This window comes from Pseudomonas fragariae (ex Marin et al. 2024) (assembly GCF_059621105.1).
On sequence record NZ_CM184369.1, the window covers coordinates 5,072,315 to 5,187,657 of the forward strand.

Sequence of the window (115,343 nt, forward strand, 5' to 3'; positions counted from 1 at the left end):
CGTTGGCCTTGAAGTGGCCTTGCAGTTTGTTGATGTTGGCGGTCAGCAGTGCAACTTGCACTTCTGGCGAACCAGTATCACCAACAGCTTGCTGGTAGTCGGTTACGATCTGAGCTTTTTCTTCAACGCTGAGTGCCATGTGGGCAATCCTTTTGTGCAAGGAAGCGCTTCCGGAGAAACGTTTCCAACAGGCCGAGGACAGATCCTCGTATTAAAAAATGAGGTATGACCGTGCCTGTTGACAGCCATCCTCGTTCCACCCCACTCGCCGGCAAGCCGACGGCTGGACTGGTTTCGGTCACTCTGACCGAATCAGGCGACGCGGCGCAATGCGCCCGTCTTCGGCGACTTCACCGATACCGATGAAGCGACCTTCGTGATCCTGCACGCGAACCATACCGAATTTCGGTGCGTCCGGCGCGCGTACTGGCTGACCATGCAACCAGTAAAACGAACTGTGTTCCGAAAACTTCAACAGCGGCCAGTCCAGCAGACCGCTGTCCGATGGCATCAGGAAACGGTCAACCGCTTCATTGCCGCCGTCGGCATGCACCTGCTCGAGCTCTTCCAGCGTCACTGTCTGAGCCAGCGTGAAAGGCCCGGCCTGGGTACGACGCAGCTCTGCGACGTAAGCACCACAACCAAGCTTCTCACCGATATCCTCGACCAGCGTGCGGATATAGGTGCCTTTGCTGCAATCGACGGACAGACGTGCCGTGTCGCCTTCGCAAGCGAGTAATTCCAGGCGCGCAATAGTAACAGAACGGGGCTCGCGCTCCACTACTTCCCCTGCACGTGCCAGCTTGTAAAGTGGCTGGCCATCACGCTTGAGGGCCGAGTACATGGGAGGTATCTGGCTGATTTGTCCGCGAAAATGCGGCAGAGCCGCTTCGATATCGTCGCGACCAACGGTCACCGGACGCGTGAGCAAAACCTCGCCTTCAGAGTCGGCAGTGGTAGTGGTCTTGCCCAGTTGCGCCAGGGTCTCGTAGGACTTGTCCGAATCGAGCAGGTACTGAGAGAACTTGGTCGCCTCACCAAAGCACAACGGCAGAACGCCCGTTGCCAGAGGATCGAGGCTGCCGGTGTGCCCGGCTTTCTCGGCGTTGAGCAGCCAGCGAACCTTTTGCAGAGCGGCGTTGGAGGTGAAACCCAGTGGCTTGTCGAGCAGGATGATCCCGCTGACATTGCGGCGTATACGCTTGACCTGAGCCACTCTTTATTCCTCGGTACTTTCAGGCTTTGCATCCGCCGATGCGGGGCCTTCCTGATGCTGACCGTCTTCTGCCACGGCACGCTCGATCAGTGCCGAGAGATGCGCGCCACGCACGACGCTTTCGTCATAGTGGAAATGTAGTTGAGGCACACTGCGCAACTTCATCTCGCGGGCCAGCTGCATGCGCAGGAAACCTGCGGCAGCGTTGAGCACCTTGATGGTCTGCGCGATCTCTTCGGCGCTGTCCTGACCCATGACGGTCATGAAAATCTTCGCATGACCCACGTCACGGCTGACGTCTACGGCGGTGATGGTGACCAGACCCACGCGTGGGTCCTTGATTTCGCGGCGGATCAGCTGCGCCAGTTCGCGCTGCATCTGATCGCCGATACGTTGGGTACGGCTGTATTCTTTTGCCATGCTTGTTACCTGTTACTGATCCGGGACCAAACCCTGACAGTCTGAAAGCGGCAAACGCCCGGCCTGACAATTGCCAGACCGGGCGTTGCGTTTAGAGCCCATGGGGAAAGCAGGGCATTTGCATGCGAGGCTCCCACCATGACTCCTGAAGCTCGCGATTTAGAGGCTGCGAGCCACTTGAACCTTCTCGAAGACTTCGATCTTGTCACCGACCTTGACGTCGTTGTAGCTCTTGACGCCGATACCGCATTCCATGCCTGCACGTACTTCGGCAGCGTCGTCCTTGAAGCGGCGCAGGGATTCCAGCTCGCCCTCAAAGATAACGATGTCTTCGCGCAGAACACGAATCGGACGGTTACGGTAGACGGTGCCTTCCAGAACCATGCACCCTGCGATCGCGCCGAATTTCGGCGAACGGAACACATCGCGGACTTCGGCGATACCCAGGATATTCTCCCGGACGTCGCTGCCAAGCATGCCGGTGAGGGCTTTCTTGACGTCTTCGATGATGTCGTAGATCACGTTGTAGTAACGCATGTCCAGACCTTCCTGCTCGACGATCTTGCGAGCGCCGGCATCGGCACGCACGTTGAAGCCGAACAGTACAGCGTTGGAGGCCAGTGCCAGGTTGGCGTCGCTCTCGGTGATACCACCGACACCGCCACCGACCACGCGCACTTGCACTTCGTCGTTACCCAGGCCGTTCAAGGCGCCGTTCAACGCTTCAAGGGAACCGCGTACGTCAGATTTGAGGACGATGTTGAGCGTCTTCTTCTCTGCCTGACCCATGTTCTCGAAGATGTTTTCCAGCTTGCCAGCGTGAGCACGGGCCAGTTTGACTTCGCGGAACTTGCCTTGACGGAACAGAGCCACTTCACGGGCTTTCTTCTCGTCCGACAGCACGCTCATCTCGTCGCCAGCGTCCGGTGTACCGTCAAGACCCAGGATTTCGACCGGAATCGAAGGACCTGCTTCTTTGACCGGCTTGCCGTTCTCGTCGAGCATGGCGCGGATGCGGCCGAAGTTCGAACCGACCAGCACCATGTCGCCCTGACGCAGCGTACCGTCCTGAACCAGAACAGTAGCGACCGGGCCACGACCCTTGTCCAGACGGGACTCGACAACAACACCACGACCAGGGGCCGACGGGGTTGCCTTGAGTTCCAGGACTTCGGCCTGCAGCAGAACAGCTTCCAGCAATTCGTCGACGCCAGTACCCATCTTCGCGGAGACCGAAACGAAAGGCGTATCACCGCCCCACTCTTCGGACGTCACGCCATGGACCGACAGCTCGCTGCGGATACGATCGAGGTCAGCACCAGGCTTGTCGATCTTGTTCACCGCAACAACCAGCGGAACGCCAGCCGCAACAGCATGCTGAACAGCTTCGATGGTCTGAGGCATCACGCCGTCGTCAGCTGCAACAACCAGAATCACGATATCCGTTGCCTTGGCACCACGAGCACGCATGGCGGTAAACGCAGCGTGACCAGGGGTGTCGAGGAACGTGACCATGCCGCGCTCGGTTTCAACGTGGTAGGCACCGATGTGCTGGGTGATGCCGCCGGCTTCGCCAGCTGCAACCTTAGAACGACGGATGTAGTCGAGCAGCGAGGTCTTACCATGGTCGACGTGGCCCATTACGGTCACAACCGGTGCACGGGAGAACGACTCACCTTCGAACTTCAGCGATTCAGCCAGGGAATCTTCCAGAGCGTTGTCGCTGACCAGCGTGACCTTGTGGCCCAACTCTTCAGCGATCAACTGGGCAGTTTCCTGATCCAGTACCTGGTTGATGGTCACCGGGGTGCCCATCTTGAACATGAACTTGATGACTTCAGCGGCCTTGACCGACATCTGTGCCGACAATTCGCCGACAGTGATGGTCTCGCCAATGGCAACGTCACGGATGACCGGGCCGGTAGGGCTCTGGAAACCATGCGCGTTACGCTTCTTCAGCTTGCCCTTGCCACGACCACCACGACGGAAGCTGTCGCTTTCTTCGTCGGTAGTGCGAGGAGCAACGCGAGGGGCCGGAGCCTTCTCCTTGACCGAAGCGCGATGCGGAGCGTTTTTACGCTCGCCGTCGCCGCCACGGGCGTTGCGGTCGTCAGCACGAGGCTTGTCAGGGCGACGCTGTTCGTCACGCTTGCGAGCATCGGCAGAAGGCGCGGCGCTGGCCGGTGCCGGAGCAGCGGCTGGCGCTGCTTCGCGCACAGGCTCGGCGGCGGCAACAGGCTCGGCAGCAGCCGGAGCCGACTGGCTGGCAGCAGGCTGGCTGCGCGCATCTTCTTCAGCGCGACGCTTGGCTTCTTCTTCAGCCTTTTGACGGGCGGCGTTTTCTACCGCACGGCGTTCATCCATCTCGCGCTTGCGCTCGGCTTCGATCTCTTCCGGGCTACGCTGCACAAAGACTTTCTTCTTGCGCACTTCAACGCTGATGCTCTTGCTGCCAGCAACGCGCAGGGTGCTGGTGGTCTTGCGCTGCAAGGTAATCTTGCGAGGCTCTTCCACCTTGGCCTTGTGACCGCTTTTCAGGTGCGTCAACAAGGCTTGTTTTTCGTTATCGGTCACAACTTGCTCGGCGGCGGTGTGCGGCAGACCTGCCTCACGCATCTGCTGTAACAGGCGCTCTACCGGTGTGTCGACCACTTTGGCCAGTTCTTTCACCGTGACTTGCGTCATGCACTTCTCTCCTCAGGCCGCGCCCAATTACTCGAACCAGTGGGCTCGGGCGGCCATGATCAACTTGCCGGCACGATCATCGTCAATGCCGTCGATGTCGAGCAGGTCATCTATAGACTGCTCGGCCAGGTCTTCGCGGGTAATTACGCCGCGCACCGCCAGTTCCATCGCCAAATCCTTGTCCATACCCTCAAGCGAGAGCAGGTCTTCGGCCGGATGGGCGTCTGCCAGCTTTTCCTCTGTAGCGATGGCTTTAGTCAACAAACGATCCTTGGCACGAGCGCGAAGCTCGTTGACGATGTCTTCGTCAAAGCCGTCGATGTTGAGCATTTCTTCCAACGGTACGTAGGCAATCTCTTCCAGGCTGGTGAAGCCTTCATCAACCAGCACCTGTGCAAATTCTTCATCGACTTCGAGCTCTTCGATGAAGTTGCGCAGGATGTCACCGGTTTCAGCTTGCTGCTTGGCCTGGATGTCCGATTCGGTCATTACGTTCAGGGTCCAGCCAGTTAGCTGACTTGCCAGACGCACGTTCTGACCGCCACGACCAATAGCCTGGGCCAGGTTGTCCGCTCCCACTGCGATATCCATTGCATGCGCGTCTTCATCTACGATGATTGCCGCTACTTCTGCAGGGGACATTGCATTGATCACGAACTGCGCCGGGTTATCGTCCCAGAGAACGATATCCACACGCTCGCCACCCAGCTCGCCGGAAACAGCCTGAACTCGCGAACCGCGCATGCCGATACAGGCACCTTGCGGGTCGATTCGTTTATCCTTGGAGCGAACAGCGATTTTCGCACGAGAACCCGGGTCACGGGAGGCAGCCATCACCTCGATGAGACCTTCGGCAATTTCCGGCACTTCAATGCGGAAAAGCTCGATCAGCATCTCTGGCGCAGTACGCGACAGGATCAGCTGAGGGCCACGGTTTTCGGTGCGAATTTCTTTCAGCAGAGCACGGACGCGAACACCGACCCGGAAAGTTTCCCGGGAAATGATGTCTTCACGAGCCAGCAAGGCTTCGGCATTGTTACCCAGGTCAACGATGACATTGTCACGTGTAACCTTTTTAACAGTACCAGAAATGATTTCACCCAGACGCTCGCGGTAGGCATCGACTACCTGAGCACGCTCGGCTTCGCGAACTTTCTGCACAATGACTTGCTTGGCGGTCTGCGCCGCGATACGACCGAATTCGATGGAATCGATTTTTTCTTCGATCAGGTCGCCTGCAACAGCACCCGGCTTTTTCGCCTGGGCCTGATCAACAGCCAATTCGTAAGCAGGATCGTCCAGATCTTCGTCTTCGACAACTGTCCAGCGACGGAAAGTCTCGTAGTTGCCTGTCTGGCGATTGATCTCTACACGCAGTTCTACTTCATCTTCAAAACGCTTCTTGGTAGCGGTGGCCAGAGCCAGCTCCAGCGCTTCAAAAATGACACTAGCCGGAACGCCCTTTTCATTGGACACCGACTCAACAACCAGCAGTACTTCTTTGCTCATCGTACGCCTCGCCTTTCGCAAGCCATTGGATCCGCGGGATCCGCAGTAACCGGCACGTCTCAGTCAAACGTGGGAATAATGTTGGCCTTGTCGATCATGTCGATCGGCAACAGGAACTCATGGTCTTCAACCTGCACCACGACATCCTGCTCCTCCACCCCGCGGAGAAGGCCTTGAAAGTTGCGTCGACCTTCGAAAGGTGAACGCAGCTTTATTTTCACTTGTTCCCCGGCGTACGAAGCAAACTGCTCAATAGTGAACAGCGGGCGCTCCATGCCAGGAGAAGATACTTCGAGGGTGTACTCGGTGCTGATCGGGTCTTCTACGTCCAACACGCCGCTGATCTGGCGACTGACGATTGCACAGTCGTCGACCAGAACGCCCCCTTCCTTGTCGATATAAATGCGCAGCACCGAATGCTTGCCCTGGGAACTGAAATCGATTCCCCAGCACTGGTAGCCAAGGGCCACGACCACTGGGGCCAACAAGTCCTGCAACTGTTCTAGCTTGCTCGACACCTGAACCCCCTCGTGCATGCTTTAGAAATAAAAAAATGGGCAAAAGCCCATCCCTGAAAACGCCGCTGAACATCGACGTCATGTACTGTCCAGCTAACAAAAAGCCCCTTAAAAGGGGCTCCGCTAAAACTGGTTGCGGGGGCTGGATTTGAACCAACGACCTTCGGGTTATGAGCCCGACGAGCTACCAAACTGCTCCACCCCGCGACAAAGCTGGGGCGGAAGTATACGACCGATCCATTGCTGGGTCAATCCAACATCCACCTACAAGAAAGCCCGCTAGTGCGGGCTCTCCTGTTAATTGGTACCGAGAAGGGGACTCGAACCCCTACACCCTATGGGCACAACCACCTCAAGGTTGCGTGTCTACCAATTCCACCACCTCGGCATTACAACTCTTTTTGGCGACCTCACGAACATCGCCGAATTCTGTATTACTTCTTCTCTGGGGCTTGAGGTACGTCAGCTGGAACAGCGGCTGGCTTTTGCCCTTCGAGAACCGGTACATCATCTGCTGCCGGCTTTTGCTTCACTTCCAGTACTGCCGGGTCTGGCAAACCTACCTGAGTCAGCTGTTGAGCTTTCTCTTTAGCAAAGTAACCTAACCCCAAGCTGGTTATGAAAAAACATGCCGCAAGTATAGCAGTAAACTTACTGAGAAAGGTAGAGGTTCCTTGACCTCCGAAGACAGTATTTGATGCACCTGCTCCGAACGACGCGCCTGCGTCGGCACCTTTACCCTGCTGCAGCAATACCAGAGCGACAACGCCCAGAGCGCCCAACAGGTGAAAAACGATTACGACTGTTTCCAGCATTTTTTCAGTTTCCCGCGGCGCGACAGATCGCACCGAACTCATCTGCATTCAGGGAAGCTCCACCAATGAGCCCCCCATCGATATCCGGCATGCTGAAGAGCTCGACCGCATTGGCCGCCTTCACGCTGCCGCCATAGAGAAGTCGCACGCCTTGTGCGACTTCGGCATTCTCTTTCGCCAGTTGCGCACGGATGGCTGCGTGCACTTCCTGCGCTTCCTGAGGCGAAGCAGTCAATCCGGTGCCAATGGCCCAGACCGGCTCGTAGGCAATGACGGCGTTGACCAGTGCATTGACGCCAAACTCGGCGATAACACTGTCCAGCTGACGCCCTACCACTTCAAGCGTTTGCCCCGCCTTGCGCTCTTCCAGGGTTTCACCTACGCAAAGCACAGGTGTCAGACCTTTCGCCTGGATTGCCGCAAACTTCTTGTTCAGAACATCATCCTGTTCGCCAATCAACTGACGACGCTCGGAGTGACCGACAAGTACCAGCTTGCAACCTGCATCAGCCAGCTGGCTCGATGCAACTTCACCCGTCAGCGCGCCCTGCTCAGCCTGAATGGCTGCGTCCTGCGCACCGACGATGATCGACGTGGCCTTGAGCCCATCGACCACCTGACAGGTAAACAGACTGGCAGGCATCACGGCGATATCGACGCTGCCTGGCAACGACTGCTTGCACAAACCCTCGATCAGCTCAGCGACGCTGGCGCGGGTACCGTGCATTTTCCAGTTACCAGCTACCATTGGGCGACGCATGCTACACCTCGTGGGTCAAAGTGGGCGCAGATGTTACCCAACAGTTCCGACACTGGCAAGCCGAAATCAGGCGCAAACTTCAGTAACCAGTTTTGCGAGTTCTTCGGCGTACGCCCTGACCTGCGTTTCGTCCTCGCCTTCGACCATGACGCGCACCAACGGCTCGGTACCCGATTTGCGCAGCAGCACCCTGCCACGCCCGGCCATCTGCTCGGTGACACGGGCGCAAGCCTCCTGGACCGACGGATGCGAAACCGGGTCAACAGCCGACCCGGCGAAGCGCACATTGATCAGGATTTGCGGGCACTTACGCAATTTCAGACGCGCCTCAGCCAGGCTTACACCACTGCGACGCAGGGCCAGTATCACCTGCAATGAGGCGATAATCGCGTCACCGGTGGTAGCGTGCTGGAAACAGACGATATGACCGGAGTTTTCACCGCCAATCTGCCAGTTGCGCTCGAGCAGTTCGGCGATCACATAACGGTCACCGACATTGGCCCGAACAAAGGGAATGCCCTGCTCGGCCAGGGCCAGTTCAAGCCCCAGGTTACTCATCAATGTGCCGACGACGCCGCCCTGCAAGCGACCCCGCTCATGCAGGTCGCGGGCGATGATGTAGAGCAATTCGTCGCCATCGACGATGGTCCCGGTGTGATCGACCATCAACACGCGGTCGCCGTCACCGTCGAAACCGATGCCCATATCCGCATGCTCGGCAAGCACGGCCGCCTGCAGGGCTTCCATATGCGTAGAGCCGCAGTCCTTGTTGATGTTGAGCCCGTCAGGTTGCGCGGAAAGCACCACGACCTGCGCGCCCAGCTCACGAAATACGTTGGGCGCCACCTTGTAGGTCGCACCGTGAGCGCAGTCGATGACGACCTTGAGGCCGGCGAAGTCGGTGCTGGTAGGCACGCTGCTTTTGCAGAATTCGATGTAACGCCCGGCCGCATCGTTGATCCGCGAGACCTTGCCGAGGTTCTCGGACTCAGCCACGGTCATCGGTGCGTCGAGCAGCTCTTCGATCATCATTTCGATCTCGTCAGGGAGCTTGGTGCCCTGACCGGAGAAGAACTTGATGCCGTTGTCGTAGTGCGGGTTATGCGAGGCGCTGATGACGATGCCTGCCTCGGCATGGAAGGTACGTGTCAGGTAGGCGATGGCCGGTGTCGGCATCGGGCCCAGCAAGAGAACGTCAGCGCCCGCAGCGGAGAGGCCGGCCTCGAGGGCCGACTCGAACATGTAGCCGGAGATGCGCGTGTCCTTGCCGACGAGAATCCGGCAGGCGCCCATCTTGCGGAAAGCCATGCCGGCGGCCCAACCCAGTTTCAGCATGAACTCGGGAGTGATCGGGAATTGCCCTACACGACCGCGAATGCCGTCGGTTCCGAAATATTTTCTGGTAGTCATGGATGCCCCACTGTTGTTATTCAGCTGCTTCGACAGCTGCGATCATGCGCACCACGTCAGCCGTTTCGGCGACATCATGCACACGTAGAATTCTTGCCCCTTTGGCCATCGCCAGAACCGCCAGGGCGAGCCCGCCGGACAGACGCTGGTCGACGGGACGCCCCAGCACAGCACCGATCATGCTCTTGCGCGAAACACCCACCAGCAAAGGCCGGCCGAGCGCATGCAGCGCTTCCATATGCTTGAACAGGCTCAGATTGTGCTCCAGTGTCTTGGCAAAGCCAAAGCCCGGATCAAGAATGATCTGCTGCTGACCGATGCCTGCAGCGACGCACTGCTTCATGCGCTCAGCCAGGAAGGCACAGACCTCGCCCACCAGGTCATCGTAGTGCGGGTCATTCTGCATGGTTCCGGGCTCGCCCAGCATATGCATGAGACAGACCGGCAAACCGGTGCTTGCGGCCGCCTCAAGCGCGCCTGGGCGCTGCAGCGAGCGAACGTCGTTGATGAGCCCGGCACCCAGCCCAGCCGTCGCCAGCATGACCTCAGGCGTGGAGGTATCCACCGAGATGATCACATCCAGCTCGCGCGCGATGACCTCGACCAGCGGGGCCACACGTTCGACCTCTTCAGATGCAGAGACTGGACGCGCGCCTGGACGCGTTGACTCGCCACCGATATCGATAAGCGTCGCGCCAGCCTGCACCATTGCCTCGGCGTGACGCAGCGCCGCATCGAGCTGGCTGTAGCGGCCGCCATCGGAAAATGAGTCTGGGGTTGCGTTGAGGATGCCCATCACGTGCGTATGGGCCAAATCAAGAACCCGGTTGCCGCAAGGCAACCGGGTTGGATACAGCGCAGATGTCATGTCAGACCTTAGTGCTCGGCAGCAGGACCGCCAATCGGAGTTTCCGGACGAGGGTCAGGCGTGATCGGAGTACCGTTGGTACCCGAACCACCACCCCAGTCACGCGGCTCGCGCGGAGTACGACCGGTCATGATGTCGTCGATCTGGTCGGCATCAATGGTTTCATACTTCATCAGCGCGTCAGCCATCGCTTCCAGCTTGTCGCGATTGTCCGTCAACAACTGCTTGGCGGTGCCGTAGCAGTGATCGATGATGCTGCGCACTTCGGAGTCGATAAGCTTGGCAGTATCGCCGGAAACACTGGAGTTCTGGCTACCGCCGCGCCCCAGGTAACCTGCATCTTCATCTTCCGAGTACATCAGCGGGCCGAGCTTTTCAGACAGACCCCACTTGGTGACCATGTTCCGGGCGATCTGGCTGGCACGCATGATGTCATTGGAGGCACCGGTTGTGACGCCATCGAAGCCCAGGGTCATTTCTTCCGCAATACGACCACCGTACAGCGAGCAGATCTGGCTGATCAACGCACGCTTGGACAGGCTGTAACGGTCTTCTTCCGGCAGGAACATCGTCACACCCAGCGCACGACCGCGCGGGATGATGGAGACCTTGTAGACCGGATCATGCTCTGGCACCAGACGACCGACAATAGCGTGACCCGCCTCGTGGTAAGCCGTGTTGCGCTTTTCCTTGTCGGACATGACCATCGATTTGCGCTCGGCGCCCATCATGATCTTGTCCTTGGCCAGTTCGAACTCTTTCATCTCTACAACGCGCTTGCCGGAGCGAGCAGCGAACAGCGACGCTTCGTTGACCAGGTTAGCCAGGTCCGCACCGGAGAAGCCCGGCGTACCGCGAGCGATAACGCCCGGGTTGACGTCTTCGCCCATTGGCACCTTGCGCATGTGAACCTTGAGGATCTGCTCGCGGCCACGAATGTCTGGCAGACCTACAACCACCTGGCGGTCGAAACGACCTGGACGCAGCAGCGCCGGGTCCAGTACGTCAGGGCGGTTGGTTGCGGCAATGACAATGATGCCGTCATTCATTTCAAAACCGTCCATCTCGACCAGCAACTGGTTGAGAGTCTGCTCACGCTCGTCATGACCACCGCCCATGCCGGCGCCACGATGGCGACCGACCGCGTCGATTTCGTCAATGAAGATGATGCATGGCGCGTGTTTCTTGGCTTGCTCGAACATGTCGCGAACGCGGCTCGCACCAACACCCACGAACATCTCGACGAAGTCGGAACCGGAGATCGTGAAGAACGGAACCTTGGCTTCGCCGGCAATGGCCTTGGCGATCAGCGTTTTACCGGTACCCGGAGGGCCGACCATCAGCACGCCGCGCGGAATCCGACCGCCCAGGCGCTGGAACTTGCCCGGATCGCGGAGGAATTCGACCAGCTCGCCCACTTCTTCCTTGGCTTCGTCGCAACCGGCAACGTCAGCCAGGGTCGTCTTGACCTGATCTTCTGACAACAGACGCGCCTTGCTCTTGCCGAAGCTCATCGGGCCGCCCTTGCCGCCCGCCCCGCCCTGCATCTGGCGCATGAAGAACATGAACACCGCGATGATCACCAGTATCGGGAAGCTGGCCACCAGCAACTGGGTCCAGATGCTCTGCTGCTCAGGCTGCTTGCCTTCGATCACGACGTTATTGCTGACCAGATCACCGATCAGGCCATTGTCCGGGATGTTCGGGCGGATGGTCTTGAAGGTGTCGCCATCGCTGCGCTTGCCCGTAATGACGTAGCCGTCTACAGAAACCTTCTCGACCTTGCCATCCTTGACCTGCTGGATGAACTCGGAATAGTTGAGGTTCTGCGGCTCGTTCGGGCTGGAGAAGTTGTTCATCACCGTCACAAGGACAGCCGCGATGATCAACCACAGGATCAAATTCTTTGCCATATCGTTCAATTAGCTACCCTCTGAAGCAAGCTCCACGCAGCAAGCGTGCCTCGCATGATATTCACCGGCCTAACTTACTACAGAACCTACAGATGCGGCAGACACCGTCTGTAACCCTTTGTGAAACTTTGACAACATAATGTTCAGTCATGCTGCATCGGTAACGCCATTTGAAAAAAGCTATCGCGCCTTGTCAAAAACGTTCGATGCTGGCCGCGCCATCAATTCCGCGAAAGCCGCGAGCCAGCAGGTATTGCTCGCGTGACCTGTCGCGGGACGACGACGGTTTGCGCATCTGCACCTTGTCGAACAGCTTGCGAATGTCCTTGTGGTAGACATCGAAGCCTTCACCCTGGAAGACCTTGATCAGAAAATCGCCACCGGGACGCAGTACCCGACCGGCAAGATCGAGCGCCAATTCGCAGAGAAACATTGCACGCGGCATATCTACAGCGCTCAATCCACTCATATTGGGGGCCATATCGGAAATCACAAGGTCTACCTGCGTATTACCGACTGCCTCGAGGATCTGCTCAAGAATCGCATCCTCGGTAAAATCCCCCTGAATGAAGGTCACGTCGGGGATGCTGTCCATTTCAAGGATGTCGGAAGCGATCAGACGACCTTGACCGCCGATCAGACGACTGGTCACTTGTGACCAGCCTCCCGGCGCTGCGCCGAGGTCGATCACGGTCATGCCCGGACGGATGAGTTTGTCCTTTTCCTGGATCTCGAGCAGCTTGTAACTGGCGCGCGAACGGTAGCCGTCCTTCTGCGCCATTTTGACGTACTTGTCGTCGAAGTGTTCTTTGAGCCAGTTATGGCTTGTCTTGGAACGGGCCACGGGGCACCTCAAAAATAAACGAGTCGTGATTAACTGGGCGGTCCCGGACTCGCTCGGGTAAACTGGCCGCCGCTTTTAAAAGATCAGACGCAGAGGTCAGATTATGCCGCTCACTCCAGAGCAGAAGAAACAATACAAATCCATTGGCCACCATCTGAAACCGGTATTGATCGTGGCTGACAATGGTTTGACTGAAGGTGTACTTGCAGAGCTTGAACGCGCACTGAGCGATCATGAGCTGATCAAGATCAAGCTCAACATCCTCGACCGCGAAAGCCGTCTCGGCGCCATCGCAGAATTGTGCAAGGCCGGTTCTGCCGACCTGGTTCAGGTCATCGGCAAAATGGCGTTGATCTATCGCAAGAACCCAAAGGTAAACAAGCAACTGTCCAACGTCCACCGCGCGCACGGATAAAAACAGAAGTCAGGGCCGCCAAAAGCGCGCCCTGACTCTTTTTTGCCGCCGAAAGCGCCCGTAAAAACGGGCGCCAGCATCAGATATGACGCACTTCGATGATTTCGTACTCGATAACGCCGCTGGGCGTTTTCACCACGACGACGTCACCCTCTTCCTTGGCAATCAAGGCACGGGCAATGGGCGAACCCACTGAAATCTTGCCTTTCTTGATATCCGCTTCGTCCTCACCCACGATCTGATAGACCACACTTTCGTCAGTCTCGACGTTGGCGATTTCGACTGTCGTGCCGAAAATCACCTTGCCGGTGTGCGGAATCGTCGTGACGTCGATGATCACAGCGTTCTGCATGCGGCCTTCGATATCACGAATACGCGCCTCGACCATCCCCTGCTGCTCGCGGGCAGCATGGTATTCGGCGTTTTCCTTGAGGTCGCCCAGTTCGCGCGCAGTACCGATGTCCTGGCTCAACTTGGGACGGACCACCTTGGTCAGGTGGGTCAGTTCTTCTTCCAGGGCGCGAGCGCCCTGGACGGTCATTGGGTATTTGATCATGCCTTCAATCCTGCATGGAGATCCTGCAAGCGACGTACAGTCTTCTCCGGACCGAACTTGAGCGCTTCACAGATCGCTTCGCCTGCTGCAATGGTAGTGGTGCAGTAAATCTTGTGCTGCAGGGCGTTGCGACGGATGGAGTAGGAATCCGCAATCGACTGGCGACCTTCGGTGGTGTTGATGATCAGAGTGACTTCGTCATTCTTGATCATGTCGACCACATGCGGACGGCCTTCAGTCACCTTGTTGACGCGACGCACTTTCAGGCCCGCCGCTTCGATCAGCTTGGCAGTGCCTGCGGTGGCGACGATCTCGAAGCCGAGATTGATGAGGTCACGAGCGACCGCTTCAACCAGGGGCTTGTCATCGTCACGTACGCTGATGAACGCGGTACCGCCAGTCGGCAGCACTTCGCTTGCACCCATCTGGGCCTTGGCAAACGCTTCGCCGAAGGTATCACCCACACCCATCACTTCACCGGTCGATTTCATTTCCGGGCCGAGGATCGGGTCAACACCAGGGAATTTGGCAAACGGGAACACTGCCTCTTTCACGCTGTAGAAGTTCGGAATGATTTCCTTGGTGAAATTCAGCTCTTTCAGGGTTTTGCCTGCCATCACGCGGGCAGCGATCATTGCCAGGGAAACACCGATGCACTTGGAAACGAACGGCACGGTACGCGATGCACGCGGGTTGACTTCAATGACGTAGATGTCTTCGCCCTGAAGCGCCAGCTGCACGTTCATCAGGCCGACAACGCCCAGCTCCAGTGCCATCTTCTTGACCTGCTCGCGCATTTCGTCCTGGATGTGAGCCGGCAGCGAGTACGGCGGCAGCGAGCACGCGGAGTCACCGGAGTGAACGCCCGCCTGCTCGATGTGCTGCATGATCGCACCGATCACTACGTCAGTACCGTCGCAGACCGCGTCGACGTCCATCTCGATTGCGCAGTTCAGGAAGTGGTCGAGCAGCACCGGGCTGTCGTTGGACACCTGAACCGCTTCGCGCAGGTAACGCTTGAGTTCGTCTTCCTGGTAAACGATTTCCATCGCACGGCCACCCAGTACATAGGACGGACGCACCACCAGTGGATAACCGATCTTCGCTGCGGCACGAATCGCTTCGTCTTCGCTGCGCACAGTGGCGTTTGGCGGCTGACGCAGGTTCAGACGCTCGACCATGTGCTGGAAGCGCTCGCGGTCTTCGGCACGGTCGATGGCATCAGGGCTGGTGCCGATGATCGGTACGCCGGCGGCTTCAAGAGCACGCGCCAGTTTCAGAGGCGTCTGGCCACCGTACTGGACGATCACACCTTTCGGCTTCTCGACACGGACGATTTCCAGCACGTCCTCCAGGGTGACAGGCTCGAAGTACAGACGGTCCGAGGTGTCGTAGTCAGTGGACACGGTTTCCGGGTTGCAGTTGACCATGATGGTCTCGTAACCGTCTTCACGCAGTGCCAGCGCGGCGTGTACGCAGCAGTAATCGAACTCGATACCCTGGCCGATGCGGTTCGGGCCGCCACCGAGGATCATGATCTTGTCACGCGTCGACGGGTTGGCTTCGCACTCTTCCTCGTAGGTCGAGTACAGGTACGCGGTGTCGGTTGCGAACTCGGCGGCGCAGGTGTCGACGCGCTTGTAGACCGGGAACACTTCGAGCTTGTGACGGTGCGTGCGCAGGTTCTTCTCGGTAACGCCCAGCAGCTTGGCCAGACGCGCGTCGGAGAAGCCCTTGCGCTTGAGACGGAACATGACGTCGCGGTCGATCGCCGACAGCCCCAGAGTCTTGATCTTCTCTTCGTCCTTGATCAGGTCTTCGATCTGCACCAGGAACCATGGGTCGATCATGTTCATGGCGAAGATTTCTTCGACCGTCATGCCGGCGCGGAAGGCATCGGCGACGTACCAGATACGCTCGGCGCCCGGCACGGTCAGCTCGCGCTTGAGCGTGCTCATGCTTTCCGGATGACTCAGGTCCAGCTTCGGATCAAGACCGCACACACCGACTTCCAGGCCGCGCAGGGCTTTCTGCAGGGATTCCTGGAAGGTACGACCGATGGCCATGACTTCACCGACCGACTTCATCTGAGTGGTCAGACGCGCATCGGCCTTGGCGAATTTCTCGAAGGCAAAGCGCGGCAGCTTGGTGACGACGTAGTCGATCGACGGTTCGAACGATGCCGGGGTCTTGCCGCCAGTGATTTCGTTCGACAGCTCGTCGAGGGTGTAGCCGACTGCCAGCTTGGCGGCAACGCGGGCGATCGGGAAGCCGGTCGCCTTGGAAGCCAGCGCCGAGGAGCGCGATACACGCGGGTTCATCTCGATCACAACCATGCGGCCGGTGTTCGGGCAGATGCCGAACTGAACGTTGGAGCCACCGGTTTCAACGCCGATCTCGCGCAGCACTGCCAGCGAGGCATTACGCAGGATCTGGTATTCCTTGTCGGTCAGGGTCTGTGCCGGCGCAACGGTGATCGAGTCGCCGGTGTGCACGCCCATCGGGTCGAAGTTTTCGATCGAGCAGACGATGATGCAGTTGTCCTTTTTGTCGCGGACAACTTCCATTTCGTACTCTTTCCAGCCGATCAGCGATTCGTCGATCAGCAGTTCCTTGGTCGGCGACAGGTCCAGACCACGGGCGCAGATTTCTTCGAACTCTTCACGGTTGTAAGCGATACCGCCGCCGGTGCCACCCATGGTGAACGACGGACGGATGATGCAAGGGAAGCCGAGCTTTTCAAGAACCGCGTTGGCTTCTTCCATGCTGTGCGCGATGCCGGAGCGCGGGCACGCCAGGCCGATGGACTTCATCGCCTTGTCGAAGCGCGAACGGTCTTCTGCCTTGTCAATGGTGTCAGCGTTGGCGCCGATCATTTCGACACCGAACTTCTCCAGAACGCCTTCGCGCTCCAGATCCAGTGCGCAGTTCAGAGCGGTCTGGCCGCCCATGGTTGGCAGCAGTGCGTCCGGACGCTCTTTTTCGATGATCTTGGCAACGGTCTGCCACTTGATCGGCTCGATGTAGGTGGCGTCGGCCATGGCCGGGTCAGTCATGATGGTGGCCGGGTTGGAGTTCACCAGGATGACGCGGTAACCCTCCTCACGCAGAGCCTTGCAGGCCTGGGCGCCGGAGTAGTCGAATTCACAGGCCTGGCCGATCACGATGGGGCCGGCGCCGAGAATCAGGATGCTTTTAATATCTGTACGTTTTGGCATGGGTTGTCACTCAAATCCGCAGGTCAGTCGGCAAGCCGTCTTGAACATTTGTCTGAGGTGGCCTGGGCGGCAGCGACCGGACACTGAGTCCGGGGCCGCCCTGGGCACCTGCGTATTACAGTCTCAAGGCAACCGGTCAGCGGCGCTTGGCCATGGCTTCGATAAAGCGATCGAACAAAGGCGCGACGTCGTTCGGGCCCGGACTCGCTTCAGGGTGACCCTGGAAGCTGAAGGCGCTCTTGTCGGTCAGTTCGATACCCTGCAGGGTGCCGTCGAACAGCGACTTGTGAATGGCGCGAACGTTGCTCGGCAGGGTTGCCTCATCCACCGCAAAACCGTGGTTCTGGCTGGTGATCATGACCACGCCGGTGTCCAGATCCTGGACCGGGTGGTTGGCACCGTGGTGGCCGTGGCCCATCTTCACCGTCTTGGCACCCGCGGCCAGAGCCAGCAACTGGTGACCGAGGCAGATGCCGAACACCGGAATGTCGGTTTCCAGCACTTCCCTGATCGCCTTGATGGCGTAATCGCACGGCTCCGGGTCACCTGGGCCGTTGGACAGGAAAACGCCGTCCGGCTTGTAGGCGAGCACTTCACTGGCAGGCGTTTGCGCCGGCACCACGGTTACGCGACAACCGCGCTCGACCAGCATGCGCAGAATGTTGACCTTGACGCCATAATCGTAGGCGACCACATGATAAGGCAGCTCGGACGCGGCGATTTCAGGATGGCTGTCGGTTTTCAGATCCCAGACGCTGGAACGCCACTCGTAGGTGTCCTTGGTGCAGACTTCCTTGGCCAGGTCCATGCCCTTGAGGCCCGGGAAGCCGCGGGCAGCGGCGATGGCTGCCTCTTCGGTGATGTTATCGCCGGCCAGGATGCAGCCGTTCTGGGCGCCTTTCTCACGCAGGATGCGGGTCAGGCGACGCGTATCGATGCCAGCGATGGCAACGACGTTGTTGGCTTTCAGGTAATCACCGAGGGACAGCTTGTTACGCCAGTTGCTGGCTACCAGAGGCAGGTCGCGAATGACCAGGCCGGCGGACCAGACGCGATCCGACTCTGCGTCTTCAGGGGTGGTGCCGGTGTTGCCGATATGCGGGTAAGTCAGGGTAACGATCTGCTGGGCGTAGGAAGGATCGGTAAGAATTTCCTGATAGCCTGTCATTGCGGTGTTGAACACCACCTCACCAACGGTCTGACCGTCGGTTCCAATGGCTTCGCCGCGAAAAATGCTGCCATCAGCAAGGGCGAGTATGGCTGGCTTAGTCAAGAAGACCTCCCGTAAATAAAACCTGAAAGGGCGATCGCAGGCTGCAAAAAAGCGGAATGACGTAGTTACGTCACCCCGCTTTCTTATGGAATCATCTGCGCGCTTTTAGTGGACACACTAAAGCTGTAGCTTACAGAAAAGGCCCATTTTGGTCTACCACCAATGAGCCTGAAATGCGGGGAAATGCGACAGGGCCACGAATGGCCCTGTATGAAATCAATGCAGACCCAACACATCCTGCATGTCGTAAAGCCCTGGTGCCTTGCCGTCGAGCCACATTGCAGCCCGCACAGCACCCTTGGCGAAGGTCATGCGACTGGACGCCTTGTGCGTGATCTCGACCCGCTCACCGTCCGCAGCGAACAGCACGGTGTGATCACCCACTATGTCACCGGCACGAAGGGTCGCAAACCCGATGGTCTGACGATCACGCGCACCGGTCTGGCCTTCACGGCCGTAGACCGCGACTTTTTCCAGATCGCGACCCAGCGCATTGGCAACCACTTCACCCATGCGCAAGGCGGTGCCGGACGGCGCATCAACCTTGTGCCGGTGGTGCGCTTCGGTGATTTCGATATCGACCTCATCACCCAGAACGCGCGCAGCGGTGTCGAGCAGCTTCAGACACAGATTCACGCCGACACTGAAATTGGCAGCAAAGACGATGGGAATGTCTTTGCCCGCCTCTTCCAGACGCTGCTTCTCTTCGGCGCTGAAACCGGTGGTGCCGATAATCATCGCCTTGCCTGCCTTGCGACAGAACGCCAGATTTTTCAGCGTCACCGAAGGGTGGGTAAAGTCGATCAGAACGTCGAACTCGTCCGCCACCTTTGCCAGATCACCTGACAGCGGCACACCGATACGACCCAGCGCAGCCAGTTCGCCCGCATCAGCGCCCACCAGCGTGCTGTCAGGACGATCGATAGCGGCGGTCAACCCGGCGCCCGGCGCCTGCTGAACCGCCTCGATCAAGGTCTTGCCCATACGCCCGGCGGCGCCTACTACAGCAATACGTCGCATGCCCTGCTCCCGTTGATAGCCTTACAGATCGCCGAAGAAACGCTTCACACCCTCAAACCAGCCACTGGCTTTCGGAGAGTGGGACTCGTCGTTTTCAAGCGAGGTGCGGAACTCTTCAAGCAGCTCGCGCTGACGCTTGCTCAGGTTAACCGGGGTTTCGACGGCAACACGGCACATCAAGTCACCGGCACCACCACCACGCACCGGAGCGACGCCCTTGCCACGCAAGCGGAACTGCTTGCCGGTCTGGGTACCTTCGGGGATCTTCAGTTTGACGCGACCGTCGAGCGTCGGCACCTCAAGCTCGCCGCCCAGCGCTGCATCGGTAAAGCTGATAGGCACTTCGCAGAACAGGTGCTTGCCGTCACGCTGGAAGATCGCGTGCTCGCGCACATTGATCACGACATACAGGTCGCCGGTCGGGCCACCCTGGGTACCCGCCTCGCCTTCGCCAGACAGACGAATGCGGTCACCAGTATCAACACCTGGCGGCACTTTGACGGAAAGCGTCTTGGACTCTTCGACGCGGCCTTCGCCATGGCAGGAATCGCACGGGTCAGAGATGATCTTGCCGTGGCCGTGGCAGCGCGGACAGGTTTGCTGCACAGAGAAGAACCCCTGCTGCATGCGCACCTGACCAATGCCGCCGCACGTAGGGCATGTGACCGGCGAAGAACCTTTCTTGGCGCCGCTGCCGTCGCACGGCTTGCAGTTGACCAGCGTCGGAACGCGGATATTCACGTTAGCACCGCGAACCGCCTCTTCCAGATTCAGCTCCAGCGTATAGCGCAGGTCGCTGCCACGCTGAGCGCCGCCACGACCACCGCCGCCACCGGCACGGCCGCCGCCAAAGAAGTCGCTGAACACATCGCCGAAGATATCGGAGAAGTTGGCGCCACCGGCACCGCCACCAAAACCACCGCCGCCACCCATGCTCGGGTCGACACCGGCATGGCCATACTGATCGTAGGCCGCGCGTTTGCTGGCGTCGGAAAGCACTTCGTAGGCTTCGTTGGCCTCTTTGAACAGCTCTTCCGATGCTTTGTCATCAGGGTTGCGGTCAGGGTGATGCTTCATCGCCAGACGGCGATAAGCCTTCTTCAGGTCCGCCTCGCTGGAGCCTCGCTCCACTCCCAACACTTCGTAATAATCACGCTTTGCCATAATTCTTCCGCACTCTTGAGGACGTTCGGCGAAGGCTCTCCTGAGCCGCACCAAACTCGTTGAGCCCCATACAGGCCCGGACCCAACTCACGTCGATTCAACGATCCTGGTCTTCGTTCAGCAGCCAGATGCATCCGGCCGAGAAAGCGGCAGAATGATTCGCCACGCAGGAGCGTCGCGATCTTGCCACGTGGCGTGCGGAGCAACTCCACACGCCGAAATTTTTGCCTGTTCCAGACACGCCAACGCGGGAGCAAGCTCCCGCGCGGCGACATCCTACCAGTCAGCGCTCGAAAGAGGTCAACCGGCGTTCAAGTGAGCCTGCGCTTACTTGTGGTCTTTTACTTCTTCAAACTCGGCGTCGACAACATCGTCAGCCTTGGCAGTTTCTTCAGCTGGCTTGGCCGCAGCGTCCGGGTTTTCAGCCTGCTCGGCATACATCTTCTGAGCGATTGGCGCGGAAACCTTCGACAGCTCTTCGACCTTGGCTTCAATGGCAGCCTTGTCGTCGCCCTTGATAGCGGCTTCCAGAGCAACCAGCGCAGCTTCTACCGCAGTCTTCTCTTCAGCAGTGACCTTGTCACCCGCGTCAGCGATCATCTTGCGAGTCGAGTGGACCAGCGCATCACCCTGGTTACGGGCAGAGGCCAGCTCTTCGAACTTGCGATCTTCTTCGGAGTTGACTTCAGCATCGCGAACCATCTGCTGAATTTCTTCCTCGGACAGACCGGAGTTGGCCTTGATCACGATGGACTGCTGCTTGCCGGTGGCCTTGTCTTTCGCGCCAACGTGCAGAATACCGTTTGCGTCGATGTCGAAGGTCACTTCGATCTGTGGCACGCCACGTGGAGCAGGTGGAATCTCGGCCAGGTCGAACTTGCCCAGAGACTTGTTCTGAGCGGCTTGCTTACGCTCACCCTGCAGGACGTGAATGGTTACCGCGTTCTGGTTGTCATCGGCAGTCGAGAACACCTGGGATTTCTTGGTAGGAATCGTGGTGTTTTTCTCGATCAGCGCAGTCATCACGCCGCCCATGGTTTCGATACCCAGGGTCAGCGGGCTGACGTCCAGCAGAAGAACGTCTTTGACATCACCGGCCAGGACTGCGCCCTGAATGGCAGCACCCATGGCAACGGCTTCGTCAGGGTTGACGTCTTTACGTGCTTCTTTGCCGAAGAACTCGGTCACCAGCTTCTGAACCAGCGGCATACGCGTCTGACCACCGACCAGAATCACATCGTTGATCTTGCTCCTGTCGATGCCAGCATCTTTCAGCGCCATTTCGCAAGGAGCGATGGTGCGCTGAACCAGGTCTTCAACCAGCGATTCCAGCTTGGAACGGGAAATCTTCACTACCAGGTGCTTCGGACCGGTTGCGTCTGCAGTGATGTACGGCAGGTTGACTTCGGTCTGGGTGCTGGAAGACAGCTCGATCTTGGCTTTTTCGGCAGCTTCTTTCAGACGCTGCATGGCCAGCGGATCACCCTTGAGGTTCATGCCGCTTTCTTTCTTGAATTCGTCGACGAAGTAGTCGATCAGACGAATGTCGAAGTCTTCACCACCCAGGAACGTGTCGCCGTTGGTGGCCAACACTTCGAACTGGTGCTCGCCATCGACTTCAGCGATCTCGATGACCGAGACGTCGAAGGTACCGCCACCCAGGTCATACACGATGACAGTGTGGTCGCCCTTGGCCTTGTCCATCCCGTAAGCCAGCGCGGCTGCGGTAGGTTCGTTGATGATGCGCTTGACGTCCAGACCGGCAATACGGCCAGCGTCCTTGGTAGCCTGACGCTGACTGTCGTTGAAGTAGGCCGGAACGGTGATGACCGCTTCGGTAACCGCTTCACCGAGATAGTCTTCGGCAGTCTTTTTCATTTTCTTCAGGATTTCAGCGGAAATCTGAGGAGGCGCCATTTTCTGGCCATTCACTTCAACCCAGGCATCACCGTTGTCAGCCTTGACGATCTTGTAAGGGACCATCTGGATGTCTTTCTGAACGACATCCTCTTCGAACTTGCGACCGATCAGACGCTTAACCGCGTACAGCGTGTTGTGCGGGTTGGTGACCGCCTGACGCTTCGCGGACTGGCCGACCAGAATCTCGCCATCATTTGCGTAAGCAATGATCGAAGGTGTAGTACGTGTACCTTCGGCGTTCTCGATAACCTTGACGTTACCGTTTTCCAGAATGGAGACGCAGGAGTTGGTAGTCCCCAGGTCGATACCGATAATTCTGCCCATCTTTGACTCTCCCGAAACTTGCAAAACTTGGATTTGGTTGCCGCCAGTGCGTTTACACCGTGCGGTAGCTCTTAAACGCTTGACCTTTAAATGGGGGCCTTACAGCTGATTTCAAGCCTGCTCGTTGATTGACGGCGTTGCAGGCGATGGTGCCTTGCTGACCACGACCATGGCCGGGCGCAACAGGCGACCATTAAGCTGATAACCCTTCTGAAATACCTTGAGCACCGTGTTGGGCTCAACGTCGGCACTTTCCTGCATGGCCATCGCCTGGTGCTGGTCGGCACTGAACGGTTGACCGTGCGGATCGATGGCTTCCAGCTGATAACGCTTGAGGGTGTCCTGGAACATCTTCAAGGTCAGCTCGATGCCTTCACGCATCGGGCGAATGCTTTCATCGTCCGGACTGGACAGATCAAGGCCTCGCTCCAGACTGTCGATGATCGGCAACAGATCACCGGCAAATTTCTCCAGCGCAAACTTGTGCGCCTTTTCAACATCCTGTTCGGCACGGCGGCGGACATTCTGCAGATCCGCAGCCACGCGAAGGGATTGGTCCTGCGCAGCAGCCAGTTGCTCTTCGAGCACCTGCACGCGGGTTGTCAGTTCGTCACCCGCGCCCGCCTCGGCAGCCTGATCCTGAGCCTGCGCATCCAGATTCTGTTCGTCAGCCATACATGTTCTCCTCTAAAAACGTCCGCGATCCCGATTCGCGCTTCTGCCCACCTATATGGGATCGGATTTTCCGGCTTCAAGGGTTTCGTGCGATCGAGATACGCATTCCCTGACAAATAATCCGGATTCCAGCCCGACAAAAAATGGCGAAACGACTCAAGAGAGACTAAAAACCACTGCAGACCGATGAAATCGAGCTAAGCAAGGGCATTGTCAGCCACAAATAAAACACTGTATAAATAACCAGACAAACAGCCCGGGAGCCGCTCAATGCTGGTGCACCTTTCCGTACACAACTACGCCATTGTCGAACACCTTGATCTTGAACTGGATCGAGGCATGAGCGTCATCACCGGCGAAACCGGCGCTGGCAAGTCGATCATGCTCGACGCCCTGGGCCTGACCCTGGGCGACCGTGCCGACAGCGGCGTGGTCAGGCCCGGCGCCGACAAGGCCGACATCCTGGCCACGTTCGACCTGGGCGACATTCCCGAGGCACAGACCTGGCTCAAAGAGCGCGACCTGGACAACGACGGCCCCTGCATCCTGCGCCGGGTCATCACTGCCGAAGGTCGGTCACGCTCCTATATCAATGGCTCACCCTGCCCTCAGGGCGACCTGAAGGCGCTGGGCGAACTGCTCATCGATATTCACAGCCAGCATGAGCACCAGTCGCTGCTCAAGACCGATACCCATCGGCGCCTGCTCGACGAATACGCGGGTGCAACCGATCTGGCCCGTCAGGTCCATCTCGCCGCGCAGCGCTGGCGGCAGACGCGGCAGGAGCTCGAGCGTCTTTCCAATTCGGGTGACGAGCAACGCGCACGGCATCAGTTACTGAGCTATCAGCTCGAAGAGCTGGAAAGCCTGAGCCTGGGCGAAAACGAGCTTGAACAGCTCGAACAGGAACACAAGGACCTGACCAACGCCGAAAGCCTGCTGAGCATTTGCCGACAAGTGGTCGAGCAGTGCAGCGAAAGCGATTCCGGCAACGTGCTCAATGCCCTGACCGCCAGCCTGCATCGTCTTGGCAGCGTCGACCATTCCCCGTCCGCCCTGAGCGAGGCCACAGGGCTGCTGTCCAGCGCGCAGATACAGGTAGAAGAAGCGGTAGGCGAGCTGAATCGCTTTTTGGATCACTTCGATGCCGACCCTGCCCGCCTGCAACAGCTTGAAGAACGTCTCGATGCCATTTACACACTGGCGCGCAAGCACCGCATCCAGCCAGGCGAAGTGGCGACACTGCAACAAAAGCTGCTGGATGAAATAGAAACGCTGAATGCCAACGACGAATCCATCGAACGCCTGGAGCATGAAGTGCAGGCATTCGCCCGGCACTATCAGGATAAAGCCCGTGAGCTGAGCGACCTGCGCCACAATTCGGCGACGAAACTGGCCAGCGCTGTGGAACAGGAAATTCATCGTCTGGGCATGCCCGGCGGCCGTTTCCAGATCGACCTCAAAGCCAACGCCAGCGTAGAACCCTCGCCTCACGGCCTGGAGCAGGTGGAGCTACTGGTCAGCGCCAACCCCGGCCAACCACTGAAAGCGCTGGCAAAAGTCGCGTCGGGGGGTGAACTGTCGCGCATCAGCCTGGCGATTCAGGTCATCACTGCGCAAACCTCGCGGGTACCGACGCTGGTATTCGATGAAGTGGATGTGGGGATTGGCGGACCGACCGCCGAGATCGTAGGGCAGCTGCTGCGTCGCCTGGGCGAGCGCGGTCAGGTCATGACCGTCACTCACCTGCCGCAGGTCGCGGCGCAGGGCCATCAGCACCTGTTCGTGCACAAGGTGCGCGACAACGACGCAACGCGCACAGCGGTGTCCAGGCTCAGCAAGACTGAACGTATAGAGGAAGTCGCCCGAATGCTGGGCGGCATCGATCTGACCAAGGAATCTCTGGCGCACGCCAAAAAGATGGTCGTTACGGCGAAAAGCTGAGCGATAGAACGCACAAAGGCGACCGCGGTCGCCCCTGTTGCTGATTACGCCTTCTTGTTGCGGACGTAAAGCACCAGATTGTGGTCCACCAGGTCAAAGCCGTGTCTCTCGACAATGGCTTTTTGAAGCTTCTCGATTTCTTCGTCGAAGAATTCGATCACCTCACCCGATTCCACATTGACCATGTGGTCGTGGTGGCCGCCATCAGCCAGCTCGAACACAGCATGACCGCCGTCGAAATTGTGGCGCACCACCAGCCCAGCGGACTCGAACTGAGTCAGAACACGGTAAACCGTGGCCAGACCGACGTCCTCGCTAGCCTCCATGAGAGCCTTGTAGACATCCTCGGCACTCATGTGGCGTTGCTCTGCAGAATCGAGCATTTGCAGTATTTTGACCCGCGGTAGGGTTACCTTGAGTCCTACTTTACGTAGTTCGCTATTTTCAACCATGGTCAGCTTTCTCGCAGACGCTGCTTCGCAGCTTCTCTTAATGCAGGTATGATCGGAGTTTACGTTGTCCCAGCCAAGATAGTGGAAGTCGCCCACCGATGCAAAACACCAAGCTCTTGCTAACCAGTTTCACCTTCGTGGGACTGCTCGCACTCGCCGGTTGTTCATTCCCCGGGGTTTACAAAATCGACATCCAGCAGGGTAATGTCGTCACGCAGGACATGATAGACCAGTTACGCCCCGGAATGACCCGGCGGCAAGTACGGTTTATCATGGGCAACCCCCTGCTGACCGACACTTTCCACTCCGATCGGTGGGATTACCTGTACAGCCTGCAGCCAGGTGGCGGTGAACGCCAGCAGGAGCGTGTCAGCCTTATATTCAACGGCAATGACCAGCTCGTGAGCCTGTCTGGTGACTTCATGCCCGGCGTCAGCCGCGATGAAGCCATTCTCGGCAAGGACAGCAACACCACTGTCCCGGCAGAGAACCAGCCAGTGCAGCAGCCTGAAGAGCCGGCCAAGCCAGGTTCGTTGCTGGATAAAATCCAGAAAGACGTGGACAGCGTCGAGACCGTACCGGTCCCGACTCAGGAACCGCTGGACACCAACTCCCGGTAGTCCAAAGCGTCCAACAAAAAGCCCGGCATGCCGGGCTTTTTTGTGCTTTCCATTCAGCCTGCGTTCAGCCGGGAAGCCCTCTTTTCTCACGCGCCCTGGCGGCACGCAGACGCCTGATCTCCATGGGGTCGGCCACCAGCGGACGATAAATCTCTATCCGCTCCCCCGCCTCCAGCACCCGCGCAGCAGGATCAGTCACCACCTTGCCGAAAATACCCACGGCGCACTGGCTCAGATCCAGTTCGGGAAACTCCTTGTCCATGCCGCTGAGTGCCAGCGCCTGACGCACTGAAGAGCCGGCCGGGATATCGACCGTCTTCAATACCTGGCGCTGTACAGAGGCGTAGACCACCTCTATCTGAATCGATGCGTCAGCCATGCAGCTCTTTCGCTCGCTGGCAGAACGCATCCACCAGCGTGTTGGCTGCCTGATTGAACAGCGGCCCCAGCGTGGCGCGAACGATGGTGCCGGCATAATCGAAGGACAGATCCAGACTGATCTTGCAGGCTTTCTCGCCCAGCGGCTTGAATGTCCAGACACCGTGGAACTGTTCGAACGGACCTTCGACCAGGTCCATCACGATCGACTCGCCGGGAACCAGCGTGTTGCGCGTCATGAACTTCTGGCTCAGCCCCCCCTTGGCGATCTCCAGGCTGGCGCGCATCTGCGCCTCACTGGCTTCAACCACGGTAGCGGACGAACACCACGGCAGAAACTCGGGATAACGAGCCACATCATTGACCAGGTCATAAAGGAACCCGGCCGGGTACGGCAGTAAAGCAGAGCGTTGTATATGCGTAGTCATGTGAGCGTCATTTCCAGAGCTGAGCGGCAAACACCACAAGAATGCCGAGCGGCGCCACGTAGCGCATCAAAAAGTACGTCAGGTTGAAGAGCAGCGGACTGCGAATCGACAATTCGTCGCGCACCGTCTCACGGCTCATCACCCAACCAGCGAATACTACAAAACACAACCCACCCAGCGGCAACATGATCCGCGAAGTGAAGAAATCAATGACTCCGAAGAAGTCCAGGCCAGTCGATGCGCCCCATTGATAGAGGTGGAATGCGCCTCCATCGTTCACGAAAAACTTGGCTTTTTGCCAGATATTGAACGAGAACACCGTGCCCAGCCCGACAAACCAGCAGGTAAAGGCCAGCCAGAACGTCACCCAGGCGCGACGAATACGGGTGCGCTCGACCAGATAGGCGACCATCGGCTCAAGTAACGAAATTGCCGAACTCCAGGCTGCAACGGCCACCAATACGAAGAACACGATGCCCATCAACTGGCCGAACGCGACGTTGCCGAATGCATACGGCAACGTGACGAACATCAGGCCCGGCCCCTCGCTGGGGTTCAGGCCTGCTGCGAACACGATGGGGAACAGCGCAAGGCCGGCCAACAGCGAAACGAAGGTATCGAGCAACGCGATGCCGACGACCGTGCTGCTGATCGACGCGCCTTTGGTCATGTACGCGCCGTAGACCATGATCGAGCCCACACCGACGCTCAGGGAAAAGAACGCATGCCCCATCGCGGGCAGCAAGCCATCCAGCACCTTCTCGGGATTGAAGTCGAACATGAAATGCACGCCTTCCATGAAATGCCCGGTGGTCAGGCTGTAGCCCAACAGCGCCAGCATCAGCAGGAACAGCATCGGCATCATGATACGCAGGCTTTTCTCCAGCCCGGCCTCGACACCCTTGCCGATCACCACCGCCGACAGCAGCATGAAAATGGTGTGCCACAGAATCAGACGCCATGGGTCGGCAATCACCGCACCGAAATACGCACCGACCTGATCCGGCGACACACCCTGAAAGTCGCCGCGCCCCATGTCGATGATGTAATCCAGCGACCAACCGCCCACCACACTATAAAAGGAGAGAATCAGCAGCGCCGTGATCATCCCGGCAAACGCACCCCAGGACCAGCGCGGCGAATGCCCCGCTTCCTGCGCCAGCGTCTTGAGCGCATTCGCAGGACTGAGCCGGGAACGACGACCAATCAGCGTCTCGGCGATCATGACCGGAATACCGATCAGCGCGATGCACGCCAGAAAAACCAGTACAAATGCACCGCCGCCGTAGGCACCGACCATGTACGGAAATTTCCAGATACTGCCCAGCCCCACAGCAGAGCCGGTGGCAGCCAGGATGAACACCCAGCGGCTTGCCCAGCTACCGTGGACCGAAACCTTGTCCGTCGACATTATCGAAACGCCCAGCCAAAAAAGATCGCGCATTGTCCGGGATTCAACCTTTGTGCTCAAGCACGCGCTTTCCCGTAGCCGACATTGATGCAACTGCCTATAATGCGCCCCCTATGGCTAAGCTCAAGAAACACCCTACAGGGACCATCGCGCAGAATAAGAAAGCGCGTCACGATTACTTCATCGAACACAAGTTCGAGGCCGGTCTGGTCCTGTCTGGCTGGGAAGTAAAAAGCCTGCGTGCCACCAAGGTACAGCTGGTCGACAGTTATGTGCTGCTCAAGGATGGCGAGGCCTGGCTGATGGGTTGCCACATCACGCCTCTCAAGACTGCCAGCACACACGTCATCGCTGACCCGACACGCACCCGCAAACTGCTGCTGAACAAGCGCGAGCTCGAAAAGCTCACCAGCTCGGTTCAGCAGAAAGGCTATGCCTGCGTCGCCCTTTCCGTCTACTGGAAGGAGCACCTGGTCAAGTGCGAAATTGCGCTGGGTAAAGGCAAGAAGGAATACGACAAGCGTCACACCGAACGCGAACGCGATTCGGACCGTGAGCTGCAGCGTGCCGTGCGCTCCAAAGGCAAGGAAGACTAGTTCCTGGCGCTGGCGTGTGCCAAATGTCCAGCCCCGGACATTTGGCACTTCATATCTACCCCTCTACCCGCATACCCCGCGCCACTCCCCGCGTCAAGCCGTTCGATACCTCCAAGCGAAGATCGCCTCATTTTGGTGCTTGAATGCGCAATGTGGCTATTTCGCAGTATTGCGAAAATAAAATAGAACGCCTGCGTTACGCCACAGTCAATCCTTTAGGCCCAGCTGTTAAACGGGCTTTCAAACCCCTCGGGCGACGGCCTCAAACACCGGACATACCGAGTCCACAGGTTATTAAGGAGAAACACATGAAGCGTACCGCCCTCACTGGATTGTTCCTCAGCGCCGCCCTGTTGGCTTCGCCGGTTTTTGCCGCCGATGATTTGTGCTCTGCCAATATCAAGACTCTTGAAAACTCTGTGGACTCTACCAACACAAACCTGAGCACCGGAAACACGGACATGCTCGAAACCACGGTGAAGAACGCTAAGGCGGCCCAAGCTCAAAAAGACGAGAAAAAATGCATTGAGATCACTCAGAAAGCTATCACGTCATTGAACAACACCGGTTCGGGCAGCGAAGGCGCCAAGTAAAGCTTCGAGCAGGCCAGCCAGGCTGGCCTGAACGATTGCAGTAGACGGGTCGACGTGCCACGCCAATTGGCGTACACTGCGCCCCAGCGATTGCGAAAGCAGTCTCGGGGCCGATTTGGATTCGACGCCGGTGATGAAACTTTAGGTGCATGCCGAGTTGGTAACAGAACTCGTAAATCCACTGTTGCAACTTTCTATAGTTGCCAATGACGAAACCTACGGGGAATACGCTCTCGCCGCGTAAGCGGTGCTAGCCTTCCTTCTGGTAGCTTCGGCTCCAGCAATCATCAGGGGATGCCTGTAAACCCGAAATGATTGTCATATAGAACAGGATCGTCGCCTAGTACGTTGTGGACGAAGCGACTAAAACTTACACAACTCGCCCAAAGCACCCTGCCCGTCGGGTCGCTGAGGGTTAACTTAATAGACACGGCTAAGCATGTAGTACCGACAGCGGAGTACTGGCGGACGGGGGTTCAAATCCCCCCGGCTCCACCAAACAAGCGTTACAAATCAAGCACTTAGCGTTTATCGCAAGTGCTTTTTTTGTGCCTTGTTGGGCCGTATTGGCTCAGTAATTCCAGCTTTATGACCGTCTCCAATGCCCCCAAAGGCTGGCGGCGGGCGCGGCTTTCTACTGACAATTTTTGTCCAGCCTCTCTGCACAATGCGCGCCCTGCCCCAACCGACCGAGCGATTCACATCAAAAATGCTTCCGTGTATTATCAAAAGCTCAGGATCGCATTAAAAGGAATTGAATATGTCATTGGAAGCATATCTGCAGATCGAAGGAGTTCCCGGCGAGACACTCTCAGAAGGCTACGAAAACTGGATCGAGCTGCAAGACTTCGACCTTTCGGCTAGTCAGACGGCCTCAGCTACCTCCACGTCAGCCGGCGGCGCAACCTCGGGCAGGGCTTACATGAGCGACATGCTCGTTCGTAAGGCTGTTGATAATGCCACCCCAAAGCTTCATGAGGCTTGCTGCAGTGGTAAGCACTTCAAGCAGGTATCTGTGCATCTTTTCCGTGCAGGCGACCCAAAAGTCAAATACCTGGAGATAAAACTTGAAGAGGTTATTATCAGTTCTTTTTCATTAACGGGCAATGGCGACCAGGACAACAGCTTTCCAAGCGAACTTATCGCTCTGAACTATGGAAGAATTCAACTTATTTACTCCAAGCAAAGTCGGAAAACAGGGCAAAGCGCTGGACAAATTGCTGGCGGCTGGGATGCTATCAGCAACAAGATATTTTCATAACCACCCATTAGATTTCGCAGGGACAGGCGATGAATTACGAAATACCAGCATTCATTCCTCCCGGAGTCAATGTAGATGTCCACATGAAGCTCGCGAACGATCAGTGGAAAAAAGATCCTAGCACGGGTGCTTTAATGAGTTGGTTTTACTACAAAGTCCGTAACAAGGGCCCGTGGGACTACAAGCAGAAACATCCTGAGTGGGAGGACTTCGGCAATTTTCATTACGGCGCTGTGGGGACAGCCGGCCAATTAACTGAGCAGCTTCTACTGAGAGCCGCTGGGTTCGCCCAAGGAGAAGCCAAAACACGAAAACATAAGTGGGGCCATTGGTTCTGGCTGCCTCCATACGGGGATGACCCCAAAGACCAGAAATGGATAAAAATGGGGATCTTGTATGCAAAATCCAAAGGATACTAACTTTAGATTTACTTACAAGAATTCGTTTTGGATACTTGTAGTCTTTTTAATAGCGAAGGCATTTCTTGGCGACCTTTTTGATTTCGGTAGTGACGCGGATGAAGTAGTGTTGAAGCGGGCGCTTCCTCAGGGTGATTGGCTGTATATTACACGCTATGGCGCCATGGCCACTGACATGGACACACTACGTTTTTTCATCAGTAAACCGCTTGAAGGCGACGATTCAGAAGTACTGCATAAACTTAATAAGGAAAGCGAATTTCTGATCACGGATAGCTCTTTAGAAAACGTCGCCATCCATGATACACCCAATGGCGTAGGAATTACGGTAAAGGGTGCTGTCTACCGTTACTTTAGCAAGGAGTATGTCACTGAAGGCGACAACCTTAGAAGTTACAGGATTACGCTAACTCAAGAAGATCCTACGCCAAAGGACTGAGAAATAAGACTTTACCTTTAGAGCTGGCTGTACTGATAATTTGTGCCCGGCCTAAGCAGTTAAACCTTCTAGACTGGGCGGAGCGACTTTGATTGTTAAGTTTTGAGATACACCAGCGCCTAGGGACCACCCTGTACAGGCAGCACTAGTCATCGCATGATCCTACAACAAATAAAATTCGGTAAGATAAAATAAATAACCGTGAACACCTACAATTCTATTCTATCGTAGATGAACAAGATCAGGTTTTTTAAGATGGATAAAAACGATCTGAACCATGACATACTTAATTATCTCATCGAGAGAATCTACTTTTATGTTGGATTTGGCAAAAAAGCGTTTGAAACGCTCAGCCTCGCCACTAGAGTCAGTTGGGATCTAGGGCTTGACGGTGACGACGCCAGTGACTTTATGGAAGATTTTTTCGAACACTTTGGTGTTACCCCCGGTGACTACGACCACTATCGTTATTTCAAGCCCGAAGGAACCGATATTTTTGTGTTCTTCAGATCCAAAGATCGGCGCGCAAAGACAGTAATGACGTTAGGCATGTTGTATAACGCAGCCCAAACTAAGGCATGGAACTGCGAAGCTCTTGAGCAAAAAAGCTTTAGCACTTTGCCAATTTATAACAAAACCGAGGAAATTCCTATCAATGGGTTTAGCATAAGGACAAGGTAGTGCTTATCTTAAAGCATGCCTGAGCAGGTATTCGCGTGAATGAGCGCAACATGACTATCAGGAAATTCGTCAGCGAGTCTGGCTAACGCAAGGACGCCACCAACCCCGAAAAACCGTGATGGAGTTCAGCGAGGTGGAGAAATCTGGTACAGGGCTGCGGATGGTTGAGCGCTTATCGACGTGGAAGCAATCATGACCCCGGGAGTGCCAACGTGCAGCCATGCCACTAACACCGGGTCACTCATACGACTCCCCAAAGGACCCGCCCCTTTGCAGGCGGGTCCAGCCGGGGAGACTATAAAGAGCGGATCGTGTAGTTGATATGCAAAATGATATCGTTCAGGCTTTCCAGCAGCGCCTTCTGTTTCGTTTCGGCCTGCGGGAAGCTGATTATCATGCTGCCCTCCCTGATATCTGCCCCTTCAAACGGTAACCAACGTGGGTCATTAAAGTCGGGTTGAAACTGACCGCTGTCATTCACTCCTCGCGAAATTGCCATGTTGTCGCAACCCGGCGGTAAAACGTTCCCCCCGCCGGTGTAATTGAGTACCGCCTGAATATCCTGATAAGGCCCCAACAAGGCGGGCAGTGATACGCTGACCTGTTTGATTCGGCGCTGATCTCCCAGCCCGCCGGGGTAGTCATCAACTATATTCAGATCCGCCAGTGTAATTGAAGCCGTTAACGCGCCGCTTTCGTCCAGCCTGACACGCTCGGCGCTGCCCTCTGGGGGCGTATCCCCGTTCAGCAACGCCGACACCGCTGCTGACAGCTCAAATTGATCGGTTTCTGCCAATGTGCTGCGGTAAAAATCAGCCAGCGAAACTGTCCGTGTGATTTCAAGCGCGCGTTTAGACCACTTCATCCGGGCAGTTTCCAATTGCGCCAGATTGAGCATGAGCCCTTCCCCGCAAGTAAGTCCGGCCCAGGTACCCTGCCATCCACCATCGCGAATGTAGGTATCGCTCTTGCCACTCTCCCAGTGCCACGCCTTTTCGGCCATCAGGCAACGAGACACCGCCAGGTCGTAAAACTGGAAGTAAATGGTTGCCAACCGACCACGCAGCCAGCTGTAAAGAGCGCTATTACTAAACTTGGTTTGCAGAAAGTCTAACTGCGCCTGTGCTTGTCCTTGTTGCATCTCTAGGTGCGCTTTCTGCAGTTCAGTAGACTCGCGGCGCACCTCGAGCGATGCTAGCTGGGCCTCTATCTGCTGGATCTCGCCCTCTGCATTGTTACGTTGGATTTCCCACTCCTCGCGCCGGCGACGGTAGATTTCTTCCTGGGAAATGCGCGAGCTATCCATCATTAGATTTTCAGCACTTATAGAGATACCAAGCCCCGCCATGGTGCCGACAGCACCAAACTTCATACCACCATTGGCCAGCCCAAAGATGTTGGGGGCAAGATCCAAAGCCGCAGCGGCTATATACGCCGCCTTAGCTCCAGCACCAAGCGATTTGGCGTTTTCTAGTGAACTTATAGACAGGCGTTCGCGGGAATTGATGTTTTCATCATATAAGCGGGAGTAACTGTCAAATCGTCGCTGTGCACTGTCTTTGGAACGAGAAAGGACCTTTTTTTCAGCCTCCAGCTCTCTGAGCGTGCCTTCTTGTACCTGGATAGTGCTAGCCATCAGCTCAGTGCCTTGATTTTGCAACAAGGCGTTCAGCGACTCTGCATCCTGACGTTCAAGCACACCCAGAACAGCATTACCGAACTGTATGAGCTGGAACACCAAACCGCGAGCACTGTCGAGCATCGGCTCGAAGCGCCACAGAGGGAGAGATGTCACGGGGAGATCTGACCCGCCACTACTCTCCGCCGCCACGGCAGCGTTGAGCAGGGCCTTTGGATCCGCCGGCTTGGCGAATAGCGGTAACAGCAGCGGCTGGCCGTCCAGCGTCAGGTTATGCCGCAAGTTGTACATCCGTTGGCGCAACGTTAACCAGTAGCCCTGCATGACCTCGTTGACTTCCGGCAGGAACAAGGCACTTGCAGCAGCCGTCTTTTTCGATGCCATCGACTTAAGGGTTAAGACTCGCCCCTCGCGCAGCAAGCTCAATACAGTCAAATGTTGCTCAGCCAACGCCTCAGAGGACGCCTCGCCTAGCGATGGCTCAGCCCATAGCGCATTGGCGCGGATGTAGGGCTGCTCACCCAGCAGGTTCAGAGCCTGGCTGTACCAGACTTTCGCCTCAGCGAGCGTGTCGCGCTCAAGTTTACGGTAAGCAGAATCACCGCGGGCAATGAGCAGGTCCAACGCCCGCATGAAGGTAGCGACCTTGTAGTGCATAGGGTCGTTTTGCGCCACTGCGTCAGGATCTACCGCTTTGAGTGGGGCGTCGTTCCAACTGGTGTCCTCTTGAAGCGGGCGCACGTTCCAGTTACGGTCGACATGCTGACCGCGAACAACATAACCTGATGGGCTCCAGACGTAGCGTAGCCATTGATCGGCCAGCGTGAACTGTTGCTCTTGCAGGAAACGTTGCGCTGCCATCATGGGGGTGTAGTAGAACAGCTCCCAGAAGTAGAGCGCGTTGGCGCCTGAGAAGTCCATCGATATGCTCCGATTACTGTCAACCGAAACACTATGGGCAACGTCTGGGAGAGGCATTGCAGTTGTAGGCCTGGTCACAGTCGCCGCCTCATTACCGGGCGTATACGAAAACATAATACTTCGACCAATGGCACCTGTATTATCGTTCCCTTTGTACTGCACTCGCAGATGGATAGCTTGACCTTGCTGCCATCCGTCGTCGGGATAAGGAACAAATAATCTCAAAGGTGTCGTGCTCGTCGTATTGAGGTTACCCGTCCACGCCAGATAACTATCCGACGCCTTAAAGAAATATGAATAATATATTTTCACCCAGTGCTCATCTCCATGAGCCTCGGGATCATAGACGGGTAGATTGATATTAGTGAAGAACCCTGCGCCCAATTGAGGTTCCTGAATTTCCTGCGTCTCGTAGCTAAGAATAGTGTCGATACCTGAAGCAGCCCTCTCCACCAACTGGCGCGCAAACAGTGTATTGAGGCGCGTGCGACAGGCGTCGAACTCCATATACTGAGCTTTTTCAGGGGTGTTTTTTATTTTGATGATGTTTGTTGCATCAGATGCATTTCGAGTGATGGGAACAAGCCACTGAATACGATCACTACTATCAAGCCCACCAATGCTTAAAGTGAAAGCCAAATCATGGGAGGGAAGTGGGCCCCAGTTTTTAGCAACCTTAACATTACTAATATTCTTAAAATCGTAAACCATCCCATTTAAGTCAAATGGAGGAAGAGGATCCACATACTCTCTTGCCGAAAAAGTATTATACGTTGCGCCATCATAAACATCTAATTGAATACTTTCATGCGGAATAGGGCAAAAATTATTGAATGTATACAGAGGCACTGTATAAAACTCATAGAACCAGCCAACAGCTGTTAGCTTTACAGAAAACGTATCGTTAACCGTACCAATCAACGCATCAGGAAACGGATCATCAAAACGCATACATAAAAAATCACCTTCAAGATACTGATCCTCGCGACTCAAAGTCGTAAGGCCTTCAGCAATATAATTCACGACCATGGCAGGAAAAATATGCCCACGTGGAAAATCAGTCGCTACATATATTTTTCCTCCGTGCCTTACGAAGCATTTCTTACCGTCATCGGAGTACATAACCATAAAATACGCTTCATCACCTAAACTATTGTCAAAACGATACAACCTCATCAAAATCTCGGGAATTACTGGTACAATTTCACACCGCTTACCGATGGAAAGTAGCGCATCAGACTCAGATCCATTTTCATCGAGCGCATACACTCCCCCATCAACTGAAATATTATAATACTGTCTATAGACATCATGAGCTGACTCACTCCCCAGACTAAGCCCGTGAGCATATTTATTATTTATAAAATTTACTGTAGTCGTATCAAGCTCATACTTCATATACGAAATGAAAGTTTCAGCAGAGTTCTGCCTTGGAGCCGACGCCATATCTTCATAGATGTAAACCAAATGCATATCAGCTAGCGGTGGCAGCTGATCCGCATAGCTAGCTGCCTTTTTATAGAGCAGCACGGCCATAGTTGTTTCCTTATCAAAACTAGTGCAATAAAGCCCTGGCGGCTCACCGCCATCCGCAAAGACTTTTATATCCGTGGTGACATCAATTATTTTCGGTGACGTCCAGTTGCCGTCGTAACGTAGATAGGAAATATTGATGGCGTAATCAAACATCTTCGAATCACCCGGCGAACCGTCCGCCTTAGGTGGAGTGACATCTTTTCGCTCTAACCAGCAGAGATAAAGGCGCGATTTGTAAATCACCGGCCGGATGCAATCCCCCCACGGCTGTGCGGCACACTCAATCTTGCGCCAGTCAGTCCAGGCGTTCGCCGCTAATTGCCCGTCCTCACTGCGCCTTCCTTCGTCCGCGCTGCGCCAGTAGAATTCACGCACTTCGCTCTGGTTAGTACCAATGAAGTAGGTCTTCCCCTCGTGGACGTCCAGGTTGTCGTGATAGCCACTGATCACCCTGAGATTGGCCACCTCCTCGAAACTGTTGAGGTAGGTGTTGAATGCGTCCCCGACCGTATCGGTATTGAGTTGCGCCTGCCCCAACGTTTGCAGCATCGTATTCATCATGCCGCTCTGGCCCAGACGCACCGTGGGATCAACGTAGTTCTCCGGGTAGTAGACTAACTTTGCCGCGCCTGCCCAGGTGCTGTAGCGCTGGTTATAGCGTTCCCAGTCGGTAAAGAATTGCCCCGTGACTGCCGCCTTATCTACGGTACCTTGTGACTCGGCGGCACTTAAGGTCCGCTGTATAAATGTCTGTACGCTCACGATGGCTTCAGCCACGCGAGAGGTCATTACCTGTGGCCCGTTGAGGTTGTCTAACAGTAGGTATTGATAGAGCCCTTCACGAGAATTATTTGCCAACTGGGCAGTCATCCCGGACTTGAGCAGATAGCCACACAGGGCGGCGCTCAGTCCGGAGGCCAAAGCGGCCTCCATGCCTTTGGTCTCGTAGGGTGTCAGCCCTGCCGTGAACGCATCCGCAACGCGCACCCAGTCGTCCCATGGCGGCTGGTTACCTGCGGTATAGTTCAGCGCAAGAAGCTGCCCGATATTCACGGGTGTCACACCAAAGGTGGTGCTCAACGCCGCCCACTGCAGCACGACGTCGATCTCCGACCAGGCACTGAGTTTCGTTTCTGAAGCTGCTTGAGTATTAGCATAGGCTTGCCTGGTAGCCTGCTCGAACCTTGTCGCATCATCATTCAGCGCCCTTGCAAGATCAGCCGGAGTGAGGGTGTCGGCCACAAAGGCTGCCAGCACGGCAGACGCTCCATCACCCAGGCTTTTTAGCCAGGCACTGAAGTTGCAAAGCGCTTGTACCGTTGCCAAAGCACGCGGCAACACCGCAACTTCTGGTACAGGACCCAAGAGCCGGGCAGGAGTGGCTACAAACAATGAAAAGGCTTGAGGATTGATACCTGTGGCGTGATAAATCAATGCCAACTGCGCTAGACCGTAGCAAAACGCAACGACGCTATCATCGTCGGTCTCCGCCGCGTCCCAGAATTGATCCACGGTCCACTCAGCTGGCTGGAGGCCATTGGCCCAAGCAAGAACCGATTCAGCCACTGGGGCGGACGGTAGCGCTAAAGACGAAACCAAAACGGGTGCTAGAAGGGCGATACGCTTTTCCAAGGTATCGGCGTCAGGATGAGCACTTATCACACCCTTAAGCTCGTCCAACAGCGCCAAAATTTCGGTGGTAGCCGCCTGCGTAAATGTCGGGCGCGTTAACAAATCAAGGTCGGCCACGGACAGTTTTCGCGAGTTCAGCCACTGCGTCAGGCTGTCGACGTTTTGCAACCAGCCTGACCATAGCTGAGTATTCTCCAGCTCGGAGGTGAGCCTAGGCAAGCCAGCAGCCTTCAATAATTGTTCTAGCTCCGTCACACTTAACGCGTGGAGTTGGGCCCAGCGGCTCAGGGCATACATCGCTGACAAATTTTTGAGATTAAGAGTCAATACGCCTGAAGAGGCGGCGTTGTCAAAAATCCTGAGCAAGGCAAACAGCCCCACGTCGTCAACGTTAAGCGCACGCTTCAAAATAGCTTTTTCAACAGTGTTGTCGGTAGCGTTCGTCGGCAGCAGGTTTATTGAGGTCGTTGAGGGTGCGAACGTCTCGCCATTTAGCGGCGGGCTATTAAATACCTGATCAAACAGACTTTGATTATCGTCATAACTGTTGTTGGACAATAGTCCTCCGCAGAGAACCAAGGCTTCTTCAGGCTCAACGCCATAGCGCTGTACGCATCGCTGAACCTGAAACAGTAACTGCAAAGTCTCATCGGTGATATTAACAGGATTAACGCTATTGACAATGACTTCCAAGCTTTTAGGATGCAGACCCGTGGCACGCCACAGGCGTATGGCCTTATTCAATTTAAGCACGTAAAACTGGAACGAATCAATAATATTTATATTATAACTTACGACCCCACCCACATAGGAGCCGTTATAATGATAACGCCGCAGGGACATTGTAAGTTCACCCTGCAGAAGATCCGAAGCCTGAATGCTTACCGTATACGATTGCCCAGGAACAAAATCCCCCCACTCCTGGTTTTCTTCATATATGATAGCGTCTGCAGCATCAACTCTCACCCGAAAAATATCATAACCAGGCTGAGCATCACTAAAACTGAATCTCAACAACCACGTTCCGTCCGCCTGAGGCAGTAACCAAGCGTAGTTTAACGTATTTGTAGGATGTCCGCTTTGTAGACGATAAATCTTATCCCCTATCCTGGTCACCAATAAATTGTTGATGTATTCTTCAGCCCCCTCCTCCCCATTGGCATAATCTGTTGAAAATAGCGCCACTTCCTCATCACTAAGTCCGTAATAACGACGCAGACTCTGTGGCGTGATCAACGTCTCCGGATCAATAGTGCCGAAGTTTCTGGCGTATAACTCATCAGCGCTTCCCGCCGTTACTTCCTCCGTCAATATAGCGTACACCTCAGGGGAAATATCAAACGCCATTCCCGCCATGGTGGCCCCGGAAAACAAACCCGTTACTCGAGGGTTAGCCGCCAACTGTTTAAACTTGGGATCCTTCTGTATCTGACTCTGACGCAAACGGGCATGGGGGTGATGATACGGTGTCGAGCCACTGAGTCGATACGTAGACAGCCATTCCAATACCGACCCCTGACCCTCTGCCGTTACTTCCAGCTTCAGCGACTCTCCAGCCAGGGTCATCAGCACCTCGTTCGAGAGCGAGAGCGCAGAAACCTCCTTGTTCATATTGCTTTGACTGAGTGATAACCCCTTCAGGTCGGGCCGGCGCTTGTCAATGTGATAAGGCGACTCTTCCGGGTACAGGCCGCGAGCATTCCGGTAGAGAGCCGAAAGGTAGGCCGCCGGGGAGAACATCGATGACACAGAGCCTGGCAAGGTATAGCTACTGGCGCGATGACCAAACTGCTCTTCATAATCACGTAGCGATGCGTCCGGAGGGTTGATGCCCAAACGCACTGAGTTTTTCAGCAATGGAGAGGAGCGAGCCAGCAAGCATTTCTCGTAAATTAGCGCCGCCTCTCGCTCGTCACGGGCTGATTCATACAGCTCATCGACCTCACAGAATGATAAACCACTCGTCGATAGTTTGTTACGAAAGGCTGCGGGGGATATCAACGCCTGTGCAGCCAATGAATCCAGCCCCGCACGCGCTGACAAGCGTTTTATTCTGGACAATCTATTAAGACCCATGGAAATATCCTTATAATTAAATTCGCACACATGGCTGTGTTTGGGGCTATGAAAGCACTGTCACAATTACAGTCGGAAATACATTGCCACCTCTCAGAGTGAGGGGCCTGGCGCTCAAGTGTTGTTCATGATAATTGAGCGTAGCCATGAACTAATCTTTAGCAACGCGAACAAATTAAATTCATGATGACCGGTTGAAACCGGACGCTCGTCTTTTAGGCGAGAATACTTTAGGCGAGCAGGTTTATAGATCGATATAGCTGACGACGTTGCGCTTATTCCAGTATGCTGTTTTCTAAATAACTCACTTTACGTTTAAGGGTTTCAAGCGTCTCACGTCTGCGTGGGATTTTATTCAACGTCTCCTGTCCCTTTGCGTTGCAAAACGTATCGGATTGGCTGAGCATTTCGTAACACTGTCAACCTCGGATAAATACAGATCCTGGGTGGAAAAAGATCATTTACCTGGCCCGCGCCGATGGAATTCCAGTGGCAACAGGGCTGACCCATCTCAAGAGCAGGGAGATAGGCAATCTTCGTATTGCCCGCATTCATGGGCCAGGGCGGAAGCGCCCATGCGGTCTACATCTGACCATCGGGCTACGTCTGGCTGCGCAAGCAACTGTAGACCAGACCGGCCGCTGCCCTGCCCCTCATTCAACAAGGCCTGCGCGCACTGCCCACCGCAAGACCAGCGGCCATCCCGCTCATCTGACAATCACGTATAGTGGCCATATATCATCACCCTGTTCGACCAAGGCGTGTGCCGTCGATAACGGTTCGGCTGGCATCAGTATGGAAAACTGCACGTGCCGCAAAGAAGAAACCTGAAAAACTCTATTTTCGTACCCTTGAAGCTGTCTCAATTGATCGGTCTTTTCAGTTGGGTTATCAGCTGGTGTCTGAATCCGTCTATTGATCGATCACTGGATATATTCATCTGCTGCGCGCTGGCGGGGGCGGCGCTGTCGATCATTGTCACGTCCAATAGCAGGAGCATGCTGGCGTGGCGCCTGTTCGGCATCATTTACATGGCATCACTGACCTTTCTGTTCAATGAACAGATCGACCGCATGGGCGAGGAAGCGTCGATGTGGGGGCTGGTTGTCACCTCCCTGCTCATCACGGGAATGAGCGTATTCTTCGTCAAGTTTATTGATTACATCGCCGCGGCTGCGCTGATCTGGTTGATCATGTGGCAAACGGACCTGACGGCCGTCGGCGTCGACCATGTACCTCTGTTTTATGTGTTCCTGATAAGCTCGACGTTACTGGGCGGCTGCCTGAATGCAACCTTCCTGAGCCTTATCATGCAGACCATGGCAGCCAGGGACCGTTATCAGGAACTGTCCGAAACCGACACCCTGACGCACGCCCCCAACCGTCGTGCACTGGTTGCCGGTCTGAATACCGCGCTGGCATCCGCTGATAAATCGTCGTTGTGGTTTGCCATGCTTGATCTGGATCACTTTAAAAGTATCAACGACACCCATGGTCACGACGTGGGTGACAATGTTCTTATCAGTTTTGCAACACTGCTGAAAAGCACAAAGGGGCTCATCAGCTTCGGTCGTTTGGGTGGGGAAGAGTTTGGCGTGATCTTATCGGCGGCGAACGCCACAGACGCTATACATGCACTGGAAGGGTTATTGATGCTCGCGCAACATGATGACGCGGCTCAAGTGCCCTATTCATTCAGTGCCGGTGTGGCGAGTTTGTCGCGGGTTGAAACGATCAATGACCTGTTGAAAGAGGCCGATGAGAACCTGTATTACGCCAAGCGCAGTGGCAGAATATGTATCGCCTTTGAAGGCAGGATAGTTTCATCGAACGCTGTCAGCACGACAAAGCACAATCAAGCGACACAATCAGTTGAAAAGCCTACGCATGCCTAGCGCCCGTTTTCCCCTTCAAACATTCCCGCCCCGCCGCACCTTCGAATACCGATCGATATCCTCCCGCAATGTCCATCCCTGCCCCTGCCAATAACGTCCGGCCGCTTCATTACTCTTCATGACGTCCAGGTGACACTTGTAAATACCCAGCGCCTCCAGACACTCGAGACAGCGTTCGACCAGCTCATGGGCAATCCCCCGCCGGCGATACTCGGGCAGCACGATCAGATGCTGCAGATAACCGCGTCTTCCGTCATGCCCGCACATCACGCAGCCGCACAAGGTGCCGTCCGCCTCGGCGACGAAGCTCATGCCGGGGTTGCGTTCGAGGTAGCGAGCGGTCGCTTCGCGCGAATCGGCGTCGCGCAGGGAGATGCCTGGCGTGCTGCGCATCAGTTCGATGACCGCATCGTAGTCGTCCAGGGTCATGCTGCGAATCGTGATCATGGGCTAAGCCAGGCCTGCGGTCTCATGGGCTGAGCAGATTAGCAGAGCCGCTTGATGCCTTGATGACAGCGCTGCCAGAGTCTGCCTATCGCCCCGTAATGTTCTTTCTATTAGAAATCTTCGTGAAGAAGGCTAATCTGCATAAGCATCGGCGAAAGTCGTGCGGTTTCACCCTGATAAGGAGATAACAATGAGCTCAAGTCTGCTATGCACGTTGTGGGCTCGGCTCGCAGCAATCTGACGATCGCTGTGCCGCGTATCTGTAGGGCTGGCCTGATCGTTCACCGAGCGGCCGGCATGAACCCAGTGCTGTTGAGTTCCGTCATCATTGTCTGAGGTCCCACGAGTGGACTGGATGGCCGGATGCAAATGACAAAAAGGTGTATCAAGCATGTCAACTGAATCGAAATGCCCCTTCAACCACGCTGCCGGCGGCGGCACCACCAACCGTGACTGGTGGCCCAAGCAGCTGAACCTGAAAATTCTGCATCAGCATTCCACGCTCTCCGACCCGATGGGCGAGAATTTCGACTATGCCAAGGAGTTCAAGAGCCTTGACATCGAAGCGGTCAAACAGGACCTGCGTAACGTCATGACCCAGTCCCAGGACTGGTGGCCGGCAGACTTCGGCCACTATGGCCCGCTGTTCATCCGTATGGCCTGGCACAGCGCCGGTACTTACCGGACAGGCGATGGTCGTGGCGGTGCAGGTGCCGGTCAGCAACGTTTTGCGCCGCTCAACAGTTGGCCCGACAACGTCAGCCTGGACAAGGCTCGCCGCCTCATCTGGCCGGTCAAGCAGAAGTACGGCCGCAAGATCTCCTGGGCTGACCTGATCGTGCTGACCGGTAACGTCGCGCTCGAATCCATGGGCTTCAAGACCTTCGGTTTCTCCGGTGGTCGCGCGGATGTCTGGGAACCGGAAGAGGACGTGTACTGGGGTTCCGAGACCACCTGGCTGGGTGGTGAAGAACGCTACGGCGCGCAGAAGAAAATGCAGCAACCGGGCGACGGCACGCTGGTGGCCGAGCCGGAGAATCACGCCAACGAAGAAAGCCGTACCGCCAGTGGCGAACGCAATCTGGAAAACCCGCTTGCCGCCGTGCAGATGGGCTTGATCTACGTGAACCCTGAAGGCCCTGAAGGTGTGCCGGACCCGGTTGCTTCGGCAAGGGATATCCGTGAAACCTTCGGTCGCATGGCGATGAATGACGAAGAGACCGTGGCGCTGATCGCCGGTGGCCACGCCTTCGGCAAGACCCACGGTGCCGGCCCTGCCGACAACGTTGGTCCGGAGCCTGAAGCAGCCGGCCTGGAAGAACAGGGTCTTGGCTGGAGAAACAAATTCGGCAGCGGCAAGGGTGGCGACACCATTACCAGCGGCCTGGAAGTGACCTGGACTTCGACGCCAACCAAATGGAGCAACGAGTACCTCGAAAACCTCTTTGGCTTCGAATGGGAACTGACCAAGAGCCCGGCAGGCGCGCATCAATGGACGCCGAAGAACGGCGCAGGCGCCGGCAAGATTCCGGATGCCCACGATCCATCCAAGCGTCATGCACCAAGCATGCTGACCTCTGACCTGGCGCTGCGCTTCGATCCGGCTTACGAGCAGATCTCCCGTCGCTTCCTGAACAACCCTGAGCAACTGGCCGACGCGTTCGCCCGCGCCTGGTTCAAGCTGACTCACCGTGACATGGGCCCGCTTGCCCGCTACCTCGGCCCGGAAACACCGGCCGAAGAGCTGCTGTGGCAAGACCCGATACCAAGCGTTGATCATGCGTTGGTGGATGATCAGGATGTGGCCACACTCAAGGCCAAGATTCTCGCTTCGGGCCTTTCGGTCTCGCAGCTGGTGTCGACGGCCTGGGCGGCAGCTTCTACCTTCCGTGGCTCGGACAAGCGCGGTGGTGCCAACGGCGGCCGTCTGCGTCTGGCTCCGCAGAAGGATTGGGCAGTCAACCAGCCTGAGCAACTGGCAGGCGTGCTGAAGACCCTTGAAGGTATTCAGAGCGAATTCAACGCAGCTCAGTCGGGCGGCAAGAAGGTTTCAATCGCCGACCTGATCGTCCTGGCCGGTAACGCAGGTGTCGAGCAGGCTGCAAAAAATGCAGGCCAGCACGTCACCGTTCCGTTCGCACCGGGCCGTGCCGATGCGTCTCAGGAGCAGACCGATGTTGAGTCGTTCAGCTTCCTCGAGCCGATCGCTGATGGTTTCCGCAATTACCAGAAGGGGCATTACAAGGTCTCGGCAGAATCGTTGCTGGTCGACAAGGCGCAACTGCTGACCCTGACGGCACCGGAGATGACTGTGCTGCTGGGCGGCCTGCGGGTCTTGAACATCAACGTCGGACAGAGCAAGCATGGCGTCTTCACTGATCAGCCGGGCACCCTGACCAACGACTTCTTCAAGAACCTGCTGGACATGGGCGTGGAGTGGAAAGCGACTGCGGGTGGCACCGATACGTTCGAAGCCCGTGACCGCAAGACTGGCGCAGTGAAATGGACCGGCACCCGTGTCGATCTGGTCTTCGGCTCGCATGCTCAACTGCGTGCGATTTCCGAAGTGTATGGCAGCTCGGATGCACACGAGAAGTTCGTCAACGACTTCGTGGCAGTCTGGACCAAGGTGATGAACCTGGACCGCTTCGACCTGGCCTGATGTATCTGATGTGCTGAGTTGAAAAAACGCCTCCCTTGCGGAGGCGTTTTTTTTGCCGCTATCAACCAGCGAACGCTGGTTTTATCAGCGGCTCATCATGCTTGCCGCCTGCTCCGTCGCTTCGGTCGTTCTGGTCGCCAGCTTGCGGACTTCATCCGCCACAACCGCAAAGCCCCGCCCTGCCTCACCGGCGCGCGCAGCCTCGATTGCCGCATTGAGCGCCAGAAGGTTGGTCTGGCTGGCAATGCTCTGGATAGTGCCAACTATCTGGGTCAGTTGAGCGATGTTCTCTTCCAGGTTTTTCTGATGCTGTGCTTCGGTATCGCGAAGAGCGTCCTGCTCATGTTTCAAATGCACATCCACCAACGCACCGACCACCCTCAGCGGAACACCTTCGGGATTGCGCCGAGTCTGGCCGCGCGCACGGAACCAGCGGTACTCGCCGGTTTTCATCTTCAGGCGGTACTCGATATCGAACGGCGTCTTGCCAGTCCGGTCATTCAAGTGCGCACCGAATGCCGTCAGACTGCGCTCCTTGTCTTCAGGGTGCAGCCGTGACGCCCAGCTATCCAGTACGTCAGGAAACTCTTCGACCGTTTCAAAACCCAGCAGGCGCCTGAACTGGGGGGACCACCAGAAAGGATTGCGCGCATTGACCGGGTCACCGGCAATGACTTCCATGTCCCAAAGACCGTCGGAGAGCATCTCCCGAGCGAGTTCGAAGCGAGTAATGATCACATCGTGTTCAAGATCACGCTCAAGCTCATCGTGAATATCCCGAAGAGAACCGGCGACCCGCAGCGGCGTTCCGCGCGCATCCCTTAATGTTTCGCCCTGGGCATAGAACCAGCGGTAGGTGCCGTCCTTCATCGCCAGACGATTCTTGATCCGATACGGCGTGTTGCCGGAACGGTCATTCAGGTGTTTGGCAAATGCGTCCAGCGAGGCTTGTTTATCTTGAGGATGAAGCCGGTCTGCCCAGCTCGCCAGTACGTTGGGGAAGTCCCGCTCGTCATTGAAACCGAGAAGCTTGCGTAGTTGCTGCGACCACCAGAATCGATTGTTCGGGTTGACCGGATCGCCCGCGACCACCTCCATGTCCCAGAGGCCTTCACTTGACGCACGGTTGACCAGATCAAAGCGGGTTTCATAAGCGGCAGCCGAAGCAGAGGCTTCGCCCAGCAGGTGGCGGGCGGTTTCCAGTTCTTGCTCAAGCGCGGCAATACGTTGCTCGTCGAGGCGACGCTGGGTGCTCAGCGAGCTCCAGCATTCCAGTACCGCACTTTTTTCAGCACATCCCCCTACCGCGGGCTCAGTGCCGCCCTTGAGCGAGGAAATAAGTTGCTGAAGGGCCTTTTTGTCACGACGGGGGCTGAACAGGTGAAGCATGCTGTGGGCTCTCAAAATAAAGTCGGATTTGCCGAGTCCCTGGCATGTCACTTCTTTATCGACATGCCGTGAGGTTTCTGTATGTCGGATTGCGATCAGATCATGGACATCCGATCCAGAATCAACTTCACGGCCTGCTGATCGGTTTGCGCCCTGCCACCGACTCCGCTACCCGGACGCGGAGCGTCCAGAACGGCATTCCCACGCTGGAGCGTGAGGAACGATAATCTTGTAACTGTCGTGCCAAGGACTGCTGCAACTTCACCCCCGCTGCGCAAACCTGCGCAACACCACCACACCCAGCACAGCCGACAACACCGAACCGATCAGCACGCCCACCTTGACCTCATCGACCAGTTCCGGCGCGCCCGGGAAGGCCAGTGCGCCAATGAACAGGCTCATGGTGAAGCCGATACCACACAAGGCTGCAACGCCATAAAGCTGGCCCCAGTTGCTGCCATCCGGCAAGCGCGCCAGGCCTGCGCGAATCGCCAGCGCGGCCATGGCGAATATGCCGACCTGTTTGCCGACCAGCAGTCCTAGCGCAACGCCGAGCGGGACCGGGTCCACGAGCGTGTCGGCGGTAATGCCCGACAGTGACACGCCAGCGTTGGCAAAACCAAAGATCGGTACGACGGCAAACGCCACCCATGGGTGCAGCTTTTCTTCCAGGTGCAGCAGCGGCGAGCGGGCCTCTTCATCGGGTTTGCCCAACGGGATGCACAGCGCCAGCGCGACGCCCGCGAGGGTGGCGTGGATGCCGGACTGGAGCATGAAAAACCACAGCAGCGCGCCTACAACCAGGTAAGGCAGCAGTTTTTTAACACCCAGACGATTCAGCGCGACGAGCATGGCGATGGAGCCCAGCGCTGCGAGCAGCATGGGAATGGAGAGATCGCTGGTGTAGAACAACGCGATGATCAGCACCGCGCCGAGATCATCGAGAATCGCCAGTGCCGACAGGAAGATCTTAAGCGACAGCGGCACGCGCTTGCCCAGCAGTGACAGCACACCCAGGGCGAACGCGATATCGGTCGCTGCCGGAATGGCCCAGCCGCCGATGGTGTCTGGCCGCCCCCAGTTGAAGGCCACGTAGATCAGCGCCGGAACCAGCATGCCGCCAAGCGCCGCAAAGCCCGGCAAGGCTCTCTGGCTCCAGGAGGCAAGCTGACCGGCGAGCACCTCGCGCTTGATCTCCAGGCCGACGAGCATGAAGAAGATCGCCATCAGACCGTCGTTGATCCAGTGCGAAACCGACAAACCGGCGAACACTGCGTGCAGCGCGGCGAAGTAGCTGTCGCCCAGCGGTGAGTTGGCAACGATCAGGGCCGCCAGCGCGGCTGCCATCAACACCAGCCCGCCAGCGGATTCAGCAGCGAAGAAACGCGTGATGAACGCCAGTGCATTCGGGGATTCGGTACGAGGGGTGGGTTTGTGCATGACAGCTCCGCGGGGGTACAGCGCAAAAAGGCCGCAATTTTACCACCGGCAGAACCTGTCAAAGGCCTGGTAAACCTGAGGATACAAATTAACGTTTCCCGGCCGAATAGGCATCGGAAAGCGTTGCTGAATAGCGCCTGCCGTTCAGACAGGCGCCCTGCTCATGTCACTTCTTGACCGTTTCTTCGAGCGTAAAGCGGCCCAGCGGGTTCTGGCCGAAGTGCTCGATGTTCTTGCGCGACACGCTGATGTAGGGACTGTAGTAGAGGTCGATCCAGTTGACGTCCGCCTTGGCCATTTTCTGCAGGTCGATGTACATCTGCTCACGCTTTTTCGGGTCCATCTCGACCCGTGCGGCAGCGACCAGATCCTTGACCTTGTCGTTCTTGTAACGGGTCATGTAGTTATTGTTGGTGTCGTGGCCGAGCACGAAGGTGGTCTTCTGGTCCGGGTCGAGGATGTCGTTGGTCCAGTACATCACCGAGATGTCGTAGTCACCGGCAATCAACATGTCCCAGCTCTGGCTCGGGTCGACTTTCTGCAGCGTTGTGGTCACGCCGACCTTGGCCAGTTGCTGTTGCAGCATGACCGCGATTTGCTCGTCGACCTCGTTGCCCGCGTTGACCACGTAATTGAGTTTCAGGTCCGATGCACCGGCGTCCGCCAGCATCTGTCTGGCCTTGACCGGGTCATAAGGACGTTGCAGGTTGTCGGCGTAGTGGTACAGCGCGCCTTTGGGAATGTAGGAATTGGCCACGGTGCCCAGCCCGAAAGTGGCGGCATCGACCAGCGATTTCTTGTCGATGGCCATGTCCAGCGCCTGGCGCACTTCCGGCTTGGCCAATGCGCCATGTTCGTGGTTGATCAGCAGATGATCTTCACGGGTGGAGGGGTCGAGATGGACCACCAGATCGGGGTCCTTCTGCAGATTTGCGATGCGCGAGAACGGTATCCATATCGCAGCATCGAGCTCGCCCTTCTGGACCATGAGCGTGCGGGTGTTATCGTCCGGCACCGAGATCCACTCGACCCCGTCCAGGCTCACGCTCGGCGCCTCCCAGAAGTTGGGGTTCTTCGCCAGAATCACCCGGTCACCGCGCCGCCACTCCTTCACGGTAAATGCGCCAGAGCTGACAGGCTGCTCGGCATACGCTTCCTCGCCCATGCTCTTCATGGCTTTCTCGGAGAGAATCGACACGTTGGGCAGGGCCAGTTGCGAGAGGAACGAGGCCGAAGGATTCTTCAGCGTGATCACCAGCGTATGCGGATCTGTCGCGACGGCCTTATCGATAATCTTGTAGGAATCGCTCCACAGCGACCCCTTGTCGTCGCGGATTCGCAGCAGGCTGAACACCGCGTCACTGGCCGTCAGGTCCGAGCCATCGGAGAATTTGGCCGGACGCATCTTGAGCGTGTAGGTCAGCCCGTCAGGCGAGATCGACCAGCTTTCCGCCAGCCCCGGTACCAGCTTGGTGCCTTTGTCATCTACGCGGATCAGCACGTCGTAAACGTTGGAAAACACCCAGTTGTCGATGTTCTGCGCACTTTTGATCGGGTCGAACGTGGTGCCATCCTCACGACGGCCGATGGTCAGCACGCCCGCAGCTTCGGCCACGCCCGCCGCCAGGGAACAGGCCGCCAGCATGGCGACGGTCAGCATTTTCATTGGTCGAGCTTTCATACGCATGAACTCCTTGTCGATGTCGGGACAGATGTGGTTACAGGTTGAGATCAAAAAACCGGGGCTTCCAGCACGCAGTCGTAGCGCTGCTGGCCGACATGCCGGGTCGGTGGCGCGACGCTGGAGCAGGTCGGCCTGGCGAACCGGCAACGCGGATGAAACGCGCAGCCGTCGGGCAAATTCAGGGGGCTTGGCGGCTCACCCTGCAACGGCTCGCCGAGCAAAGGACGATCCGGATCGATTTCCGGAATCGCCTGAATCAGCGCCGCGGTATAGGGGTGGCGCGGCGAAACAAAGACATCCTCGACCGGGCCTTCTTCAACGATTCTGCCCAGGTACATCACCGCCACCCGATCACACAGGCGACGCACGATGGCCAGGTCATGGGCGATGAACAGAATCGCCAGGTTCATGCGCTGGCGCAGCTCCAGCAGCAGGTTGATGATCTGCCCCTGAATCGAAACGTCCAGCGCCGCCACGCATTCGTCGGCAATGATCAGCCGTGGCTCGATGGCCAGCGCGCGAGCGATACCGACACGCTGACATTGTCCGCCGCTCAAGGCACCCGGCTTGCGTTCGGCAAATTCGGGCCGCAGACCGACCATGTCGAGCAGCTCGGTGACCCGCGCCGGAATGTCGGAAGTGGCGACCTTGCGCTGCACGGCAAGCACCTCGGCCAGCGTCGCACCGATGGTCATGCGCGGATTGAGCGAAGAGGACGGGTCCTGAAAGACCATCGCGGTTTCGCTGCGCAGGCGTTGCAGATTGATACCGCTGCCCTGGGCTATGTCGACGTCATCGAAGACGATCTGCCCGGAGGTAATGTCATTCAGGCGCAGAATGGCGCGGCCCAGCGTGCTCTTGCCGCTGCCGGACTCGCCGACCAGCCCCAGCGTTTCACCCGCGCAAATGCTCAGTGACACACCGTTGACGGCATGCACCCAACGCTTGTTGAGGCCCATGAAACCCGAGCCGGGTGCCGGGAAGCGCACCACCAGATCATTGACGTTCAGCAGTATTGGGCCGCTCATGAGACGGCCTCCCGCGATTGCACCAACGGGTAGTGACAGGCCGCCGCATGGGCAACGCCCATCGGCCGCATCAGCGGTAGCCTGTCAGGACAGTCTGCTCCTGCATGACTGCAGCGGGCATGGAAACGGCAGCCGCCGGGCAGTGCGTCGAGCAAGGGCGGCTGGCCGGGAATGGTCCGTAGCAGTTCGCTGCCCGCGCTGCTGGCGGGCTGGCATTCGATCAGACCGTGGGTGTAAGGATGACGTGCGCGGGCGAGCACATCGCGCTTGCTGCCGTGCTCACACAGGCGACCGGCGTACATCACCGCAATCGAGTCGCAGGTTTGCGCCACCACGCCGAGATCGTGGGTGATCATGATCAACGACAGCCCGTGACGATCGCGCAGGTCCAGCAACAGACGCAGGATTTGCGCCTGCACCGTCACATCCAGTGCGGTGGTCGGCTCGTCGGCGATCAGGACCTGCGGCCCACAGCCCAGTGCCACGGCAATCATCGCGCGCTGGCGCATGCCACCGGAAAACTCATGGGGGAAGTTATCCACACGGGACGCCGGATCGGGAATACCGACCTGGCGCAAAAGATCGATCGCCTGCGCCCGGGCTTCACGCTTCGATGCGCCCTGATGCAGAAGAACACCTTCGGCGATCTGCTCGCCGATACGCATCAGCGGGTCCAGATGGCTGGCGGGGTTCTGGAAAATCATGCCGATACGCCGCCCGCGCATGGCACGCATTCCAGCGGCATCCAGCTTCAACAGGTCGACATCATTGAGCCGTACCGAGCCGCCACGCACGTGCAGATCCGGCGACGGCATCAATTGCATCAGCGCCCGGCAGGCCATGGTCTTGCCAGAGCCGCTTTCACCGACCAGCCCGAGGATCTCGCCCTGGTGCAGGTCGAACGACAACCGGTCGACCAGCGTCACTTCGCGGCCGCGATGGCTCGCCACCACGCTCATCTCGCTGACCTGCAGCACGGGCGTACTCATTGCCGTTCTCCCAGGGTTTCGGCGACGCCGTCCGCCAACAGGCTGAAGCCCATGGCCAAGGTCACGATGGCCAGGCCCGGAAAGGTGCAGATCCACCACGCAGAAGTGAGGAACGCCTGCCCTTCGGCGACCATGGTCCCCCACTCCGCCATCGGTGGTTGCACACCCAGGCCCAGGTAGCTGACCGATGCGCCACTGAGCAGCACCAGAACCGCGTCAGACATAGAAAACACAATCGAGCCGAACATCGCGTTGGGCAGCAGATGGCGGAACAGGATACGCAGGTGACCAAAGCCCAGGCTCTTGGCCGCCAGGGCGAAATCGCTTTCCTTGAGCACCAGGACCTGTGAGCGGATCAGCCGCGCATAAGACACCCAGCCCACCAGTGCCATGGCAATGTAGAAGCTGCCCAGGCCTGGCCCGAGAATCGCGATGATCGCCAGCATCAGCACCAGAAACGGGAATGCCAGCACGATGTCGATCACGCGCATGCACAGGTTGTCGAAACGTCCGCCGATGTAGCCCGACAAGGCGCCGACGAAGGTCCCGATCATGAACGGGAAGATCACCCCGATCACGCAGATCTGCAGGTCGACGCGTGCCGCCCAGATCACCCTGGACAGAATGTCGCGACCAAAATTGTCGGTGCCGAACGGATGCGCGAGGTGCGGGGCAAGCATGCGCAGCTCGGTGTTCTGGTAGATGGGGTCGTAAGGTGCCAGCCATGGTGCAAACAGCGCCAGTATCAGCCAGCCCCCCAGTAACGAACCGCCCAGCAGCATCGCCAGCCGGCCGTTGCGCAAACGCACACGCAGCCGGGAACGCCAGTGCGGACGAAGATCGGCATGGGCCACGGTCATTTGATATTTACCCGCGGGTCGATGGCTACCGTGGCCACATCGGCGAGGAAGTTCACCATCACCGTGGCACAGGCCAGCACCATAGCCACCCCCTGCACCACCATGTAATCGCGGCTGAAGATGCCGCGCACCAGCAACTGACCGATGCCGGGAATCGCAAACAGGCTTTCGATCACCACGGTGCCGCTGATCAGCCAGCCGATGTTCACCGCCAGCAGGTTGATCGAAGGCACCAGCGAATTGGGCAACACGTGGCGCCGAAACAGCGCCCCTTCACTGAGGCCACGCGCCCGGGCTGCCGTCACATGATCGGCTTGCAGCTCCACGAGCATGCTCGCGCGCAGGTTGCGAATCAGCACCGCGGACAGAGCCAGCGCGATGGTCAGACAGGGCAGCACCAGGTGATGGGCCTTGTCCAGCCAGTCGCTGCCGTAGCCCGACACCGGAAACCAGCCAAGCTGCACACTGAACAGCAGGATCAGCATGATGCCCAGCCAGAACGCCGGCATGCCCAGCCCTGTGGTGGTAAAAACGCGGATCAGGTTGTCGCTCCAACTGCCTTTGTTACGCGCAGCGAGCGTGGCCAAGGGCACGGCAATCAGCAGCGCCAGCAGAACGCTGCCCGACACCAGAAATACGGTGGGCTCGATCCGTGTGCTGATCAGCTTGAGTACGTCTATCTTGTACAGCAGCGATTTGCCCATATCGCCCTGCACCAGGTTTTTCATGAAATACACGTACTGTGTCCACAGAGGCTCATCCAGACCATACTGGGCGCGGATGTTGGCCAGGGCCTGTGGTGTGGAACGCGAACCCAGCAGGATGCGCGCCGGATCGCCGGGGATCGAACGCACCAGAATGAAGGTGACCAGGCTGATGCCGAACAGCACCGGCAGCAGCTGCAGCGGACGCTGGAGAATGAAACGATAACGACCCAGATTCATCAGACGCCCCGATGCTGTGACAGAAAATTCAGCAGGACCGGAAAGTACGCCGCCGCCCCCTCTACGTAAAAGGGCAGAGCAGAGTTGTAGTCGAACATTGACCATCCGTCGACTTCGATTGTTTTCAGCTCATCCGGCCTGTGTTCATAGCCCATTGCATTGCACCTCTGCGGACGACGCTCATGGCATCAACCCTATCCTGCAAGGCGAGCGCAGACAGCTAGCAATTCTTATAGGTTTTACAGGACTGGCAGCCGACTGGACGCACGCGTGGCACCGTCCTTGCTAATTGCTATATTAGAGCCCTACATCGGCTCAATGACAAAGGAGGTCATGCCATGCATATCAGGTTGTCGGATTTCAATTCGCGGCTGCAGTCTGCATCCACGCTGGATCAGCAAATGGATTGCGCGCTGCTGCTGGCATCGGATCTCGGATTCGATGCCGTGATCTACGACTACAGCCCGGTGCCAGTGTCCCATGATGGAGCACTGATCACCCCGTCGCTGCTTTCATTGCGCAATACACCTGCGGACTGGCACGCGCTTTGGTGCAGTCAGGGCTATTACCAGATCGATCCGGTGCAACACCTGGCCGTCGCCAGCGTCTCGCCGTTCGTATGGTCATACCAGCCCAGGGCCGAGACGGTGCTGAAAACCTTCATCACCGACATGCACAAGCCGGTGGTGCGCTATCTGCATGACTCACACATGACCTGTGGCGTAACGGTGCCGATCCACATGCCCAAGGGCGGTTTCGCCACGCTGACCGGGCTGTGTACGGACGGCAGCGATGTCGCCCTCGAGGACGCCCGCCAGAGCCTGGCGGAGTTTGGCCTGCTCGCTCACGCTTTTCAGGAGGTCGCCTACCCGCTGTTCGACCAGAAAATACGCTCATGCAATGCGATCAGGCTGACCCCGCGTGAGCGCGAATGCCTGAGCTGGTCTGCCGAGGGCCTGACGGCCAGGGAGATTGCCGATCAGCTCAACCGCTCTGTCGCTACGGTGACCTTGCACCTGAATTCGGCCATGCAGAAGCTGGGGGCAAAAAACCGTGTGCAGGCGGTGGTGCGTGCCGTTCACTACCGTTTACTCGACCACTGACCGGATTATCGGCCAAAACCTATCATTTTCTATAGTTATGAGGCGCAAGACGCCGCGCTATGGTGCCCCCAAACTATCCAGCAGGGACCGGCGACATGGCAGATATGACGATCAAGGAAGGTTTTGCGCCCTTTGGCGACTATCAGACGTGGTATCGCATCACAGGCGACCTGCACGGTCCCGGCACACCACTGGTTATTCTGCACGGCGGCCCCGGTTGTACGCACGATTACGTCGATGCGTTCAAGGACATCGCCAGCACTGGCCGGGCCGTTATCCATTACGACCAGTTGGGTAACGGAAAGTCGACTCGACTGCCCCATAAGGGTCGCGATTTCTGGACGGTCGATCTGTTCCTGAGCGAACTCGACAATCTGCTTGCGCACCTGAGTATCAAAAACAACTACGCATTGCTGGGCCAGTCGTGGGGCGGCATGCTGGCGGCAGAGCATGCCGTGCGCCAGCCTGCAGGGCTGAAGGCGCTGATCATCGCCAACTCCCCCGCAGACATGCTCACTTGGGTAAACGAGGCCAACCGGCTGCGCGAGGATCTGCCAGCCGACGTGCAGGCTGCGTTGCTCAAGCACGAAGAGGCGGGAACATTGAAAGACCCGGAATACCTGAAAGCCTCGCGAGCATTCTATGACCGTCATGTCTGCCGCATCACACCGTGGCCGGAAGAGGTAAAACGTACCTTCGACGCGATTGACGCCGATCCGACCGTGTACCACGCCATGAATGGTCCTACCGAGTTTCACGTCATCGGCACGATGAAGGACTGGACCATCGTTGATCGCCTGGAGCTCATCAATGTTCCTGCCTTACTGATTTCCGGGAAGTACGACGAAGCCACACCGCTGGTCGTGAAGCCCTATGTGGATAACGTCCCCGACATCAGTTGGTCTGTCTTCGAAGAGTCCAGTCATATGCCCCATGTAGAGGAGCGAATGGCCTGTATGGGATGCATCGCAGGTTTTCTGGACAAGCTGGTCGTTACGGGTAACGAGTTTGCGGCTTAACCCTCAGCCCTCATTTGATCCGCCCCGGGAAGCCACGTCATTAGAGTTAATACTTTAGTAACGCTAATAGCGAAAGTTAACTTTATTGATCGTACGACTGGAACTTTTCGACGTACACCGTTGCTTAACGTCGCCTAACGACACGTGAATACTTCATGAAATAACTTTCATCGCTATTCATTAAAGCTCTCTCGTTTCCAGCAGAAAACCAGTTACTGGAAGGAAAGTATTGGCCTTCGTCTGTTTTGCCGCTGGAGGCAACCATGAACCTCAGATCGTTAAGCATTTCACGCAGGGCCTCCCTGTGTTTTGGCATCATTACCTTGCTGTTGATCGGTCTGGGTGCCTTCTCCTACGTACAGATCGGCCACCTGCGCGTAGCCGAGCAGAACATAGAAGAAAACTCACTGCCCAGCGTTCAGGTCGTCGACGACATTCAGATCGCCCTGCTTCACGCCCGTCTGGAAAGCATCCGCATGCTTGCCAGCAACGATCCGAGCGTACACGCCACCGCAGAAGCCAAGGTACGGGAAGCGATCGAGGCGCTACGTGCCAACAGCGACTTCTATCAGAAGCACCTGCTGTCGGGAGAAGCCGACCGGGCGCAATTCGAAGAAGCCAATAACAAGATGGGCGTTTACATTGACGGCTTGAAACAGGTCGTCGCACTGGACAGCGCTGATCACGAAAGAGCGGTCTCCCTTGCCAACGGAGAACAGGCCCTAAAGGCCGCTGCCTATCAGGAAAAACTCACTGCGCTACGCGGGCACAATGCTGAAGAAGCGGTCGTCTCCGGGAAAGATGCCACTGCAGTCTACGACCACAGCGTCAACGTGTTGATGATTGTGCTGATCGCAGCGTTCCTGCTTACCGTGGTACTCGCGATTGCCCTGACACGCAGCATTGTCGACCCGATCAGCGCCTCGCTGAAACTGGCGGAAGACATCGCCGCCGGTGACCTGACCCGGCAATTGAGCGTTAGCGGCAGCGATGAAGCATCACGTTTGATGACGGCCCTGAACACCATGTCGGGGAACCTGCGCACCACCATTCACGAAATTTCCGGCGCGTCCGCGCAGTTGAGCACTGCCGCCGTCGAGATGACGTCGATCACCGAAAGCGCCGACCGCACTCTGCAGCAACAGAACAGCGAAATCGAGCAGGCAGCGACTGCGGTAAACGAAATGAGTGCTGCCGTAGAAGAGGTCGCTCGTAATGCTACGTCGACCTCGCAGGCCGCCCAACAGTCGAGCCTTTCCGCCGATCTGGGTAACCAGCGCGTTAACGAAACCCTGACCGCCATGCAAAACCTGACAGGCCTGGTCGAGGGTTCTTCCGCGCAAGTTACTGCGCTGGCCGGCCAGGCTCAGGACATCAGCAAAGTGCTGGGCGTGATTCGCGGCATTGCCGAACAGACCAACCTGCTGGCACTCAATGCTGCCATCGAAGCTGCGCGTGCCGGCGAACAGGGTCGCGGCTTTGCTGTGGTCGCCGATGAGGTGCGGGCTCTGGCGCATCGTACACAGACGTCCACGCAGGAAGTCGAACAGATGATTTCAGCGATTCAGGCCGGCTCTTCCGCCACCGTCGAGTCGATGCACAAGAGCACTCAGGAAGTTCACGTCACTCGCAAGACCGCAGAAGATGCCGGCGAATCGCTGCGCCAGATCACCGACTCGGTACTCGAGATCAATAACCGTAACCTGCAGATCGCGGCGGCGTCCGAGCAGCAGGCGCATGTAGCGCGCGATGTCGACAGAAGCCTGGTCAGCATTCGCGACCTGGCCGTGCAGAGCAGCGAAGGCACCCGGCAGACCCTGATCGCCAGTACCGAACTTTCGCAGTTGGCGGTCAACCTGAATGATCTGGTTCTGCGCTTCAAGACGTAATCCAGGCCTCCACGCCAACCGGCCATGACACAAGGGCAGCAGATTCGTCTGCTGCCCTTCTTTTATGGAGTCAGTGCAGTTTCGGCAAAAAACCGGCAATGGCTTCTCCTACCGACAGCCCTCCTTTCAAAACCTGTCAGCCGCGCCTCTCTGCTGACAGCGTTTCAGACGCATTGCCTCCATTAGTTGAAATAGGATCCATAAAGGCCTATTTATGAGCACAGGCTATTTGAAAAAGCCCGCAACGTTGACATGGGCATAAAACTCATTCAATAGTTGGCGGTGAACAACACGATATTTCATGTAAGCCACGATCAGGTATGACACGATCACTTCCTGCACGGGATCGGCAGCGCCCGGCGTACTGCCAAGGCCGCATCAGTGCTTTTTATGACCAGGGTGACAAATTTTGAACAACAACCTGACTTCAGCAGAGCTGGCAGTCATCAGTGAAATCGAGGCCACTTCCAGTCTTTTACGACTGGTAACCCGGCTGACCGGGCTAAGATTTGCGGCAATTGCCAAAGTAACCGAGGCCAGCTGGACCGCATGCGCTGTTTACGACGAAATCCAGTTCGGGCTGGAAGCCGGTCATCAGCTCAAGCTGGAGACCACGTTCTGCAATGAGCTGCGTCAGCACCGCCAGCCTATCGTAATCAACGAAGTCGCGACCGACCCCGTCTACGCAGAGCATCCCATTACTAAAATGTACGGTTTCCAGAGCTACTTCTCGTTGCCGATCATTTTTCCCAACGGAGATTTCTTCGGCACCCTGTGCGGTCTGGATACCAAGCCTGCGCCACTCGATGACGCCAATACTCTCGATACCCTGAAAGTATTCTGCACGCTGATCGCCAGCACGCTATACGCGCACTATCAACTGCAGGAAATGCAGGAAGTTACCGCTTAAGGCATGGAATGCCTCAGACGCACAGTTGCCGCTCCATGATCAACGTACGCTCCTCTCCCTCCAGATGCTCCCGCACCACGTTGAAGCCCAGCGCCCAGTAGAACCCCTGCGCAGTCAAGGATGACGGTACAACCATCCGCACCGCGCCAGCCTTGCGGGCCACGCGCTCCAGTTCTGCCATCAACAAACGCCCGACACCCCGCCGATGCCGGTCAGGGTCGACGAACACCGAGCGCACCACCTCCCCCTCCAGGCTGGCAGTGCCCACCACCACGTTGCCCTCTGACGCCACGAATACCCGTCGCTGCTGTATGAGTTGCTCGATCGCAGCCGGGCTGAAACTCAATTGCACGCGCTCGATCACGCTGGCGGGATAATCCCTGGCATTGCTGATTCGCAAGGCCGCCAGTACTACTCGGCTGATCGCATCGGCGTCGGCTATACGGGCGGGTCGCACCTCGATGCTCATGGTGTGCCTCCTGGCTGGCTTGCGATGGATGAGCTCGTTTCCAGAGAGAGCTGGCAAGCAACACACGCCCCCATACGATGAAGAATTTGTTCACTGCGCATGCAAAAAATGCAGGCAAAGAGCCTGCGGGACGACCCTCGATTCACTTATTTTCGGCCAGTCGACGAATGGTAGTGCTCGCAAGATACCGTAAATAAAAGGTCAACCCCTCGCCGTGCGCGGCTTGAACAACGATAGCGTTCAAAAAATCCGATCTGCGGCCGATTAATTGGGATCTCGCCGCTGTGGTCGGAATCTTTTCGTCTGTTAAAGTGAGTTTAGTGATGTCATATAGTCATCATCGAGTACCCATTGAGAATCGTCATGAACGCCAGTGCCCCCATCCCTCTGAATGAAACGCAACGTCTGTTGCGCATCCGGGAACTGTGCGTGCTTGAGGATACGTCCGATGACGTATTCGATGAACTTGTCGCGATGACCGCTGCTTTTTTCGAGGCGCCGATTGCCTTGATCTCGATCGTCGATGAGCACCGTCAGTTTTTCCGCGCCAGGGTGGGCCTGAAAGCTCGTGAAACGCCACGTAACGTGTCCTTCTGCGCCTACACCATCCTTTCCGACACGCTGTTCGAGATTCCCGACGCGACGCTTGATGCGCGCTTCGTGAACAACGGCCTGGTGACCGGCCACCCAGACATCCGCTACTACGCAGGCGCGCCACTGATCACCGATGATGGCATTGCCCTGGGCAGCCTGTGTGTGATCGACACCAAGCCGCGCGAGCCGATGAGCGAATACCAGACGCAGATGCTCAAGCGCTTTGCGTCGCTGGTCATGAAGCGCATCGTCGGCCTCAGGCTCAGTTGCTTCATCGACCAGCCCACCGGCTTGTACAACCGTTCACGCCTGCAGGAAGATATTCATCAGGCAGTGGCATCCAGTGTCGATTATCAACTGGTCGTGGTGGACATGATTACCTCCGCGTTCCTCAACGACATCGTCAAGGCGCTGGGTTACAGCTTCTCCCAGGACCTGGTGACGGCAATCAAGGGCCGCCTGGAGTGCCTGCTGCCGCCGACCTGTTCCCTGTACAAGGTCAGCCCTACGCGATTCGGCTTTCTGTTGGCGGGCGACCGCACGCCTGAGCACCTGTTTCGCACCATCCTCAAAGACTTCGAGACACCCGTTGAGTGCCGGGGTATTCCGGTACAGATGCAGGTCGGTCTGGGCGTCGTGACCCTGAACCAGGGTGCAGTCGAAGAGCAGGACTGGATGCGCATGGTGATCAGCGCTGCCGACGATGCCCGCGACCGCGATCTCGGCTGGGCGATGTATGAACCGCACTTCGACGCTGCCCAGCAGCGCGCTTTCAAACTGCTCAGTTCGTTGACCAGAGCGGTGTACGCTCATGATCAACTGCGTCTGGTCTATCAACCGCGCATCGACCTCGACTCCGGCCTGTGTACGTCGGTAGAGGCCTTGCTGCGCTGGAATCACCCGACGCTCGGCGCCATCGGACCGGCCGAGTTCGTGCCGCTGGCCGAGAAGACCGCACTGATGCGCCCGCTGAGCCTTTGGGTGCTGACCAGTGCCATCGAGCAGGCCGCTCGTTGGCAGCAGCAGGGCTTCGATTTCCGTATTGCGATCAACGTGACGCCCGAAGACCTCACCGGCCCGGCGTTCACCGACCGGATGATCCGCCTGCTGGGCATGCACAAGATAGACCCTACCCGCTTTGAGCTGGAGTTCACCGAAGGCGCGTTGATGCACAACCCGGCAGAGGTGCGCCATCAGCTGGAGCGCATGCGTCAGATGGGCATGGATGTGGCGATCGATGACTTCGGTACGGGCTACAGCAACTGGAATTACCTGCGGCAGCTGCCCGCGACGACGGTCAAGCTCGACCAGTCGCTGATCCGCAATCTGGCGTCCGACAAGACCGATCAGCGTCTGGTCAAGGCATTGATCGGTCTGGCCAAGAAACTCGGATACTGCGTCGTGGCCGAGGGCATCGAAACCGACGAGATTCGTTGTCTGGTCAAGCAATGGGGCTGCGATGAGGGTCAGGGCTACCTGATCGCCAAACCCATGGAAGCCGAGGCGCTGCTGAACTGGATCGGCCCGAACCAACGCCTGCAGAGTGCTGCCCAAGCCGCAGAGGCGGCAGTCGTCCGCGACAAACGGTTATAACCTTAGAACACATCTTCATAACCGTTTACCACACAAGCCGTTATGCTGCCCGCCACTTTTTGCCTATGCGTTTGCTTGAAAAAGGTTGGATATGGAAGCGGGTGGTCTGGGTTTCGTCATTGCAGGGCTGGTAGTCGGTTTCATCGTTGGTATGACCGGAGTCGGTGGCGGCTCGCTGATGACGCCGATACTGTTGTGGTTCGGCATCAATCCGGCGACGGCGGTCGGCACAGACTTGCTGTACGCGGCGATTACCAAATCCGGCGGGGTTCTGGTCCATCGCAAGAACGACAACATCGACTGGAAAGTCACCGGGCTGCTGACCCTGGGCAGCGTCCCGGCGGTGCTCATGACGCTGTGGTTTCTGAGCACCCTGCATACCGCTCCCGAAGCGCTCAACGCGATCATCAAGCAGGCGCTGGGGTTTGTGCTGCTGCTCACCGCCCTCGCCGTCCTGTTCAAGAAAAAACTGCTGGCCTTCGCTCACCGACGCGAAGACGGCTACTCGTTTTTCAGCGGCACCAGCCTGACGGTATTGACCGTGATCACCGGCCTGATTCTCGGCACCATGGTTGCACTCACCTCGATCGGTGCGGGCGCGCTGGGCACGGTAGCGTTGTTCATCCTCTATCCACTGCTGCCAACCCGGCGTCTGGTGGGTACGGAGATCGCCCACGCAGTCCCTCTTACGCTGGTCGCAGGCCTTGGCCATGCGAGCATGGGCAACATGAACTGGGAGTTGCTGGGCTGGCTGTTGATGGGCTCACTGCCCGGCATCTACCTGGGCAGCCATATGGCCGGTCGTGTCTCCGATGACCTGCTACGGCCCTTCCTGGCGATTATGCTGGGCACGATCGGCTTCAAGCTGGCGTTCTGATCGGCGCTTATCCATCAGCCTGTCACATTTCTGAGTCAGGCTTCTCCACGAACACAGCCTTGAAAGCTGCAGAGCCGGTTTGCTTTCAGGCCGTGTGCGCTCATCGGGGAATTGTAATTTTTTGTAGCGAGACACCGATTTTCGGCGCAGGATTTCGTGCGTCTGCTCTAGCGCCGATGACCCGGCAAAGACTTACCCTCACTGAAAGGAGATGCCAACAATGCTCATCCGAATTGAAGAAGGTGTATATGGCGATGCCTGGGTTGTAATACTGGACGACTACCCGGTCAAATGCCGGAGCTGGCAGGAAGCCAGAGAATTTGCCGACCGCATGAAATCCAGAATCGATGCGCCTCATTCGCTGCCGCATCTGGCACACCGCGCAGTCCCTGAAAGAAGCGTACAGGCGATTGCCCGCTAGACCGACTCAATCCCCCGCGAATCATTCGACACAGCGTTGCCACGCAACCGGCGACGCTGTTTCACCCCGTCATGACGCCGCTTTATTATCGATCCACTTCTCGATTCCATGACATCCGTTTCACATCCCCTTCACGTCCGGCTGCGTAAATTGACCCTACTCCTTTGATGAATCCCATTTGGCCCACCCCGTTGTGGGCCATTTTTTTGCCTGCAGAAAAGTGCCGGTACTCCCCCGCTGATCCGGCAGGATCACTCGCCTCGCGCTACGGGCGACGATGACACTGCCAGCACCTGGCTGCTCAATACGTCGGTATTCAGCTCTGCCAGCCGATCACTGCCGGTGCCATTGGCAATGTGATCGCTCCAGGTCGCTACCGACATTGCCATCCAGCCCAGCACAAACAATGCAGCTGCCTGTAATGCCCACTTGGTCATGGTCGACATACGCGTTCTCCTTGTTCAGGTCTGAATGGCAAGCATGTAAACACCCCACCATTGCAGAAGAATTGCAGAGATTTTTATTTTTGCCAGCCGGCATTTCACCTTTGTGAGCAAAGGTGTCAAAAAACAGGAGGGGGCGATCTACAAGAGGAAATACCCACGCCCGCAGGCGGGGTATTTTTGAAAAGCGGGGTCAGTACTTGGTGTTTTGCTGCTCAGGTCTTGCCGGTGTGTCCACATGACGCGGACCCGCAACCAGCAGGGCCAGCACGCCAACGATTGGCACGGCAACAACGACAATGATCCACATCAGCTTGTTGCTGGATTGTGTCTTGCTCTTGCGAATACGCAGTACTGCCCAGATGTCCGAAATCACGATCAGGGCGGTCAGCGCTGCGAACAACCACAAATGATTTTCCGATATCCAACCCATTTGAAATCTCCTGCACCATCAACGAAGGCAGCCAGACCAGCTGCCCTACTGTAGAAGAGGTCACAAAGAGCCTTAAAGTTCAGAGAATATTTCGGATTGTGACCGGGTGCTCAGCGCAGACGCAGAGCGTCCAGAACGGCATGCCCAGGCAGAGCATGAGCACGATAGGGGTATTCACCCACATATCGTTCCTCACGCTCCAGCGTGGGCATGCCGTTCGTGACGCTCCGCGTCCCACTCCAGTCAGGTAATCGGTGCCGGGTTGAAGAGCGTGATGTCGTTGTGCAGCCGGTAATGCTCGGTCCAGGTCTTCTTCTTGCCGCTGGCCACGTCCAGGTAGAAGTGGAAAAGCTCCCAGCCCAGATCCTCGATGCTCGCGCGTCCGGTCGCGATGCGCCCGGCATCTATATCGATCAGGTCAGGCCAGCGCTGGGCCAGTTCGGTGCGGGTCGAGACCTTCACTACCGGCGCCATTGCCAGACCATACGGAGTACCGCGCCCGGTGGTGAATACATGCAGGTTCATGCCGGCAGCCAGTTGCAAGGTGCCGCAGACGAAGTCACTGGCCGGTGTCGCGCAGAAGATCAACCCCTTGCCGCTGACCCGCTCGCCAGGGCCGAGTACGCCGTTGATGGCGCTGCTGCCTGATTTAACGATCGATCCCAGAGACTTCTCGACGATGTTCGACAACCCGCCCTTCTTGTTGCCCGGCGTGGTGTTGGCGCTGCGATCAGCCTCGCCTTTGGCCAGATAGCGGTCGTACCAGTCCATCTCCCGCACCAGCGCCTGCGCGACGTCCTGATCCTGTGCGCGTGAAGTCAGCAGGTAGATGGCATCGCGCACTTCGGTCACTTCGGAAAACATCACCGTCGCACCGGCGCGAAGCAGCAGGTCCGAGGCGTAGCCCAATGCCGGGTTGGCGGTAATGCCGGAAAACGCATCACTGCCGCCGCATTGCATGCCCAGAATCAGCTCCGAAGCGGGAACCGTCTCGCGACGCCGCAAATCCAGCTTTTTCAAACGCGTCTCGGCCAGCTCCATGATCTGTTCGATCATTTCGTTGAAGCCGTGGCTGGAGTCCTGCAGGCGATATAGCCAGGGTTCGCTGAGGTCCACCGAGCTGTCGCCCTCATGCATGACCTGCCCGGCCTGCAACTTCTCACAGCCCAGGCTGATCACCAGTGCCTCGCCGCCCAGATTCGGGTTGCGTGCCAGGTTGCGTACTGTACGAATCGGGATGTAGGCATCAGTGGCAGTGATCGCCACGCCGCAGCCGTAGCTGTGGGTCAGCGCCACGACGTCGTCGACGTTCGGGTACTTGGGCAACAACTCGTCACGGATGCGCTTGACCGCATGGTCGAGCACACCGGTCACGCACTGCACGGTGGTGGTGATACCGAGAATGTTGCGGGTGCCCACGGTGCCGTCGGCATTGCGATAGCCTTCGAAGGTGTAACCCTCGAGCGGGGCCTGCTTTTCCGGCACGGCATCGGACATCGGCAGGCTGTCGAGCGCAGGCGCGGAAGGCATGCGCAATTGGTCTTCCCTGACCCAACTGCCGCGCGGTATCGGTTGCAGTGCATAGCCGATGGTGTGGCCGTAACGAATCACGGCCTCGCCCACGGCCAGGTCAACGGTACTGACCTTATGGCTCTGCGGTACGTTATCGACAGTGACCAGGCCGTTGTCGAATTCGGTTCCGGCCGGCACACCCTGGTCGTTGACCACGACCACGACGTTATCCAGCGGATGCAGCCGGATATAGCGTGGCGAATCGGCATGTTGAATCAGGTTCATCACGGTTTCCTCAGGATTTTGCTTCGGAAAGGTCGCTGACCGAGTCGTTCAGCAATGGCCCCTTGGCAGGCGGCTCTTTCAATTCCACACGCTTGATTTCACCCACGATGAAAATGTAACTGATCACCGCCAGCAGCGCGTTGGCGCCCACGAACACCAGCGCCCATTTGAACGAGCCGGTGCTGCTGATGATGTAGCCAATCACGATCGGGGTGGTGATCGATGCAATGTTACCGAAGGTGTTGAACAGGCCGCCGCTCAAACCGGCGATCTGCTTGGGCGACACGTCGGACATCACAGCCCAGCCCAGCGCGCCCACGCCCTTGCCGAAGAATGCCAGGGCCATGAAGCCCACGACCACCCATTCGATGTCGACGTAGTTGCAGGTCACGATCGAGGTCGACAGCAGCAGGCCGCCGATGATCGGCGCCTTGCGCGCAAAGGTCAGCGAATGGCCCTTGCGCAGCAGGTAGTCGGAAATGATCCCGCCCAACACACCGCCGATGAAGCCGCAGATCGCTGGCAGAGACGCGATGATGCCGGCCTTGAGGATGGTCATGCCGCGCTCCTGAACCAGGTACACCGGGAACCAGGTCAGGAAGAAGTAGGTGATGCCGTTGATGCAGTACTGGCTGAGGTAGATACCCAGCATCATACGGTTGGTCAGCAACTGACGGATGTAATCCCACTTGGGGCCGCTGCTGGCTGTTTTTTGCGCGCCTTTACCCTTGTCCTGATCCAGATCGACCAGCGCGCCATTGCTGGAAATGTGTTCCAGTTCGGCCTCGTTGATCATGGGGTGGTTGCGCGGGCCGTAGATGACCTTCATCCAGATCATGGAGAACACGATACCGAACGCGCCCATCACGACGAACACGTGCTGCCAGCCGTAGGTGTAGACGATCCAGCCCATCAGCGGAGCGAACAGCACGGTGGCGAAGTATTGCGCCGAGTTGAAAATCGCCGAGGCGGTACCGCGTTCGGCGGTCGGAAACCAGGCGGCGACAATGCGCGCGTTACCTGGAAAGGACGGCGCTTCGGCCAGACCGACCAGAAAGCGCAGCATGAACAGCGCAACGATGGCCGTGGAGACACCGAACTCGCCCACATAGCCTTGCAGCAGAGTGAACAGCGACCAGGTGAAAATGCTCATGGCGTAGACTTTCTTCGACCCGAATCGGTCGAGCAGCCAGCCACCGGGAATCTGACCGGCCACGTAGGCCCAGCCGAATGCGGAGAAGATATAGCCCAGCGTGACGGCACTGATGCCCAGGTCTTTCTGAATGCTGGAACCAGCGATAGCGATGGTGGCGCGGTCGGCGTAGTTGATCGTGGTGACCAGAAACAGCATCAACAGGATCAAATAGCGGACATGCGTCGGCTTGGACTTTTGCATGGTAGAGCTCCCACTGATTATTTTTTTACGCGGGTAAAGCTGTTTTTGGGTGTAGCGTTACAGGCCCCTTGGCAGCGTCACGGCGACGACATCTGCCACCTGTAAGGGTCATGCCGTGCAACGAAAAAACCGCTGATCGCTCAGCGGCTTTGACGTGGCAGGTGTTACTGCTTGCCCTGCTTGTCCATCAGTGCAGCGAGCATGTCGCACTCGTCTGACGTCAGATCGGTCAACGGTGCGCGCACCGGACCTGCGTCATAACCGGCGATCTTCGCGCCGGCCTTGACGATGCTCACGGCATAACCGGCCTTGCGGTTGCGGATTTCCAGGTAAGGCAGGAAGAAATCGTCGATGTACTTGCCGACCGCCTGATGATCGTCGCGGGCGATGGCGTGGTAGAAGTCCATCGCCAGTTTCGGTACGAAGTTGAACACTGCGGACGAGTAGACCGGCACGCCCAGCGCCTTGTAGGCAGCGGCATAGACTTCAGCGGTCGGCAGGCCGCCCAGGTACGAGAAACGGTCACCGAGACGGCGGCGGATCGAAACCATCAGCTCGATATCACCCAGGCCATCCTTGTAACCGATCAGGTTAGGGCAACGCTCGGCCAGTTGTTCCAGCAGGGTTGGCGTCAGGCGGCAGACGTTACGGTTGTAGACCACCACACCGATCTTCACCGATTTGCACACGGCTTCGACGTGAGCGGCAACACCGTCCTGGCTGGCTTCGGTCAGGTAGTGCGGCAGCAGCAGCAAGCCCTTGGCGCCCAGACGCTCGGCTTCCTGAGCGTACTCGATGGCCTGACGGGTCGCACCGCCTACACCGGCGAGGATTGGCACGCTGGTGGCGCAAGTGTCGACGGCAGTCTTGATGATTTCGGAATATTCGCTGGCAGCCAGGGAGAAAAACTCACCCGTGCCGCCGGCGGCGAACAGAGCGCTTGCGCCATACGGAGCCAGCCACTCGAGGCGTTTGATGTAGCCAGCGCGATGAAAATCGCCCTGGGCATTGAAATCGGTAACCGGGAAAGACAGCAGACCGGAAGAGAGGATGGACTTCAGTTCTTGTGGATTCATTATTCGAACACCCTGGAGGACATAATTGTTAGAGGATCACCGGGTCAGCGCCGATGTCGTAAGTCATCGTACAACTGATAATAAAATCACTCAACAGGGATTTCGGGTTTTTTCAGAGGGAGCGCACGGGGCCCGGTTTTGACTCCTGCGATGCCACGTAGATGTGTGATGCCGAGCGTCACGAAAGGCATTCTCACGCTGGAGCGTGAGGAACGATAGATGTCAGGGAGAACACCTATCGTGCCCACGCTCCAGCGTGGGCATGCCGTTCCGGACGCTCTGCGTCCTCTTTTCAAACCTCAAGCCCGCTGCGATTCGGCCTCTTCATGCGCATGGCGCAGGCGTTCGCGGCTGTTGGTCAGGTGCAGGCGCATGGCGGCGCGGGCCGCATCGGAATCCTGGCGGGCGATGGCGTCGAAGATTTCTTCGTGCTCGCGGCTCAGCCGATTCATATAGTGCTGCTGGTCATCATGTGCCAGACGCGCGGAATTGAGCCGGGTACGCGGGATGATGCTGGTGCCCAGGTGGGTCATGATGTCAGTGAAGTAGCGATTGCCGGTCGACAAGGCAATCTGCAGATGGAACTGGAAGTCAGACGCCACGGCATCGGTGGCGTGTGCCGCACTTTCATTGAGCGCGTCCAGCGCCGAACGCATGGCTGCCAGTTGTTCATCACTACGCCGCTGGGCTGCCAGGCCTGCCGACTCGACTTCAAGGCTGATGCGCAATTCGAGAATCGCCAGTACATCGCGCAGGGTGACGATGGTCGCCGGGTCAATCCTGAAGCCACTGGGGCTTGGCGTATCGAGCACGAAGGTGCCGATGCCGTGGCGGGTCTCGACCAGACCGGAGGCCTGCAGACGCGAAATCGCCTCACGCACGACTGTCCTGCTGACGCCCTGCTCTTCCATGATTGCGGATTCGGTGGGCAGTTTGTCGCCGCGCTTGAGCTGACCGCTGCGAATACGCTCGGACAGCTCTGTCACCAGCTCCTGCGCGAGGCTGCGGTGTTTTCTGCGGGCGCGGGGCAGAGCGCTTTGATTTTCCATCCAACATCGATCTCTGGACTGCTAAACATGGGCTAATCATAGCTCAGCGGTTGTATGATCACACCCTCAAAAGCGCCGTGTCCCCTATAGCATCGACCTCAAAACGTTGCGGATCACGCTTGCTCGATCAATTTGCCGCTCTCGACGCGCACATGCCGGTCATGGAAGCGTTTCAGGCTGCTGCGGTGCCCGACGCTGATCAGCGTCAGGCCGGGCAGTCCGTCGATGATGGCGCAGTGCATCGCCGTCTCGTCATCTTCGTCCATGGCCGAGGTGGCCTCATCCACATACAGCCAGTTCGGCGCGACCAGCAGGGCACGCGCGAACGCCACCCGCTGCTGCTCGCCCGGTGAGAGAAAACGCTGCCAGTGGTTGCTTTCGTCCAGGCGCGGTATCAGATGCTCCAGACGGCACTGATTCAGTACCTCGGCAAAGCGCTGTGCCGGGTAATGCTCGACGGGCTGTGGATAACTCATCGCCTCACGCAAGGTGCCGATGGGCAGGTAAGGCCGTTGCGGCAGGAACAGCGCCGTGCCGGTGGGCAAGCGAATCTGCCCCGAACCCTCAGGCCAGAGACCGCCCAGCGCCCTCAGCAACGAGCTTTTGCCACTGCCCGAGCGACCGCTGAGCATGACCCGCTCTCCCGCACCGACCTGCAGACTGGCGTCGCTCAGCAACTGACGACCGCCGGCAATGCTCAAGCCCAGATTGCGCAGGTCCAGCGTGTCGTCGCCGTGAATTCTTTCGATGGCCGGCTGCCGACCTTCATTGTCAGTCATGGCCTGGCGGAAGCTCAGCAGACGGTCGCTGGTGGCGCGCCATGACGCCAGCGTGCCATAGGCGCTGATGAACCAGCTGAAGTTCTCCTGCACATTGCCGAATGCCGAGTTGATCTGCATCAGATCACCCAGCTCGATCTTGCCGGCGAAATAGCGTGGCGCGGCCACAATGAAGGGAAAGATCAGCGCAATCTGCGAATAGCCCGAGGTGAAGAACGTCAGCCGCTTCTGGACCTTCATAGAGGCCCGGAAGTTATTCCAGATCATCATGAAGCGCGCGCTCAGGCGCTGGTTTTCGTTGCGCTCGCCTTCGGACAAGGCAATGCTTTCAGCGTTCTCGCGCACACGCACCAGCGCAAAACGCAGGTCCGCCTCGAATCGCTCCTGCTGGTTGTTCAACGGGATCAGCCGCTTGCCGATCCAGTGGGTCAGCAGGCTGCCCACCAGCGCATAGAGCAAGGCCGCCCAGAACATATAGCCGGGAATGGTCACGCCGAACAGCTCGATACTGCCCGACACGCCCCAGAGAATCACCGAAAACGACACCAGGCTGACCACCGCGCTCATTAACCCCAGCCCCAGGCTGAGGGTGCTGGTGGTGAACTCGTTGAGGTCTTCGGACAGGCGCTGGTCAGGGTTATCGGTGTAACCGCCCTGCTCCAGCTGGTAGTAATTCTTGTCGGCGAGCCAGCGCGCGAAGTGTTGCTCCGTCAGCCAGCGACGCCAGCGGATGGTCAGCAACTGGGTCAGGTACAGACGATAGACCGCAGCCAGAATGGCGATCGCGGCGATGCCGCTGAAGTACAGGATCAGGTGGGTGAACGCAGCCAGATCCTTGTTCTGCAGCGCGTTGTAGAAGTCTCGGTACCAGCTGTTGAAGAACACCGAGACCTGCACGCTGAACAGCGACAGTGCGATCACCGAGACCAGCAGCAGCCAGGCAGTGGTCTTTTCCTCACTGCGCCAATATGGCGTTATCAGCTTCCAGACGCGGGGTAAAAATGCTCCTTGCACAGTATCGTTGACGGCAGAATATTCAGCATTGCGATTCATGTGGTTCAGGCTCGCTCTCTTTGAACGTACGATGCCTGAGCACAATGAAGCAAAAAAACGCCTAATCGATCACTATGAAAAAACCTTCATCAACGTCGCACGGGGCGTTTCTGCAACTTGCGCTGCAAGGTCCGGCGATGCATGCCCAGCGCACGCGCAGTCGCTGAAATATTGCCCTCGTGCTCGGTCAGCACGCGCTGGATATGCTCCCACTGCAAGCGGTCCACCGACATCGGATTCTCCGGGACCAGCGTGTCGAGGTTGGCGTGCTCGGACAACAGCGCTGCCAGTACGTCATCAGCGTCAGCCGGTTTGCACAGGTAGTTGCACGCGCCACGCTTGATCGCTTCGACCGCCGTGGCAATGCTCGAATAACCGGTGAGAATCACCACGCGCATCTCCGGGTCCATTTCCAGCAGCTTGGGCAGCAGCACCAGACCGGAGTCGCCGTCCATCTTCAGGTCCAGCGCGGCGTACTCGGGGATGTCCTGTTGCGCCAGGGCCAGCCCTTCTTCAGCCGAGCCGGCGGTGCTCACGCGAAAACCACGACGGCTCATGGCCCTCGCCATCACACGGGTGAACGTCGCGTCGTCATCTACCAGCAGCAGGTGCGGCAGCTCTTCGCCTTCGACCTGGATGTCATCGTCACTCATGCTTCTTCTCCTCGCGTATCTCGGGGCAGGCGCAGCTCGGTGAGCGTACCGCCTTCTTCATGACTGTAGAGCTTCACCGAGCCACCCGCACGGGTGACGCTGGCCTTGCTCAGGAACAGACCCAGGCCGAAACCTTTGCCCTTGGTAGTAAAGAACGGTTTGCCGATCTGTTCGGCAATCGCCAGCGGCACACCCGCGCCATGGTCGCGAATGCTGATGCAGATTTCCGCACTGTCCCAGTCCAGGTTGACTTCAAGGCCATCGGGGCAGGCATCGGCAGCGTTGTTGAGCAGGTTGAGCAGCGCCTGAGTCAGGTCCGGCGGCGGCGCCAGCATCGGCGCTTCGCCCTTGCCCAGCTTATAGAAACGGTAACTCACTTCCGGGCGCATCAGATGCCAGCGGTTGAGGGACTCATCCAGCCAGCGGGTGGCAGCCTGATATTCGACAGCCATACGCCGATTGGCTTCGGCGGCGCGCACCAGTTGCTGCAGGGTCTGCTTGCACTGCTTGACCTGCTCCTGCAGCACGGACAGGTCATCCTGCAAGGCCGGGTCACTGTGATCCTGGCGCATTTCCTTGAGCAGCACGCTCATGGTTGCCAGCGGCGTTCCCAATTCATGGGCAGCCCCTGCGGCCTGGGTCGCGACGGCGAGCAACTGCTGATCACGCAGGCCTTCTTCGCGACGCTCGGCACGCAGTTGCTCCTGACGACGCAACTCTTCGGCCATCTTCGCGGCAAAGAAGGTGATTACTGCCGCCGCCAGGGCAAAACTCAGCCACATGCCGTAGATCTGCATGTTTTCCCGGGCGATGGAGTCGGTTTCCAGCGGGTAGGAACGCACCATCAACAAGGTGTACATGCTCAGCGCAAAGCCGGACAGGATCAGCGAGTAGCGCCACGGCAGCGTGGCAGCGGCGATAGTCAGCGGCACCAGATAATAGGAAACGAACGGGTTGGCCGAGCCGCCCGAGTAATACAGCAGCGCGCTGTGGATCAGCAGGTCCAGCGCCAGTTGCAGCGCATATTCAAGCTCGGTGAGCGGCAGCGAGGTGCGCAGACGGATGACCGTCAGCCCGCAGAGCACCAGTGAGCAGCCCAGGGTGATCGACAGTTGCAGCCAGGGCAACGGCAGAAAGTCGAACAGCCAGGCCATACCGACCGAGCCGGCCTGCGCGGCCAGCACCAGAATACGGATGAATGTCAGGCGCCACAGGTTTTGTCGTGTGGCTGAAAGCATTTGAACGGGGGCGAGCATGAGCTCTCCTGATGAGTGCTCCAGGCGGATCGCAGCGAGTATAACCAAGCGGGAGGCAAAACTGAAAAAGTGCGTCAACGCACCGCACCCCAGGGCACTCGGTCATCGCAGGAACCGGGCCAAAGCGCTACAGTCAGAACACTTTGCGCCGCCCGACAACTGTCGGCGGCCGTTTGATAACAAGGAGCTCTCATGTTCAACCTTCGCCCTGCCGCCACCCTCGTCGCGCTGGCCGCTGCTCTGTCCAGCCTGCCCGCCATGGCTGAAGAAGCCCGTTACAACCAGATTTCACTGCGCGCCGAGGTCAACCAGGAGGTGCAGCGCGACCTGATGCTCGTCACGCTGTACACCGAAGCGCAGGACATCGACCCGGCCAAACTGGCCGCGCAGATCACCGAGACGCTGAACAAGGCATTGGGTCAGGCGCGCCAGGTCAAGGACGTGAAGATCCGCCAGGGCAGCCGCAACAGCTACCCGGTCTACGACGATAAAGGCCAGAAGATCACCGGCTGGCGTGAACGTGCCGAACTGCGCCTGGAAAGTGCAGACTTCGCCGTGCTGTCCAAGCTGACCGGCGAGCTGCTGACCGACCTGAAAATGGGCGGCATGGACTTCTCGATCTCGCCATCGACGCGCAAGACCAGCGAAGACGCCCTGCTCAAGGACGCGGTGACCGCATTCAAGGCTCGCGCGCAACTGGTCACCGAAGCGTTGGGTGGTACGGGCTACAAGCTGGTCAACCTGAACCTGAATACCTCGGGCTACCCGCAGCCGTATCTGCGCGCGCCGGTCATGATGATGGCAAAGTCTTCGCGTGCAGACTCGGCACCGACACCCGATGTCGAAGCGGGCACCAGCCAGGTCAGCGTTGCGGCAGATGGCGTGATTGAAGTCGCGATTCCGTGAATGACAGGGCGGTAGTATCGACTGCCGCCCTTTTCCACGCTCCCCTCCTCCTGACTCCCCCCTCTTGCTCGGCAATCTCCTACGTTGGCTGATGCCCCGCCTGATTGTCGGTAATCTCGCGGCTCGCGAAACTTGCCATCTCACTTCCGAGCACTATCGCCTTGGCTGAGCGAACCGGCCAACGCGCGCTTGCCATCAAGGAATCAAGGATGAATCCCCCGCATAACGCTTCCCGCAACCCTGCCACTGTCAACGATCAGGGCATGAATACCCATCGCGAACCGCTTCCAACCCCCTTGAGATTCGAAGCCGGTGATGGCGACAAACACAAACATACCCATGGCGCTATCGAAGCCGTTCTCGAATCTGCAGGTTTCAGGCCTGAGGAAATCCGCGCGATCTATTTCGGCAACTGGCTGCGCGACTACTCGCAGTTGCTTGATCCGAAAATCGTCAGGGCGACAAGCATGCCGAAAAGCTTCCCTGACCTGCTTTCCCGTGACGCACTGACGCGCATTGTGGACGTGCTGGCAGTCAAGGAATTCACCGATCTGATGAAGGCAGACCGCTCGCGCTTCGTCGTGACCGCAGAGCGCCTCGGCGTCTATCGTCCTGCTGAACACATCGACAACCCCAGAACCCCCGCCCCCAAACTGGCCAATCCAAAAGAACGCGACGCCGACTTCGACGCCTGGGTGCTGCCTGACGATCCGCTATTGAAGGTCGACCCTGACACCTCGATGAAACGCTACATTCAGCGCTCGGTGGAGGTGATGGCTGCGGGGCTGGAATCGGCCGTCAATGGCGGCCCCGGCTCTACAGACGGTTTGCGCGACATGGGCGCGGCGCTGCACATTCTCGAAGACTTCTTCGCCCACTCCAACTTCGCCGAACTCAGCCTGATCAAACTCGGCCATGAGCGCATTCTGCCCTGGACGTCCGAAGCAGACTGCAAGCACCGTCTGCCGCTGGTAACCGGTACGTTCGGTGGCAGCGATATCATCGCCAGCCTCGCTGAGCCGCTTGGCAGGATTCTGTTCTCGACAGACGAAAAACCGTTCGAAGCGATCAAGGCTGGAGAACGTTACGAGCGCGACCAGATTATTCAGATCGTTCTGGGCGAGCACCCTGATCCGCGACTGCTCACGGGTTACGAAGCCTTTCTCGAAGCGCGGGACCAGTGGGCCAGCCAGCCGTTCTCCGAACAGGTCGAACAGTTCTACGCCTTCGTCGGTACGCCGGGGCGATTGCTTGGCAATGCATTTGGCACCGTCATGCAAAGTCTGGCCATCTGGCTTGGCAACAGCGTCGACGACCTGCAGACCCTGCTCGACGAAGACCCCAATAGCAGCGGCTCGACCGATCCGTCACATTCGCAACTGGCCAAGGATCATGCGCAGCACCCGCTGCATGTGCTTGCCGCAACCCTCGCCAGAAAGGCCGTGCTGCAAGTAGGTCAGGCCGTTCTGGGCCAATGGCATGGCAAGGAAGGCGCCGAACAACCGGTCCGGGTAGCCACGCGGTTCTTCACTCATCCCATGGACTGCGACTGGCAGGACGCGATTGTCCGGGAATGGGCCGAGGCCAATCCAGAACAGGTCGAGCGGGCGACACTCAAGAGCGAGCTGGACCAGTCCAGAATCCAATTGCAGCAAAGCACGAAAAAGGACTTGCAGCGTTTTAGTCAGGACGGCAGCAATTTTCTGGACGTGTTTTTTGAAAGTGTGTCGCTGGCAGACCTTTGGGCGAGGATTACCGGCAAGTAAGCGTATTGTCCGACCCCGACCAAGTACGGCACTATCCGTTGTCTAGCTGATTGTCGACTTTCAAGCACGGTTACTGCCGTACCACGCGAGGGATCCATGGGACACACACTTTTCAAACCGCTGCTGCTGACCACCGCGCTGCTGGCCTGCGCGCCTTTGGCCCACGCGGCAAGCACGCTGGTGTATTGCTCTGAAGCCAGCCCGGCCGGTTTCGACCCCAGCCAGTACACCAGCGGCACCGACTTCGATGCCTCGGCCGAAACCGTTTTCAACCGTCTGACCCAGTTCAAGCGTGGCGGTACGGAAGTGGAGCCGGGTCTGGCCACGCGCTGGGACGTTTCGCCGGATGGCCTGACCTACACCTTTCACCTGCGCGATGGCGTGAAATTCCATACCACGGATTATTTCACCCCGACGCGCACGTTCAACGCCGATGACGTGCTGTTCACCTTCAACCGCCTGCTCGATGCCAACCACCCGTTCCGCAAGGCGTATCCGTCCGAGTCGCCCTACTTCACCGACATGGGCCTGAATACGACGATCAAGAGCGTCGAGAAAGTCGACCCGCTGACCGTCAAGTTCACCCTGAACAACATCGATGCGGCCTTCGTGCAGAACCTGGCCATGAGCTTCGCATCCATTCAGTCTGCCGAGTACGCAGACAAGCTGCTCAAGGAAGGCAAGGCCGAAGACCTGAACCAGAAGCCCATCGGCACTGGTCCGTTCGTCTTCAAGCGCTACCAGAAGGATTCGCAGATCCGTTACGTCGGCAATACCCAGTACTGGAAGCCGGAGGATGTGAAGATCGACAACCTGATCTTCTCGATCAGCAGTGATGCCGCCGTGCGCCTGCAGAAGCTCAAGGCCAACGAATGCCAGGTCAGCGGCTATCCGCGTCCACAGGACATCGAGGAGATGAAAAAGGACCCGAAACTCAAGGTCCTCAGCCAGCCAGGCTTCAACCTGGGCTTCGTGGCCTACAACGTTACGCATCCGCCGCTGGATCAGCTCAAGGTCCGCCAGGCGCTGGACATGGCCATCGACAAGCCGGCGATCATCAAAGCGGTTTATCAGAGCGCGGGCCAGCTGGCTGAAAATGCGCTGCCGCCGGGTCAGTGGAGCTTCGATCCGACCATCAAGGACGCCCCGCACGACCTGACCAAAGCCAGGCAGCTGCTCAAGGAAGCAGGTGTAGCGCCGGGTACCAAAATCGACCTGTGGGCCATGACTGTGCAGCGCGCGTCGAACCCCAATGCACGCATGTCGGCACAGATGATCCAGTCCGACTGGGAGAAAATCGGTATCAAGGCCAACATCGTCAGCTATGAATGGGGCGAATACATCAAGCGCGCCAAGGCCGGCGAGCATGACGCGATGATTTACGGCTGGACCGGTGATAACGGTGACCCCGACAACTGGCTCGGCGTGCTTTACAGCTGCGCAGCCGTCAAAGGCAGCAACTACGCCAAATGGTGCGACCCGGCCTATGACAAGCTGGTGCAGCAGGCCAAGCTGACCAGCAACCGCGATGAACGCATCAAGCTCTATCAACAGGCTCAACACATTCTCAAGCAGCAGGTGCCGATCACCCCGATTGCCAACTCCAAGGTGTTTCAGCCGATGCGCCAGGAAGTGCAGGACTTCAAGATCAGCCCCTTCGGTCTGACACCCTTTTATGGTGTCAGCCTGGGAACAGTGAAGTAACAACACAGCGCCAACCGGGTGCATTTTTCTCACCCGGTTGCGCCTTATTGGTGCGCGAAATAATCGAAAAAGCGTCGCGCAAACGATCAACTACCAAGAAAGTTACACTTTCGCGACATTCCTGTACGATCGTGCCACTCTTTGTCGCTTCTTTCGCCTCACTGTCTTGCTTTGGGTATGGCCCCTGCATAAGTATCGGACGGATCGGCTCACGAGGTCGTTCCCTCTAATCAAAAATGACAACAACTGAGGCAACCATGCTCAAACACGCGGTCATTCCGTTTCTGGTCGGCGCCAGCTTGCTCGCCAGCGCACCTTTCGCTCACGCGGCATCGAATCTGGTGTTCTGTTCCGAGGGCAGCCCAGCGGGCTTCGATCCGGGTCAATACACCACTGGTACTGACTTCGACGCCTCGGCAGAGACCATCTTCAACCGCCTGAGTCAGTTTGAGCGCGGCGGCACCGCCGTAGTGCCGGGCCTGGCGACCAAATGGGACATCTCCGAAGATGGTCTGACGTACACCTTCCACCTTCGCGAAGGCGTCAAATTCCACACCACGCCGTACTTCAAGCCGACCCGTGAATTCAATGCCGATGACGTGCTGTTCACGTTCAATCGCATGATCGACAAGGACATGCCTTACCGCAAAGCGTACCCGACCGAATTCCCGTACTTCACCGATATGGCGATGGACACCAACATCAAGAAGATCGAGAAGATCGACGATCACACCGTCAAGTTCGTGCTGGGCATGGTCGACGCCGCGTTCATCCAGAACATGGCGATGAGCTTCGCGTCCATCCAGTCCGCAGAGTACGCCGCCAAGCTGCTCAAGGAAGGCAAGCCGGAGCTGATCAATCAGCAGCCGATCGGCACTGGCCCGTTCGTGTTCAAGAGCTACCAGAAAGACTCCAACATCCGTTACACCGGCAACAAGGATTACTGGAAGCCTGAGGACGTCAAGGTCGACAATCTGATCTTCGCCATCACCACCGATGCTTCGGTGCGCATGCAGAAGCTCAAGAAAAACGAATGCCAGATCACGGCTTATCCGCGTCCTGCCGACGTCAAAATCCTCAAGGAAGACAAAAGCCTGAAGATGCCTGATCAGGCGGGCTTCAACCTGGGTTACATCGCCTACAACGTGATGCCTCAGATCAAGGGCGAAGACCATCCAAACCCGCTGGCTCAGTTGGAAGTGCGTAAGGCGCTGGACATGGCGGTCAACAAGCAGCAGATCATCGACTCGGTTTACCAGAGTGCAGGTCAATTGGCGGTCAACGCCATGCCGCCGACCCAGTGGTCCTATGACACCACCATCAAGGACGCCAAGTACGATCCCGAGAAAGCTCGCCAGTTGCTCAAGGAAGCCGGCATCAAGGAAGGCACCGAAATCACCCTGTGGGCGATGCCGGTTCAGCGTCCTTACAACCCCAACGCCAAACTGATGGCCGAAATGCTCCAGTCCGACTGGAAGAAGATCGGTATCAACGCCAAGATCGTCAGCTATGAATGGGGCGAGTACATCAAGCGCGCCAAGAATGGCGAGAACGGTGCCATGCTGATCGGCTGGAGCGGTGACAATGGTGACCCGGACAACTGGCTCGGCACCCTGTTCGGCTGCGACGCCCTGAATGGCAACAACTTTGCCAAATGGTGCGACAAGCCGTTCGACACGCTGATCCATCAGGCCAAGCAAACGTCCGATCAGACCGAGCGCACCAAACTGTACAAGCAGGCGCAACACCTCCTGAAAGACGCCGTGCCAATGACGCCTATTGCGCACTCGACGGTCTATCAACCCATGAGCTCCAAAGTACAGGACTTCAAGATCAGCCCGTTTGGCTTGAACTCCTTTTACGGTGTGAGCGTGAGCGGCAAGTAAAAGCGACTGTTTGCTGCGCCGCTCACCCGGCGCAGCAAACCGCTCTACTTGAATATAAGCCCCGAGTGATGGGTTGAAACGTGCCGATAACGGCATTCTTCTACTATCACTAAGATATTTCCTACGAGCTTTGCAGCCTTCGAGCCTATATACCGCGTGCCTCTGACGACTTACCGTCGAAGGGCAGCGGCAATGGCGGGAAGCACGCCGCTTCGTGTCCAGGTGTACCGGGCATGTCGTGCAAAATTGCGTGGGGCGAGGCCTTTGGGCCAGTTAGATATTAGAGCCTCGGCTCATCCTTCGAGGATAGGGATCATCATGCGTAAAACTCTTGCGATGACGTCGTGCCTGGGACTGTTGGCACTGGCCCCGTTTGCCCAGGCGGCAAGCAATCTGGTGTTTTGCTCCGAAGCGAGCCCGGCTGGCTTCGACGGTGCGCAATACACTTCCTCCACCGATAACGATGCATCCGAGCCGATCTACAATCGACTCACCGAATTCAAGCAAGGCGATACCACCGTGGTTCCAGCGCTGGCGACTTCCTGGGACACCTCGGAAGACGGCCTGGTCTACACGTTTCATCTGCGCGAGGGCGTGAAGTTCCACAGCAACAAGAACTTCAAGCCCAGCCGTGACTTCAACGCCGACGACGTGCTGTTCACCTTCAATCGCATGCTCAAGCCCGATCATCCGTTCCGTGTCGCTTACCCGACCGAGTTCCCCTACTTCACCGGCATGGGCCTGAACAAGAAGATCAAGTCCGTCGAGAAGACCGACCCGCTGACCGTCGTCTTCACCCTCAATACGGTCGATGCGGCATTCATCCAGAACATCGCGATGAACTTCGCCGGCATTCTCTCCGCCGAGTACGCCGAACAGCTGATGGCCAAGGGCGACGTGCGCGACATCAATCAGCAGCCTATCGGTACAGGGCCGTTCGTGTTTCAGCGCTATCAGAAGGATTCGCAGATTCGCTACAAGGGCAACAAGGAATTCTGGGACCCGAGCCGGGTGAAAATCGACCAGTTGATCTTCGCCATCGTGACCGACGCCTCCGCGCGCATGCAAAAGCTCAAGGCCAACGAATGCCAGGTCTCGGTCAACCCGCGTCCGGCGGACCTCGCCAGCCTCAAGGCAGACAAAAGCCTGCAGATCATCGAGAAGCCAGGCTTCAACCTCGGCTACATCTCTTACAACGTGCGCCACGAACCGCTGGGCAAGCTGCAAGTCCGTCAGGCGCTGGACATGGCCGTCAACAAGAAGGCGATCATCAACGCGGTTTATCAGGGCGCGGGGCAACTGGCAGTCAACGCCATGCCACCGACCCAGTGGTCCTATGACGACAGCATCAAGGACGCCCCCTACGACCCGGAAAAAGCCAGGACCCTGTTGCGTGCCGCTGGCGTCAAGGAAGGCACGGAACTGACCCTGTGGGCCATGCCGGTTCAGCGTCCGTACAACCCCAACGCCAAACTGATGGCTGAAATGCTTCAGGCCGACTGGGCCAAGGTCGGTATCAAGGTCAAGATCGTCAGTTACGAATGGGGTGAATACCTCAAACGCACCAAAAACGGCGAGCACGATATCTCGCTGATCGGCTGGACCGGCGACAACGGTGACCCGGACAACTGGCTGGGCACGCTTTACAGCTGCGACGCGATTGGCGGCAACAACTATTCGATGTGGTGCGACAAGAAATACGACGACCTGATCAAGGACGCGGTTGCGACCACTGACCGCGTGAAGCGTACCGAACTGTACCAACGGGCGCAGCGCTACCTGAAGGAGCAGGTGCCGATCACACCGATTGCCCACTCGACCGTCAATCAGCCATTGCGCGCCGAGGTCAGGGACTTCCACGTCAGCCCGTTCGGTCGCAACAACTTTTCAGGCGTCAGCATCGTCGATTGATCGAAAACTCCGTACGCCCTCGCCGTCTTGTGTCACGGCGAGAGCGGGTACTTGCGCGTCGATACCTATAACAACGCAGGACCCAAAGTCCTGCACCACCAAAAGCCAGGCTCAAAGAACTGGCATATAAAAAAGTGATAAAGGGAGCTGCACATCGTGAAAACAACTAGCACTGCGTTATTGGCATTGTCTCTCTCGTCGTTTGGCGCACTGGTTCAGGCTGAACCGGCAAGCCAGACGTTCGTACCGACCGAGCTGAGTTCAAAGAATGCACAGGCCGACGCCAACGGTTTTATCGAAGATCAACACCTGACCGGCACGACCCGTAACTGGTACGCCAATGAACTCAAACGTCGTGGCGAAGTGTTTCGCTACAACGACAACGGCATTGCCGAGCAGACCTCGCGTCGTATCAACTGGCAGCAGGGCACGATCGTCAACTACACCTCCGGTTATACGCAGGGCGTTGTAGGTTTCTCCACCGAACTGGCGCTGTACAACGCCATTGCGCTGGACCGTGACACCGACGACTTTGCCGGCAACTCCAACCGTACCCTGGCACACAGCGACGGCGATGCAGTCGGTCAGTGGAGCAAGATGGGCCTGGGCAACGTCAAGGCGCGGGTTTCCAACACCGTACTGACCATGGGTCGCCAATCGGTGAACACCCCGGTCATCGCCTTCATCGGCAACCGCGCACTGCCCTCCAGCTTCCAGGGTGTTGCCGTACAGAGCGACGAGCTGAATAACCTGTCCTTTCAAGCCGGTAGTTTCGACCGCGTATCGCCACGTATGGAGCAGAGCCTGGACAAGTTCCGCTCCGAGTACGGTGATCGCAGCCAGACCGCCGACCGTCTGGACATGTTCGGCGCTGACTACAAGCCGACCGACAGCCTGACAACCAGCTTTTACGCATCGAATCTGGAAGATTTCTGGCACCAGTACTACTTCGGTTTCACCCACGAACTGGGTGACAGCAAGGCGCTGGCGCTCAGCACCAACCTGAACTACTACAAGACCAAGGACTCCGGTCAAAGCAAACAGGGCCCTATCGACAACGATACCTACAGCCTGTCCTTCACCGGTACACACAATGCTCACAGCATCAGCCTTGCCTATCAGCAAGTATCTGGCGATGAGTACTTCGACTATGCGCACGACACCAACGCGATCTTCCTGGCCAACTCCCTGCTCTCGGACTTCAACGGCCCGAACGAGAAATCCCTGCAGATCGCCTACGTACTGAACATGGCCGAATACGGCGTGCCGGGTCTGAAATTCAACATCTACCAGGCTCGTGGCTGGGACATCGACGGCACCAAATACAAAGGCAACGTCTACGGCGACGTCCAGACCATCAATGGCGTTCGGACACCGAGCGGCGTAAACGCAATGGACGGCGAGACTCACTACGAATACGGTATCGGTACGTCGTACTCCGTGCAGTCCGGCCCGCTCAAGGCTACTGCCATCCGCGCCACTTACACCACCCACCGCGCCAGCGAGAATCAGGCTGATGGCAACATCAACGAATTCCGTCTGGTGACCACCGTTCCGTTCAACATTCTTTAAGCGGTCCCGTAGCCGTGGCTGACACAGGGTCAGTCACGGCTTCTTCGATCAACAAGGAGGCTTCTATTGAAACTGCTATCGCTCCGCGCGTCGATTGCCATTGCGCTGCTTAGCGCCGCCGCAACCGTTTCGGCCAAACCGCTGGTGGTCTGCACCGAAGCGAGCCCTGAAGGTTTCGATATCGTGCAGTACACGACCGCCGTCACGGCAGATGCCTCGGCCGAAACCATTCTTGAACGTCTGGTAGCGTTCACCCCAGGCACCACTGATACCGTACCGGGCCTGGCTGAAAGCTGGGACATCAGCCCCGACGGTCTGACGTACACTTTCAAACTGCGAAAGGGCGTCAAATTCCAGACCACCGACTACTTCAAGCCCACCCGCGAAATGAATGCCGATGACGTGGTCTGGAGCTTCAAGCGCCAGTTGGACCCCAAGCATCCGTGGCACGCACTTTCGCTGGTCGGCTACCCCTATTTTGAAAGCATGGGCTTCCAGAACTTGCTCAAGGACGTCGAAAAAGTTGACGACTCCACCGTCAAGTTCACCCTTGCGCATCCCGAGTCGCCATTCCTGCGTGATCTGGCGATGCCGTTCACCTCGATCTATTCCGCCGAATACGCCGACCAGTTGCTCAAGAGCAACAAGACCGCCGAACTCAACAGCAAACCGATTGGCACCGGCCCGTTCATCCTGACTCGCTATGCCAAGGATGCCCAAGTCCGCTATAAAGCCAACCCGAATTACTGGAAAGGCAAAGTGCCGAGTGAAGCACTGATCTTTGCCATCACTCTGGACAACAACACACGCCTGCAAAAGCTCAAGGCGAATGAATGTCAGGTTGCGCTTTACCCAAAACCTGACGATATTGCCAACATCAAGGCTGACCCCAATCTCAAGATCGACGAGATGGAGTCCATGATGACCAGCTACCTGGCCATGAACACCTCGCACAAATACCTGAGCGATGTGCGCGTGCGGCAGGCGATCAATCTGGCCTTCGACAAGAAATCGTACATCAGGGCACTGTTTGGCGAAGGCAAGGCCACTGAGGGTGTAGGCCCGTATCCACCGACCATGATGGGTTACGACACCGCTAGCAAGAGCCCCGCATACGATCCTGACAAGGCCCGTGCGCTGCTCAAGGAAGCCGGCGTACCTGAGGGTCAGGTATTCACCCTGTTTGCTCGAAATGGCGGCGCGGTGACCAACCCGAACCCGATGGTAGGCGCACAGATGCTTCAGTCGGACATGGCCAAGGTCGGGATCAAGATAGACATTCGCATCATGGAATGGGGCGAAATGCTCAAGCGCGCCAAAAATGGCGAACACGACATGGTTTTTGCCGGATGGGCTGGCGACAATGGCGACCCGGATAACTTCCTCACGCCCAACCTGAGCTGTGACGCGGCCAAAAATGGCGAGAACTATGCCCGCTGGTGCAACAACGCGTTCGAGGACGCAATCACTCAAGCACGAAAAATAACCGAACCGGCGGAACGTGCCGCCCTCTATAAGCAGGCTCAACAAGTGTTCAATCAAGAACAGCCCTGGATCAGCCTGGCTTACCCGAAACTTTTCGTTGCAATGCGCAAAGATGTCGAAGGCTTTAAAATAAGCCCTTTGACCAATAACAACTTCGCCACTACCCAGGTGAAGTAGAAAAATAATCCGGCGAGCTCATAACCCGAGACTCGCCGGAGCACGCCTAACCGGCTGATGAGGTACACACCAAGATGTTTAGTTTTATCGCCCGCCGAGTGGGGTTGCTGATACCCACTTTCTTCGGCATCACCTTATTGACCTTCGCCCTGATTCGTCTGATTCCGGGCGATCCGGTCGAAGTCATGATGGGTGAGCGCCGTGTCGATCCGGAAATGCACGCTCAGGCCATGGAGCGTCTGGGTCTGAACAAACCCCTCTACGCCCAGTACATCGATTACATCGGCAAGCTCGCCCAGGGCGACCTCGGTGAATCGCTGCGTACGCGCACCAGTGTCTGGTCCGAATTCACTTCGCTGTTCCCGGCAACCCTGGAGTTGTCGCTGGCGGCGCTGATTTTCGCGGGTATTCTCGGCCTGCTGGCCGGGGTGATCGCCGCACTCAAGCGAGGGTCCCTGTTCGACCATGGGGTCATGGGGATTTCCCTCGCCGGTTATTCCATGCCGATCTTCTGGTGGGGCCTGATCCTCATCATGTTCTTCTCGGTAACGCTGGGCTGGACCCCGGTTTCCGGGCGCATCGACCTGCTGTACGACATTCCGCCGGTCACCGGCTTCATGCTGATCGACACGCTGCTCAGTGACGAACAGGGTTCGTTCCTCGATGCCCTGCACCACATGATTCTGCCGGCCATCGTACTGGGCACCATCCCGCTCGCGGTGATCGCCCGGATGACTCGCTCGTCGATGCTCGAAGTGCTGCGTGAAGACTACGTGCGTACCGCCAGAGCCAAAGGCCTGTCGCCTGCCCGTGTGGTATTCGTTCATGGCCTGCGCAATGCGCTGATTCCGGTACTGACCGTGTTCGGTCTGCAAATCGGTACCTTGCTGGCCGGTGCGGTACTGACCGAAACGATCTTCTCCTGGCCGGGTATCGGCAAGTGGTTGATCGAAGCCATTGGCGCCCGGGACTACCCGGTCGTGCAAAACGGCATTCTGCTGATCGCCTGTCTGGTGATCCTGGTCAATTTCGTGGTGGATATCCTCTACGGCTTTGCCAACCCACGCATTCGTCACCAGCGCTGAGATCATCGATATGAGCACCCCTACTCCTGCGGTAGCAGTCGATCAAAGCCTGCTTTACCCATCCCCGTACAAAGAATTCTGGCAAGCCTTCTCGAAAAACAAAGGCGCGGTTGCCGGCCTGCTGTTCATGATCCTGATCGTGTTCTGCGCCCTGTTCGCGCCCTGGGTTGCACCCCATGACCCGAGCGAGCAATACCGCGACTTCCTGCTGACGCCTCCGGTGTGGCTCGAAGGCGGCCAATGGCAATTCATCCTCGGTACCGACGAACTGGGCCGCGATCTGCTGTCACGTCTGATCCAGGGCTCGCGCCTGTCGCTGCTGATCGGTCTGGCATCGGTGGTCATGTCGCTGATCCCCGGCATTCTGCTGGGCTTGCTGGCGGGCTTCTTCCCTCGCGTGCTCGGCCCTTCGGTGATGCGCCTGATGGACATCATGCTCGCCCTGCCTTCGCTGCTGCTGGCTGTGGCCATCGTGGCGATCCTCGGCCCAGGCCTGATCAATACCGTAATCGCCATCGCCATCGTGTCGCTGCCTTCCTATGTTCGTCTGACCCGCGCTGCGGTGATGGGCGAGCTGAACCGCGACTACGTGACGGCTGCCCGTCTGGCTGGCGCCACACTGCCACGCCTGATGTTCATCACCGTGCTGCCCAACTGCATGGCACCGCTGATCGTTCAGGCGACCCTGAGCTTCTCGTCGGCGATTCTCGATGCCGCAGCGCTGGGCTTCCTGGGTCTGGGCGTACAGCCACCGACGCCTGAGTGGGGCACCATGCTCGCCTCGGCGCGCGACTACATCGAACGTGCCTGGTGGGTCGTGAGCCTGCCCGGTCTGACCATTTTGCTCAGCGTGCTGGCAATCAACCTGATGGGCGACGGTCTGCGCGATGCGCTGGACCCGAAACTCAAGAACGCCGCCTGAGGAGATTCGCATGTCACTTCTTGAAATCAAGAATCTCAACGTCCGCTTCGGCGACGCCAAGGCCGTACCTGTTGTGGACGGCCTGTCCCTGAGCGTCGAAAAGGGAGAAGTACTGGCCATCGTCGGCGAATCGGGTTCCGGTAAATCGGTGACCATGATGGCGCTGATGGGGCTGATCGACTCCCCCGGCATCATCACCGCCGACGCGCTCAATTTCGACGGCAACGACCTGCTCAAGCTCAACTCGCGGCAGCGTCGACGCATCATCGGCAAAGACCTGGCGATGGTCTTTCAGGACCCGATGACCGCTCTGAACCCCAGCTATACCGTGGGTTTCCAGATCGAGGAAGTGCTGCGCCAGCACCTGAACATGTCGGGCAAGGCCGCACGCCAGCGTGCACTGGAACTGCTGGAAAAGGTCGAGATCCCTGGCGCCGCTGCGCGCCTGAATGCCTACCCGCACCAACTGTCCGGTGGCATGAGCCAGCGTGTGGCGATTGCCATGGCGATTGCCGGCGAACCGAAACTGCTGATCGCCGACGAACCGACTACCGCGCTGGACGTGACCATCCAGGCGCAGATCATGGAGCTGCTGCTGAGCCTGCAAAAAGAGCAGGACATGGCACTGGTGCTGATCACTCACGACCTGGCTGTCGTGGCCGAAACCGCCCAGCGAGTCTGCGTGATGTACGCCGGTCAGGCCGTCGAAGTCGGTCAGGTGCCTGGGCTGTTCGATGTCCCTGCCCACCCGTACAGCGAAGCCTTGCTGGCCGCCATTCCCGAGCACAGCATGGGCGCCGAGCGCCTCGCCACGCTGCCGGGCATGGTCCCGGGCCGCTATGACCGTCCACAGGGTTGCCTGCTGTCTCCGCGCTGCCCGTACGTACGCGACAACTGCCGTACCGAACGCCCTGCCCTTGATCCCAAGGCGCACAGCCTGGCGCGCTGCTTCTATCCCTTGAATCAGGAGGTGGCGTAATGAGCGTCGTACTGACCGCCCGCGACCTTACCCGTCACTACGAAGTTTCCCGCGGCCTGTTCAAGGGCTCGGCGCTGGTGCGTGCGCTTAACGGGGTGTCCTTTGAACTGGAAGCCGGCAAGACTCTGGCTGTGGTCGGCGAGTCCGGCTGTGGCAAATCGACACTGGCGCGCGCGCTGACACTGATTGAAGAGCCTTCATCCGGCTCGCTCAAAATCGCCGGTCAGGAAGTTGCCGGGGCCAGCAAGGCCGAGCGCAAGCAGTTGCGCAAGGACGTGCAGATGGTCTTCCAGAGCCCTTATGCCTCGCTCAACCCAAGGCAGAAAGTCGGGGATCAGCTCGGCGAGCCGCTGCTGATCAACACCAATCTGTCGGCCGCCGAACGCCGCGAGAAAGTGCAGGCGATGATGGCCCAGGTCGGTTTGCGCCCTGAGCACTATCAGCGCTACCCGCACATGTTCTCCGGCGGTCAGCGTCAGCGTATCGCGCTGGCCAGGGCAATGATGCTGCAGCCCAAAGTGCTGGTAGCGGACGAGCCGACTTCAGCGCTGGACGTATCGATTCAGGCCCAGGTACTGAACCTGTTCATGGACCTGCAGCAGGAATTCAACACCGCCTATGTGTTCATCTCCCACAACCTGTCGGTGGTGCGTCATGTCGCCGATACGGTATTGGTGATGTACCTGGGCCGGCCTGCGGAAATGGGTCCCAAGGAAGAGATCTACAACCGTCCGCTGCACCCGTACACGCAGGCGCTGCTGTCGGCGACCCCGACCATCCACCCGGACCCGCTCAAGCCGAAGATCAAGATCGTCGGCGAGCTGCCCAATCCGCTCAACCCGCCAAGCGGCTGCGCCTTCCACAAGCGCTGCCCCTATGCGACCGAGCGTTGTGCCGCCGAAGTGCCGGAGCTGCGTCTGGTGGATAACCGCCAGGTGGCGTGCCATTACGCCGAGCAATTCGTAGCGGCGTAGCTGGAAGCTACAAGCTACAAGCTACAAGCTACAAGCTACAAGCTACAAGCTACAAGCTACAAGACTATCGTGCCCACGCTCCAGCGTGGGCACGCAGTTCTGGACGCTCTGCGTCCGATCTTCGCTAGTCAATACACGTCCCGCCGATAACGCCCTTCCTCGATCAGTTCCCTGACTGCCTGCTCGCCCAGCACCTCGTTCAGCACCTGATCCACGCCCGCCGCCATACCCAGCAAGCTTCCACAGATGTAAATCGCTGCACCGTTGTCGAGCCATAGACGCAGTTCATCGGCCGCCTCGCGCAAGCGATCCTGCACGTAGATCTTTTCTGCCTGATCCCGGGAAAAAGCCAGGTCCAGACGCGTCAGATGGCCAGCCTGCAACCAGCTCTGCAGTTCAGCACCGCAATGGAAGTCATGCGCGCGGTTACGTTCGCCGAACAACAACCAGTTGCGCACTCGCCCTTGAGCGATACGCGCCTTGAGCAGGCTACGCAAACCGGCCAGCCCCGTGCCATTGCCCAGCAGGATCAATGGCAGCGGCTCGGCAGGCAGATGAAAGCTGCTGTTGCGGCGTAAACGCAGGCTGACGGCACCGCCCAGGGCACAGTGTTCGGTAAGCCATCCCGAGCCCAGCCCCAGGCTGCCGTCGGCATGCACTTCCTGACGCACGATGAGCTGCAGACAGCCGTCCTCTGGAATCGAGGCAATCGAGTATTCGCGTACGGAGACCGGCACCAGCGCATCGATCAACGCCTGCGCATGCAGCCCCACCAGATGCGCACGGTTCTGCGGTAGCTGGCGGCTTGCCAGCGCCTGCGCGAGCGGCTCCTGCAAACCATCCACGCTGACCAATGCATCCGGATCGACACCCAGCCCGGCGAGAAACGGCTCGATGACCCGCAGCGTTTGACGCGGCATCACCTCGACCAGATCCCCCGCCTGCCAGTGCGCCGAGGTTGGTGGCGTCAAGTCCAGCAGATAGACCTTCGAACCACTGCTGCCAGCGTTCAATAGCGCGCGCCGAGTCAGCGTCCAGTTCTCGAAAACCGGTGCCTGCCAGTGCGCTGCAGGCGCGCAACCGGTCACCTGCCCCAATTGCTGCTGCCAGTGTTGCAGGGCTGCAGGATCGGCGCTGTCCACTTCAACGGGCGGGAACAGGCTGCGCCCGCCCTGCGCGGTCAACCAGCCGTGCAAACGATGGGCAAAGCCGCAAAAATGCGGGTACTGCCGGTCGCCCAGCGCCAGAACGGCATAATCGAGCTGGTTCAGTGAAAGTGGACTACCCAGCAGCTTGCGCTCGAAACGTCGGGCACTGTCCGGCGCCTCCCCGTCACCAAAGGTACTGACAACGAACAGGGCATTACGGCTTCGGCATAGTTCTTCTTCGCTCAGATCGCCCAGCCGCTTCACGCGTACCGACAATCCCGAAGCCTGCAACTGGCCGGCGGTCTGCCAGGCCAATTGCTCGGCGAAACCGCTTTGACTGGCGAAACAGACGAGCCAGGACGCTTCATCGTCGTGATCACCACCCTGAACATCGCCGCATGCACGCTCGATACCGCGCTTCTTGCGACGTCGATCCAGGTACAGCAACCAGCCAGTAATAAAGAACAGCGGCATCAGCAACGATGCGCCGGTCATGATGATTCGACCGACGAGCCCGAAGTAACTGCCGACGTGCAGCGCGTAATTGCTGGCCAGTAATTGCGCACCGAAACTGCGTTCGGCATAGCGTACGACCGAGCTGACCTGACCATTGGCCGGATCAAGGGTGATGGTGTTCAGCGCACGCGGGTGCGGAGAATCCTTGAGCAGGTAAAACACGGTGGCAGGCTGACCGCCTGCAGCAGGCAGGCGCAGGTTATAAGCCCGCAAGTCCGGCCCTGCGCTCTTCTGGATACTGTCCCAGACCGCCACGTAATCGACCACCAGCGGCAATCTTCCGGCAGCCTTGGCTGGGGCAGCGATGCCCTCCTCGAGCGGCGGATCCCCGATCAGTTTATTCAGGCCGTTGCTCACCCAGTCATATGACCAGGTGAGCCCCGTGATGGCGAACAACAGGTAGAACAACAAGCACCAGGTGCCGAAGATCGAATGCAGGTCCCAGTTGAAACTGCGCCCCTTCTTCGCCCAGTCAACCGTCAGCCAGACCCGCCAGTTCCGCACTGCGCGAGGCCAGCGCAGGTACAGTCCGGACAGGCAAAAGAACACCAGAATCAGCGTACACGCCGCCGTGACCTGCTTGCCCGCCTCGCCCACGGCCAGATAACGGTGCAGCTTCAGGACAAAGTCGAAAAACCCTTCCCCCACCGCATTGCCTTTCAGCTCGCCGGTGTAGGGATCGAAATTGCGCTTGGGGCCTCGACGCTCGCCCGCTTTGGGCGTGAAGAAGACCTGAGCGACACGATTGCCGGTGGTTTCGACACGCAGAATAGCGACCGTCAGGCCGGTCGCAGCTTCCAGCCTGCGCACCAGTTCGACGGGCGGCAGCGTGGCACCGCGCGACTCGACCAACAGCACATTCGGATTCAGCGCATCGAGAATTTCGTCCTCGAACGAATACAGCGCACCGGTCATCCCCATGAGGGTCAACACCAGACCTGCCGTGATCCCGAAGAACCAGTGCAGTTGAAACAGGACTTTCTTCAACGCCGACGCTCCCCCCTCTGCGGGCTGCGGCGCGCATTATGCTCCAACCGCGACACATTCTCATCTTTAAATCGAGGCAACGCGGGTTTCCCTGTCCAGTCGCGCCGCTGACGAGTAAAAACATCCTTATAAAGAACATTAAATCTACCCCTATACCACCTCCATTTAAAAAGGCAGTTGCCCACGACGGCTGACTGCAAATAGTCAGGTGTCTTACATCTTTAAACCATGTTTCTGCTTTGACGCCCTCCCCCCTGAAACTCTAATATTTTTCAGCACGAGAACATTAACTCGTGGAGGGGATCAATTTCTGTTCTCCCAGTGGAAATAAGGACATATCCATGCACCCAATGTTTTATGACGTCGTGAAGGCAGAACCTTTATCCGGTGACCTCAAGGCGGATGAGGCGATAAAAACGGCCGAACTGTTCGGTACGATGTCGTCTGCCACTAACAAGCAGGTCACCCGTGCACCCGGTTTGATTCTGACCAAAGAGCAGATTATCAACCTCAAGAAATATGAATTGGCGGGCCTCGCTCTGCCCATTGAACTGGACGATGTCATTGTTTATCTCGGCTATTCAAAAGGTGCCGGTGTCGGGCTTGAACCTGAAGACTTTCTGAAAAGTTTCAACCTTATCCACCGGCATGCACGTCGCTGGAGTCCTCTGCGCACCGACCTTCTGGGCATAGGCAGCAAACTGAAAGTCTTCGCAGGCAAGATGCTCGTGTACGGCCAAAGCATGGAGGAGATCAACGACGACATCCGGACCGGGAAAATCGTTGACCATTATCAGATCAAGACACTGGAGGATGTTAAACGCTTGACCCTTGAACTGGGCAAGGACTTCCCGGGCATCGCGCTGGATGAAAACGATAAGGAGATCACCAAGGAAATAGGCTACCACCTCACCGATATACTGGACCTGATCACCGCCAATCTGGCCGATGCCCAAACCATCAAGAAGGAGCTGGATCAGTTCGGCCTGGACCTGTCGCTGCATGTCGGGCCCGAGATACAACGCAAGATGGTTGCCATCGACAACAGCTCACTGCCAGCCGACGTGGCGAAGCTGACCCTGGATATCGAGCAGCGCGCAAAGGACATCGATGAAAAGAACAAGGAATACAAGGCGACGGTACAACAATCGTTGAATTCGGTCAGTAGCTTGAACATTGCGGGTCTGGCACTGGGCATTTACTTTGGCGTCGAGGCTGAGAATGCCAGGTACGCGCGCAATGAATTAATCGCACAACAAGCCGCCGACATAGACACCTTGCAAGACAAGAACAATATTCTGGGCTCATTGAGCAGGGTAAAGTTTAATTTGCAGAACCTGGCGACGATTGTGGTCGATGCCGACGTGGCCACTAAAAACCTGATTACCGTATGGAACAAGCTTTTTCTGTTCATTGAGGCGTCTGTGGGATCGGCGTCCGAGATAAACGACGCCTTGTCCTTAAGGCAATTTATGAATCACTTCAGACAAGTCGTTCAACCCTGGAAGACCATCGAAGATGACTCGGACGCCTTGCTTAATGTGTTCAAGGAAGCCGATGAAGAATATAAACGGATTTATGGATAACTCGACAATGAAAAATACGCTCACGCTCAATGACACCGCCTTCTCGGCTCAAGCACCTGACCGCGCCGCCATGACTCGCAGCCTGCAACTCATGCGTAACAATCTGGTAAAGGCAGACCTGCTGTTTGCCAAGACCCAGTACCTGCCCAACCTTTATGAAAAGCTCACGCGCCTGAACATCCTGGCCGTCACTGAACAGCAGCGCCTCGGAGAACACGCTGAACGGCTGATCATTGATATCGAGTCGAAGACCACCCTGCTGAGGCAGTACGCTCAACCCTCCGCTATTCCCATAGATGCCGAGGATCTGGAAGATATTGACGCTCAGTGTCAGCGCCTTGTGAACAATGTCACTGCAACGGCCGATCAACTGGCCAATGCTGTGAGTGGACTGACGCAAGGTATCGATCGACAGCAGACCGCTGAGTTTGTACAGAGTCTGGAAGGTGACATGGCAAAAGTCGGCATCGAACTCGATGTTTCACACACCCGCCTGGCGAAGTTGAAAGACGAGCGTCAAGTGCTGAGCAGCGCTATCGACGCCCTGGAAAGCAAGGGGCTGGCGAGTATTGCCAAGGACACCTTGATCACTGCGGAGAAGGTGCTCGGCCTGGGAATGCAGCCCCCGCAACTCGCCGTGATCATGCTGGCGCTCGAGCAAATGAAGGCGACCCTGGAAAAGGGTGCAGCGGGAATCAACCTCATCGCGATGATCAAACGCCGTGATGGTTTTCGCGAGCGCATCAATGCCCTGTCCCAGCAATTGGCAAGCCTGGACAAGGACAAAATGGGGTTCGCACAGCGCATTGAACTGCTTGAATGCTTCAACGCTTTTGACGAGCAACGGGCCGCTTATGTCGAGCAATACCAGAAAATCAAAAACGCGCTGGACAGCTTTCTGGACGTCAACACCACGGGTACATCCGATGACAGCCAACGCAGCATGCGCCTGATCGAGTCGGGCCGACAGTTGATCGGCTACTTGAGCCGCATTCGCTGATAGCAGCGTAGCTCGGGTTGCAAGGGAAATGGCCTGTACGCCCGTTGCAACCCGCGTTTATACACCTGCCGTTCGACAGCAGCCAAAAAGTCATCAACTCTCGAGGGGCCAGCATGACAGAACAACTCTTGTATCAAAGCGACTTCAAGGACCTCACCACTTACCTGCAGGTCTTGCAGAGGCTTCCGGAATTGACCCGCTCTTTCAAGGTCCATCTTGATCAGGTGCCGCTGGCCGGACGCAGCGCCGACCCCATTCCCGAACTACGCAATGTGCTTGACAGGGCCTACAAGGACTTATCTGTCTGGTCAACGCTTATGCCCAAGTTGATGGCGATGCACAGACGACTTGACGCCCTGACGGCAGAACTCACGCAGTTTTCCGGAAATGCAACGCAGCACCAGAAGCTGGCCGTGCAACTGAGGGGCTCCGCAGGCGATCGGCTGATAGCGTTCGAGAACGAGTTCGATAACGAGGAACAGACCGTACAGAAACTGACCCTGGGTATCTGCACCATTCTGCCGCGACTTATTGACTTCCTGAACGACGCTATCTCTCGCTATAGCCGCAAGTTCGGACTGAAGCCGGGCAACCCTCTCCGGGAAAATCTGGCAAACGCCCTGCCGCTGTCATTCGGTGCACCGGATGCGATCGACGCGCAAGAACGACTGTTTCGTGCACAAGGTTATGCGTACCGAGCGTCAGGGTGGTACACCCGCGCTTACACGGCCGCCAGTAATCTGGGTGCCTACCTGTCGCGAATGTGGGAACTGCTCTGGGCCTGTGTGGGCAGCATTATCGGCGTACGTAAAGCCGACACACCTTCGCGTGACCGCCTGGCATCAGGGCTGCTACTGGTCAACGTGCGGGAAATCCAGCGTCTTTCCAAAGGGTTCGACACTGGGCAGGAGCTGACTGCCTGACCCCGGATGAAACGCAAAAAAAACCCGCGATCACTCGCGGGTTTTTATATCAGGACAGCGCTTACAGGTAGAACGACTTCAGCGGCGGGAAGCCATTGAATTCCACTGCGCTGTAACTGGTGGTGTAGGCACCGGTGGACAACCAATACATGCGGTCACCGATGGCCAGGTTGAGGGGCAGACCGTACTTGTAGTTTTCGTACATGATGTCGGCGCTGTCGCAGGTAGGACCGGCGATGACCACTTCTTCCATTTCGCCTTTCTTTTCGGTCCAGATCGGAAACTTGATGGCTTCGTCCATGGTTTCGATCAGGCCGGAGAACTTGCCCACATCGGTGTATACCCAACGCTCGACCGCGGTACGCGACTTGCGGGCAACCAGTACCACTTCGCTGACCAGAATACCGGCGTTGGAGATCAACGAACGGCCTGGCTCGAGAATGATTTCCGGCAGGTCATCACCGAAGTCTTCCTTCAGGAAGCGGATGATCTCTTCAGCGTAGGTTTCCAGGCTGTTGGTGCGGGTGATGTAGTTGGCCGGGAAGCCGCCACCCATGTTGATCAGCTTGAGAACGATGCCGTCTTCTTCTTTCAGACGCTCGAAGATCACTTTGACCTTGGCGATGGCAGCATCCCAGACGCTGATGTCGCGCTGCTGCGAGCCGACGTGGAACGAGATGCCGTAAGGCACCAGACCCAGATCGCGGGCAAGAATCAGCAGGTCCATGGCCATGTCGGTCTGGCAGCCGAATTTGCGCGACAGAGGCCAGTCGGCGGTGGTCGACCCTTCGGTCAGGATGCGCACATAGACTTTCGCGCCCGGTGCAGCCTTGGCAATGTTGCGCAGGTCGGCTTCGGAGTCGGTGGCGAACAGACGCACGCCCTTCTCGTAGAAGTAACGAATGTCCTTGGATTTCTTGATGGTGTTGCCGTAGCTCATGCGCTCCGGACCAACGCCGCAGCTCAGGACCTTGTCCAGCTCGTAGATCGAGGCGATGTCGAAGCTCGAACCCTTTTCCTTGAGCAGATTGATGACTTCAACGGCAGGGTTGGCCTTGACCGCGTAGTAAACCTTGGCGAATTCGAAGCCCGCACGCAGGTCGTCATATGCCTTGCTGATGATGTCAGTATCAATGACCACGAACGGGGTTTCTTGCTTGTCAGCGAACGCCTTCATTTTCTTGAAGGTTTCGGCTGAGTAGTAGTCTTCGACATTGATCGGCATGCTGCTGGAACTCCTATTGGCAAACGGTATTGGTCAATGGGTACAAATGAACGCCCTCCGTATCCCCACTTTGGTTCGCCTACTTCCCAAGGCATGTCGCCGAAAGCAAAAAGGCCCTGAAGGGCTGCCTTCCTGGCCTTGCTGTCTCGTCGTCAGTACTTGAGCCGGATGGATCGTTTCCAGCATGGACGTTCGGCGCGAACTTTAGGACCTGAGGGGCCGGATATCAACAAAAAATGTCGCGTTTTTGCACAGGGCTCTCGAGTTGCCTTCCCAAGGACCTGTTTAACCGACCTGCATGACAGGCAGATGTTCCCTTGGGCCTGGAACGACGATGAGGCAAAGGGCTGCCCCGCCTGTCAGTTCTGACAGTGGACGGATTGGCTGTCCGCGCGCCCAATAACCCCCAAGCCACCTCATCTGGAAACGATCATGGACGATAGACACGATAAAACCGCAGGCTCGGGGCCTTCCAGCCTCACGCCACGTCAAACAAGTTTTACCGTCACAGGGAGGACTTCTGCCTACCTGAACAAGATTCGGCAGATGCGCCCCAGAGGGCACAGTGACTATCAGCCGACCAGCGTCTATGTCACGAAAGGCGAGCGCCTGGAACTCAGCTACTATGAAGAATCGACAGAAAAGATTTCGGCCGTTATCGGCGTTCCCGAACTTAATACACCCATCGTTATTGATCTGAATTTCGGTTTTAACGCCATCGATGTGCCTGAGTCCGGCCTGTTGAGCTTTATCTATCAAGAAGCGGGCAAGTCTGTCCTTATGATGATAAAGGGCTCCTACAGCCATGTACCTTCGTTCATCTTGAACGAGACGACCCATGCGCAGTGGCAGTCTGAGCTGGATCAACTGACCAGTGCACCGGTCGTAATGCTTACCAGCGAGCGAGCCATTATCGTCGTCCGCTACGAAAGCGCCCGGCTCTACATCACTGACCCCGAAAAGCTGATGGCCTACTACGATGACGTTATTCGCGCTCAGGACGGCATCTCCGGGGTGATCGAATACGGAGATAATGAATGGTCCATTGATCCTAACAAGCATCTGTATATAGAGGCCGACCGGCTTTATATGTTTGCTTCGGATGGTCATATGGGATTCAACGGCGCGACTCCGCTTGCCAGCCTGCTTTCAACTAATCCTGCCACTGGTTGGGGACCGTGGCATGAAAGCGGCCATCAGCGGCAGATGGACCCCATGACATGGGGAAGGGGGTCGGGAATGACTGAAGTAACGACCAACCTGTACAGCATGGCGACCCAGGAATTCCTGTTAGGGCGTGCGACCGGGGCGGATGACGGCTACCCCGTCATGAAAGCATATCGGGCCCTTAAGGTAAGGGACTACGACAAGATTCAGAATGTCGGACATAAAATGTTAATGATCTGGCAACTGCGCCTTACGTTTGGTAACTCGTTCTACCCTCAGTTGCATCAACGCTACCGACTCATGAAAAACCCGCCGGCACTGAACAGCGACAAAACGCAACGTTTTATCGTGGAAACCTCACTGATTAGCGGACGAGACCTGTCAGAATTTTTTGACCGCTGGGGAATGTATCCAACACCAGAGACGCTGCGGCAAACCTCAGACTTGCGAGCGCTTGAAGAGCCTATCTGGGACACTGATGATAAAAAGACGTATCCGCTATTACCGCCTGTTGGGACGTACTTTCCTGAGCTGGCCCATATCCTGTCGGACCTACGGGCGGATTTCAACCAGACCACCCGCTTCTCTATCAATGAGAAATGGTTCGGGAAATTCCGCTACAACATGACCAGAAACGGACTGGTTATGGCAACGGTCAATCATGCAGTCTGTATAAATTGCAGAGTCGTCTTTGACGGCGACCGTTGCTACATCGACACCCCCATTCAGATTTTGCCGGGTGAGAAATGGGTTGTAAACGTCGTCACTAACGACCTCAGCTCAGTGGAGTACGAGGCCGCCAGCACTCAATCCTACCCTTTGCTCTTGGTCACGATAAAAAATCTGTTTACCGATGACCGTTGTGCCGAACTCAGGCCGGGGCTTACGCAGTTCGCTTTGGATGCGTATTTCTCTGAAGTCAACAGCCTTCAAACGAACGAAATCCATACTCGCTTGCTGCGTCGGGCACAGCGCATTTATTTACAGAAAATGATTGGCAGCGTCCAGATTAGCGCAGGCACTGTCAGTGTCACGTTTGCCACCGCAGGCTTCAAGAACTACACCTATGTGCTCCAAGGCACTTCGTTCGTCTACGCGACGCTTGATAAGGGCAACCCCAGCCAGTCGGTTTTACTCGATAACATCTGGGTCAAGTATGCAGGTGTAGACCCCCATGACATATATTCCATCACCGTCAGTATGGATCACTCAAACACACCCTATGTGCTTTTTTCAGGCACGTTGGCGGAAGGCAGAATAGCACTGCCGATAAGAGCGCTTTTCACGGACTACACGATGACCCGGTTAACGCCTCTGGCCGACCAGGAAACCGTTAACGCACTGTACCAGACAGTCAATGGCGATCCGATAATCAGTTTGGCCAATCGGGCGGATTACCGAGCCTTCCTGGGTACTGCGCAGCGCTTGCTGCTGGCGCCCAGTATCGCCCGTGTGGTGCGCACAACGAACAGCCTGTCGGTTCATTTTGCGGGGGAGGCGTTTAAGAAACTTGACTATAAGCTGTATGTAAACGGTGCTTACGTGTCCGAGATTACTCAGGGTTACGCCTATTATTCCAGCGTGAACAATGGCGTGTGGACGAGTTCCGGAAAATCTGACAGTGATGACCTGTGCCAGGTCATGTGCGAATACGACGGTATGGCCTACACCCTGTACGAAAGCAGTACCCCACACGGACGTAGTGAAACCGGGCCTCAAGACCCGAACGTCACTCATTGCGAGTTGGGCGGGCTGTAGCTGCCTCTATTGCCGCCAGTCACAACGACTGGCGGCAACACGGCAAATCAGAAAGCCACTTGCTCCGCAGGCGAAACAATACGGGTCTTCATGTCGCGCGAACGGCCCGACTTCGAAAAGACCGCATGTCCCCTCTGACCTCATCACCCACAAAAAAGATCGACGAAAAAAGCCCTGACTCAACTCGGGCAGGGCTTAAAGTATAACGTCCAGACGTAAAACAGCCTATCGAACGTCGTCATTCTGCATCGATGACGCTGCCACACTAACCCAGGTCGTTCTCATAATCCTTCAGGAACTCTTCCCAGCTTATTTCGTCATTGCCATCCGAATTTATCTTGGCAAGCAAGACGTCAAAATCTTCCGGAGTCAGATACTTTTCCATCGTTAAACGAAACTCTGCGACGGTTACTTTTTTATCGCCATTCGTATCGTAGCGGTAGAAGTCTTCGCGCACTCGCGCCAACTGCTTATCCGTAAGCGTGGCCATCACTCACTCCCTCACTTGAATAAAACAGCACGTAAAGCCACGAAAGTAAACGGTGCTGCGTGAAGCCACGTTAGACTCGCGACCCTCGCAACGCTACTGACAGATCTGAGAGTTGACTTACATTGTGAGGTGTGAAAGGGCAAACGCTATCTGATCAGCTTAGCCCAGGCCTTTGCAGCACCGGGCTATGCTTTTTTACATCAAGCCTGCGCGTCTGCCGCCGCCTCCGCTGGCGAGACGATACTGGTCTTCATGCCACGCGAACGGCCCGAGCTCAGATACGCCGCAATGGACTCTTGCGTCACTTCACCCAGGAACACGTTCTCGGCGTCCAGCACCGGCAGCCAGGCGCGGTTGAACTCGTACATGCGCGACAGCAGGATACGCAAGTGCTCGTCGTAAGCGGCAGTGGCGTTGAATTCACGCAGGAACTGCGCGCACGTGCCCTGCTGGCGATGCAGGTCACGACGACGCACATAGCCCATCGCCTTGTTCTCGCTATCGGTGACAACGATGTAGCGACGGTCGTTTTCGTCCATCACTTCCAGTGCGTCGGCAACCGGAGTTTCCGGGCTGACCGACGGCGCGTTGTCGGCGGCGTCTTCGGCCTTGACCAGCAGCAGGCGCTTGAGGGTGCTGTCCTGACCGACGAAGCTGCTGACGAAGTCGTCAGCCGGATGCGCGAGCAGGGTGTCCGGATGATCGATCTGCAGCAGTTTACCGCCACGGAAAATCGCGATCTTGTCGCCCAGCTTGATGGCTTCGTCGATGTCGTGGCTGACCATGATCACGGTCTTGTTCAGCGCGCGCTGCATCTCGAAGAACTCGTTCTGGATCATCTCGCGGTTGATCGGGTCGACCGCGCCGAACGGTTCATCCATCAACAGCAACGGCGCGTCGGCGGCCAGCGCACGGATCACGCCGATGCGCTGCTGCTGACCACCGGACAGTTCACGCGGGTAGCGATGCAGGTACTGCTTGGGCTCCAGCTTGATCATGCTCATCAGCTCGCGAGCACGATCATGGCAACGCTGCTTGTCCCAGCCGAGCAGCTTGGGCACGACCACGATGTTTTCTTCGATGGTCATGTTCGGGAACAGACCGATCTGCTGAATCACGTAGCCGATGTTGCGACGCAGGGTCACTTCGTCCAGGCCCGTGGTGTCTTCGCCATTGATCAGCACTTTGCCGGAGGTCGGCATGATCAGGCGGTTGATCATTTTCAGCGTGGTGCTCTTGCCGCAGCCCGACGGGCCGAGGAAGACGCAGATTTCGCCTTCGTTGACCGTGAGGCTGACCGAATCGACAGCCTTCACTTCTTTGCCGTTGCTCTGGAAAGTCTTGGAGAGGTTCTGGAGTTCGATCATTTCAGTAATCCTTTTGGAGTCAGCGTGCGTTGCAGCCATTGCAGGAGCAGGTCGGCGATGATGGCCAGAATGCTGACCAGGACCGCGCCGACGATCAGCATCGACATATCGCTGCGGCTGATTGAAGCGAGAATGAGTACACCCAGGCCACCGGCGCCGATGGTCGCGGCGATGGTCATGACACCGATATTCATCACCACGGCAGTGCGCACACCGGCGAGGATCACGGGCACGGCGATGGGCAGTTCGACCATGCGCAGACGCTGGCCGAAGGTCATGCCGATGCCTTTGGCGGCTTCGCGAATACCCGGTTCTACCCCGGTCAGCGCCAGATAGGTGTTACGCATGATCGGCAGTAGCGAGTAGAGGAACACCGCCGTAATCGCCGGCATCGGGCCAAGGCCCTGGCCGAATTTGGAATAGAACGGCAGCAGCAGGCCGAACAGAGCAATCGACGGCACGGTCAGCAGCACCGTGGCGCTGGCCTGCAACGGGCCCGCCAGCGCTGGAAAACGCGTCATCAACACGCCCAGCGGCACACCGACGACAATCGCCAGGGTCACGGCGATGCCGACCAGCGTGATGTGCTGCCAGGTCAGCTGCAGGACTTGTGCCCAGTCCAGATGGGAGAAGGCGCTCAAGAAACTCATATCGTCTCCTTCCTTAGTTCAATGGATGCTGGCGCAGAAAATCTGCGGCAACAACGGATGGGCTTTCATGGCCGACGTCGACGCGAGCGTTGAGGTCGATCATGGTCTGGTTGTCCAGCAGGTCAGCCAGCGGCTTGAGCAGCGTGGCGATGTCCGGATGCTTATCCAGATATTCCTGACGGATCACCGGCGCCGCGGTGTAGTCCGGGAAGTAGTGCTTGTCGTCTTCCAGCACTTTCAGTTTGAAAGCATTCAGACGACCGTCGGTGGTGTACACCAGACCGGCAAAAACCTGACCGTTGCGCAACGCGGTGTAGACCAGCCCGGCGTCCATCTGCCGGGTGTTTTCACGACCGAGATTCATGTCGTAGTGCTTGACCATGCCGATCAGCCCGTCGGAACGGTTGGCAAACTCGGTGTCCAGCGCTACGACATGACCCTCTTTGGCTTCGTCCTTGAGCACTTTGGTCAGGTCGGTCATGGTGTTGACCTGCGGGTACTTGTCAGCCACTTTTTGCGGCAGTGCCAGCGCGTAGGTGTTGTTGAACTTCGACGGAGAAAGCCAGACCAGGCCTTTCTTCGCATCCACTTCTTTCACCCGCGCATAGGTCTGGGCGCTGTCGAGTTTTTCATCGATATGGTTGTAGGCCACCAGCGACACACCGGTGTATTCCCACAGCAGATCCAGCTGACCGCTTTCCTGAGCGCTGCGCGCCAGGTTGCTGCCAAGACCGCCGGTAATCTGCACGTCGTAGTTCTTGGTCCGCAGGTATTGCGCAGTCAGTTCGGCAAGCATGGTCTGCTCGGTGAACACCCGTGCGCCGACACGTAACAGCGGCTTTTCCGCAGCCTGGGCCAATGCCGGAAACAGCAAGGCAAAGCCTAAAAACAAGCATATTCTTTTCATGAGGATTCCTTCGCTCAGCGAGCCAGTCCGCGTTCCAGCCAAAGACGACTGGCCAGTGTCACCAGACCATCGAGCAGCAGCGCCAGCAGAGCGGTACACGCCGCACCCAGCACCAGTTGCGGCTGGTTGTTCAAGGCAATGCCCGGGAAAATCAGGCTGCCAAGGCTGTTGGCACCGATGAGAAACGCCAGCGGCGCGGTCCCGACATTGATCGCCAGCGCGACACGCACACCGCCGATAATGATCGGTACGGCATTGGGCAACTCGACACGCCACAGCACCTGGCGCGGGGTCATGCCGATACCGACGGCAGCTTCCTTGAGTGAACCCTGGACGTTTTTCAGGCCCTCGTAGGTGTTACGCACGATAGGCAACAGAGAGGCGAGGAACAGCGCGAAGATCGCCGGCCCGCTGCCGATCCCGAGAATCCCGAGGGCAATGGCCAGAACGGCGAGAGGAGGAACGGTGTTGCCAATGTTGAATATCTGCATGAAGCGTTCGGCGCGGCCAACCATGCTTGGTCGGCTGAGGGCAATGCCTGCAGGGATGCCGACCACCAGGGCCGCCAACATCGAAACCAGAACCAGAATCAGGTGAGCCTGAAGGTAGAACAGCAGGTCATCCTGGTATTGCTTGATAGTACTGATGCCGATCCAGTGGATCAGCAGGGCCAGGAGTGCGATCGTAACCGCACCTCCCAATAGCCCCTTGCCATAGCGATTTGCCACAGGCGGACTCCTTATTTCAGTCGGCGAACGCGTTGACCTGGACGTCCGGAAAGGACGCCGGCAATAACGTTCGCGAAGAGCAGCGGGTGGGTCGCCGGTAAGGGTTTAACCTCGGCGAAAACACAAGCCATAAGCGCAGCTTCGTCAAACCAACATGCTGATGAATCAGCCCCTTGCGTTGGCTTCGTTGCGAGCCTTGACGGGGGAGTGGACGTCTCCACGACCTGAAAGGTTCCCACACGAGACATTATCTGGCCATCGTTTATTGTCTGAACGGTTCGGTTATTGCCGCGAGTTGAGCTATAATCTGCGCCCTTTTTCAATCCCATCCCAGGCGATTTCCTATGACCCAACAGGCCGCCGAAGTCGCGAAACGCCGCACTTTCGCCATTATTTCCCACCCGGATGCGGGCAAAACCACCATCACGGAAAAACTCCTGCTGATGGGCAAGGCCATTTCCGTCGCCGGTACGGTCAAGTCGCGTAAATCCGACCGTCACGCCACCTCCGACTGGATGGAAATGGAGAAACAGCGTGGTATCTCCATTACCACGTCCGTGATGCAGTTTCCGTATCGCGACCACATGATCAACCTGCTCGACACTCCGGGCCACGAAGACTTCTCCGAAGACACCTACCGCACCCTGACGGCGGTCGATTCGGCATTGATGGTCCTCGACGGCGGTAAAGGCGTCGAGCCACGCACCATCGCGCTAATGGATGTCTGCCGTCTGCGCGACACGCCTATCGTCAGCTTCATCAACAAGCTCGACCGCGATATCCGCGACCCGATCGAGCTGCTCGATGAAATCGAAGCGGTCCTCAAGATCAAGGCGGCGCCGATCACCTGGCCGATCGGTTGCTACCGGGACTTCAAGGGTGTCTATCACCTGGCCGACGACTACATCATTGTCTACACCGCAGGCCACGGCCACGAGCGCACCGAAACCAAAATCATCGAGAAGCTCGATTCGGACGAAGCCCGCGCCCACCTGGGCGATGAATACGAGCGCTTCGTCGAGCAACTGGAGCTGGTACAGGGTGCCTGCCACGAATTCAACCAGCAGGAATTCATCGACGGTCAGCTGACCCCGGTGTTCTTCGGCACCGCGCTGGGCAACTTTGGTGTCGATCATGTACTCGATGCCGTGGTGAACTGGGCGCCCAAGCCGCTGGCACGTGTGGCCAACGAGCGCACCGTCGAGCCGGCGGAAGAGAAATTCAGCGGTTTCGTGTTCAAGATCCAGGCGAACATGGACCCCAAGCACCGCGACCGCATCGCCTTCATGCGTATCTGCTCGGGCCGTTACGACAAGGGCATGAAGATGCGCCATGTGCGCCTGGGCAAGGACGTACGGATCGGCGACGCGCTGACGTTCTTCTCGTCGGAACGCGAGCAGCTGGAAGAAGCCTACGCCGGCGACATCATCGGCTTGCACAACCACGGCACCATCCAGATCGGCGATACCTTTACCGAAGGCGAAGCGCTGGGCTTCACCGGTATTCCGCACTTCGCCCCGGAACTGTTTCGTCGCGTCCGCCTGAAGGACCCGCTCAAATCCAAGCAACTGCGTCAGGGTCTGCAACAGCTGGCCGAAGAAGGCGCCACACAGGTGTTCTTCCCGCAGCGTAGCAACGACATCATCCTCGGCGCCGTCGGTGTGCTGCAGTTCGATGTGGTCGCCAGCCGCCTCAAGGAAGAATACAAGGTCGAATGCGCCTACGAGCCGATCACTGTGTGGTCAGCCCGCTGGATCGACTGCGACGACAAGAAGAAGCTCGAAGAGTTTGAAAACAAGGCGGTGGAAAACCTGGCAGTGGACGGCGGCGGTCACCTGACCTACCTCGCCCCTACCCGCGTGAACCTGGCCCTGATGGAAGAACGCTGGCCCGACGTGAAATTCCGCGCCACCCGCGAGCACCACTGACCGGCCGATGGCGTCGCTGGGTGACGCGGAGCGTCACGAACGGCATTCCCACGCTGGAGCGTGAGGAACGATAGGTCTGTAACTATCGTGCCGATGCTCCGCGTCGAGAGTGAGGAATGATAAGCGTCCGAGAGAACACCTATCGTGTCGACGCTCCGCGTCGGCATGCAGTTCTGGACGCTCTGCGTCCTGCCCCGAACTTGCGGCGCGGCGCAGATCTGTGACGCGGGGCGTCACCCACGGCATTCCCACGCTGGACCGTAAGGAACGGTGGGCGTGTCCGAAAGTACGCTCCGTATCCTCTTCTGGCTGGCATTCGCTGATCTGGATCAACCATTCAGCGCAAAATGAGAATTAATCTCAATAGAGCCTTGCTATTATCCCGATAAGAATTATTCTCATCTTACTTGCACAGGAGATGAGACATGACCTATTTGATCGATGCATGGCTGGACAGACCCCACCCTTACCTGAGAATTCTCCATCGCGAGACAGGGGAAGTGTGTGCCGTACTGGAAGAGGAAGCGCTGGAGGAGTTACGCGATCAGGGCGATCTGGATGTGTGCAGCTTGAGTTCCAGCGAGCCATTGGTGCTCAAGGAGCTGGTGAGAAACCTGTTTCTGTTCTGCTACGCGCGGGCGTTGCGCCCCATGGGTGAGTTGCACTGAGCATGAAGCATCAGCACAACTGCGTCGCTGAACGAATCGGCGCGATTCGCTCAGCGACCATCTGCATCGACCGCGTCGCTTACAGAACGTCCAGCAGTTCCACGTCAAACACCAGCACGCTGTGCGGTGCGATGCTGCCTACGCCCTGAGCGCCGTAAGCCAGTTCGCTCGGCACGTGCAGACGCCATTTGCTGCCGGCGTTCATCAGTTGCAGCGCCTCGGTCCAGCCGGCAATCACGCCGCTGACCGGAAATTCGGCCGGCTCGCCACGATCGTAGGAGCTGTCGAAGACGTTACCGTCGATCAACGTGCCGTGGTAGTGAACGCGTACCTGGTCTTCACGGGTTGGCTTGGCGCCAGTACCAGCGGTCACGACTTCGAATTGCAGACCCGAAGCCAGCGTGGTCACGCCTTCGCGCTTGGCGTTTTCAGCCAGGTAGGCCTTGCCGGCGCCCGCAGCCTGCTCAGCCTTGGCGGCTGCTTCAGCCTGCATGATTTCGCGGATGACCTTGAAGCTGGCGGACATTTCTTCCTGACCGACACGGCTTGGCTGACCGCCAAACGCATCGCGCAGGCCTGCCACGATGGCTTCCAGATCGACGCCCGGTGGCGGGTTGTCGCGCAACTGATCGCCCAACTGACGGCCAATGCCGTAGCTGACGCGGGTTTCGTCGGTGGACAGATTGACTTCGGACATGACACTGCTCCGCATGGGGGCATACAGTCAGTGAGCGGTTGAGGCCTGATGGCCATCACTTCGACACTCGCTGATACACCCCGGACAAAAGGCCGAGCAGCCTAGCACAACAGACCGGAAACGTCCTACAGCAGCGGTGGCTAACTTCTGACGATCAGGACCATGAAGAATGAAACGAGATCGGCAGGCGCATTTCGGAACGGTCATTGACCGGCATGCCGCACAGCTCATCATGGACAACGCAATGGACCAGGTAAAAAGGCACCACCGGTATGTCCTTGAGCAGCTCCCGGGCATGCTCTACCGAGCGAAGATGCAGGGTCTTGCCCGCCGGGTCCTTGAGCATCACCGAAGTGCCATTCATGCGCACATCCAGCAGATAGATGCCGCCTTCGATGGAGATCAGGTTCAGCTCATCGACCCGCCCGGCCTGGGCGTGGTCGGTAAATTCCTGATAATTCATGATCGAACCTCCTGCGCAAATGCCTGATGCATCGGAACGGACGTTTTACAACACACAGCGCCGACATGCCAGAAACGATAACGCCCGCCCCTGTCATTCCATGTTGTTTCAGTGCTTGGTGACCTTGTCCAGATAGCCCATCGCAAACGCCGATATCACGAACGTCATGTGGATAATCACGTACCACATCAGGTATTCGGGCTTGATGTTGGTGGCGTCCATGAACACCCGCAACAGGTGGATGGAAGAAATCGCGACAATCGATGCTGCGACTTTCATCTTCAATGAAGACGAATCCATGGTGCCCAGCCAGTTGAGCTTTTCCTTGTCATCGTCGATGTCCAGTTGCGACACGAAGTTCTCGTAGCCGGAGATCATCACCATCACCAGCAAGCCACCGACCAGCGCCATGTCGATCAGCGACAACAACACCAGAATCAGGTCAGCTTCGGCCAGCGAGAAGATGTTGGGAATGACGTGAAAGATTTCCTGGAAAAACTTCAGACACAACGCCAACAGACCAAGGGAGAGGCCGAAATAGATCGGCGCCAGCAGCCAGCGCGATGCGTACATGGCATTTTCAAAAAAACGTTCCATTGATACTCGCAAGGTGTTTTAAAAGAGCGGGCGAGTATATCAGCGGTAATGCGCCGCTCTGAGCGTGCGACAAAATATCGCACAGCGGCAGTTAGCGCACTTGAGGAAACGGGTTGAAGGCTAGAACAGCGACGAACTCTGACAGACAGTCCTGTCGCTATCGATACGGCGCAATTCAGCCTGTATGTGCAGCGTCCAGATAGGCACGTCATCGGCACATTGATAACCATGCAACGACAGGCTTTCAATAACGCTGGTGAGCACCGTTTGCGCTGCGGGCAAGCCTTTGAAAGGCCCCTGGGACTTGATTGCGGAAGGCTGTTCTTCGGCCATACCGGCGGCGAAGAACACCATCCACTGTCCGTTGTCATGAGGAAGAGGCCGGATGACACACTCGATGCGGGTCATCAGCCCCATGCATTCTCGGGTAAGGCAAAGGCTACGCGGCATGATGCGCTCCTGTTCAGCAACAGTATTCATCCGTCCCATGAAGCAGAATGCACGCCAATCTCTTTGGCCACTGCGATCACCTCAAGACTAGAAGAAAACCACCCGGCGAGAAACCATCTCTGATGAACGGAGCACCGGACGGTTTGGCACCGCCCGGTTCCTGCGCATTCAGACCTTGAGTTCAGGCTGCAACTGCGCAGGCTCCTTTTCCAGCTCTTCCTTGAGGTCTTCGTCGCTGAGCATCTCTGCGATATCGCGCAGACGCTCCACGACACGCGCATTGACGCTGCCCTCAGGGAATTCGCCATGCTCGTCGGGCGCACCGGCAGGTTCGCCCACCAGCAGGCTCAGCGCCTCATCGGCCTGACGTACTGCGTAGATGTGGAATTGCCCGGCACGAACAGCCTGTACCACACGCTCATCCAGCATCAGCGTGGTGACGTTGGCGTGCGGAATGATCGCACCCTGCTCACCGGTCAGCCCACGTGCTTCGCAGAGGCGGAAGAAGCCCTCGATCTTTTCATTGACCCCGCCCACCGCCTGAACTTCGCCAAACTGGTTGATCGAGCCGGTAATCGCGAAGCACTGCTTGAGTGGCGTGCGTGACAGCGCCGAGATCAGCGTGCAGACCTCGCCCAGCGACGCACTGTCGCCATCTACGTAACCGTAGGACTGCTCAAGGGCGATACTCGCGGAAATCGCCAGCGGGAATTCCTGGGCATAACGGCTGCCGAGGTAGCCGGTGAGGATCATCACGCCCTTGGAGTGGATCGGCTGGCCAAGGTTGACCTCGCGCTCGATGTCGACGATCCCGCTGCCGCCCGGGTAAACCGTGGCGGAAATCCGCGCGGGCACGCCGAAGGCCGAGTCACCAACCTCCAGCACCGTCAGGCCGTTGCACTTGCCGACTGCCGCGCCGTCAGTGTCGATCAGGATCACGCCAGCCATCATGTCATCGAGAATCCGCGCCGAAACTCGCCCGGTACGGGTGGCCTTGGCCTTGAGCGCACGCTCGATATGCCCGGCGTCGGTCTTGTCGTCGTTGGCCAGCTGACGGATGAAATCGGCCTCGCTGACCAACTGGAACAGGTCGCCGATACGCGCCGACAAACGCCCCTGATGCTCGGCCAAGCGGGCGCTGTAAGTCGCCAGTCGTGCCACTGCGTCAGCGGTCAGAGGTGCCATGCCCTCCTCCGAGGTCCGGGTCTTGAGCAACTGAGCGAACTGCTCGAGCGTTTCATCGACCATCGGAATCTCTTCATCGAAGTCGACCAGCACCCGGAACATCTCCTGGAAGTCAGGATCGAGGTCTTGCAGGGTGTAGTACAGCGAACGCGAACCGATGATGATGATTTTGACGTTCCACGGAATCACTTGCGGCGTCAGGCTCACGGTGGCAACACGGCCGAGCTCGCCCAGCGGCGACTCCATCTTCAGCTTGCGCGATTGCAGGGTACGCTTGAGCGCATCCCAGACGAACGGCTCGCCGAGCATCTTCTCGGCTTCCAGGATCAGGAAACCGCCGTTGGCGCGATGCAGCGCGCCAGGGCGCAGTTGCCGGTAGGTGGTGTACAGCGCGCCCTGATCGGTGCTGTATTCGATGCGCCCGAACAGGTTGTCATAGGTCGGGTGTTGTTCGAAAACCACCGGCGCACCGCCATCACGGGTATTCCCGACCACCAGACTCGGGCTGTACTGCTCTTCCAGCAGCTTGCGCGCCTGGGCATCGGTCTTGGCATCATCGACCAACTGCTCGACCAGCGTCTTGAGCAGGTACACCTGCATGGCCTGCAGGTAGGCGCAGACCGCAGCGTTCTCGGCGTACTTTTCCGAGAGCGGTGCCAGCAAGGGTTGCAGGGTCAGGGTGATGGTTTCTTCATTCAACTGACGCAGCTGATTGTTGGACTCGCGCTTCCACTGCGGCAGGCTGGCCAGCTCTTCGTTGAGACGCTCCTCGAGCGCGGAGATATCTTCGTGAAAACGCTCGCGATCCGCTTCGGGCAGCTGCGAAAACTCGGCCTCGTCCAGCGCCTTGCCGTCGGCCATCGGCGTGAACGCGATGTTGGAGCTGTCGCGATACAGCGCGATGTCTTTCTCCAGCGACAGGCGCTCGATGACATCAAGAGCACGGTCGTAGCGCTGATTGAACGCACGGTCGATCGAGCTTTTCTTCTGCTGGTACGAGGGGTGCTCGAAAACCGCCGGGAAGGTCACCAGCAGGTTGTCGATCAGACCGCCGATGTCGGCGGTGAACTCATGAGCAGTACCTGGTGGCAGCTCCAGCGCCTTGGGTTCGCGGGGCTCGTCGAAGTTGTTGACGTAGACCCAGTCCGACGGCGTCTGCATCCGCTTGCCTTCGGCCTTGAGGTAGCGTTTGACGAACGAAAAGCGCCCGGTGCCGGGCTCGCCCATGACAAACACGTTGTAACCGGGGCGCGGCATGGCAACGCCGAACTGCAGGGCCTCTACGGCTCTCTCCTGGCCAAGGACACCGCGAAAGGGTTCGAGCTCGTGGGTGGTCGCAAAGCTGAACTGCTCAGCGGAAAACGGACGGGTCAGCGCGTTGGGCGCGAGGCGTAGGTTGGCTGCGACAGAATCGGGCATCAGTAATCCTTACATCAGGCGGGGCAGATGTCGGCATTCTGGCGCTCGCTGTACACGACTTGCAAGGCAGGAAAGAGTCGAAAAGCATTTGCGTGTCTGCCGCCAGGAGCGGCGTCCTGAAAAAAGCCGTTTTCAGGTAATAATCTGTAATCACTCACGGAACCCTTGGAACGTGCCTAAACTCCAAACTGAACAGGTGGTTGCTGGCTGGCCATCTGTCTTGATGTAACGACTCAAGAAACTCGACCCTTGGCTGAACTAAAAAGAGAAAAAGCTATGAAACGGATTCTTCTTGGAACGCTCTTCGCCGCTGTATCGATCAACGCTATGGCTCAAGCACCAGGCGGCCCTGACTGCGGTTGGGGCAACATGCTGTTTGAAGGTCAACGCGGTACTCCAGCTCACTTCCTGGCTTCGACCACCAACGGTACTTCGGGTAACGCCACCTTCGGCATGACCTCCGGCACCAACGGCTGCTCCACCAACGGCGCACTGACCTATGGCGGTAAATCCTGGCTTGCCATGAACGGCATGATGGATGAACTCTCCAAGGACATGGCCATGGGTCAGGGCGAAGCACTGACGACCTACGCTGTGGTACTGGGCGTTGCACCAGAAGACCGCGAGCACTTCGCCGCCGTCACCCACGAGCACTTCTCGCAAATCTTCAGCAAGGCCGACGCCACTGCCGAAGACGTCCACACCAACACTGTGAATGTTCTGAAAAACGATCCGACTCTGGCCAAGTACGCTACCCAGGCTTAAAGTCGCTCGCCCGCCCTTTCTTCGCAAAGGGCGGGATCCCCTTTTCTGATTAGTTGCCCTCTATGCTCAAACGTCTTGTATCGCTGGCGCTGTTCGTCTGTGCCCCTTTATCTGCGGCACCTCATGCCAGCGCTGACCGTTTGCAGCAACTGGCCAATGAGCCGTTCTGGATTTCCCTGGGTCACTACGAGGCCGGCAAGCTCGGTGGCTGGCGCAGCTACGTCACAGACCCCAAATTCTTTCTCGCCGCCGACGGTGCGCATGACCCGAAGGCAGAGCTGAGCGCCACGCTGGAGGCGATTTACGCCCCCGTGACCAACGAGCAGACCCACGCCCAGTGCGTATACCCGGCACGTACCCGCTGGCTGCGCGACCAGTTGCACCTGACTGACCTGCCAACCCCGGACTGCAAGGAATTCAAAGCCTGGTACAAGGATGTGGCGCCGGACAGCACGGTGCTGATTTTCCCGGCCGCCTACCTCAACAGTCCCTCGTCGATGTTTGGCCATACGTTGCTGCGCATCGACCCGGCCAGCGCGAAAACCAACAACACCACACTCTTGAGCTATGCGATCAACTTCGGTGCCTACATCGAAGGCATGGACAACAGCATTCTGTACGCGTGGAAAGGTCTGGCAGGCGGCTACCCGGGGTTGTTTGCGCTGGTGCCGTATCAGGAAAAACTGTCGGAATACCGCAGCCTGGAAAACCGCGACCTGTGGGAATACCGGCTGAACCTGACTGCGGAAGAAACCGGGCGCATGGTCGAGCACGTCTGGGAGCTGAAACAGATCCGCTTCAGTTATTTCTTCTTCGACGAAAACTGCTCCTACCGGCTGCTGGAATTGCTGCAGGTCGCCCGCCCGGGCCTGAAGCTTACCGATCAGTTCGGCCTGACCGCGATCCCGACCGATACGGTCAAGGCGATCAAGGCCGCCGGGCTGGTGGAGAAGATAGATTATCGCCCGTCACGCGAACGCGAGTTGCTGAGCCGCGCCGAACCGCTCGATGCAGACGAGCAACAGTGGGTATTGAAGGTCAGCGCCGATCAGAAACAGCTGCACAACAGCGAGTACCTCGCGCAGCCCAAAGAACGCCGCGCGTTGATTCAGGACGCCGCCTACCGTCTGGAACGCTACCGCGCCAACGGTCTTGAGCGCGACACGCAGCGCTCGCAACGCAGCTTCGAGCTGTTGCAGGCGATCAATCAGAACCCGCCGCCACAACTGGACATCCCGCGCCCCGGCCTGCCGGAAGAAGGCCATGAATCACGTACCTGGCAGCTGGGAGCGGGCACCCGCGGTGACAAGGCGTTTGCCGAATATGGCCTGCGCATGGCCTACCACGACCTGAACGACAACGCCTATGGCTTCCCGCTGGGTGCGCAGATCGAGATCCTTCAGCTCAAGGTGCGCCAATATGAAGGCAACGACTGGCAGGTGCAGCAACTGGACCTGGCGACCATTCGCTCGCTGACTCCGCGTACCGAGCTGCTGAAACCCTGGTCATGGCAAGTTACCGGCGGCCTGGAGCGGGTTCTCGGCAAGCATGGCGACGAGAACCTCGTCAGCCATGTCAACGGTGGTGGCGGCGGCACCTGGAAACTGACCGACGACATGCTCGGCTTTGCACTGGGCACGGTGCGGGTCGAGCACAACAACGATTTCGCCGAATTCATCTCACCCGCTGCGGGCTTTAACACTGGCCTGCTGTGGCGCAACCCGCTGGGCAACCTGAGCCTGGAAGCCAAGGGCGACTATTTCACCAATGGCGAAGTGCGCCGCAGCGTCAGCCTCAATCAGCAATGGGAGCTGTCCCGCAACCTCGGCCTGCGCCTGAGCGCCCAGCGCGAATTCAGCCAGATGAGCTCGCCGCAGAATGAAGTGATGCTTGAGGTGAAGTGGTATCACTACTGATCGGGTCGGTGGAAACGGCTGGCAGTGTGTCGCGAAAATAAAAGCACACTGCCATTACACGTTCCCTACATCGCTTTTACGAATAACTCACAAATTACCTTCTAGACTCCTCTCATAAGCAGAGGGAATCACCATGAAGCGGTATTGGCTGTTGTTGTCGCTGGCCATCGTGCTGGCGGGTTGTCAGTCCACCCGTGACCAGATGCTGGCCGAGGGTTATCCGCCGGGCTTTGCAGACGGCTATCAGGATGGTTGCAGCAGCGGCAGGGAAGCAGCAGGCGCCACGACCGGCCAATTCCGCAAAAACGTACCCCGTTACTTGAAAGACAAGCTCTACGCCCAGGGCTGGACCGATGGCTTTCGTCAGTGCGAGACCTCGCAGGACAATCGCGACCGGCTTGATCCTGGCCAGGTCTTCAATGAGCGTGATCGCGCCTGGGAGCAGGAAAAGACCCGCAGTGCCGCCAAGGCCTATCGTCCGAACTGACCCGCAAAGCGTGGAAAATCGACGAAACCAATGATGTCCTGCTGTGGCCCAAAGCCTATTAGGGAGGACTTTTCATGAGCCGCGCATTCGTAAACGAAGACAACGCTGCCGCCGAGGCCGAACAACCGGTAGAGCGGCTGGTCAGCACACAGATCAACTACGTCACTGCCGAAGGCCTGACCCTGTTGAAGAAACACGTCGGCAGCCTGCAGGCGCAGCACAGTACGCAAACTGCGTTGGGCGAAGCGGCGGACAAGCAACGACTGGCCGACCTGGAACGCGACCTGCGCTACTTCAACCAGCGCCTGCAAAGCGCGCAGGTCGTTGCACCGGCAGTGTCGACCGAAAAAGTGCAGATCGGCAGTTGGGTGACGTTCGCGGATGAAGAGGATAACCGCCAGCGCGTGCATCTGGTCGGAGAGGATCAGGCCGATGCAGCCAACGGGCTGATCAATTGGGGATCGCCACTGGGCCGCGCCCTGATCGGCGCACAGAAAGGCGATGAAGTGTTGTGGCAGCGCCCGGCAGGCGATCAGTCGATTGAAGTGCTGCTGATCGAACCTGACGCGTGAGCCAGGCCAGCCAACGGCAGCGCCGCTCCTTGCAAGGAGCGGCGCGTGCCTGAACGCTGATCAGGCCAGCTTTTTGTGACGCACACGATGCGGCTGGGCAGCCGCTTCGCCCAGACGCTTCTTGCGATCGGCTTCATACTCGGTGTAGTTGCCTTCGAAGAAGATCGCTTGCGAATCGTCTTCGTACGCCAGGATATGCGTGGCTACACGGTCAAGGAACCACCGATCGTGAGAGATCACAATGGCAGCGCCCGGGAAGTCCAGCAGCGCTTCCTCCAGTGAACGCAGGGTTTCCACGTCAAGGTCGTTGGACGGTTCGTCGAGCAGCAGCACGTTGCCGCCCTCTTTCAGGGTCAGCGCCAGGTGCAGACGACCACGCTCACCACCGGACAGGTCCTTGACGAACTTCTGCTGATCGCCGCCCTTGAAGTTGAAGCGACCGACGTAGGTACGCGACGGAATCTCATAGTTACCGATACGGATCACATCGGAGCCGTCGGACACAGCCTGGAACACCGACTTGCTGCCGTCCAGGTCATCACGGCTCTGGTCCACACAGGCCAGCTGCACGGTTTCACCGACTTCGATGCTGCCCGAATCCGGCTGCTCCTTGCCCATCAGCATGCGGAACAATGTCGACTTACCGGCACCGTTACCGCCGATCACGCCAACGATGGCGCCTTTGGGCATGGAGAACGACAGGTTGTCGATCAGCACGCGGTCGCCATAGCCCTTGGTGACGTTCTTGAACTCGATAACCTTGTCGCCCAGACGCGGACCGGCAGGGATGTAAATCTCGTTGGTCTCGCTGCGCTTCTGGAATTCCTGCGACTGCATTTCTTCGAAGCGTTGCAGACGCGCCTTGGATTTGGACTGACGCGCCTTGGCACCCTTGCGGACCCATTCCAGCTCGTCTTTCATGGCTTTTTCGTGCGCGGTCTGCTGCTTGGATTCCTGCGCCAGACGGTCGGACTTGGCTTCAAGCCAGCCGGAATAGTTGCCCTCGTAAGGAATACCGGCGCCGCGGTCGAGTTCCAGAATCCAGCCAGCCACGTTGTCCAGGAAGTAACGGTCGTGCGTGATCGCAACCACAGTACCCGGGAAGTCGTGGAGGAAATGCTCCAGCCAGGCGACCGAGTCGGCATCCAGGTGGTTGGTCGGTTCGTCGAGGAGCAGCATGTCCGGTGCGGAGAGCAGCAGGCGGCACAGCGCGACACGGCGCTTCTCACCACCGGAAAGGACCGAAACCTTCGCATCCCAGGCCGGCAGGCGCAGCGCGTCGGCGGCGACTTCCAGCTGACGCTCCAGGTTATGGCCATCGCTGGCCTGCAGGATGGATTCGAGCTTGGCCTGCTCGGCCGCCAGCTTGTCGAAATCAGCGTCCGGCTCGGCGTATTCGGCGTAGACCTGATCGAGACGCGCCTGGGCGTCCTTGATCACGCTGACCGCCTCTTCCACGACCTCACGGACCGTCTTGTTCGGATCAAGTTGTGGCTCCTGCGGCAGATAACCCACATTGAGCTCCGGCATCGGACGTGCTTCGCCATCGAACTCGGTGTCGACACCCGCCATGATTTTCAACAGCGTGGATTTACCCGAACCGTTGAGGCCCAGCACACCGATCTTGGCACCGGGGAAGAAAGACAGAGAGATGTTTTTCAGGATTTCACGCTTCGGCGG

General features: G+C 57.7%; 93 protein-coding genes, 2 tRNA genes, 1 other RNA gene and 3 pseudogenes (2 of these 99 running past the window's edge). 41 read left to right on the plus strand and 58 right to left on the minus strand.

The window, feature by feature from the left end:
- The 14 genes from rpsO to rlmE all read right to left on the minus strand — a co-directional run.
- Positions 1 to 139, minus strand: the 5' portion of a protein-coding gene (rpsO, locus tag AC54XV_RS21960) for a 30S ribosomal protein S15 (protein ID WP_002555121.1). Its footprint begins 131 nt before the window's first position; only the first 139 of its 270 coding nucleotides appear in the window; it begins with the start codon at positions 137 to 139; the stop codon falls past the left edge of the window.
- A 159-nt stretch (positions 140 to 298) separates the two neighbouring features.
- Positions 299 to 1,216 (minus strand): tRNA pseudouridine(55) synthase TruB, encoded by a 918-nt coding sequence (truB, locus tag AC54XV_RS21965; protein ID WP_003400189.1) that lies wholly within the window; start codon positions 1,214 to 1,216, stop codon positions 299 to 301.
- Between the two features lie 3 nt (positions 1,217 to 1,219).
- A complete protein-coding gene (gene rbfA / locus AC54XV_RS21970; protein ID WP_003340588.1) occupies positions 1,220 to 1,636 on the minus strand; it encodes a 30S ribosome-binding factor RbfA in 417 nt (138 codons plus the stop codon).
- 159 nt (positions 1,637 to 1,795) lie between these two features.
- Positions 1,796 to 4,321: a translation initiation factor IF-2 gene (infB, locus tag AC54XV_RS21975; RefSeq protein ID WP_060408916.1), complete on the minus strand. Its 2,526-nt coding sequence runs from the start codon at positions 4,319 to 4,321 to the stop codon at positions 1,796 to 1,798.
- 27 nt (positions 4,322 to 4,348) lie between these two features.
- Entirely contained in the window at positions 4,349 to 5,830 is a 1,482-nt protein-coding gene (gene nusA, locus AC54XV_RS21980) for a transcription termination factor NusA (RefSeq protein ID WP_496717221.1), read from the minus strand.
- A 59-nt stretch (positions 5,831 to 5,889) separates the two neighbouring features.
- Positions 5,890 to 6,348, minus strand: coding sequence for a ribosome maturation factor RimP (gene rimP / locus AC54XV_RS21985; protein ID WP_002555126.1), 459 nt, complete (start codon positions 6,346 to 6,348; stop codon positions 5,890 to 5,892).
- Between the two features lie 130 nt (positions 6,349 to 6,478).
- Positions 6,479 to 6,555, minus strand: a tRNA-Met gene (locus tag AC54XV_RS21990).
- Between the two features lie 95 nt (positions 6,556 to 6,650).
- Positions 6,651 to 6,736: transfer RNA gene (locus AC54XV_RS21995), tRNA-Leu, on the minus strand.
- Positions 6,737 to 6,782: 46 nt separating this feature from the next.
- Positions 6,783 to 7,163 (minus strand): preprotein translocase subunit SecG, encoded by a 381-nt coding sequence (gene secG / locus AC54XV_RS22000; RefSeq protein ID WP_003313628.1) that lies wholly within the window; start codon positions 7,161 to 7,163, stop codon positions 6,783 to 6,785.
- Positions 7,164 to 7,167: 4 nt separating this feature from the next.
- Positions 7,168 to 7,923, minus strand: a complete 756-nt coding sequence (gene tpiA, locus AC54XV_RS22005; RefSeq protein WP_011268882.1) for a triose-phosphate isomerase — start codon at positions 7,921 to 7,923, stop codon at positions 7,168 to 7,170.
- Between the two features lie 66 nt (positions 7,924 to 7,989).
- Entirely contained in the window at positions 7,990 to 9,333 is a 1,344-nt protein-coding gene (gene glmM / locus AC54XV_RS22010; protein WP_024659418.1) for a phosphoglucosamine mutase, read from the minus strand.
- A gap of 16 nt (positions 9,334 to 9,349) precedes the next feature.
- Positions 9,350 to 10,201, minus strand: a complete 852-nt coding sequence (folP, locus tag AC54XV_RS22015) for a dihydropteroate synthase (RefSeq protein WP_024639746.1) — start codon at positions 10,199 to 10,201, stop codon at positions 9,350 to 9,352.
- A gap of 8 nt (positions 10,202 to 10,209) precedes the next feature.
- The gene (gene ftsH / locus AC54XV_RS22020) at positions 10,210 to 12,114 is read right to left on the minus strand and encodes an ATP-dependent zinc metalloprotease FtsH (RefSeq protein WP_003313633.1); all 1,905 of its coding nucleotides are present in this window, start codon (positions 12,112 to 12,114) and stop codon (positions 10,210 to 10,212) included.
- Between the two features lie 193 nt (positions 12,115 to 12,307).
- Positions 12,308 to 12,958 (minus strand): 23S rRNA (uridine(2552)-2'-O)-methyltransferase RlmE, encoded by a 651-nt coding sequence (gene rlmE, locus AC54XV_RS22025; RefSeq protein WP_003313635.1) that lies wholly within the window; start codon positions 12,956 to 12,958, stop codon positions 12,308 to 12,310.
- A gap of 103 nt (positions 12,959 to 13,061) precedes the next feature.
- On the opposite strand from rlmE, the gene AC54XV_RS22030 reads away from it, so the two are divergent.
- Positions 13,062 to 13,373: a YhbY family RNA-binding protein gene (locus AC54XV_RS22030; RefSeq protein WP_003340569.1), complete on the plus strand. Its 312-nt coding sequence runs from the start codon at positions 13,062 to 13,064 to the stop codon at positions 13,371 to 13,373.
- A 79-nt stretch (positions 13,374 to 13,452) separates the two neighbouring features.
- Here the strand turns inward: AC54XV_RS22030 and greA are convergent, their stop codons facing one another.
- From greA to grpE, 7 genes are all read right to left on the minus strand, one after another.
- Complete coding sequence (greA, locus tag AC54XV_RS22035; protein WP_003400161.1) at positions 13,453 to 13,929, minus strand: transcription elongation factor GreA; 477 nt, start codon at positions 13,927 to 13,929, stop codon at positions 13,453 to 13,455.
- Complete coding sequence (carB, locus tag AC54XV_RS22040) at positions 13,926 to 17,147, minus strand: carbamoyl-phosphate synthase large subunit (RefSeq protein WP_003340565.1); 3,222 nt, start codon at positions 17,145 to 17,147, stop codon at positions 13,926 to 13,928. The genes greA and carB overlap by 4 nt, the downstream gene beginning before the upstream one ends.
- 136 nt (positions 17,148 to 17,283) lie before the next feature.
- Positions 17,284 to 18,420: a glutamine-hydrolyzing carbamoyl-phosphate synthase small subunit gene (gene carA, locus AC54XV_RS22045; RefSeq protein WP_024659417.1), complete on the minus strand. Its 1,137-nt coding sequence runs from the start codon at positions 18,418 to 18,420 to the stop codon at positions 17,284 to 17,286.
- A gap of 216 nt (positions 18,421 to 18,636) precedes the next feature.
- Complete coding sequence (gene dapB, locus AC54XV_RS22050) at positions 18,637 to 19,440, minus strand: 4-hydroxy-tetrahydrodipicolinate reductase (RefSeq protein ID WP_003400159.1); 804 nt, start codon at positions 19,438 to 19,440, stop codon at positions 18,637 to 18,639.
- Positions 19,441 to 19,461: 21 nt separating this feature from the next.
- A complete protein-coding gene (gene dnaJ, locus AC54XV_RS22055; RefSeq protein WP_058399403.1) occupies positions 19,462 to 20,604 on the minus strand; it encodes a molecular chaperone DnaJ in 1,143 nt (380 codons plus the stop codon).
- A 327-nt stretch (positions 20,605 to 20,931) separates the two neighbouring features.
- Positions 20,932 to 22,848 (minus strand): molecular chaperone DnaK, encoded by a 1,917-nt coding sequence (dnaK, locus tag AC54XV_RS22060; protein WP_003400158.1) that lies wholly within the window; start codon positions 22,846 to 22,848, stop codon positions 20,932 to 20,934.
- Between the two features lie 111 nt (positions 22,849 to 22,959).
- Entirely contained in the window at positions 22,960 to 23,523 is a 564-nt protein-coding gene (grpE, locus tag AC54XV_RS22065) for a nucleotide exchange factor GrpE (RefSeq protein ID WP_003313642.1), read from the minus strand.
- Positions 23,524 to 23,793: 270 nt separating this feature from the next.
- Here grpE and recN point away from each other — a divergent pair, with 270 nt between their 5' ends.
- Complete coding sequence (gene recN, locus AC54XV_RS22070) at positions 23,794 to 25,467, plus strand: DNA repair protein RecN (RefSeq protein ID WP_003418848.1); 1,674 nt, start codon at positions 23,794 to 23,796, stop codon at positions 25,465 to 25,467.
- A gap of 44 nt (positions 25,468 to 25,511) precedes the next feature.
- Here recN and fur read toward each other — a convergent pair whose 3' ends face one another.
- On the minus strand, positions 25,512 to 25,919 hold the full coding sequence (gene fur / locus AC54XV_RS22075) for a ferric iron uptake transcriptional regulator (protein WP_003400156.1): 408 nt from the start codon (positions 25,917 to 25,919) through the stop codon (positions 25,512 to 25,514).
- 98 nt (positions 25,920 to 26,017) lie between these two features.
- On the opposite strand from fur, the gene AC54XV_RS22080 reads away from it, so the two are divergent.
- A complete protein-coding gene (locus AC54XV_RS22080; RefSeq protein ID WP_003400155.1) occupies positions 26,018 to 26,539 on the plus strand; it encodes an outer membrane protein assembly factor BamE in 522 nt (173 codons plus the stop codon).
- Positions 26,540 to 26,603: 64 nt separating this feature from the next.
- On the opposite strand, the gene AC54XV_RS22085 is transcribed toward AC54XV_RS22080, so the two are convergent.
- From AC54XV_RS22085 to AC54XV_RS22095, 3 genes are read right to left on the minus strand one after another with little or no spacing between them, the layout of a single operon-like run.
- Positions 26,604 to 26,918 (minus strand): RnfH family protein, encoded by a 315-nt coding sequence (locus tag AC54XV_RS22085; RefSeq protein ID WP_103377900.1) that lies wholly within the window; start codon positions 26,916 to 26,918, stop codon positions 26,604 to 26,606.
- Positions 26,911 to 27,345, minus strand: coding sequence for a type II toxin-antitoxin system RatA family toxin (locus AC54XV_RS22090; RefSeq protein ID WP_003400153.1), 435 nt, complete (start codon positions 27,343 to 27,345; stop codon positions 26,911 to 26,913). Before AC54XV_RS22090 ends, AC54XV_RS22085 begins: the two co-directional genes overlap by 8 nt.
- Before the next feature lie 7 nt (positions 27,346 to 27,352).
- Complete coding sequence (locus AC54XV_RS22095) at positions 27,353 to 28,756, minus strand: sodium-dependent transporter (RefSeq protein WP_024639748.1); 1,404 nt, start codon at positions 28,754 to 28,756, stop codon at positions 27,353 to 27,355.
- A gap of 113 nt (positions 28,757 to 28,869) precedes the next feature.
- On the opposite strand from AC54XV_RS22095, the gene smpB reads away from it, so the two are divergent.
- The 7 genes from smpB (at position 28,870) to AC54XV_RS22130 (ending at position 32,745) form a co-directional block, all read left to right on the plus strand.
- Positions 28,870 to 29,352, plus strand: a complete 483-nt coding sequence (gene smpB / locus AC54XV_RS22100; protein ID WP_003313649.1) for an SsrA-binding protein SmpB — start codon at positions 28,870 to 28,872, stop codon at positions 29,350 to 29,352.
- Between the two features lie 308 nt (positions 29,353 to 29,660).
- A complete protein-coding gene (locus AC54XV_RS22105; protein WP_024641934.1) occupies positions 29,661 to 29,945 on the plus strand; it encodes a PA2433 domain-containing protein in 285 nt (94 codons plus the stop codon).
- A 106-nt stretch (positions 29,946 to 30,051) separates the two neighbouring features.
- Positions 30,052 to 30,443, plus strand: a transfer-messenger RNA (tmRNA) gene (gene ssrA / locus AC54XV_RS22110).
- Between the two features lie 262 nt (positions 30,444 to 30,705).
- The gene (locus AC54XV_RS22115) at positions 30,706 to 31,206 is read left to right on the plus strand and encodes an Hcp family type VI secretion system effector (RefSeq protein ID WP_003313651.1); all 501 of its coding nucleotides are present in this window, start codon (positions 30,706 to 30,708) and stop codon (positions 31,204 to 31,206) included.
- Between the two features lie 29 nt (positions 31,207 to 31,235).
- Positions 31,236 to 31,625 (plus strand): polymorphic toxin type 44 domain-containing protein, encoded by a 390-nt coding sequence (locus AC54XV_RS22120; protein WP_003400121.1) that lies wholly within the window; start codon positions 31,236 to 31,238, stop codon positions 31,623 to 31,625.
- Positions 31,603 to 32,064: a hypothetical protein gene (locus AC54XV_RS22125; RefSeq protein WP_003400119.1), complete on the plus strand. Its 462-nt coding sequence runs from the start codon at positions 31,603 to 31,605 to the stop codon at positions 32,062 to 32,064. The genes AC54XV_RS22120 and AC54XV_RS22125 overlap by 23 nt, the downstream gene beginning before the upstream one ends.
- Before the next feature lie 231 nt (positions 32,065 to 32,295).
- Positions 32,296 to 32,745, plus strand: a complete 450-nt coding sequence (locus AC54XV_RS22130; RefSeq protein ID WP_003400117.1) for a DUF1493 family protein — start codon at positions 32,296 to 32,298, stop codon at positions 32,743 to 32,745.
- Positions 32,746 to 33,040: 295 nt separating this feature from the next.
- Here the strand turns inward: AC54XV_RS22130 and AC54XV_RS22135 are convergent, their stop codons facing one another.
- The gene (locus AC54XV_RS22135) at positions 33,041 to 40,549 is read right to left on the minus strand and encodes a Tc toxin subunit A-related protein (RefSeq protein WP_496718984.1); all 7,509 of its coding nucleotides are present in this window, start codon (positions 40,547 to 40,549) and stop codon (positions 33,041 to 33,043) included.
- An 809-nt stretch (positions 40,550 to 41,358) separates the two neighbouring features.
- Between AC54XV_RS22135 and AC54XV_RS22140 the strand changes: the two genes are divergently transcribed.
- Positions 41,359 to 42,444, plus strand: a complete 1,086-nt coding sequence (locus AC54XV_RS22140; RefSeq protein ID WP_058399364.1) for a GGDEF domain-containing protein — start codon at positions 41,359 to 41,361, stop codon at positions 42,442 to 42,444.
- Between the two features lie 15 nt (positions 42,445 to 42,459).
- Here the strand turns inward: AC54XV_RS22140 and AC54XV_RS22145 are convergent, their stop codons facing one another.
- A complete protein-coding gene (locus AC54XV_RS22145; protein ID WP_011268889.1) occupies positions 42,460 to 42,891 on the minus strand; it encodes a GNAT family N-acetyltransferase in 432 nt (143 codons plus the stop codon).
- Between the two features lie 391 nt (positions 42,892 to 43,282).
- Between AC54XV_RS22145 and katG the strand changes: the two genes are divergently transcribed.
- The gene (katG, locus tag AC54XV_RS22150; protein ID WP_024640299.1) at positions 43,283 to 45,553 is read left to right on the plus strand and encodes a catalase/peroxidase HPI; all 2,271 of its coding nucleotides are present in this window, start codon (positions 43,283 to 43,285) and stop codon (positions 45,551 to 45,553) included.
- A gap of 90 nt (positions 45,554 to 45,643) precedes the next feature.
- Here the strand turns inward: katG and AC54XV_RS22155 are convergent.
- From AC54XV_RS22155 to AC54XV_RS22190, 8 genes and pseudogenes are all read right to left on the minus strand, one after another.
- A pseudogene (locus AC54XV_RS22155) lies at positions 45,644 to 45,931 on the minus strand (methyl-accepting chemotaxis protein); the annotation flags it as partial.
- A pseudogene (locus tag AC54XV_RS22160) lies at positions 45,932 to 46,942 on the minus strand (PAS domain-containing protein); the annotation flags it as partial.
- 261 nt (positions 46,943 to 47,203) lie between these two features.
- Positions 47,204 to 48,382, minus strand: coding sequence for a Na+/H+ antiporter NhaA (gene nhaA / locus AC54XV_RS22165; RefSeq protein WP_496717222.1), 1,179 nt, complete (start codon positions 48,380 to 48,382; stop codon positions 47,204 to 47,206).
- 166 nt (positions 48,383 to 48,548) lie between these two features.
- Positions 48,549 to 50,063, minus strand: a complete 1,515-nt coding sequence (locus AC54XV_RS22170) for an ABC transporter substrate-binding protein (protein ID WP_058399363.1) — start codon at positions 50,061 to 50,063, stop codon at positions 48,549 to 48,551.
- Positions 50,064 to 50,113: 50 nt separating this feature from the next.
- Entirely contained in the window at positions 50,114 to 51,094 is a 981-nt protein-coding gene (locus AC54XV_RS22175) for an ABC transporter ATP-binding protein (protein ID WP_496717223.1), read from the minus strand.
- Entirely contained in the window at positions 51,091 to 52,083 is a 993-nt protein-coding gene (locus AC54XV_RS22180; protein WP_058399362.1) for an ABC transporter ATP-binding protein, read from the minus strand. Before AC54XV_RS22180 ends, AC54XV_RS22175 begins: the two co-directional genes overlap by 4 nt.
- Entirely contained in the window at positions 52,080 to 52,943 is an 864-nt protein-coding gene (locus AC54XV_RS22185; RefSeq protein ID WP_024640294.1) for an ABC transporter permease, read from the minus strand. The genes AC54XV_RS22180 and AC54XV_RS22185 overlap by 4 nt, the downstream gene beginning before the upstream one ends.
- A complete protein-coding gene (locus AC54XV_RS22190; protein WP_003400085.1) occupies positions 52,940 to 53,887 on the minus strand; it encodes an ABC transporter permease in 948 nt (315 codons plus the stop codon). Before AC54XV_RS22190 ends, AC54XV_RS22185 begins: the two co-directional genes overlap by 4 nt.
- Before the next feature lie 338 nt (positions 53,888 to 54,225).
- On the opposite strand from AC54XV_RS22190, the gene AC54XV_RS22195 reads away from it, so the two are divergent.
- From AC54XV_RS22195 to AC54XV_RS22215, 5 genes and pseudogenes are all read left to right on the plus strand, one after another.
- Positions 54,226 to 54,990 (plus strand): LuxR family transcriptional regulator, encoded by a 765-nt coding sequence (locus AC54XV_RS22195; RefSeq protein ID WP_003400082.1) that lies wholly within the window; start codon positions 54,226 to 54,228, stop codon positions 54,988 to 54,990.
- A 95-nt stretch (positions 54,991 to 55,085) separates the two neighbouring features.
- Positions 55,086 to 56,009 carry a proline iminopeptidase-family hydrolase gene (locus tag AC54XV_RS22200; RefSeq protein ID WP_024652652.1) on the plus strand — a complete coding sequence of 308 codons (924 nt, stop codon included), beginning with the start codon at positions 55,086 to 55,088 and terminating at the stop codon, positions 56,007 to 56,009.
- Positions 56,010 to 56,272: 263 nt separating this feature from the next.
- Positions 56,273 to 57,040, plus strand: a pseudogene (locus tag AC54XV_RS22205) (MCP four helix bundle domain-containing protein); the annotation flags it as partial.
- 69 nt (positions 57,041 to 57,109) lie between these two features.
- Positions 57,110 to 57,898: a methyl-accepting chemotaxis protein gene (locus AC54XV_RS22210; RefSeq protein ID WP_371134825.1), complete on the plus strand. Its 789-nt coding sequence runs from the start codon at positions 57,110 to 57,112 to the stop codon at positions 57,896 to 57,898.
- Positions 57,899 to 58,307: 409 nt separating this feature from the next.
- The gene (locus tag AC54XV_RS22215) at positions 58,308 to 58,808 is read left to right on the plus strand and encodes a GAF domain-containing protein (protein WP_004411778.1); all 501 of its coding nucleotides are present in this window, start codon (positions 58,308 to 58,310) and stop codon (positions 58,806 to 58,808) included.
- A 13-nt stretch (positions 58,809 to 58,821) separates the two neighbouring features.
- Here the strand turns inward: AC54XV_RS22215 and AC54XV_RS22220 are convergent, their stop codons facing one another.
- On the minus strand, positions 58,822 to 59,277 hold the full coding sequence (locus AC54XV_RS22220) for a GNAT family N-acetyltransferase (RefSeq protein WP_024643147.1): 456 nt from the start codon (positions 59,275 to 59,277) through the stop codon (positions 58,822 to 58,824).
- Between the two features lie 363 nt (positions 59,278 to 59,640).
- Between AC54XV_RS22220 and AC54XV_RS22225 the strand changes: the two genes are divergently transcribed.
- The 3 genes from AC54XV_RS22225 to AC54XV_RS22235 all read left to right on the plus strand — a co-directional run bounded on the left by AC54XV_RS22225 (position 59,641) and on the right by AC54XV_RS22235 (position 62,762).
- Positions 59,641 to 61,464, plus strand: a complete 1,824-nt coding sequence (locus AC54XV_RS22225) for a sensor domain-containing phosphodiesterase (RefSeq protein ID WP_011268903.1) — start codon at positions 59,641 to 59,643, stop codon at positions 61,462 to 61,464.
- 91 nt (positions 61,465 to 61,555) lie between these two features.
- Positions 61,556 to 62,341, plus strand: coding sequence for a sulfite exporter TauE/SafE family protein (locus AC54XV_RS22230; RefSeq protein ID WP_011268904.1), 786 nt, complete (start codon positions 61,556 to 61,558; stop codon positions 62,339 to 62,341).
- A 220-nt stretch (positions 62,342 to 62,561) separates the two neighbouring features.
- Positions 62,562 to 62,762 carry a hypothetical protein gene (locus AC54XV_RS22235; protein WP_003400066.1) on the plus strand — a complete coding sequence of 67 codons (201 nt, stop codon included), beginning with the start codon at positions 62,562 to 62,564 and terminating at the stop codon, positions 62,760 to 62,762.
- A gap of 251 nt (positions 62,763 to 63,013) precedes the next feature.
- On the opposite strand, the gene AC54XV_RS22240 is transcribed toward AC54XV_RS22235, so the two are convergent.
- The 9 genes from AC54XV_RS22240 to AC54XV_RS22280 form a co-directional block, all read right to left on the minus strand.
- A complete protein-coding gene (locus AC54XV_RS22240) occupies positions 63,014 to 63,208 on the minus strand; it encodes a hypothetical protein (protein WP_024643146.1) in 195 nt (64 codons plus the stop codon).
- A 190-nt stretch (positions 63,209 to 63,398) separates the two neighbouring features.
- Positions 63,399 to 63,638 (minus strand): PLDc N-terminal domain-containing protein, encoded by a 240-nt coding sequence (locus tag AC54XV_RS22245; RefSeq protein ID WP_003400063.1) that lies wholly within the window; start codon positions 63,636 to 63,638, stop codon positions 63,399 to 63,401.
- A gap of 243 nt (positions 63,639 to 63,881) precedes the next feature.
- A complete protein-coding gene (garD, locus tag AC54XV_RS22250; protein WP_003368648.1) occupies positions 63,882 to 65,435 on the minus strand; it encodes a galactarate dehydratase in 1,554 nt (517 codons plus the stop codon).
- 10 nt (positions 65,436 to 65,445) lie between these two features.
- On the minus strand, positions 65,446 to 66,831 hold the full coding sequence (locus AC54XV_RS22255; RefSeq protein WP_003431603.1) for an MFS transporter: 1,386 nt from the start codon (positions 66,829 to 66,831) through the stop codon (positions 65,446 to 65,448).
- Positions 66,832 to 66,995: 164 nt separating this feature from the next.
- Positions 66,996 to 67,907 carry a 5-dehydro-4-deoxyglucarate dehydratase gene (gene kdgD / locus AC54XV_RS22260; protein ID WP_004411794.1) on the minus strand — a complete coding sequence of 304 codons (912 nt, stop codon included), beginning with the start codon at positions 67,905 to 67,907 and terminating at the stop codon, positions 66,996 to 66,998.
- A gap of 299 nt (positions 67,908 to 68,206) precedes the next feature.
- Positions 68,207 to 68,956, minus strand: a complete 750-nt coding sequence (locus AC54XV_RS22265) for a FadR/GntR family transcriptional regulator (RefSeq protein ID WP_003400058.1) — start codon at positions 68,954 to 68,956, stop codon at positions 68,207 to 68,209.
- Positions 68,957 to 69,069: 113 nt separating this feature from the next.
- A complete protein-coding gene (locus AC54XV_RS22270; RefSeq protein WP_054092371.1) occupies positions 69,070 to 70,788 on the minus strand; it encodes an ABC transporter ATP-binding protein/permease in 1,719 nt (572 codons plus the stop codon).
- A gap of 89 nt (positions 70,789 to 70,877) precedes the next feature.
- Entirely contained in the window at positions 70,878 to 71,441 is a 564-nt protein-coding gene (locus AC54XV_RS22275; protein ID WP_003400057.1) for a response regulator transcription factor, read from the minus strand.
- Complete coding sequence (locus AC54XV_RS22280) at positions 71,438 to 72,697, minus strand: ATP-binding protein (protein WP_024640040.1); 1,260 nt, start codon at positions 72,695 to 72,697, stop codon at positions 71,438 to 71,440. Before AC54XV_RS22280 ends, AC54XV_RS22275 begins: the two co-directional genes overlap by 4 nt.
- 192 nt (positions 72,698 to 72,889) lie before the next feature.
- On the opposite strand from AC54XV_RS22280, the gene AC54XV_RS22285 reads away from it, so the two are divergent.
- From AC54XV_RS22285 to AC54XV_RS22335, 11 genes are all read left to right on the plus strand, one after another.
- On the plus strand, positions 72,890 to 73,603 hold the full coding sequence (locus AC54XV_RS22285) for an SIMPL domain-containing protein (RefSeq protein ID WP_024642518.1): 714 nt from the start codon (positions 72,890 to 72,892) through the stop codon (positions 73,601 to 73,603).
- A 209-nt stretch (positions 73,604 to 73,812) separates the two neighbouring features.
- A complete protein-coding gene (locus AC54XV_RS22290; RefSeq protein ID WP_496717224.1) occupies positions 73,813 to 75,369 on the plus strand; it encodes an HET-C-related protein in 1,557 nt (518 codons plus the stop codon).
- 96 nt (positions 75,370 to 75,465) lie between these two features.
- Positions 75,466 to 77,073 carry an ABC transporter substrate-binding protein gene (locus AC54XV_RS22295; protein ID WP_024652359.1) on the plus strand — a complete coding sequence of 536 codons (1,608 nt, stop codon included), beginning with the start codon at positions 75,466 to 75,468 and terminating at the stop codon, positions 77,071 to 77,073.
- A gap of 257 nt (positions 77,074 to 77,330) precedes the next feature.
- Positions 77,331 to 78,959, plus strand: coding sequence for an ABC transporter substrate-binding protein (locus AC54XV_RS22300; protein WP_024659405.1), 1,629 nt, complete (start codon positions 77,331 to 77,333; stop codon positions 78,957 to 78,959).
- A gap of 318 nt (positions 78,960 to 79,277) precedes the next feature.
- Positions 79,278 to 80,870 carry an ABC transporter substrate-binding protein gene (locus tag AC54XV_RS22305; protein ID WP_024642522.1) on the plus strand — a complete coding sequence of 531 codons (1,593 nt, stop codon included), beginning with the start codon at positions 79,278 to 79,280 and terminating at the stop codon, positions 80,868 to 80,870.
- Positions 80,871 to 81,026: 156 nt separating this feature from the next.
- Positions 81,027 to 82,442, plus strand: a complete 1,416-nt coding sequence (locus tag AC54XV_RS22310; RefSeq protein ID WP_024640036.1) for an OprD family porin — start codon at positions 81,027 to 81,029, stop codon at positions 82,440 to 82,442.
- A gap of 66 nt (positions 82,443 to 82,508) precedes the next feature.
- Entirely contained in the window at positions 82,509 to 84,104 is a 1,596-nt protein-coding gene (locus tag AC54XV_RS22315) for an ABC transporter substrate-binding protein (RefSeq protein WP_024642524.1), read from the plus strand.
- A 74-nt stretch (positions 84,105 to 84,178) separates the two neighbouring features.
- The gene (locus tag AC54XV_RS22320; RefSeq protein ID WP_003400038.1) at positions 84,179 to 85,189 is read left to right on the plus strand and encodes an ABC transporter permease subunit; all 1,011 of its coding nucleotides are present in this window, start codon (positions 84,179 to 84,181) and stop codon (positions 85,187 to 85,189) included.
- A 10-nt stretch (positions 85,190 to 85,199) separates the two neighbouring features.
- Positions 85,200 to 86,111, plus strand: coding sequence for an ABC transporter permease subunit (locus tag AC54XV_RS22325; protein ID WP_002555194.1), 912 nt, complete (start codon positions 85,200 to 85,202; stop codon positions 86,109 to 86,111).
- A 10-nt stretch (positions 86,112 to 86,121) separates the two neighbouring features.
- Positions 86,122 to 87,090 carry an ABC transporter ATP-binding protein gene (locus AC54XV_RS22330; protein WP_010436785.1) on the plus strand — a complete coding sequence of 323 codons (969 nt, stop codon included), beginning with the start codon at positions 86,122 to 86,124 and terminating at the stop codon, positions 87,088 to 87,090.
- Entirely contained in the window at positions 87,090 to 88,064 is a 975-nt protein-coding gene (locus AC54XV_RS22335; protein WP_003400031.1) for a peptide ABC transporter ATP-binding protein, read from the plus strand. The genes AC54XV_RS22330 and AC54XV_RS22335 overlap by 1 nt, the downstream gene beginning before the upstream one ends.
- 128 nt (positions 88,065 to 88,192) lie before the next feature.
- Here the strand turns inward: AC54XV_RS22335 and AC54XV_RS22340 are convergent, their stop codons facing one another.
- Positions 88,193 to 90,715, minus strand: coding sequence for a PepSY domain-containing protein (locus tag AC54XV_RS22340; RefSeq protein WP_496717225.1), 2,523 nt, complete (start codon positions 90,713 to 90,715; stop codon positions 88,193 to 88,195).
- A gap of 341 nt (positions 90,716 to 91,056) precedes the next feature.
- Here AC54XV_RS22340 and AC54XV_RS22345 point away from each other — a divergent pair, with 341 nt between their 5' ends.
- The 3 genes from AC54XV_RS22345 (at position 91,057) to AC54XV_RS22355 (ending at position 94,224) form a co-directional block, all read left to right on the plus strand.
- Entirely contained in the window at positions 91,057 to 92,301 is a 1,245-nt protein-coding gene (locus AC54XV_RS22345; RefSeq protein WP_003400026.1) for an alpha-xenorhabdolysin family binary toxin subunit A, read from the plus strand.
- Between the two features lie 7 nt (positions 92,302 to 92,308).
- A complete protein-coding gene (locus tag AC54XV_RS22350; protein ID WP_024642527.1) occupies positions 92,309 to 93,301 on the plus strand; it encodes an alpha-xenorhabdolysin family binary toxin subunit B in 993 nt (330 codons plus the stop codon).
- A 113-nt stretch (positions 93,302 to 93,414) separates the two neighbouring features.
- Positions 93,415 to 94,224, plus strand: coding sequence for a hypothetical protein (locus AC54XV_RS22355; RefSeq protein ID WP_496717226.1), 810 nt, complete (start codon positions 93,415 to 93,417; stop codon positions 94,222 to 94,224).
- A gap of 61 nt (positions 94,225 to 94,285) precedes the next feature.
- Here AC54XV_RS22355 and AC54XV_RS22360 read toward each other — a convergent pair whose 3' ends face one another.
- A complete protein-coding gene (locus AC54XV_RS22360) occupies positions 94,286 to 95,449 on the minus strand; it encodes a type III PLP-dependent enzyme (RefSeq protein ID WP_003368674.1) in 1,164 nt (387 codons plus the stop codon).
- 432 nt (positions 95,450 to 95,881) lie between these two features.
- On the opposite strand from AC54XV_RS22360, the gene AC54XV_RS22365 reads away from it, so the two are divergent.
- A complete protein-coding gene (locus AC54XV_RS22365) occupies positions 95,882 to 98,374 on the plus strand; it encodes a M60 family metallopeptidase (RefSeq protein ID WP_103754311.1) in 2,493 nt (830 codons plus the stop codon).
- 265 nt (positions 98,375 to 98,639) lie between these two features.
- Here AC54XV_RS22365 and AC54XV_RS22370 read toward each other — a convergent pair whose 3' ends face one another.
- The 5 genes from AC54XV_RS22370 to AC54XV_RS22390 form a co-directional block, all read right to left on the minus strand.
- A complete protein-coding gene (locus tag AC54XV_RS22370) occupies positions 98,640 to 98,864 on the minus strand; it encodes an EF-hand domain-containing protein (RefSeq protein ID WP_054092375.1) in 225 nt (74 codons plus the stop codon).
- Between the two features lie 200 nt (positions 98,865 to 99,064).
- Entirely contained in the window at positions 99,065 to 100,231 is a 1,167-nt protein-coding gene (locus tag AC54XV_RS22375; protein ID WP_011268919.1) for an osmoprotectant ABC transporter ATP-binding protein OsmV, read from the minus strand.
- Positions 100,228 to 100,881, minus strand: a complete 654-nt coding sequence (locus tag AC54XV_RS22380) for an ABC transporter permease (protein ID WP_003400010.1) — start codon at positions 100,879 to 100,881, stop codon at positions 100,228 to 100,230. Before AC54XV_RS22380 ends, AC54XV_RS22375 begins: the two co-directional genes overlap by 4 nt.
- A gap of 13 nt (positions 100,882 to 100,894) precedes the next feature.
- Positions 100,895 to 101,788, minus strand: a complete 894-nt coding sequence (locus AC54XV_RS22385; RefSeq protein ID WP_011268920.1) for a glycine betaine ABC transporter substrate-binding protein — start codon at positions 101,786 to 101,788, stop codon at positions 100,895 to 100,897.
- A 14-nt stretch (positions 101,789 to 101,802) separates the two neighbouring features.
- Positions 101,803 to 102,516, minus strand: coding sequence for an ABC transporter permease (locus tag AC54XV_RS22390; protein WP_003400006.1), 714 nt, complete (start codon positions 102,514 to 102,516; stop codon positions 101,803 to 101,805).
- A 344-nt stretch (positions 102,517 to 102,860) separates the two neighbouring features.
- Between AC54XV_RS22390 and AC54XV_RS22395 the strand changes: the two genes are divergently transcribed.
- Both AC54XV_RS22395 and AC54XV_RS22400 read left to right on the plus strand, forming a co-directional pair.
- Positions 102,861 to 104,444, plus strand: coding sequence for a peptide chain release factor 3 (locus AC54XV_RS22395; RefSeq protein WP_003396266.1), 1,584 nt, complete (start codon positions 102,861 to 102,863; stop codon positions 104,442 to 104,444).
- A 425-nt stretch (positions 104,445 to 104,869) separates the two neighbouring features.
- Positions 104,870 to 105,112 (plus strand): PA4570 family protein, encoded by a 243-nt coding sequence (locus AC54XV_RS22400; RefSeq protein WP_002555214.1) that lies wholly within the window; start codon positions 104,870 to 104,872, stop codon positions 105,110 to 105,112.
- A 79-nt stretch (positions 105,113 to 105,191) separates the two neighbouring features.
- Here the strand turns inward: AC54XV_RS22400 and bamJ are convergent, their stop codons facing one another.
- From bamJ to AC54XV_RS22425, 5 genes are all read right to left on the minus strand, one after another.
- The gene (bamJ, locus tag AC54XV_RS22405) at positions 105,192 to 105,809 is read right to left on the minus strand and encodes a BamJ family beta-barrel-assembly machinery protein (RefSeq protein WP_003419060.1); all 618 of its coding nucleotides are present in this window, start codon (positions 105,807 to 105,809) and stop codon (positions 105,192 to 105,194) included.
- Between the two features lie 154 nt (positions 105,810 to 105,963).
- Positions 105,964 to 106,272 carry a DUF6482 family protein gene (locus tag AC54XV_RS22410; protein WP_003400001.1) on the minus strand — a complete coding sequence of 103 codons (309 nt, stop codon included), beginning with the start codon at positions 106,270 to 106,272 and terminating at the stop codon, positions 105,964 to 105,966.
- Positions 106,273 to 106,380: 108 nt separating this feature from the next.
- A complete protein-coding gene (locus AC54XV_RS22415; protein WP_103377879.1) occupies positions 106,381 to 106,869 on the minus strand; it encodes a TIGR00645 family protein in 489 nt (162 codons plus the stop codon).
- Between the two features lie 120 nt (positions 106,870 to 106,989).
- Positions 106,990 to 107,319 carry a PA4575 family protein gene (locus AC54XV_RS22420; RefSeq protein ID WP_032607618.1) on the minus strand — a complete coding sequence of 110 codons (330 nt, stop codon included), beginning with the start codon at positions 107,317 to 107,319 and terminating at the stop codon, positions 106,990 to 106,992.
- 168 nt (positions 107,320 to 107,487) lie between these two features.
- Positions 107,488 to 109,923 carry a Lon protease family protein gene (locus AC54XV_RS22425; RefSeq protein WP_011268923.1) on the minus strand — a complete coding sequence of 812 codons (2,436 nt, stop codon included), beginning with the start codon at positions 109,921 to 109,923 and terminating at the stop codon, positions 107,488 to 107,490.
- 276 nt (positions 109,924 to 110,199) lie between these two features.
- On the opposite strand from AC54XV_RS22425, the gene AC54XV_RS22430 reads away from it, so the two are divergent.
- From AC54XV_RS22430 to AC54XV_RS22445, 4 genes are all read left to right on the plus strand, one after another.
- Entirely contained in the window at positions 110,200 to 110,688 is a 489-nt protein-coding gene (locus tag AC54XV_RS22430; protein ID WP_002555221.1) for a DUF3015 domain-containing protein, read from the plus strand.
- Between the two features lie 62 nt (positions 110,689 to 110,750).
- A complete protein-coding gene (locus AC54XV_RS22435) occupies positions 110,751 to 112,604 on the plus strand; it encodes an Lnb N-terminal periplasmic domain-containing protein (protein WP_003399991.1) in 1,854 nt (617 codons plus the stop codon).
- A 133-nt stretch (positions 112,605 to 112,737) separates the two neighbouring features.
- Positions 112,738 to 113,091, plus strand: coding sequence for a lipoprotein (locus AC54XV_RS22440; protein ID WP_024652392.1), 354 nt, complete (start codon positions 112,738 to 112,740; stop codon positions 113,089 to 113,091).
- 74 nt (positions 113,092 to 113,165) lie between these two features.
- Positions 113,166 to 113,663 carry a GreA/GreB family elongation factor gene (locus AC54XV_RS22445; RefSeq protein WP_277249151.1) on the plus strand — a complete coding sequence of 166 codons (498 nt, stop codon included), beginning with the start codon at positions 113,166 to 113,168 and terminating at the stop codon, positions 113,661 to 113,663.
- 60 nt (positions 113,664 to 113,723) lie between these two features.
- On the opposite strand, the gene ettA is transcribed toward AC54XV_RS22445, so the two are convergent.
- Positions 113,724 to 115,343: the 3' portion of an energy-dependent translational throttle protein EttA gene (ettA, locus tag AC54XV_RS22450; RefSeq protein ID WP_003399986.1), read on the minus strand. Its footprint extends 45 nt past the window's final position; the window shows 1,620 of its 1,665 coding nt (coding positions 46-1,665); its start codon lies beyond the right edge, outside the window — the gene reads right to left on this strand; it ends in the stop codon at positions 113,724 to 113,726.

Excerpts from the sequence above, each read along its gene's own strand:
- rbfA (WP_003340588.1), bottom strand. The coding sequence starts at position 1,636 with ATGGCAAAAGAATACAGCCGTACCCAACGTATCGGCGATCAGATGCAG.
- infB (WP_060408916.1), bottom strand. The coding sequence starts at position 4,321 with ATGACGCAAGTCACGGTGAAAGAACTGGCCAAAGTGGTCGACACACCG.
- nusA (WP_496717221.1), bottom strand. The coding sequence starts at position 5,830 with ATGAGCAAAGAAGTACTGCTGGTTGTTGAGTCGGTGTCCAATGAAAAG.
- secG (WP_003313628.1), bottom strand. The coding sequence starts at position 7,163 with ATGCTGGAAACAGTCGTAATCGTTTTTCACCTGTTGGGCGCTCTGGGC.
- tpiA (WP_011268882.1), bottom strand. The coding sequence starts at position 7,923 with ATGCGTCGCCCAATGGTAGCTGGTAACTGGAAAATGCACGGTACCCGC.
- glmM (WP_024659418.1), bottom strand. The coding sequence starts at position 9,333 with ATGACTACCAGAAAATATTTCGGAACCGACGGCATTCGCGGTCGTGTA.
- folP (WP_024639746.1), bottom strand. The coding sequence starts at position 10,201 with ATGACATCTGCGCTGTATCCAACCCGGTTGCCTTGCGGCAACCGGGTT.
- ftsH (WP_003313633.1), bottom strand. The coding sequence starts at position 12,114 with ATGGCAAAGAATTTGATCCTGTGGTTGATCATCGCGGCTGTCCTTGTG.
- AC54XV_RS22030 (WP_003340569.1), top strand. The coding sequence starts at position 13,062 with ATGCCGCTCACTCCAGAGCAGAAGAAACAATACAAATCCATTGGCCAC.
- greA (WP_003400161.1), bottom strand. The coding sequence starts at position 13,929 with ATGATCAAATACCCAATGACCGTCCAGGGCGCTCGCGCCCTGGAAGAA.
- carB (WP_003340565.1), bottom strand. The coding sequence starts at position 17,147 with ATGCCAAAACGTACAGATATTAAAAGCATCCTGATTCTCGGCGCCGGC.
- dapB (WP_003400159.1), bottom strand. The coding sequence starts at position 19,440 with ATGCGACGTATTGCTGTAGTAGGCGCCGCCGGGCGTATGGGCAAGACC.
- dnaJ (WP_058399403.1), bottom strand. The coding sequence starts at position 20,604 with ATGGCAAAGCGTGATTATTACGAAGTGTTGGGAGTGGAGCGAGGCTCC.
- dnaK (WP_003400158.1), bottom strand. The coding sequence starts at position 22,848 with ATGGGCAGAATTATCGGTATCGACCTGGGGACTACCAACTCCTGCGTC.
- grpE (WP_003313642.1), bottom strand. The coding sequence starts at position 23,523 with ATGGCTGACGAACAGAATCTGGATGCGCAGGCTCAGGATCAGGCTGCC.
- recN (WP_003418848.1), top strand. The coding sequence starts at position 23,794 with ATGCTGGTGCACCTTTCCGTACACAACTACGCCATTGTCGAACACCTT.
- fur (WP_003400156.1), bottom strand. The coding sequence starts at position 25,919 with ATGGTTGAAAATAGCGAACTACGTAAAGTAGGACTCAAGGTAACCCTA.
- AC54XV_RS22080 (WP_003400155.1), top strand. The coding sequence starts at position 26,018 with ATGCAAAACACCAAGCTCTTGCTAACCAGTTTCACCTTCGTGGGACTG.
- AC54XV_RS22085 (WP_103377900.1), bottom strand. The coding sequence starts at position 26,918 with ATGGCTGACGCATCGATTCAGATAGAGGTGGTCTACGCCTCTGTACAG.
- AC54XV_RS22090 (WP_003400153.1), bottom strand. The coding sequence starts at position 27,345 with ATGACTACGCATATACAACGCTCTGCTTTACTGCCGTACCCGGCCGGG.
- AC54XV_RS22095 (WP_024639748.1), bottom strand. The coding sequence starts at position 28,756 with ATGTCGACGGACAAGGTTTCGGTCCACGGTAGCTGGGCAAGCCGCTGG.
- smpB (WP_003313649.1), top strand. The coding sequence starts at position 28,870 with ATGGCTAAGCTCAAGAAACACCCTACAGGGACCATCGCGCAGAATAAG.
- AC54XV_RS22105 (WP_024641934.1), top strand. The coding sequence starts at position 29,661 with ATGAAGCGTACCGCCCTCACTGGATTGTTCCTCAGCGCCGCCCTGTTG.
- AC54XV_RS22115 (WP_003313651.1), top strand. The coding sequence starts at position 30,706 with ATGTCATTGGAAGCATATCTGCAGATCGAAGGAGTTCCCGGCGAGACA.
- AC54XV_RS22120 (WP_003400121.1), top strand. The coding sequence starts at position 31,236 with ATGAATTACGAAATACCAGCATTCATTCCTCCCGGAGTCAATGTAGAT.
- AC54XV_RS22125 (WP_003400119.1), top strand. The coding sequence starts at position 31,603 with ATGCAAAATCCAAAGGATACTAACTTTAGATTTACTTACAAGAATTCG.
- AC54XV_RS22130 (WP_003400117.1), top strand. The coding sequence starts at position 32,296 with ATGAACAAGATCAGGTTTTTTAAGATGGATAAAAACGATCTGAACCAT.
- AC54XV_RS22135 (WP_496718984.1), bottom strand. The coding sequence starts at position 40,549 with ATGGGTCTTAATAGATTGTCCAGAATAAAACGCTTGTCAGCGCGTGCG.
- AC54XV_RS22145 (WP_011268889.1), bottom strand. The coding sequence starts at position 42,891 with ATGATCACGATTCGCAGCATGACCCTGGACGACTACGATGCGGTCATC.
- katG (WP_024640299.1), top strand. The coding sequence starts at position 43,283 with ATGTCAACTGAATCGAAATGCCCCTTCAACCACGCTGCCGGCGGCGGC.
- nhaA (WP_496717222.1), bottom strand. The coding sequence starts at position 48,382 with ATGCACAAACCCACCCCTCGTACCGAATCCCCGAATGCACTGGCGTTC.
- AC54XV_RS22170 (WP_058399363.1), bottom strand. The coding sequence starts at position 50,063 with ATGAAAGCTCGACCAATGAAAATGCTGACCGTCGCCATGCTGGCGGCC.
- AC54XV_RS22175 (WP_496717223.1), bottom strand. The coding sequence starts at position 51,094 with ATGAGCGGCCCAATACTGCTGAACGTCAATGATCTGGTGGTGCGCTTC.
- AC54XV_RS22180 (WP_058399362.1), bottom strand. The coding sequence starts at position 52,083 with ATGAGTACGCCCGTGCTGCAGGTCAGCGAGATGAGCGTGGTGGCGAGC.
- AC54XV_RS22185 (WP_024640294.1), bottom strand. The coding sequence starts at position 52,943 with ATGACCGTGGCCCATGCCGATCTTCGTCCGCACTGGCGTTCCCGGCTG.
- AC54XV_RS22190 (WP_003400085.1), bottom strand. The coding sequence starts at position 53,887 with ATGAATCTGGGTCGTTATCGTTTCATTCTCCAGCGTCCGCTGCAGCTG.
- AC54XV_RS22195 (WP_003400082.1), top strand. The coding sequence starts at position 54,226 with ATGCATATCAGGTTGTCGGATTTCAATTCGCGGCTGCAGTCTGCATCC.
- AC54XV_RS22200 (WP_024652652.1), top strand. The coding sequence starts at position 55,086 with ATGGCAGATATGACGATCAAGGAAGGTTTTGCGCCCTTTGGCGACTAT.
- AC54XV_RS22210 (WP_371134825.1), top strand. The coding sequence starts at position 57,110 with ATGACGTCGATCACCGAAAGCGCCGACCGCACTCTGCAGCAACAGAAC.
- AC54XV_RS22220 (WP_024643147.1), bottom strand. The coding sequence starts at position 59,277 with ATGAGCATCGAGGTGCGACCCGCCCGTATAGCCGACGCCGATGCGATC.
- AC54XV_RS22225 (WP_011268903.1), top strand. The coding sequence starts at position 59,641 with ATGAACGCCAGTGCCCCCATCCCTCTGAATGAAACGCAACGTCTGTTG.
- AC54XV_RS22230 (WP_011268904.1), top strand. The coding sequence starts at position 61,556 with ATGGAAGCGGGTGGTCTGGGTTTCGTCATTGCAGGGCTGGTAGTCGGT.
- AC54XV_RS22235 (WP_003400066.1), top strand. The coding sequence starts at position 62,562 with ATGCTCATCCGAATTGAAGAAGGTGTATATGGCGATGCCTGGGTTGTA.
- AC54XV_RS22240 (WP_024643146.1), bottom strand. The coding sequence starts at position 63,208 with ATGTCGACCATGACCAAGTGGGCATTACAGGCAGCTGCATTGTTTGTG.
- AC54XV_RS22245 (WP_003400063.1), bottom strand. The coding sequence starts at position 63,638 with ATGGGTTGGATATCGGAAAATCATTTGTGGTTGTTCGCAGCGCTGACC.
- garD (WP_003368648.1), bottom strand. The coding sequence starts at position 65,435 with ATGAACCTGATTCAACATGCCGATTCGCCACGCTATATCCGGCTGCAT.
- AC54XV_RS22255 (WP_003431603.1), bottom strand. The coding sequence starts at position 66,831 with ATGCAAAAGTCCAAGCCGACGCATGTCCGCTATTTGATCCTGTTGATG.
- kdgD (WP_004411794.1), bottom strand. The coding sequence starts at position 67,907 with ATGAATCCACAAGAACTGAAGTCCATCCTCTCTTCCGGTCTGCTGTCT.
- AC54XV_RS22265 (WP_003400058.1), bottom strand. The coding sequence starts at position 68,956 with ATGGAAAATCAAAGCGCTCTGCCCCGCGCCCGCAGAAAACACCGCAGC.
- AC54XV_RS22270 (WP_054092371.1), bottom strand. The coding sequence starts at position 70,788 with ATGAATCGCAATGCTGAATATTCTGCCGTCAACGATACTGTGCAAGGA.
- AC54XV_RS22275 (WP_003400057.1), bottom strand. The coding sequence starts at position 71,441 with ATGAGTGACGATGACATCCAGGTCGAAGGCGAAGAGCTGCCGCACCTG.
- AC54XV_RS22280 (WP_024640040.1), bottom strand. The coding sequence starts at position 72,697 with ATGCTCGCCCCCGTTCAAATGCTTTCAGCCACACGACAAAACCTGTGG.
- AC54XV_RS22285 (WP_024642518.1), top strand. The coding sequence starts at position 72,890 with ATGTTCAACCTTCGCCCTGCCGCCACCCTCGTCGCGCTGGCCGCTGCT.
- AC54XV_RS22290 (WP_496717224.1), top strand. The coding sequence starts at position 73,813 with ATGAATCCCCCGCATAACGCTTCCCGCAACCCTGCCACTGTCAACGAT.
- AC54XV_RS22295 (WP_024652359.1), top strand. The coding sequence starts at position 75,466 with ATGGGACACACACTTTTCAAACCGCTGCTGCTGACCACCGCGCTGCTG.
- AC54XV_RS22300 (WP_024659405.1), top strand. The coding sequence starts at position 77,331 with ATGCTCAAACACGCGGTCATTCCGTTTCTGGTCGGCGCCAGCTTGCTC.
- AC54XV_RS22305 (WP_024642522.1), top strand. The coding sequence starts at position 79,278 with ATGCGTAAAACTCTTGCGATGACGTCGTGCCTGGGACTGTTGGCACTG.
- AC54XV_RS22320 (WP_003400038.1), top strand. The coding sequence starts at position 84,179 with ATGTTTAGTTTTATCGCCCGCCGAGTGGGGTTGCTGATACCCACTTTC.
- AC54XV_RS22325 (WP_002555194.1), top strand. The coding sequence starts at position 85,200 with ATGAGCACCCCTACTCCTGCGGTAGCAGTCGATCAAAGCCTGCTTTAC.
- AC54XV_RS22330 (WP_010436785.1), top strand. The coding sequence starts at position 86,122 with ATGTCACTTCTTGAAATCAAGAATCTCAACGTCCGCTTCGGCGACGCC.
- AC54XV_RS22335 (WP_003400031.1), top strand. The coding sequence starts at position 87,090 with ATGAGCGTCGTACTGACCGCCCGCGACCTTACCCGTCACTACGAAGTT.
- AC54XV_RS22345 (WP_003400026.1), top strand. The coding sequence starts at position 91,057 with ATGCACCCAATGTTTTATGACGTCGTGAAGGCAGAACCTTTATCCGGT.
- AC54XV_RS22350 (WP_024642527.1), top strand. The coding sequence starts at position 92,309 with ATGAAAAATACGCTCACGCTCAATGACACCGCCTTCTCGGCTCAAGCA.
- AC54XV_RS22355 (WP_496717226.1), top strand. The coding sequence starts at position 93,415 with ATGACAGAACAACTCTTGTATCAAAGCGACTTCAAGGACCTCACCACT.
- AC54XV_RS22360 (WP_003368674.1), bottom strand. The coding sequence starts at position 95,449 with ATGCCGATCAATGTCGAAGACTACTACTCAGCCGAAACCTTCAAGAAA.
- AC54XV_RS22365 (WP_103754311.1), top strand. The coding sequence starts at position 95,882 with ATGGACGATAGACACGATAAAACCGCAGGCTCGGGGCCTTCCAGCCTC.
- AC54XV_RS22370 (WP_054092375.1), bottom strand. The coding sequence starts at position 98,864 with ATGGCCACGCTTACGGATAAGCAGTTGGCGCGAGTGCGCGAAGACTTC.
- AC54XV_RS22375 (WP_011268919.1), bottom strand. The coding sequence starts at position 100,231 with ATGATCGAACTCCAGAACCTCTCCAAGACTTTCCAGAGCAACGGCAAA.
- AC54XV_RS22380 (WP_003400010.1), bottom strand. The coding sequence starts at position 100,881 with ATGAGTTTCTTGAGCGCCTTCTCCCATCTGGACTGGGCACAAGTCCTG.
- AC54XV_RS22385 (WP_011268920.1), bottom strand. The coding sequence starts at position 101,788 with ATGAAAAGAATATGCTTGTTTTTAGGCTTTGCCTTGCTGTTTCCGGCA.
- AC54XV_RS22395 (WP_003396266.1), top strand. The coding sequence starts at position 102,861 with ATGACCCAACAGGCCGCCGAAGTCGCGAAACGCCGCACTTTCGCCATT.
- AC54XV_RS22400 (WP_002555214.1), top strand. The coding sequence starts at position 104,870 with ATGACCTATTTGATCGATGCATGGCTGGACAGACCCCACCCTTACCTG.
- bamJ (WP_003419060.1), bottom strand. The coding sequence starts at position 105,809 with ATGTCCGAAGTCAATCTGTCCACCGACGAAACCCGCGTCAGCTACGGC.
- AC54XV_RS22410 (WP_003400001.1), bottom strand. The coding sequence starts at position 106,272 with ATGAATTATCAGGAATTTACCGACCACGCCCAGGCCGGGCGGGTCGAT.
- AC54XV_RS22415 (WP_103377879.1), bottom strand. The coding sequence starts at position 106,869 with ATGGAACGTTTTTTTGAAAATGCCATGTACGCATCGCGCTGGCTGCTG.
- AC54XV_RS22420 (WP_032607618.1), bottom strand. The coding sequence starts at position 107,319 with ATGCCGCGTAGCCTTTGCCTTACCCGAGAATGCATGGGGCTGATGACC.
- AC54XV_RS22425 (WP_011268923.1), bottom strand. The coding sequence starts at position 109,923 with ATGCCCGATTCTGTCGCAGCCAACCTACGCCTCGCGCCCAACGCGCTG.
- AC54XV_RS22430 (WP_002555221.1), top strand. The coding sequence starts at position 110,200 with ATGAAACGGATTCTTCTTGGAACGCTCTTCGCCGCTGTATCGATCAAC.
- AC54XV_RS22435 (WP_003399991.1), top strand. The coding sequence starts at position 110,751 with ATGCTCAAACGTCTTGTATCGCTGGCGCTGTTCGTCTGTGCCCCTTTA.
- AC54XV_RS22440 (WP_024652392.1), top strand. The coding sequence starts at position 112,738 with ATGAAGCGGTATTGGCTGTTGTTGTCGCTGGCCATCGTGCTGGCGGGT.
- AC54XV_RS22445 (WP_277249151.1), top strand. The coding sequence starts at position 113,166 with ATGAGCCGCGCATTCGTAAACGAAGACAACGCTGCCGCCGAGGCCGAA.